Annotated in this window: 102 protein-coding genes and 6 pseudogenes; 56 read left to right on the top strand and 52 right to left on the bottom strand. The window is 63.3% G+C overall.

The genetic code is table 11. The features are described from left to right. Positions 1 to 33 precede the first annotated feature (33 nt). The 5 genes and pseudogenes from FJ471_RS01630 (at position 34) to FJ471_RS01605 (ending at position 3,885) form a co-directional block, all read left to right on the top strand. On the top strand, positions 34 to 615 hold the full coding sequence (locus FJ471_RS01630; RefSeq protein ID WP_224670183.1) for a response regulator: 582 nt from the start codon (positions 34 to 36) through the stop codon (positions 613 to 615). A gap of 35 nt (positions 616 to 650) precedes the next feature. Next, positions 651 to 969: pseudogene (locus FJ471_RS35150) on the top strand (hypothetical protein). Between the two features lie 597 nt (positions 970 to 1,566). Continuing rightward, positions 1,567 to 2,351 (top strand): annotated as a pseudogene (locus FJ471_RS01615) (SDR family NAD(P)-dependent oxidoreductase). Between the two features lie 85 nt (positions 2,352 to 2,436). Further along, on the top strand, positions 2,437 to 3,615 hold the full coding sequence (locus FJ471_RS01610) for a zinc-dependent alcohol dehydrogenase (protein WP_140801432.1): 1,179 nt from the start codon (positions 2,437 to 2,439) through the stop codon (positions 3,613 to 3,615). A 30-nt stretch (positions 3,616 to 3,645) separates the two neighbouring features. Continuing rightward, positions 3,646 to 3,885, top strand: coding sequence for a hypothetical protein (locus FJ471_RS01605; RefSeq protein WP_140801431.1), 240 nt, complete (start codon positions 3,646 to 3,648; stop codon positions 3,883 to 3,885). 198 nt (positions 3,886 to 4,083) lie between these two features. On the opposite strand, the gene FJ471_RS01600 is transcribed toward FJ471_RS01605, so the two are convergent. Next, positions 4,084 to 4,356, bottom strand: coding sequence for a hypothetical protein (locus FJ471_RS01600; protein WP_140801430.1), 273 nt, complete (start codon positions 4,354 to 4,356; stop codon positions 4,084 to 4,086). Positions 4,357 to 4,542: 186 nt separating this feature from the next. Between FJ471_RS01600 and FJ471_RS01595 the strand changes: the two genes are divergently transcribed. From FJ471_RS01595 to FJ471_RS01555, 9 genes are all read left to right on the top strand, one after another. Next, entirely contained in the window at positions 4,543 to 5,649 is a 1,107-nt protein-coding gene (locus FJ471_RS01595) for an SDR family NAD(P)-dependent oxidoreductase (protein WP_140801429.1), read from the top strand. Continuing rightward, the gene (locus FJ471_RS01590) at positions 5,646 to 6,719 is read left to right on the top strand and encodes an NAD-dependent epimerase/dehydratase family protein (RefSeq protein ID WP_140801428.1); all 1,074 of its coding nucleotides are present in this window, start codon (positions 5,646 to 5,648) and stop codon (positions 6,717 to 6,719) included. Before FJ471_RS01595 ends, FJ471_RS01590 begins: the two co-directional genes overlap by 4 nt. Next, positions 6,716 to 8,008: a TIGR04295 family B12-binding domain-containing radical SAM protein gene (locus FJ471_RS01585; RefSeq protein ID WP_140801427.1), complete on the top strand. Its 1,293-nt coding sequence runs from the start codon at positions 6,716 to 6,718 to the stop codon at positions 8,006 to 8,008. The genes FJ471_RS01590 and FJ471_RS01585 overlap by 4 nt, the downstream gene beginning before the upstream one ends. Beyond that, positions 7,993 to 9,093: a glycosyltransferase family 4 protein gene (locus FJ471_RS01580; protein ID WP_140801426.1), complete on the top strand. Its 1,101-nt coding sequence runs from the start codon at positions 7,993 to 7,995 to the stop codon at positions 9,091 to 9,093. Before FJ471_RS01585 ends, FJ471_RS01580 begins: the two co-directional genes overlap by 16 nt. A 2-nt stretch (positions 9,094 to 9,095) precedes the next feature. Next, positions 9,096 to 10,226, top strand: a complete 1,131-nt coding sequence (locus FJ471_RS01575; protein WP_140801425.1) for a glycosyltransferase — start codon at positions 9,096 to 9,098, stop codon at positions 10,224 to 10,226. After that, positions 10,223 to 11,317: a glycosyltransferase gene (locus FJ471_RS01570; protein ID WP_140801424.1), complete on the top strand. Its 1,095-nt coding sequence runs from the start codon at positions 10,223 to 10,225 to the stop codon at positions 11,315 to 11,317. The genes FJ471_RS01575 and FJ471_RS01570 overlap by 4 nt, the downstream gene beginning before the upstream one ends. Then, positions 11,314 to 12,423, top strand: a complete 1,110-nt coding sequence (locus FJ471_RS01565; protein ID WP_140801423.1) for a glycosyltransferase — start codon at positions 11,314 to 11,316, stop codon at positions 12,421 to 12,423. Before FJ471_RS01570 ends, FJ471_RS01565 begins: the two co-directional genes overlap by 4 nt. Before the next feature lie 23 nt (positions 12,424 to 12,446). Beyond that, positions 12,447 to 13,481: a UDP-glucuronic acid decarboxylase family protein gene (locus FJ471_RS01560; protein ID WP_140801422.1), complete on the top strand. Its 1,035-nt coding sequence runs from the start codon at positions 12,447 to 12,449 to the stop codon at positions 13,479 to 13,481. Between the two features lie 80 nt (positions 13,482 to 13,561). Further along, positions 13,562 to 13,747, top strand: a complete 186-nt coding sequence (locus FJ471_RS01555) for a hypothetical protein (protein WP_140801421.1) — start codon at positions 13,562 to 13,564, stop codon at positions 13,745 to 13,747. Between the two features lie 18 nt (positions 13,748 to 13,765). Here FJ471_RS01555 and FJ471_RS01550 read toward each other — a convergent pair whose 3' ends face one another. After that, the gene (locus tag FJ471_RS01550; RefSeq protein ID WP_140801420.1) at positions 13,766 to 15,499 is read right to left on the bottom strand and encodes a hypothetical protein; all 1,734 of its coding nucleotides are present in this window, start codon (positions 15,497 to 15,499) and stop codon (positions 13,766 to 13,768) included. Between the two features lie 174 nt (positions 15,500 to 15,673). Here FJ471_RS01550 and FJ471_RS01545 point away from each other — a divergent pair, with 174 nt between their 5' ends. The 11 genes from FJ471_RS01545 (at position 15,674) to FJ471_RS01495 (ending at position 24,570) form a co-directional block, all read left to right on the top strand. Beyond that, positions 15,674 to 16,777, top strand: a complete 1,104-nt coding sequence (locus FJ471_RS01545) for an inositol-3-phosphate synthase (RefSeq protein WP_140801419.1) — start codon at positions 15,674 to 15,676, stop codon at positions 16,775 to 16,777. Next, on the top strand, positions 16,774 to 17,370 hold the full coding sequence (locus FJ471_RS01540; RefSeq protein WP_140801418.1) for a histidine phosphatase family protein: 597 nt from the start codon (positions 16,774 to 16,776) through the stop codon (positions 17,368 to 17,370). Before FJ471_RS01545 ends, FJ471_RS01540 begins: the two co-directional genes overlap by 4 nt. A 14-nt stretch (positions 17,371 to 17,384) precedes the next feature. Next, complete coding sequence (locus tag FJ471_RS01535; protein ID WP_140801417.1) at positions 17,385 to 18,485, top strand: glycosyltransferase; 1,101 nt, start codon at positions 17,385 to 17,387, stop codon at positions 18,483 to 18,485. Further along, the gene (locus tag FJ471_RS01530) at positions 18,485 to 19,288 is read left to right on the top strand and encodes a sugar phosphate nucleotidyltransferase (protein WP_140801416.1); all 804 of its coding nucleotides are present in this window, start codon (positions 18,485 to 18,487) and stop codon (positions 19,286 to 19,288) included. The genes FJ471_RS01535 and FJ471_RS01530 overlap by 1 nt, the downstream gene beginning before the upstream one ends. A 2-nt stretch (positions 19,289 to 19,290) precedes the next feature. Beyond that, on the top strand, positions 19,291 to 20,052 hold the full coding sequence (locus FJ471_RS01525; RefSeq protein WP_140801415.1) for a TIGR04290 family methyltransferase: 762 nt from the start codon (positions 19,291 to 19,293) through the stop codon (positions 20,050 to 20,052). After that, complete coding sequence (locus tag FJ471_RS01520) at positions 20,045 to 20,980, top strand: beta-xylosidase (protein ID WP_140801414.1); 936 nt, start codon at positions 20,045 to 20,047, stop codon at positions 20,978 to 20,980. Before FJ471_RS01525 ends, FJ471_RS01520 begins: the two co-directional genes overlap by 8 nt. Before the next feature lie 18 nt (positions 20,981 to 20,998). After that, entirely contained in the window at positions 20,999 to 22,060 is a 1,062-nt protein-coding gene (locus FJ471_RS01515; protein WP_140801413.1) for a glycosyltransferase, read from the top strand. After that, on the top strand, positions 22,060 to 23,049 hold the full coding sequence (locus tag FJ471_RS01510; protein WP_140801412.1) for a GNAT family N-acetyltransferase: 990 nt from the start codon (positions 22,060 to 22,062) through the stop codon (positions 23,047 to 23,049). Before FJ471_RS01515 ends, FJ471_RS01510 begins: the two co-directional genes overlap by 1 nt. Positions 23,050 to 23,099: 50 nt before the next feature. Then, entirely contained in the window at positions 23,100 to 23,960 is an 861-nt protein-coding gene (locus tag FJ471_RS01505; protein WP_140801411.1) for a class I SAM-dependent methyltransferase, read from the top strand. Between the two features lie 59 nt (positions 23,961 to 24,019). Beyond that, positions 24,020 to 24,238: a hypothetical protein gene (locus tag FJ471_RS01500; protein ID WP_140801410.1), complete on the top strand. Its 219-nt coding sequence runs from the start codon at positions 24,020 to 24,022 to the stop codon at positions 24,236 to 24,238. A gap of 191 nt (positions 24,239 to 24,429) precedes the next feature. Continuing rightward, positions 24,430 to 24,570 (top strand): hypothetical protein, encoded by a 141-nt coding sequence (locus tag FJ471_RS01495; protein WP_348643321.1) that lies wholly within the window; start codon positions 24,430 to 24,432, stop codon positions 24,568 to 24,570. A gap of 155 nt (positions 24,571 to 24,725) precedes the next feature. Here the strand turns inward: FJ471_RS01495 and FJ471_RS01490 are convergent, their stop codons facing one another. The 5 genes and pseudogenes from FJ471_RS01490 to FJ471_RS34665 form a co-directional block, all read right to left on the bottom strand. Then, complete coding sequence (locus FJ471_RS01490; protein WP_140801408.1) at positions 24,726 to 25,286, bottom strand: sigma-70 family RNA polymerase sigma factor; 561 nt, start codon at positions 25,284 to 25,286, stop codon at positions 24,726 to 24,728. A gap of 720 nt (positions 25,287 to 26,006) precedes the next feature. Then, positions 26,007 to 26,351 carry a hypothetical protein gene (locus FJ471_RS01485; protein ID WP_140801407.1) on the bottom strand — a complete coding sequence of 115 codons (345 nt, stop codon included), beginning with the start codon at positions 26,349 to 26,351 and terminating at the stop codon, positions 26,007 to 26,009. Continuing rightward, a pseudogene (locus FJ471_RS01480) lies at positions 26,348 to 26,596 on the bottom strand (transposase); the annotation flags it as partial. The gene FJ471_RS01485 and the pseudogene FJ471_RS01480, both read right to left, overlap by 4 nt. A 134-nt stretch (positions 26,597 to 26,730) precedes the next feature. Then, positions 26,731 to 27,372, bottom strand: a complete 642-nt coding sequence (locus tag FJ471_RS01475) for a hypothetical protein (protein WP_224670189.1) — start codon at positions 27,370 to 27,372, stop codon at positions 26,731 to 26,733. A 170-nt stretch (positions 27,373 to 27,542) separates the two neighbouring features. Then, on the bottom strand, positions 27,543 to 27,719 hold the full coding sequence (locus FJ471_RS34665; RefSeq protein WP_181179073.1) for a hypothetical protein: 177 nt from the start codon (positions 27,717 to 27,719) through the stop codon (positions 27,543 to 27,545). 125 nt (positions 27,720 to 27,844) lie between these two features. Between FJ471_RS34665 and xth the strand changes: the two genes are divergently transcribed. Beyond that, the gene (gene xth / locus FJ471_RS01470; protein ID WP_140801405.1) at positions 27,845 to 28,618 is read left to right on the top strand and encodes an exodeoxyribonuclease III; all 774 of its coding nucleotides are present in this window, start codon (positions 27,845 to 27,847) and stop codon (positions 28,616 to 28,618) included. 105 nt (positions 28,619 to 28,723) lie between these two features. Here xth and FJ471_RS01465 read toward each other — a convergent pair. Then, positions 28,724 to 28,927, bottom strand: a pseudogene (locus FJ471_RS01465) (DUF2274 domain-containing protein); the annotation flags it as partial. Positions 28,928 to 29,172: 245 nt separating this feature from the next. Here FJ471_RS01465 and FJ471_RS01460 point away from each other — a divergent pair. Next, positions 29,173 to 29,412 (top strand): hypothetical protein, encoded by a 240-nt coding sequence (locus FJ471_RS01460; protein WP_140801404.1) that lies wholly within the window; start codon positions 29,173 to 29,175, stop codon positions 29,410 to 29,412. Then, positions 29,409 to 29,852 carry a type II toxin-antitoxin system VapC family toxin gene (locus FJ471_RS01455; protein ID WP_140801403.1) on the top strand — a complete coding sequence of 148 codons (444 nt, stop codon included), beginning with the start codon at positions 29,409 to 29,411 and terminating at the stop codon, positions 29,850 to 29,852. Before FJ471_RS01460 ends, FJ471_RS01455 begins: the two co-directional genes overlap by 4 nt. A 290-nt stretch (positions 29,853 to 30,142) precedes the next feature. On the opposite strand, the pseudogene FJ471_RS35145 reads toward FJ471_RS01455, so the two are convergent. Next, positions 30,143 to 32,445 (bottom strand): annotated as a pseudogene (locus FJ471_RS35145) (helicase-related protein); the annotation flags it as partial. A gap of 286 nt (positions 32,446 to 32,731) precedes the next feature. Between FJ471_RS35145 and FJ471_RS01445 the strand changes: the two are divergent. Together FJ471_RS01445 and FJ471_RS01440 are read left to right on the top strand one after the other, a co-directional pair. Continuing rightward, positions 32,732 to 33,022 (top strand): hypothetical protein, encoded by a 291-nt coding sequence (locus FJ471_RS01445; RefSeq protein WP_140801402.1) that lies wholly within the window; start codon positions 32,732 to 32,734, stop codon positions 33,020 to 33,022. After that, on the top strand, positions 33,019 to 33,399 hold the full coding sequence (locus FJ471_RS01440) for a hypothetical protein (RefSeq protein ID WP_140801401.1): 381 nt from the start codon (positions 33,019 to 33,021) through the stop codon (positions 33,397 to 33,399). Before FJ471_RS01445 ends, FJ471_RS01440 begins: the two co-directional genes overlap by 4 nt. On the opposite strand, the gene FJ471_RS01435 is transcribed toward FJ471_RS01440, so the two are convergent. Together FJ471_RS01435 and FJ471_RS01430 are read right to left on the bottom strand one after the other, a co-directional pair. Next, a complete protein-coding gene (locus FJ471_RS01435) occupies positions 33,396 to 33,989 on the bottom strand; it encodes an SOS response-associated peptidase (protein WP_140801400.1) in 594 nt (197 codons plus the stop codon). The two genes, FJ471_RS01440 and FJ471_RS01435, sit on opposite strands and share 4 nt — an antisense overlap. Positions 33,990 to 34,062: 73 nt before the next feature. Next, on the bottom strand, positions 34,063 to 34,887 hold the full coding sequence (locus FJ471_RS01430; protein ID WP_140801399.1) for a Ku protein: 825 nt from the start codon (positions 34,885 to 34,887) through the stop codon (positions 34,063 to 34,065). An 82-nt stretch (positions 34,888 to 34,969) separates the two neighbouring features. Here FJ471_RS01430 and FJ471_RS01425 point away from each other — a divergent pair, with 82 nt between their 5' ends. Continuing rightward, on the top strand, positions 34,970 to 35,218 hold the full coding sequence (locus tag FJ471_RS01425) for a hypothetical protein (RefSeq protein ID WP_140801398.1): 249 nt from the start codon (positions 34,970 to 34,972) through the stop codon (positions 35,216 to 35,218). After that, positions 35,215 to 35,406, top strand: a complete 192-nt coding sequence (locus FJ471_RS01420; RefSeq protein ID WP_140801397.1) for a hypothetical protein — start codon at positions 35,215 to 35,217, stop codon at positions 35,404 to 35,406. The genes FJ471_RS01425 and FJ471_RS01420 overlap by 4 nt, the downstream gene beginning before the upstream one ends. Before the next feature lie 224 nt (positions 35,407 to 35,630). Here the strand turns inward: FJ471_RS01420 and FJ471_RS34650 are convergent, their stop codons facing one another. Further along, positions 35,631 to 35,795 (bottom strand): hypothetical protein, encoded by a 165-nt coding sequence (locus FJ471_RS34650; protein WP_181179071.1) that lies wholly within the window; start codon positions 35,793 to 35,795, stop codon positions 35,631 to 35,633. Positions 35,796 to 35,839: 44 nt separating this feature from the next. Further along, positions 35,840 to 36,889 (bottom strand): DUF3991 and toprim domain-containing protein, encoded by a 1,050-nt coding sequence (locus tag FJ471_RS01415; protein WP_140801476.1) that lies wholly within the window; start codon positions 36,887 to 36,889, stop codon positions 35,840 to 35,842. A 345-nt stretch (positions 36,890 to 37,234) separates the two neighbouring features. On the opposite strand from FJ471_RS01415, the gene FJ471_RS35140 reads away from it, so the two are divergent. After that, entirely contained in the window at positions 37,235 to 37,825 is a 591-nt protein-coding gene (locus FJ471_RS35140) for a hypothetical protein (RefSeq protein WP_246684570.1), read from the top strand. A gap of 180 nt (positions 37,826 to 38,005) precedes the next feature. Then, complete coding sequence (locus tag FJ471_RS01400; protein WP_140801395.1) at positions 38,006 to 38,470, top strand: hypothetical protein; 465 nt, start codon at positions 38,006 to 38,008, stop codon at positions 38,468 to 38,470. Positions 38,471 to 39,212: 742 nt separating this feature from the next. Here the strand turns inward: FJ471_RS01400 and FJ471_RS01395 are convergent. The 20 genes from FJ471_RS01395 to FJ471_RS01295 form a co-directional block, all read right to left on the bottom strand. Continuing rightward, positions 39,213 to 40,121 carry a hypothetical protein gene (locus tag FJ471_RS01395; protein WP_140801394.1) on the bottom strand — a complete coding sequence of 303 codons (909 nt, stop codon included), beginning with the start codon at positions 40,119 to 40,121 and terminating at the stop codon, positions 39,213 to 39,215. Positions 40,122 to 40,632: 511 nt separating this feature from the next. Further along, positions 40,633 to 40,917 carry a hypothetical protein gene (locus FJ471_RS01390; protein WP_181179069.1) on the bottom strand — a complete coding sequence of 95 codons (285 nt, stop codon included), beginning with the start codon at positions 40,915 to 40,917 and terminating at the stop codon, positions 40,633 to 40,635. 41 nt (positions 40,918 to 40,958) lie between these two features. Beyond that, entirely contained in the window at positions 40,959 to 41,138 is a 180-nt protein-coding gene (locus tag FJ471_RS01385; RefSeq protein ID WP_140801392.1) for a hypothetical protein, read from the bottom strand. Between the two features lie 8 nt (positions 41,139 to 41,146). Next, complete coding sequence (locus FJ471_RS01380) at positions 41,147 to 41,350, bottom strand: hypothetical protein (RefSeq protein ID WP_140801391.1); 204 nt, start codon at positions 41,348 to 41,350, stop codon at positions 41,147 to 41,149. A 459-nt stretch (positions 41,351 to 41,809) separates the two neighbouring features. Next, entirely contained in the window at positions 41,810 to 43,993 is a 2,184-nt protein-coding gene (locus FJ471_RS01375; protein WP_140801390.1) for a VWA domain-containing protein, read from the bottom strand. A gap of 71 nt (positions 43,994 to 44,064) precedes the next feature. After that, positions 44,065 to 44,907, bottom strand: a complete 843-nt coding sequence (locus FJ471_RS01370) for a CbbQ/NirQ/NorQ/GpvN family protein (RefSeq protein WP_140801389.1) — start codon at positions 44,905 to 44,907, stop codon at positions 44,065 to 44,067. A gap of 88 nt (positions 44,908 to 44,995) precedes the next feature. Further along, positions 44,996 to 46,033, bottom strand: coding sequence for an aliphatic amidase (locus FJ471_RS01365; protein WP_140801388.1), 1,038 nt, complete (start codon positions 46,031 to 46,033; stop codon positions 44,996 to 44,998). Positions 46,034 to 46,067: 34 nt separating this feature from the next. Then, a complete protein-coding gene (urtE, locus tag FJ471_RS01360) occupies positions 46,068 to 46,763 on the bottom strand; it encodes an urea ABC transporter ATP-binding subunit UrtE (RefSeq protein WP_140801387.1) in 696 nt (231 codons plus the stop codon). Continuing rightward, the gene (urtD, locus tag FJ471_RS01355) at positions 46,756 to 47,511 is read right to left on the bottom strand and encodes an urea ABC transporter ATP-binding protein UrtD (protein ID WP_140801386.1); all 756 of its coding nucleotides are present in this window, start codon (positions 47,509 to 47,511) and stop codon (positions 46,756 to 46,758) included. The genes urtE and urtD overlap by 8 nt, the downstream gene beginning before the upstream one ends. Then, positions 47,508 to 48,635, bottom strand: a complete 1,128-nt coding sequence (gene urtC / locus FJ471_RS01350; RefSeq protein WP_224668069.1) for an urea ABC transporter permease subunit UrtC — start codon at positions 48,633 to 48,635, stop codon at positions 47,508 to 47,510. The genes urtD and urtC overlap by 4 nt, the downstream gene beginning before the upstream one ends. A 37-nt stretch (positions 48,636 to 48,672) precedes the next feature. Further along, the gene (urtB, locus tag FJ471_RS01345; RefSeq protein ID WP_140801385.1) at positions 48,673 to 49,542 is read right to left on the bottom strand and encodes an urea ABC transporter permease subunit UrtB; all 870 of its coding nucleotides are present in this window, start codon (positions 49,540 to 49,542) and stop codon (positions 48,673 to 48,675) included. 61 nt (positions 49,543 to 49,603) lie between these two features. After that, positions 49,604 to 50,851: a transporter substrate-binding domain-containing protein gene (locus FJ471_RS01340; protein WP_140801384.1), complete on the bottom strand. Its 1,248-nt coding sequence runs from the start codon at positions 50,849 to 50,851 to the stop codon at positions 49,604 to 49,606. A 211-nt stretch (positions 50,852 to 51,062) separates the two neighbouring features. Continuing rightward, the gene (locus tag FJ471_RS01335) at positions 51,063 to 51,731 is read right to left on the bottom strand and encodes an ANTAR domain-containing protein (RefSeq protein ID WP_140801383.1); all 669 of its coding nucleotides are present in this window, start codon (positions 51,729 to 51,731) and stop codon (positions 51,063 to 51,065) included. Positions 51,732 to 51,756: 25 nt separating this feature from the next. Further along, entirely contained in the window at positions 51,757 to 52,917 is a 1,161-nt protein-coding gene (locus tag FJ471_RS01330; RefSeq protein ID WP_224668078.1) for a transporter substrate-binding domain-containing protein, read from the bottom strand. Positions 52,918 to 53,041: 124 nt separating this feature from the next. After that, entirely contained in the window at positions 53,042 to 54,058 is a 1,017-nt protein-coding gene (locus tag FJ471_RS01325; protein WP_140801382.1) for an alpha/beta fold hydrolase, read from the bottom strand. Positions 54,059 to 54,123: 65 nt separating this feature from the next. Next, positions 54,124 to 55,437: a cytosine permease gene (locus FJ471_RS01320; RefSeq protein ID WP_140801381.1), complete on the bottom strand. Its 1,314-nt coding sequence runs from the start codon at positions 55,435 to 55,437 to the stop codon at positions 54,124 to 54,126. 875 nt (positions 55,438 to 56,312) lie between these two features. Further along, positions 56,313 to 56,927, bottom strand: coding sequence for a TetR family transcriptional regulator (locus FJ471_RS01310; RefSeq protein WP_140801380.1), 615 nt, complete (start codon positions 56,925 to 56,927; stop codon positions 56,313 to 56,315). Positions 56,928 to 57,063: 136 nt separating this feature from the next. Beyond that, positions 57,064 to 60,180, bottom strand: a complete 3,117-nt coding sequence (locus tag FJ471_RS01305; RefSeq protein WP_140801379.1) for an efflux RND transporter permease subunit — start codon at positions 60,178 to 60,180, stop codon at positions 57,064 to 57,066. A gap of 2 nt (positions 60,181 to 60,182) precedes the next feature. Further along, positions 60,183 to 61,313, bottom strand: coding sequence for an efflux RND transporter periplasmic adaptor subunit (locus FJ471_RS01300; protein ID WP_140801378.1), 1,131 nt, complete (start codon positions 61,311 to 61,313; stop codon positions 60,183 to 60,185). Positions 61,314 to 61,408: 95 nt separating this feature from the next. Next, positions 61,409 to 61,771 (bottom strand): hypothetical protein, encoded by a 363-nt coding sequence (locus FJ471_RS01295; protein ID WP_140801377.1) that lies wholly within the window; start codon positions 61,769 to 61,771, stop codon positions 61,409 to 61,411. Between the two features lie 207 nt (positions 61,772 to 61,978). Between FJ471_RS01295 and FJ471_RS01290 the strand changes: the two genes are divergently transcribed. From FJ471_RS01290 to FJ471_RS01270, 5 genes are all read left to right on the top strand, one after another. Beyond that, positions 61,979 to 62,581: a TetR/AcrR family transcriptional regulator gene (locus FJ471_RS01290; RefSeq protein WP_140801376.1), complete on the top strand. Its 603-nt coding sequence runs from the start codon at positions 61,979 to 61,981 to the stop codon at positions 62,579 to 62,581. Positions 62,582 to 62,930: 349 nt separating this feature from the next. After that, positions 62,931 to 64,229 carry a beta-ketoacyl-ACP synthase II gene (gene fabF, locus FJ471_RS01285; RefSeq protein WP_140801375.1) on the top strand — a complete coding sequence of 433 codons (1,299 nt, stop codon included), beginning with the start codon at positions 62,931 to 62,933 and terminating at the stop codon, positions 64,227 to 64,229. A gap of 61 nt (positions 64,230 to 64,290) precedes the next feature. Then, positions 64,291 to 65,106, top strand: coding sequence for an oxidoreductase (locus FJ471_RS01280; RefSeq protein ID WP_140801374.1), 816 nt, complete (start codon positions 64,291 to 64,293; stop codon positions 65,104 to 65,106). A gap of 89 nt (positions 65,107 to 65,195) precedes the next feature. Beyond that, positions 65,196 to 65,930: an NAD(P)-binding domain-containing protein gene (locus tag FJ471_RS01275; RefSeq protein ID WP_140801373.1), complete on the top strand. Its 735-nt coding sequence runs from the start codon at positions 65,196 to 65,198 to the stop codon at positions 65,928 to 65,930. 224 nt (positions 65,931 to 66,154) lie between these two features. Continuing rightward, entirely contained in the window at positions 66,155 to 68,188 is a 2,034-nt protein-coding gene (locus FJ471_RS01270; protein WP_140801372.1) for a YgiQ family radical SAM protein, read from the top strand. Positions 68,189 to 68,471: 283 nt separating this feature from the next. Here the strand turns inward: FJ471_RS01270 and FJ471_RS01265 are convergent, their stop codons facing one another. Next, a complete protein-coding gene (locus FJ471_RS01265) occupies positions 68,472 to 69,125 on the bottom strand; it encodes a TetR/AcrR family transcriptional regulator (RefSeq protein ID WP_140801371.1) in 654 nt (217 codons plus the stop codon). A 126-nt stretch (positions 69,126 to 69,251) separates the two neighbouring features. Here FJ471_RS01265 and FJ471_RS01260 point away from each other — a divergent pair, with 126 nt between their 5' ends. Beyond that, positions 69,252 to 70,145 (top strand): NAD(P)/FAD-dependent oxidoreductase, encoded by an 894-nt coding sequence (locus FJ471_RS01260; protein ID WP_140801370.1) that lies wholly within the window; start codon positions 69,252 to 69,254, stop codon positions 70,143 to 70,145. Between the two features lie 72 nt (positions 70,146 to 70,217). Here the strand turns inward: FJ471_RS01260 and FJ471_RS01255 are convergent, their stop codons facing one another. From FJ471_RS01255 to FJ471_RS01230, 6 genes are all read right to left on the bottom strand, one after another. Next, entirely contained in the window at positions 70,218 to 71,495 is a 1,278-nt protein-coding gene (locus FJ471_RS01255) for an RsmB/NOP family class I SAM-dependent RNA methyltransferase (protein WP_210241988.1), read from the bottom strand. A gap of 114 nt (positions 71,496 to 71,609) precedes the next feature. After that, positions 71,610 to 72,365: an SDR family NAD(P)-dependent oxidoreductase gene (locus tag FJ471_RS01250; protein WP_246684565.1), complete on the bottom strand. Its 756-nt coding sequence runs from the start codon at positions 72,363 to 72,365 to the stop codon at positions 71,610 to 71,612. Positions 72,366 to 72,447: 82 nt separating this feature from the next. Beyond that, on the bottom strand, positions 72,448 to 73,218 hold the full coding sequence (locus FJ471_RS01245) for an SDR family oxidoreductase (protein WP_140801367.1): 771 nt from the start codon (positions 73,216 to 73,218) through the stop codon (positions 72,448 to 72,450). Positions 73,219 to 73,330: 112 nt separating this feature from the next. After that, positions 73,331 to 74,164 (bottom strand): GNAT family N-acetyltransferase, encoded by an 834-nt coding sequence (locus FJ471_RS01240; protein ID WP_140801366.1) that lies wholly within the window; start codon positions 74,162 to 74,164, stop codon positions 73,331 to 73,333. A gap of 107 nt (positions 74,165 to 74,271) precedes the next feature. Beyond that, positions 74,272 to 79,503 (bottom strand): MBG domain-containing protein, encoded by a 5,232-nt coding sequence (locus tag FJ471_RS01235; RefSeq protein WP_140801365.1) that lies wholly within the window; start codon positions 79,501 to 79,503, stop codon positions 74,272 to 74,274. Between the two features lie 8 nt (positions 79,504 to 79,511). Beyond that, positions 79,512 to 81,320, bottom strand: a complete 1,809-nt coding sequence (locus FJ471_RS01230; protein ID WP_246684568.1) for a ShlB/FhaC/HecB family hemolysin secretion/activation protein — start codon at positions 81,318 to 81,320, stop codon at positions 79,512 to 79,514. Positions 81,321 to 81,672: 352 nt separating this feature from the next. Here FJ471_RS01230 and FJ471_RS01225 point away from each other — a divergent pair, with 352 nt between their 5' ends. Beyond that, positions 81,673 to 82,539, top strand: a complete 867-nt coding sequence (locus FJ471_RS01225; RefSeq protein WP_140801363.1) for a hypothetical protein — start codon at positions 81,673 to 81,675, stop codon at positions 82,537 to 82,539. A 117-nt stretch (positions 82,540 to 82,656) separates the two neighbouring features. Next, on the top strand, positions 82,657 to 83,502 hold the full coding sequence (locus FJ471_RS01220) for a hypothetical protein (RefSeq protein WP_224668054.1): 846 nt from the start codon (positions 82,657 to 82,659) through the stop codon (positions 83,500 to 83,502). Positions 83,503 to 83,529: 27 nt separating this feature from the next. Here the strand turns inward: FJ471_RS01220 and FJ471_RS01215 are convergent, their stop codons facing one another. Beyond that, the gene (locus tag FJ471_RS01215) at positions 83,530 to 84,732 is read right to left on the bottom strand and encodes an ROK family transcriptional regulator (protein WP_140801361.1); all 1,203 of its coding nucleotides are present in this window, start codon (positions 84,730 to 84,732) and stop codon (positions 83,530 to 83,532) included. 212 nt (positions 84,733 to 84,944) lie between these two features. Here FJ471_RS01215 and FJ471_RS01210 point away from each other — a divergent pair, with 212 nt between their 5' ends. The 6 genes from FJ471_RS01210 to ugpC all read left to right on the top strand — a co-directional run bounded on the left by FJ471_RS01210 (position 84,945) and on the right by ugpC (position 91,018). Beyond that, positions 84,945 to 86,183 carry an extracellular solute-binding protein gene (locus FJ471_RS01210; RefSeq protein WP_140801360.1) on the top strand — a complete coding sequence of 413 codons (1,239 nt, stop codon included), beginning with the start codon at positions 84,945 to 84,947 and terminating at the stop codon, positions 86,181 to 86,183. 85 nt (positions 86,184 to 86,268) lie between these two features. Then, positions 86,269 to 87,153, top strand: coding sequence for a sugar ABC transporter permease (locus FJ471_RS01205; RefSeq protein ID WP_140801359.1), 885 nt, complete (start codon positions 86,269 to 86,271; stop codon positions 87,151 to 87,153). Continuing rightward, positions 87,153 to 87,998 carry a carbohydrate ABC transporter permease gene (locus tag FJ471_RS01200; protein WP_140801358.1) on the top strand — a complete coding sequence of 282 codons (846 nt, stop codon included), beginning with the start codon at positions 87,153 to 87,155 and terminating at the stop codon, positions 87,996 to 87,998. Before FJ471_RS01205 ends, FJ471_RS01200 begins: the two co-directional genes overlap by 1 nt. A 2-nt stretch (positions 87,999 to 88,000) precedes the next feature. After that, positions 88,001 to 89,017 (top strand): SIS domain-containing protein, encoded by a 1,017-nt coding sequence (locus tag FJ471_RS01195; RefSeq protein ID WP_140801357.1) that lies wholly within the window; start codon positions 88,001 to 88,003, stop codon positions 89,015 to 89,017. Further along, the gene (locus FJ471_RS01190) at positions 89,017 to 89,955 is read left to right on the top strand and encodes a PfkB family carbohydrate kinase (RefSeq protein WP_140801356.1); all 939 of its coding nucleotides are present in this window, start codon (positions 89,017 to 89,019) and stop codon (positions 89,953 to 89,955) included. The genes FJ471_RS01195 and FJ471_RS01190 overlap by 1 nt, the downstream gene beginning before the upstream one ends. Continuing rightward, positions 89,942 to 91,018 (top strand): sn-glycerol-3-phosphate ABC transporter ATP-binding protein UgpC, encoded by a 1,077-nt coding sequence (ugpC, locus tag FJ471_RS01185; RefSeq protein WP_140801355.1) that lies wholly within the window; start codon positions 89,942 to 89,944, stop codon positions 91,016 to 91,018. Before FJ471_RS01190 ends, ugpC begins: the two co-directional genes overlap by 14 nt. 243 nt (positions 91,019 to 91,261) lie before the next feature. Here the strand turns inward: ugpC and FJ471_RS01180 are convergent, their stop codons facing one another. Both FJ471_RS01180 and FJ471_RS01175 read right to left on the bottom strand, forming a co-directional pair. Beyond that, positions 91,262 to 92,797 (bottom strand): aldehyde dehydrogenase family protein, encoded by a 1,536-nt coding sequence (locus FJ471_RS01180; protein ID WP_140801354.1) that lies wholly within the window; start codon positions 92,795 to 92,797, stop codon positions 91,262 to 91,264. A gap of 163 nt (positions 92,798 to 92,960) precedes the next feature. Continuing rightward, the gene (locus FJ471_RS01175; protein ID WP_140801353.1) at positions 92,961 to 94,361 is read right to left on the bottom strand and encodes a VOC family protein; all 1,401 of its coding nucleotides are present in this window, start codon (positions 94,359 to 94,361) and stop codon (positions 92,961 to 92,963) included. Positions 94,362 to 94,470: 109 nt separating this feature from the next. On the opposite strand from FJ471_RS01175, the gene FJ471_RS01170 reads away from it, so the two are divergent. Continuing rightward, positions 94,471 to 95,373, top strand: a complete 903-nt coding sequence (locus tag FJ471_RS01170; RefSeq protein WP_140801352.1) for a LysR family transcriptional regulator — start codon at positions 94,471 to 94,473, stop codon at positions 95,371 to 95,373. 151 nt (positions 95,374 to 95,524) lie between these two features. Further along, positions 95,525 to 97,231, top strand: a complete 1,707-nt coding sequence (locus FJ471_RS01165; RefSeq protein WP_140801351.1) for a GMC family oxidoreductase N-terminal domain-containing protein — start codon at positions 95,525 to 95,527, stop codon at positions 97,229 to 97,231. A gap of 46 nt (positions 97,232 to 97,277) precedes the next feature. Here the strand turns inward: FJ471_RS01165 and FJ471_RS01160 are convergent, their stop codons facing one another. From FJ471_RS01160 to FJ471_RS01140, 5 genes are all read right to left on the bottom strand, one after another. Beyond that, entirely contained in the window at positions 97,278 to 97,979 is a 702-nt protein-coding gene (locus FJ471_RS01160) for an ABC transporter ATP-binding protein (protein WP_210241990.1), read from the bottom strand. Next, complete coding sequence (locus FJ471_RS01155) at positions 97,979 to 98,827, bottom strand: ABC transporter ATP-binding protein (protein WP_140801349.1); 849 nt, start codon at positions 98,825 to 98,827, stop codon at positions 97,979 to 97,981. Before FJ471_RS01155 ends, FJ471_RS01160 begins: the two co-directional genes overlap by 1 nt. Further along, complete coding sequence (locus FJ471_RS01150; protein ID WP_140801348.1) at positions 98,824 to 100,539, bottom strand: branched-chain amino acid ABC transporter permease; 1,716 nt, start codon at positions 100,537 to 100,539, stop codon at positions 98,824 to 98,826. The genes FJ471_RS01155 and FJ471_RS01150 overlap by 4 nt, the downstream gene beginning before the upstream one ends. Beyond that, positions 100,536 to 101,627, bottom strand: a complete 1,092-nt coding sequence (locus tag FJ471_RS01145; protein ID WP_140801347.1) for a branched-chain amino acid ABC transporter permease — start codon at positions 101,625 to 101,627, stop codon at positions 100,536 to 100,538. Before FJ471_RS01145 ends, FJ471_RS01150 begins: the two co-directional genes overlap by 4 nt. A 78-nt stretch (positions 101,628 to 101,705) precedes the next feature. Continuing rightward, the gene (locus FJ471_RS01140; RefSeq protein ID WP_181179065.1) at positions 101,706 to 102,932 is read right to left on the bottom strand and encodes a branched-chain amino acid ABC transporter substrate-binding protein; all 1,227 of its coding nucleotides are present in this window, start codon (positions 102,930 to 102,932) and stop codon (positions 101,706 to 101,708) included. Between the two features lie 323 nt (positions 102,933 to 103,255). Between FJ471_RS01140 and FJ471_RS01135 the strand changes: the two genes are divergently transcribed. Beyond that, positions 103,256 to 103,864 (top strand): cupin domain-containing protein, encoded by a 609-nt coding sequence (locus FJ471_RS01135; RefSeq protein ID WP_140801345.1) that lies wholly within the window; start codon positions 103,256 to 103,258, stop codon positions 103,862 to 103,864. Positions 103,865 to 103,882: 18 nt separating this feature from the next. Here the strand turns inward: FJ471_RS01135 and FJ471_RS01130 are convergent, their stop codons facing one another. The 3 genes from FJ471_RS01130 to FJ471_RS01120 are packed head-to-tail and all read right to left on the bottom strand — an operon-like array spanning position 103,883 to position 107,544. Then, positions 103,883 to 104,839 carry an NAD(P)-binding domain-containing protein gene (locus tag FJ471_RS01130; protein ID WP_181179063.1) on the bottom strand — a complete coding sequence of 319 codons (957 nt, stop codon included), beginning with the start codon at positions 104,837 to 104,839 and terminating at the stop codon, positions 103,883 to 103,885. A gap of 4 nt (positions 104,840 to 104,843) precedes the next feature. Then, positions 104,844 to 106,121 (bottom strand): FAD-binding oxidoreductase, encoded by a 1,278-nt coding sequence (locus tag FJ471_RS01125; RefSeq protein WP_181179061.1) that lies wholly within the window; start codon positions 106,119 to 106,121, stop codon positions 104,844 to 104,846. Beyond that, on the bottom strand, positions 106,111 to 107,544 hold the full coding sequence (locus FJ471_RS01120) for an NAD-dependent succinate-semialdehyde dehydrogenase (protein WP_140801342.1): 1,434 nt from the start codon (positions 107,542 to 107,544) through the stop codon (positions 106,111 to 106,113). The genes FJ471_RS01125 and FJ471_RS01120 overlap by 11 nt, the downstream gene beginning before the upstream one ends. 118 nt (positions 107,545 to 107,662) lie before the next feature. Here FJ471_RS01120 and FJ471_RS01115 point away from each other — a divergent pair, with 118 nt between their 5' ends. Then, a complete protein-coding gene (locus tag FJ471_RS01115) occupies positions 107,663 to 108,400 on the top strand; it encodes an aspartate/glutamate racemase family protein (RefSeq protein ID WP_140801341.1) in 738 nt (245 codons plus the stop codon). Continuing rightward, entirely contained in the window at positions 108,400 to 108,915 is a 516-nt protein-coding gene (locus FJ471_RS01110; RefSeq protein ID WP_140801340.1) for an Lrp/AsnC family transcriptional regulator, read from the top strand. Before FJ471_RS01115 ends, FJ471_RS01110 begins: the two co-directional genes overlap by 1 nt. Here FJ471_RS01110 and FJ471_RS01105 read toward each other — a convergent pair whose 3' ends face one another. After that, positions 108,916 to 110,682, bottom strand: coding sequence for a thiamine pyrophosphate-binding protein (locus FJ471_RS01105; RefSeq protein WP_140801339.1), 1,767 nt, complete (start codon positions 110,680 to 110,682; stop codon positions 108,916 to 108,918). A gap of 251 nt (positions 110,683 to 110,933) precedes the next feature. Here FJ471_RS01105 and FJ471_RS01100 point away from each other — a divergent pair, with 251 nt between their 5' ends. The 3 genes and pseudogenes from FJ471_RS01100 to FJ471_RS01090 all read left to right on the top strand — a co-directional run. Then, on the top strand, positions 110,934 to 112,436 hold the full coding sequence (locus FJ471_RS01100) for a sugar ABC transporter ATP-binding protein (protein ID WP_140801338.1): 1,503 nt from the start codon (positions 110,934 to 110,936) through the stop codon (positions 112,434 to 112,436). Beyond that, a complete protein-coding gene (locus FJ471_RS01095; protein ID WP_224670453.1) occupies positions 112,433 to 113,437 on the top strand; it encodes an ABC transporter permease in 1,005 nt (334 codons plus the stop codon). The genes FJ471_RS01100 and FJ471_RS01095 overlap by 4 nt, the downstream gene beginning before the upstream one ends. Positions 113,438 to 113,441: 4 nt before the next feature. Continuing rightward, positions 113,442 to 114,047: pseudogene (locus FJ471_RS01090) on the top strand (ABC transporter permease); the annotation flags it as partial.

The raw sequence follows: 114,047 nt of genomic DNA, 5'->3' as shown, positions 1-114,047 counted from the left end.
CTTCGCGTGCGAAACCTCAGGGGACTTCACCTCTTGATCGCGGAAGACGAGTGGCTGCTGGCCAGCGATCTAGCCAAGTTCTTTTCCGACATGGGCGCCATTATCCTCGGGCCGGTCGCGACCGTAGAGCAGGCCGAACAACACGCGCAGACAGCCGAGGCGGCCATCCTGGACGTTGATCTCCAGGGCAAATACGTTTTCCCGATTGCGGACGAGTTGATGAGCCGCAACGTGCCGTTCGTATTCTTCAGCGGCTGTGACCGGATCGCCATTCCCGAGCATCTGCGTTTCGCAAGCAGCCTGAGCAAGTCTTCAAGCCGGACCGCCCTCGCCGACGCGCTGTGCTCGCCAGAACCGCTGCTTGAGCCAACGACCGCTACTGTTGCGCAACCGACATCAGTGGCGGACGACGTGGTCTCGCTGTTGCCCAAACTCCGGCTCGCCGCGCGCCTGCTTCTGGACGATGCCAGAGCCTCCGATCGCCTGGTCGAACTGACCTTGGAAAGTGCACTTGAGGACATCGACAACAAACCTGCCGGCTCATCCACTGCCGACTGGCTCAATGGTATCATGCGCGGCATCGCGCGCGCCCGCGGAAGCTCGTTGCTGCACTGAAATAGCGGGTCCTTTCGGGGTAAAGGAGACGGCGAATGCCATCGAAGTTGCGATCTCCGACAGGGCAGCGTGGCGACATCCAAGCAGGCGCCTCGCAGGATAAGACGCCCGGCTTTGATCCGGCGGCCGCCCCTCTGGAAACCGATGCAGAGGCCGCCGCTGCGCCAAGTCCCCGTAGGTCACTTTGCAGGGTATATACCCAATTTCACGAATCAGGCGAGCTTTGCCAATGCAATGCGACCGCCGGAGAACGCTCCCGACCTGCAGCCGCGCAGGAACGACCCGGTCCTGGTCGTTGTCGCGCTGATTATCTTGGCCGCGGCCGCACTTCTTTTCGCCGCTGTCTTCCGGTAGCCGCTAAAGGAACATCGCTCCTCGTTCGAGGTTCGATAGGGCAAGGAGGCTTTGCCATGTTGAGCCTGAAAAGTCTGTTTCGCCATTTGTGGCGCTGGGAAGCACAGCCTGCAACGCACCCCTCTCCAGTGGACGCAATCGTGCGGGTGCTGCGCGAAGCGGAAAAGCAGCATGGATCCCGGCGTTCGAGACGACGGCTGAAAGTGTCCCGCGATTAGTGTCGCCGGCGGAACGAGGGGCCGCCGCGGCTACTCCTCGTCAAAAATATGCTCGTGGATAGTGCCCAGAATCTGCAGCTTCACGGTTTCGGGTGCCTCGGGCTGTACGAAAGGCATGAGAAGATCCACCGTCTCCTCCACCCGCCTTGGCAGGTCGGCGCTAGGATCGCTCAGATAGCTGCCATGGGCATAGAGGTTTTCGGTCAGCTTCTTGTTCAGATCGGAAAAGAGTCACATGGCTGCAGCTCTGTTGATTCCAACAGCCGGGGCGCCCGCCCGGTTCCTTCGTCCGGCGTATTGCAATTCAACCATGCGGAAATCCTGCCCAAGGAACATTCGGTTCGACCGGTTGTTCGGCCAAACAACTCAGGAGGATCGAATGGAAAACGGCAAACTGGCGGTCGTCACCGGCGCATCAAGCGGCATCGGCAAGGAACTCGCGAAACTCTGCGCCAGGGATGGCTAAGATCTTGTCATTGTCGCCGACGAGCCGGCCATCGAACGGGCTGCAGAGGCGCTCCAGTCGCATGGCGTCTCGGTCGACGCCGTGGAAGCCGACCTTGCAAGCGAGGACGGCGCCGACAAATTGATCGCCAGGATCGGCGAGCGCGACATCGATCTTCTTTTCCTCAACGCGGGCCGAGGTCTGGGCCGGGGCTTCGTCGGCCAGGATTGGAGCGAGGCACGCCGCGTCATCGACACCAACATCACCGGCACCGTCTATCTCGCCCATCGGCTCGGCCGCAAAATGGTGGAGCGCGGTCGCGGCAGGATCCTGTTCACCGGCTCCATCGCCGGCTTCATGCCGGGCACGTTCCAGGCAGTCTACAACGGCACCAAGGCCTTCATCGATTCCTTTGCCATTGCTATGCGTCATGAGTTGAAGGACAGCGGCGTGAGCGTGACCGTGCTGATGCCGGGGGCCACGCAGACGCGCTTCTTCGAGCGCGCCGACATGATGGACACCGAAGTCGGCACGCAAAAAAGGACAACCCGGCCGATGTGGCCAAGGACGGCTACGATGCCGTGATGGCCGGCGAGGAGCAGGTCGTCAGCGGCTGGAAGAACAAGATGCAGGTCGCCGCCGCCCATGTCACACCGGCCGGCACGCTTGCCGAACAGCACCGCAATATGGCCGAGCCGGGTTCGGCGAAGAATGGCTGAAAACGCGGGTTCTGATTCGGGAACATTCCCGCCCAGCGCGAGTTCGGCCGTACCGCTAAGCATCGACAACCATGGGAACAACCCGATGAAAGCTTTGACCTGGCATGGCAAAGGCGACATTCGCTGCGACCAGGTCGCCGATCCGGCGATCGAGAATGACCGCGACATCATCATCAAGGTTACCTGCTGCGCCATATGCGGCTCGGACCTGCATCTGATGGACGGCTACATGCCGACGATGAAATCGGGCGATGTGCTGGGCCACGAGACCATGGGCGAAGTGGTGGAAGTGGGCCGCGCTCACACGAAGTTCAAGAAGGGCGATCGCGTCGTCGTGCCCTTCAACATCTCCTGCGGCGAGTGCTGGTTCTGCCAGAACGGCCTGTTCTCGCTCTGTGACCGGTCGAACCCCAATGCCGAACAGGCCGCGAAGGTCATGGGCCAGTCGCCCGCGGGGCTGTTCGGCTATTCGCATCTGGTCGGCGGCTATTGGGGAGGACAGGCCGAATACCTGCGCGTGCCCTTTGCCGATGTCGGACCGATCAAGGTGCCCGACGGCATCGATGACGAGCAGGTGCTGTTCCTCTCCGATATCTTTCCCACCGGCTACATGGCGGCCGAGAACGCCGGCATCCAGGAAGGCGACACGGTCGCCATATGGGGTTGCGGACCGGTTGGGCAGTTCGCCATCCAGAGCGCGTGGATGCTCGGCGCCGGGCGCGTCATCGCCATCGACAAGGTGCCGGAGCGGCTCGCCATGGCGCGCGACTACGGCAAGGCGGAGACGCTCGATTTCAGCAATTCCGATATTTACGATGCGCTGATGGCCATTACGGGCGGGCGCGGCCCTGACAGTTGCATAGACTGCGTCGGCACCGAGGCCGACGCGACCGCCACGCCCGATTCCATGCTCGATAAGGCCAAGGCCACCGTCTATCTCGGCACCGACCGGCCGCATGTGCTGCGCGAGGCGATCTATTGCTGCCGCAAGGGCGGCACCATCTCGGTGCCCGGCGTATATATCGGACTGGTGGATCATATTCCATTCGGTGCGGCGATGAACAAGGGGCTGACATTTCGTATGGGCCAGACCCATACGCAGCGCTATCTCGAGCCGCTCCTGCAGAAGGTGCTGAGTGGCGAGATCGATCCGACCTTCGTCATCACCCACCGTGCCGGCCTGGAGAAGGGACCGGGCCTCTACAAGACGTTCCGCGACAAGCAGGACGGCTGCATCAAGGTGGTCATGCGCCCGCACGGCTGATCGCGCGCATCTAGGCAGAGAGGTTCGAAAATGGCTCAACCGAAAGACACATCCAAGCCCGCGGTGAAGTCGACCGACCCGGAGGGACTTCCACACCCCCATCGCGACGCGCAGGACAGCGATGCGGGCGCGACGCCCACCGCTCCGAAGACAGCGGGCGCTCGAGAGCCATCGGCCTCGCCGCTCGACAACCGTGTTGCCAACCGCAATGCCGGCAGGCGGCCCCAGGCCGGGCCGACGCCCAGGCCGACGGACAAGCCGCTCGATTGAACGGCACGACCAAATGCGGCAACCTGACCGCTTGCCGCAGCGCCGTTGCAGGGCCTCCCCTCCTCCAACGGCGCCATGACACCAGCTTCTCAACCAACCAGAGCAATTCCAGGAAAAATGTAAAGCGGTTTTCCGTGCGGGATTGTGTCAAATCAAAGAGATAGGCGTTTTGCCGTTTCCGTGAAACGGTGAAACACCCTAGCCCTTCCGGCTGCGCTCGACGAATTTGTTGAAGCGGCTCGTTCCGCCGGTGCCGGCTTTATCCTGATGCAGGAAAGCCAGATCGTTCTCGTCGAAAATGCGGAAGAATTCGTCCCACTCGATAGCGTCGAACGAATCCTCAGGCTCGCCGAAATCGATGCGCAGGATGCCGCCTTCGCCTTTCGTGCGGACGACGGCCGGTCGTCCCTCTCGTTCTTCTACCCATTTCCGGATCTCGTCGTGATCGGTGGTTGTCTTGGCCTCGGACATGGAACTCCCTTTCTCGCAGCGGGACCGTTGAGCTGTCCTAACAGCGGCCAACCGGCAATGTTCCAGAGGGTGGATGCCCTCCGCCAGGCAGTGCCGTCTCCTCAGGCGGGAACTTTGTTGAAGCAGGGAACAAACCTTTTGCCGCGCAGTTCGGGGCGCCGAAACCAAATCCGGAAGGGACATATCGTGAAACATGTGTTGGTTACGGGAGGGTGCGGCTTCATCGGCCGCCACGTCGCCCAGGAGCTCAGCAACCATGGTTATCAGGTGCGCCTGCTCGATGCGCTTGTCGACCAGGTGCACGGCGCCGAAGCCATCAATATTCCGACCGGAGCCGAGCTGATCAAGGGCGACGTGCGCGACCGAGATGCGGTCGCCGACGCGGTTTCGGATGTCGACGCGGTCATCCATCTGGCGGCCGAGGTGGGCGTTGGTCAATCCATGTACGAAATCGCCCGCTATGTCGGCACCAATGACCTCGGCACCGCGACCCTTCTCGAAGCTTTGATCAAGCATCCGGTCCAACGGATCGTCGTGGCATCCTCGATGAGCATCTACGGCGAAGGCCTCTACCAGACACCGGACGGCGAGCGGATCGACAATGCGCGCCGCAAGCCTGCCGAGATCAGGGAGGGCCTGTGGGATCTCAAATCGGCATCCGGCGAGACGCTGTCGCCAATCGCCACAGACGAGGAGAAACGGCCCGATCTAGCCTCGATCTACGCGCTGACAAAATATGCGCAGGAGCGCGCGGTGCTGATCTTCGGGCAGGCGTATGGCATCGACGCGGCGGCGTTGCGCCTCTTCAACGTCTTCGGCGCCGGACAGGCGCTTTCCAATCCTTATACCGGTGTTCTCGCCAACTTCGCCTCACGCCTGGCCAACGGCAAGCGGCCGACGATCTTCGAGGATGGCGAGCAGAAGCGCGACTTCGTGCATGTACGCGATGTCGCCACAGCGTTTCGGCTGGCGCTGGAGCAACGTCAGGCTGCCGGGCATGTGGTCAATATCGGCAGTGGACGCGCCTACTCGATCAGCGAGGTGGCACGTCTGCTCGCCAAGGCCATGGGCATTCCCAAGCGCCCGCCTGAAATCCTGGGCAAGGCGCGTTCCGGCGACATCCGCAACTGCTTTGCCGATATTGCCAAGGCCCGCGAACTGCTCGGCTTCGAGCCAAAGCATCGCCTGGAGAATTCGCTCGGCGAATTCGCGGCCTGGGTTCGCAACAGCATCGTCATCGATCGCGGCGCCGACATGCGGCGCGAGCTGGAAGAGCGGGGATTGGTCTCATGACCCAGACGCGCCGCCACGCCCGCAACGCCCCAGTCGCTATCATTGGCGGCAGCGGCTTCATCGGCTCCAATCTCGCCGACAGCCTGATGTCCGATGGCGAAAGAGTACTGGTGGTCGACAATCTCAGCCGTCCGGGCGTCGAGCAGAACCTCGACTGGCTGGCGCAAAAGCATGGTGACCGGCTGAGCACTGAAATCATCGACATACGCGATCTTGGCGCCTTGGCCACGGCCCTGGCGCCGGCCAAAGCGATTTTCCATCTCGCCGCTCAGACAGCCGTGACGACCAGTCTGACCGATCCCGCGCAAGATTTCGACATCAACCTCAAAGGAACGTTCAACGTTCTGGAAGCGGCTCGCGGCACTAGAGCCCCCGTGGTCTTCGCCAGCACCAACAAAGTCTATGGCAGCCTGCCTCAGATCGCGGTGCGGCAAGCCGGCGATCACTATGAACCGCTCGACGAGGAAGTGCGTACGAGCGGCGTCAATGAGAACGTCGGCCTTGATTTCTGCACGCCCTATGGCTGCTCGAAGGGTGCGGCCGATCAGTATGTGCTCGATTATTCCAAGTCTTACGGACTGCCGACCGCGGTGCTGCGTATGAGCTGCATCTACGGGCCGCGCCAGTTCGGCACCGAGGACCAGGGCTGGGTCGCGCATTTCCTTTTGAGCGCGTTCTCTGGCCAGCCGATCACGATCTATGGCGACGGCAGGCAGGTGCGCGACATTCTGCATGTGTCCGATGCGGTCGCCGCTTATCGCGGCGTGTTGGCCAGGATCGAAGACTTGAAAGGCCAGGCGTTCAATCTGGGCGGCGGCCCGCGCAACGCGGTCAGCCTGCGCGTGCTGCTGGCGGAGATCCCCGACATGGTCGGCCGTGACGTCGCGATCCGCCACGACCACGAGCGGGTCGGGGACCAGCCCTTTTTCGTTGCCGATACACGCAAGCTGCAGGCCGCGATCGGCTGGCAGGCGCACGTGCCATGGCGCGAAGGCGTCTGCGATCTCGCCAGCTGGCTGCTGCGGCATCGCCTCCAATCGCGCCCAGAAGCTACGAGGTACGTCGCATGAAGGTAGCCTTGGTCAATCCGTACTGGACATACGAGCACAGTATCTATTTCGGCTGCCGCCAGCCGCATCTGCCGCTGGAGCTCGGATATTCCAACGCAATGCTGGACGCCGATGGGCACGACGTTCTGATGCTGGACGGACAACTACAGGCCCTCGACAATGCGGCGCTGGCCGAGCGTGTGGCGTCATTCGCGCCGGATATGACAGTGGTGACGACCGCGCCGACCTATCTGTTCTGGCGCTGCGCGCCGCCCGAATTGCGCGTTCCCGGGGAATTCCTCAACCATCTCGCCGGACGCGGCGGACGCACCGTGGCGGTGGGACCGCACGGCTCGGCGACGCCCGCGCCGACGCTACGCAAGCTCGGCGTCGATATCGTCGTACGAGGCGAATGCGAGGAGGTTGTGACAGCGCTCGCACAGGAGAGCGATTGGAGCAAGGTTGCGCATACAGCCTATCTCCAGAACAACTTTCCGGTGTGCAATGGCGGCGTGCACGCCAGCCCGTTCGTCAATCATCCAGCGCTCGCCTGGCCGTCCGACTGGGTCGCGGCGCACAGCCACCACCACCACCGGTTCGATACCGTCCAGAATGGGTCCGGCGCCGAGGTGGAAGCCTCGCGCGGATGCCCTTACAATTGCAGCTTCTGCGCCAAGATCGATTTCCGCGATGCCTATCGGCGTAGGAAGCACGATGCCGTCATCGCCGAGATCGACGGGCTGATCGCGCAAGGCGTCCGCTATATCTATTTCATCGACGAAATCTTCCTGCCGCAGAAGGCGCTGCTGGAGGCGCTGGTCGAGCGCGATGTCCAGTTCGGTGTCCAGACTCGCATCGACCTTTGGAAGCCAGAGCTGCTCGAGCTGCTTGGCAAGGCCGGCTGCGTCTCGATCGAAGCCGGCCTTGAAAGCCTGACGGTAGAAGGCCGTGCGATGCTTGCCAAGCGCTGCCGGCTCAACACCGAGGATCTGGCCGCGCTTCTCATCGACGCCCGCCGCAACGTGCCTTTCGTCCAGGCCAATCTGATCGGTATGGTCGAAGACGACCCGGCGCTGGTGGATTACTGGCGCAAGCACCTGATCAATCACGGCGTCTGGGCAAGCGAGCCCGTACCGCTCTATCCGTATCCAAGCTCCCCCAGCTATCGCGAGCTTTGGGGCGAGCCCGACGATGTCGCCTGGGAGCGCGCGCATGAGCACTACCTCGCCTCCTTCCGATCATTCAGCGATATCCAGGACCAGCGCCCGCGTGCGCTGGCTGAGTTGGAGTCCTCATGCTGCAATCACTGATCCAGCGTCCGAGGCGCATCCTGATGACGACCGACGCCGTTGGCGGGGTCTGGCGCTATTCGCTTGACCTGGCGCGCGAGCTGGCGGCCGGCGGCGACAGCGTCGTGCTCGCCGGGCTGGGACCGGAACCTTCTCCGGAACAGGTCCGGGAGGCGCGGTCTTTCGCCACGCTGATTTGGCTCGAATGCCCGCCGGACTGGATGACGCGCGACGAGAAAGATCTCGACCAGCTGCCTTGCGAATTGCAGGAGATTGCGTCGGCCTATGCGATCGATCTCGTGCACCTCAATGCCCCGGCGCAGGCAGCCGGCCTCGAACTGAATTGTCCTATCGTCGCAGTGTCGCATTCCTGCGTAGTGACATGGCTGCATGTGGTGCGGGCGCAAATGGCCGTCGGCGATTGGACCTGGCAACGAGAGCGCAATCGGATGGGCTTTGACCGCGCCCAAGCGGTTGTCGCGCCGAGCAGAAGCCACGCCGACATGCTCGAAGCCTGCTACGGCTCGATCGCGGGCTTGGACGTCGTGCATAATGGTGCCCTCCCCGCCCCTACAGCTGCGCACCGCGAGTCGTTCGTTCTCGCGGCCGCGCGCTGGTGGGATGAGGGGAAAAACGCATCGGTGCTCGATGCCGCCGCTGCTTTGTGTGGCCTCCCCCTTTTTGCTGTGGGCGAAACTGAAGGCCCGGATGGACAGCGCGCATTCTTCGATCATGCCCTGTCACTAGGTTCGATAAGCCATTTCGAGGTTCGGCAGCTGATGGCGCGTGCCAACATCTTTGTCTCGCCATCGCTCTACGAGCCTTTCGGGCTGGCCACTCTGGAGGCTGCCTTTGCGGGCACCCCGCTGGTGCTGGCGGACATCGCGACCTACCGGGAGATCTGGGACGGGGCGGCGACGTTCTTCGACGCACGCGATCCGCATGCGCTTGCCGGCTGCATCGCCAGACTCTCGCGTGATGAAAACCTGCGACGCCGGTTTGGCCAGCGCGCCGCCCGACGGGCGCGCAAATTCCCGCTCAGCGCGCAGGCGGCACAGATGCGAGACATCTACGATCGGGCGGCGACAACCGCGGCGGGGCGTTGACCATGCGTTTTCTGTTCTACACCCATTCGGCGGTTTCCGACTGGAACCACGGCAACGCGCATTTCCAGCGCGGCACCATGCGCGAGCTTGTCGCGCGCGGCCATGAGGTGGTCGCGTTGGAGCCCGCCGACGGCTGGAGCCGATCGAACCTCCTCGCCGAGCAAGGCCCCTTCGCCGTCGAGCGCTTTCGCAAGGATTTTCCGGAATTGATGGCGGTCACCTACGACGCGGGTTTCCAGCACGAGTCGTGGCTCGCCAGCGCAGACGTCGTCATCGTTCATGAATGGACCGACCCTGAACTCATCGCTCGCATCGGCCGCATCCGGGGCCAGGGTGGCGATTTCACGCTACTGTTCCACGACACTCATCATCGCGCCATCTCGGCGGCGCAGGCCATCGCAGCGCTTCAACTCCATCATTATGATGGCGTGTTGGTCTTTGGCGAAGTGCTGCGGGAGAGCTACCTTCGTGCCGGCTGGGGCAAACGGGTCTTCACGTGGCATGAGGCGGCTGACGACCGGCTGTTCAAGCCGTGCCCGAAAATCGACCCCGTCTCCGACCTCGTCTGGATCGGCAATTGGGGCGACGACGAACGCAGCGCCGAGATCGACGAATTTCTGATCCAGCCGGCAAGCGCGCTTAGGCCATCGGGAACCATTCACGGCGTGCGCTATCCGCCGGATGCGCTGACGGCCCTCGCGGATGCCGGCCTGCACTATGAAGGTTGGATCGCCAATGCAGATGTGCCGAAGGCCTTCGCGCGGCATCGCGTCACCATGCACATCCCGCGCAGGCCCTACCGGGAGAGCCTGCCTGGCATTCCGACAATTCGCATCTTCGAGGCACTGGCCTGCGGGATTCCGCTTGTGTCTGCGCCATGGTCGGATGTCGAAGGGCTGTTCCGTGCCGGAACGGATTTCCTCTTCGCCCGAAACGGCGCCGAGATGCGAGGCCACCTCCGCGACGTGCTGAACGATAGTCAGCTTGCGGAAGCGCTGACCGCATCGGGGCTGGAGACCATCCTGTCGCGGCACACATGCCGGCACCGCGCCGACGAATTGTTCGCCATCCTCGCCGCATGCGGCAATCGCGACGCGGCCGAAATCAAACCCGCAACGGAGGCCGCCGCATGAAGATCGCCTTTTACGGATCGAGCCTGCTGTCGTCCTATTGGAATGGCGCGGCCACCTATTACCGGGGCCTGCTCAAGGCGCTTTCGCAGCGCGGCTATGACATCGTCTTTTATGAGCCCAACGTCTATGATCGGCAGCAGCACCGCGACATCGAGGCGCCGGACTGGTGCAGCGTCGTGGTCTACGAGCCGACCCCGCACGCGCTGATGCAAGTTGCATCGCGCGCCGCGCAGGCAGACGTCGTGGTCACGGCAAGCGGCGTCGGCTTCGAAGACGATGCGCTGCTGCAGGCAGTCCTCGACAATGCCCGCCCAGATGCGCTGACCGTCTTCTGGGATGTCGACGCGCCAGCGACCCTAAGCGAGTTGCGCAATGACGCCGAACACCCGTTACACGAGGCTCTGAAGAGGATCGGGCTGGTGCTCACTTATGGCGGCGGCGACCCGGTCGTCTGGGATTATCGTGCTCTTGGCGCAGCGGAGTGCATACCGATCTATAACGCGCTCGATCCGGAGACGCATCACCCGGTCTCCGCCAATTCGCGCTTTGCCTGTGACTTGGCGTTCCTGGGCAATCGCCTTCCCGACCGCGAGGCGCGCGTGGATGCCTTCTTCCTCGATCCAGCCCGTTCGCTTAGCGGTCAACGCTTCCTGCTTGGCGGCTCCGGTTGGGGAGACAAGCCCTTGCCGTCAAACGTGTCGTGGCTCGGCCATGTCGGCACGCGCGACCACAACGCTTTCAACGTCACGCCGAAAGCGGTGCTTAACATCAGCCGCGACAGCATGGCGACCAACGGCTTTTCGCCCGCCACCCGCGTGTTCGAGGCGGCGGGCGCGAGCGCATGCCTGATCACCGACGCCTGGCTCGGCATCGAATTGTTTCTTACCCCCGGCGAAGAGATTCTGGTCGCGCGGGACGGCGCCGATGTCGCCGAGATCATGTGCACGCTGACGCCGCAAAGGGCGAAGGCGATCGGCGCGGCAGCGCTGCGGCGCGTTCTGGCCGAGCATACCTATACGCTGAGAGCCCAGTTGGTGGATGACATCTTCAAGGCGCATTTCGAGCGCCGGGCAATGGAGGCTGCAGAATGACGAAACCGCTCGAAATCGTTTTCCTCGGCCTTTCCCTGTCTTCGTCCTGGGGCAACGGCCACGCGACAACTTTTCGGGGACTGCTCCGCGCGCTTCACGAGCTCGGCCATCGCATCACCTTCTTTGAACGCGACGTTCCCTGGTACGCGCATCACCGGGACCTGCGCGATCCCGATTTTTGCGACTTGCGCTATTACGAGACGGTCTCGGAGCTGCGCTGCAGCCATAGACAGGAGCTGCAGCGGGCTGACGCTGTGGTGATGGGCTCCTTCGTGCCGGAAGGCCGGGCAATCATCGACGATCTTGCTTCGCTGTGCACGGGACAGTTCTGCTTCTACGACATCGATACCCCGGTAACGCTTACGCGGGTTGCCGAGGACGATTGCGACTATCTTGCCCACCGGCAGATCCCCTATTTCGACGTCTATTTCTCCTTCACCGGCGGACCTACGCTGGCGCGGCTGAAGTCCGAGTTCGGCGCCCGCCGGGCGGAGGCGCTCTACTGCTCGGTGGACCCAACGCGGCATCGTCGCACCAGACAAGCCATCGAATGGGACCTTGGCTATCTTGGCACCTATAGCGCGGACCGGCAGCCCTCATTGGAAGCGCTGCTTCTGGAGCCTGCGCGCCGCTTGCCGGACCGCCGCTTCGTCGTTGCCGGCTCGCAATATCCCTGCGACATCGCCTGGCCGGACAATGTCGAGCGGATCGAGCACCTGCCGCCTTCCGAACATGCAGCTTTCTACAGCCGCCAGCGTTACACGCTGAACCTTACGCGGGCGTCGATGATCGCGGCAGGATGGTCGCCTAGCGTGCGGCTCTTCGAGGCCGCTGCTTGTGGCACGCCGATCATAAGCGACCGCTGGCCTGGGCTCGACGATTTTTTCCCGGGACCGGCGATCGAGACCGCGACCAATGCCGCAGATGTCGAGGAGATCCTCAGCGCCAAATCCGAGCGGGCTAGGCTCGACATGGCCAGACTCGCGCGCGCGTCGGTGCTTTCAAGACATACGGCCATTGCTAGGGCAGGTGAATTCGTTTCGGCGCTGACGCCGTCTGTCGACGCCCGCACGGCGATCGATCTGGACGTCGAAAGTGCAGCATAAGCGGCAGACAGGAGACCATCGAGATGCGGCGATCAAAAAGAGCTGAACATACACGGACGGCGCTTGTTGCCGGCGGTGCCGGTTTCCTCGGTTCGCATTTGTGCGAGGCGCTGCTGCGTGACGGCTATCGCGTGATCTGCGTCGACAATTTCCTCACCGGCAGAATGGAGAATATCAGCTCGCTGGTTGGTCAGGTGCGCTTTCGACTGATCAAGCAGGACGTTTGCACCCCGCTGGAACTCGGTGAACCTGTCCATCGCGTTTTCAATCTGGCCTGCGCGGCATCGCCGCCTCGCTATCAAGCCGACCCGATCCACACCACGCGCACCTGCGTCATCGGGACCCTCAATCTTTTGGAGCTGGCCGCCAGCAATGGCGCGCGCTTCCTGCAGGCATCAACCAGCGAAGTCTATGGCGATCCGGAACAGCATCCGCAGCGCGAGGACTATGTCGGCCACGTCAACTGCACCGGACCGCGGGCCTGTTACGACGAGGGCAAGCGCGGCGCCGAAACGCTCTGTTTCGATTATCTCCGAGCCGAGATGGCCGACGTTCGCGTCGCCCGCATCTTCAACACATATGGGCCCAGGATGGACCCCGCGGACGGCCGCATCGTCTCGAACCTGGTCATGCAGGCGATCGAGAAACGGCCGCTGACGATCTTCGGTGATGGCCTGCAGACCCGCTCTTTCTGCTATGTCACCGATCTGGTCGAGGGATTGCGCCGCCTGATGGATGTCGATCCCAATCCGCACCAGCCGGTCAATCTCGGCAATCCGGGAGAATTTTCGATCCTCGAGTTGGCAAAGCTGGTGCGCGAACTGACCGGCACCAGATCGCCGGTGAAATTCCTGCCTCTGCCTCAGGACGACCCCCGTCGGCGGCGTCCCGACATAGCTCGCGCGAAAGCATTGCTAGGCTGGTCTCCCAGGGTACCGCTCAGGCAGGGCCTGCTCCAGACGATCAGCTACTTTACGGAGCTCGATGAGGCGGCGATGGAGCCCATGGCGGTGATCGACAGGGCAGGTATCGGAAAGCTCCAGAACCTGCAGCTTTGAGTCACCGGCTTCTTTCCCTTGGGGCGGAACAACCAACCGAGATCGCGATTGGGCATGACAACCGCGACGGAGGAAGAGCTATGCAGCCGAAGCGACCAGTCAAGGACATCGAGCAGATGGCGGCGGTGCAAACCGCCGCTTTCCTGCGAAGAGCTTCCATCACCTATCTCGAGTGCTGCGTCAGCCTGATGATGACGCATCTGCAACGGGAAGAAGTGGCGAGCATCCTGGAGCAGGAAGCCGACATGCTGCGCAGGCTGGACTGACTCCTGCGTGCTTGGTCCTCAACAGCCCAGAAGCCGAACAATTCCGGTTTTGTAACGTTCGACTTGGCGCGTCGCACGCATCCGGTCTTCGTCGTTGGCCGATTGCCCTACAATCGTCCAGAGGCCGAGCTGAAATGCGAGATAGCCGGGCTCGAGATAGTAGACCAGGGCCCTGTTGATAGATATCGTCCGCTCGATGCGGCCGATGAGCTTCGAAAGCTCGGCGGCGGACAGGTCGTGCTCGACCCGCGCGCCGGCAATGTCCCATTCTATGCCCTGACAGCCGATAAGATCGTGCGATCGGCAATGATCGACCGCGTCCGTCTTGAGCAGGCTCCCGTCCGGGTGGACCAGAATTTCCCAAGCGTGCAGCCGTCCATCGATCTCGACCCGGCGCGTCGGACCCGGTGATGGCTGACAGGCAAACCATGCCTGCAAGGCATCCGCCGGCGTCTTGCCCAGCGCCTCCTCGCAGTTCTGCACCGACATGCGCGCGAGTTGGTCCAACGACGCGCCGCTCTCGTCCGTCTGCAGCCTGGCGGCTCGCCAGCCGAGGTAACGCCCAAGCCATTCGATCAGCAGATCCCTTGCCATCCCTACCCGGTCCAGCCTGTCGGCATCGATCCAGCGCTCGACCAGGAAACCGTGGCAGAGTCCGACCGGCTGAGCGCCAAAGCCCGCTTCGTGCAGTGCCTTGGCCGTACGCAGCTTGCGACCTCCGCTCTCGCCGAAGCCCGCGAACTTCGCCAGCCAGCGCTCACCGCTGGCCGAAGGCATGAATTTGCGCCGCTCGAATGCCGGAAATGCAGGCGGCCAATGGTCGGACGTCACTGAGATATGTTTGCGCCATTCGCCGCCGGAGATTTCGCTGAGTTCGACATCAGCCTTGCCGAGGAGGTTCGCCATCCATTGTCGAAGGCTCGGCGCGACGCATCCATCGAAGGCTGCTTCGAAGTCCGCGACATGGCATCGGCAGCGGCTCCACATCTCCTGGATGTCTGCCGAAGCGTGTGCGCCCGGCCCCCCGCGGTGACTTGGGAACAGGTGGATGCGCTCTCGGCAAATGCCTTGCTCCTCCAGCCAGGTTATAACCGCATGAAATGAGCTGCCGGAGAGGCCCGGGCCTTCATCCACGATCGCAAATCTGGCTTCTGGTTTGTCCCGCCAGTCACCAATCAGTTCGGGCGCAGCGCAGACGTGCCGGCGAAAGGGGTGTCCAATCGGCCTCACGCTCAGGGGCAGTGGTGCTCGGAGGGCGGCTGCGACCATTGCTGCCAGGCCGAGACCGATGCTGCGGATCCCGATGACACAGGTGTTTGCGTCGAGGCCGGACTGCAGCGCCGCAAGCAGATAGGTTTCCGGGTAGAGTGCGTACAGCGCGAAGCCTTCAGCCGGACCGGTGGTTATTGGGCTGCCGCAGTCGATGGCGGCAAGTTTTGCAAGCAGCGATGCATCGAGCCCTCCGCTTCGGGCAAATCCTTGTCGCCAAGATCGCAGGATTTCCCGCGACAACTCGACAAGGATTTCAGAACCCAGCTTCTGCCTCGACGACCTGCTGTCGACACCTTTGCTGTCGAATTCCGCATCGGCAAGGCCCTGCACAAGTTCAGAGGCGGTGACGAAAAGATCGACCACAGCAGCATGACGTTCGATGCCGGCAGGCAGATCGCCGATTGCTCCAGCGGCGGCCAAGACAGCCTCCCTGAGCTGCTGTGCGCTACGCGTTCGCTTGTGGTCGCCGAAGATGACCATACGGCTCCTTCCCAGCTGTCTGGCCGCCAACGCAGAGCCGCGCCTGTTTGATCCGGAATCAGGCCGGCAGTTTTTTGGAGATCGAGCAATTTTTCGCAGCGGGAAGGAACATTCGCGGCCACTCCCGGTTCGGCGCCGAGGAACTTACCTCCAACTAGAAGAGGCAGCGGTTTCGTGACATCGAAGAAAGTTCGCATCGGCATTATCGGCGTGGGCAATTGCGCATCATCCCTGGTGCAAGGTCTCTCCTATTATCGCCACGCCAACGGCAACGAGCCGATCCCCGGGCTGATGCATGCCGATCTCGGCGGCTATCACGTCGACGATATCGAGGTCGTCTGCGCCTTCGATGTTGCGAAAAACAAGGTTGGGCGCGATGTGGCCGAAGCGATCTACACCGCGCCCAACAACACCTTCCGTTTCGCCGACGTCGCGCCGACCGGCGTCAGTGTGGAGCGCGGCCCGACACTCGACGGCATCGGCAAATACCTTCGGGGTGAGATCGAAGAATCGAATGAACCGATCGCAGATGTAATCGCGCGGCTCCGCGAAAGCGGAGCCGAGGTTCTGATATCCTATCTTCCCGTCGGCTCCGAACAGGCCACGCGATTCTATGCCGAATGTGCGCTCGAAGCCGGCTGCGCCTTCGTCAATTGCATCCCTGTCTTCATCGCTTCGAGGCCGGAATGGCGCCAACGCTTTGAGGAACGCGGCCTTCCCCTGGTCGGCGACGACATCAAGAGCCAGGTCGGCGCAACTATCGTGCACCGGCTGCTAGCCAATCTCTTCCGCGAGCGCGGCGTGCGCATCGATCGCACCTATCAGCTCAACTTCGGCGGCAACACCGACTTTCTCAACATGCTCGAGCGCGAGCGGCTGGAATCGAAGAAGATTTCCAAGACGCAGTCCGTCACCAGCCAGATCGACGTCCCGCTTGAGGCCGGCAACATCCATGTCGGACCCAGCGACCATGTCCCGTGGCTGACCGATCGCAAATGGGCCTATATTCGGGTCGAAGGCACCACCTTCGGCGGTGTGCCGCTCAATGCCGAGCTCAAGCTGGAGGTTTGGGACTCGCCCAACTCAGCAGGCGTCGTCATCGACGCCGTCCGCTGCGCCAAGCTTGCCCTCGACCGCGGCATTGCTGGCGCGCTTACAGGACCCAGCAGCTATTTCATGAAGTCGCCGCCGGAGCAGTTCACCGACGCAGAAGCACGTCTGCGGACGCTCGCCTTCATCGCCGGCAATGACGAGCCGATGCTGGACGCCGCCGAATGACTACGACGTTTTTTCTGATTCGCCACGCGGCGCATGATCATGTCGGGTCGCACTTGGCCGGGCGGCTTGAAGGCGTTCGCCTCGGCGAAGCTGGCCAAGCTCAGGCGCTGCATCTCGCGCGACGGATGGCGCGAGAGCCGCTCGCGGCGATCTTGAGCAGCCCACGCGAGCGCACACTGGAAACAGCGAAGCCGATCGCCATCGCTTGTCAGATTGAGAAGTTCGCGATCTGCAGAGAACTCGACGAGATCGACTTCGGCGAGTGGTCGGGCAAGACCTTCGAAGAACTGAACGGCGATGCAAGCTGGCGGCTTTGGAACGAGCAGCGCCAGAGCGCCCGCACTCCGAGCGGCGAGACCATGCTGGATGTCCAGCAAAGGATGATCGGCCTGATGGACGCGCTGCGCGAAAATGGACAGGGTCAGTGCATCGCGCTTGTCAGCCATGCCGATGTGATCAAGGCGGCTGTCTGCGCGATCCTCGGTCTGCAGCTCGGCGATTGCTTCCGCTTCGACATCGCGCCGGCCTCCATCACAACGGTCGTCCACGGCGACTGGGGCTCCAAGCTGATCCGTTTGAATGAAATCGCCTGACGGAGCGGTAACCGATGCGCATGGTCATTTTCGGCCTCACCGTCACATCCTCGTGGGGTAACGGGCACGCCACGCTCTGGCGCGGACTGATTGGGGCGCTGGCGCGGCTTGGCTGGTCGATCAGCTTTTTCGAGCGCGATACGCCCTACTACGCCGGTGCCAGGGACATCGACCGGCTGAGCGGCGGCGATATCGTTCTCTACCAGGATTGGGAGTCCATCCGCCAAGGCGCCGAGGCCGCGATATGGGAAGCCGAGGTCGTCATCGTCACCTCCTATTGTCCGGACGCCGTGGAGGCCTCGCGCCTAGCCAACGAAAGCTGTCGCGGCCTGAAGGTGTTTTACGACCTCGATACACCCGTGACGCTGGCGAGCATCGAGCGAGGTGATTACCCGGCCTATTTCGAGCCGAAGGGCCTGCGCGATTTCGATCTGGTCCTGAGTTATACCGGAGGGCCGGTGATCGACACACTGAAGACCATTCTTGGCGCACATTATGTCCTGCCGCTTTACGGCCATGTCGACCCCAACCGACACCGGCCGGCGCAGTCCAGGCCCGAGTTCGCATGCGATCTGTCCTATCTCGGGACCTATGCCGCGGACCGGCAGGCGGGGGTGGAAAGACTGCTCGTCGCTCCAGCGGCCCGACTGCCGAACCGCCGTTTCGTCATAGGCGGGGCGCAGTACCCGCAGGACTTCCCCTGGAGCAGCAACATCTATTTCGTCAGGCACCTGCCGCCCGCCGACCACCCGGCCTTCTTTTCCTCCTCGCGCCTGACGCTGAATGTCACCCGCGAGGCGATGGCGCGACAGGGCTGGTGCCCGTCAGGCCGTCTCTTCGAGGCGGCCGCTTGCGGCACCGCGATCATCTCGGACGACTGGGCCGGCCTCGACAGCTTCTTCACGCCTGGCAGCGAGATTCTGTTGGCGGACAGTACAGGCGATGTCGTTGCCGCGCTCGGCCTGTCGGACAGTGAGATTGCCACGCTCGGCCGCCGCGCCCAGGAGCGCGTCCTCGACGAGCACACATCCGCGCATCGCGCTGCCGAATTGGACCGTATCCTGAACGACGCTTTTTCGTCCATGGCGAGTGGCACAATGGAGGAAGTTGTCTGATGTTGGGCATCGTGCCTGCCGCCGGTCGCGGCAGCCGCATTCAGCCGTTGGGTTTCTCCAAGGAGCTGCTGCCGGTCGGCAGCCGGCTGGATGGCCAGATCGAGCGCCCATGCGCGGTGAGCGAGTATCTGGTGCGACGGATGGTCTGCAACGGCGTTGATCGCATCTGCTTCATCATCGGTTCCGGCAAGTCGGATATCCTCGAATATTACGCCGGCGGCTATGACGACGCCGCGGCCATCTTCGTAGCGCAGCCTTCTCCGGTTGGGCTTTGCGACGCGATCTTCCGCGCGGCACCGCTTGTCACGCCTGAAGAAACGGTCCTGGTCGGCCTTCCGGACACGATCTGGTTTCCAGAAGACGGCTTCTGCCGCCTGGCCGACGACCGGCTGTCCTTCCTGATGTTTCCGGTCGATCGCCCGGAATTGTTCGACGCTGTCGTCCTCGATGGAAACGGGCGGATCGAGCAAATCCAAGTCAAGCAAGCTGACGCCGCGACGAACTGGGTCTGGGGGGCCTTCAAGATGCCGGGCCGTATCTTCCATGAGCTTGCCGCCCTTTGGCGCCAGCGCGACGGTTTTGACGAGTATTTCGGAACTCTGGTCAACGCATATCTTGCGGCGGGAGGCGAGGCTTACGGCGTCAAGGCCGGGACCGCCTATGTCGATGTCGGTACTTTCAACGGCTATCGCACAGCGCTCAGGCTGCTCGAGCGCAACGATGCGGTTGAAGATGGGACGTTGCCGATGGTCGCCGCGCAGGACTGCTCGCCAGCGCCAACCGTTCCAGGCGAAGGAGCTTAGCCATGCTGCGTTCCAGCACGGAAATACGTCGGCGCATCGACGCATTGGGGCCGTGGTTCCACAACATGGAACTGGCGGGCGTGGAGACCGCCCCCGATCATTTCCTCGGCAACTACCCGCTGATCAAATGGCGCAAATTCGCGGATGCCATTCCGTCTGATCTTTCGGGTAAATCGGTGCTCGATATCGGCTGCAACGCCGGCTTCTACTCGATCGAAATGAAGAAGCGCGGCGCCGATCGGGTGCTCGGCGTCGACTTCGACCAGGCCTATCTTGCCCAGGCCCGTTTCGCCGCCGAGATCGCGGACTGCGACATCGAGTTCAGGGAACTGTCGGTCTATGACGTCGCCTCGCTAGGCGAGCGGTTCGACATCGTGCTGTTCATGGGCGTGCTCTACCACCTGCGCCACCCCCTCCTGGCGCTCGACCTGATCCGCGCGCATGTCGCGGACGACCTGATGATCTTCCAGTCGATGCAGCGCGGCAGCGGCGACGTGCTGGCGCTCGAACAGAACTACCATTTCTGGACGCGCGACCTGTTCGACCAGCCCGAATTTCCGAAGCTGCATTTCATCGAGCATCGCTACGCCGATGACCCCACCAATTGGTGGATTCCGAACCGCGCCTGCACCGAGGCGATGCTGCGCAGCGCCGGTTTCGAGATTCTGCTTCACCCTGAAGACGAGATCTATTTCTGCCGCGCGTCCGGCGAACCGATCGGCACCGCCGCCGTCTATCCTTCGAAAGGAGAGACCCATGATTGAAGCCGCCATGATCTGGAACGAGCCCAACAACAAATCGCACTGGGATCCGGAGCTCGACCCGGACTGGCGCCGGTTTGCCACGATGGCGACGCTGGCGGCTGACGCAATCGGCCGAGAAAATCCTGCCATTACAAAGGTGCTGGGCGGCATTTCGCCGATCGATGCCGGCTTCATGACGCGCATGAAGGAGTTCGGCGTGCTCGACCATGTCGACGCCGTCGCCGTGCATGGCTTTCCGCTCGACTGGAACCTCTGGCAAATCCACGAGTGGCCTCACAAGCTCGGAGAGATCGCGACGGTCGCCGACATTCCGGTGTGGGTCAGCGAAGTCGGTGTGTCGACCTTCGGCGCCGAGGAGGTGCAAGTCTGGGGCTTGCGCCGGACGGCGAAGCTTTTGTTGGGACTTGCGCCGCGCGTGCAGTGGTACAGCCTCTATGATCTGCCGCGTTCCTGGGAGGCGACGACACGCCATCGCGAAGCGGAAGGTTCGTCCTATTACAGGCATTTCTACATGGGCCTGCTGCGCGAGGACGGCACGCCCAAGCCTGCGCTCGAGGAGTTCGTGCGCCACACTCCCCAAATGGGCCTGGTGCAATGGTTCCACTATGAGGACCATCGGCTGGACGACGCTGTTGCCTGGATGCAGCGTCTGGGCGTCACCCACCTGCGCACCGGGTTGTCCTGGGCCGACAGTTTTCGGCCGAATGCGCTGGACTGGTTCGATCGCCAGATGGAAGCGCTCGCTGATTTCAACGTCACGGTCACCTTCTGCTTCACGCCGGAGCATCGCGGTCTGCAGCCTCATCACACCAGTCCGCCCCAGGTCCCTGAGGAATTCGCCGAGTTCTGCGCGGCGATGATCCGCCGCTACGCTCCCGCGATCGGCGAGGACATGGCACCAAGGCAGCGCGTGTCGGCGGCATGGTGAGGGCGGGCGCGATCAGCGATGACACTGACTGTCCTCAACGTCGCCTACCCCCTCGCCCCCGTCGGGCCTGACGCGGTCGGCGGCGCCGAGCAGGTCCTCTCGGCGTTGGATCGTGCGCTGGTGCGACAGGGCCATCGTTCCATCGTCGTGGCATGCCAGGGGTCGCAGACGGCCGGAACCCTGGTCGAAACACCCACCGAAGCGGGTGTGCTTGATGAGGAGGCGAAGGATCGTGCCCATCAAGTGCATCGCAATGCGATCGCAGCCGCCCGCGCCCGCTGGCCGATCGATGTCGTGCATCTCCACGGCATCGACTTCGATGCCTATCTGCCCTGCGACGGCCCAACGCTGGTGACGTTGCACCTGCCGCTTGACTGGTATCCGTCCGAGGTGCTTGCGCCATCACGTGAGGACCTGTGGCTGCACGCGGTCTCGCCGGCGCAGCACAGCACAGCGCCGGCGGGATCGAGACTAGCGCCACCCATTCCGAACGGCGTCGATATCGAGGCGCTGCATGAGCCACGATCGCGACGCAATTTCGCGCTGATCCTCAGCCGCATCTGCCCTGAAAAAGGCATCCATCTCGCGCAGGAAGCAGCAAGGCGAGCCAGCGTTCCCCTGGCAATCGCTGGCAAGGTCTATCGCTACGAGACCCATCTGCGTTACTTTGCCGACGAGGTCTGTCCCCGTCTCGATCGGCAGCGGCGCTTTCTTGGACCGCTCGGCTTTCTGGCGAAGCGGCGGCTGCTCAACGCCGCCCGCTGCCTGATCATTCCCAGCCTTGCCGCCGAAACAAGCTCACTTGTGGCGATGGAGGCGCTCGCCTGCGGCACACCTGTCGTCGCGTTTCCGAACGGCGCGCTTCTCGATGTCGTCCAACCCGGCAGGACCGGGTTCCTGGTCAACGACGTCGAAGAGATGGCGGCAGCCATCGTAGATTCCGGAGCCCTGGACCATGAGGCATGCCGGGCCGAGGCGCGTCGCCGCTTCTCCCTGGAAGGCATGATCACATCCTATATGAATGCCTATGAAGCGCTGGCCAAGCTTGGCGCCGCTCGCGCGTTGCTGGGAACCGCCTGATGGGCGGTCTGCGCACCGAGATCATTCACGATCCGGAAGCATTTGAAGAGCTGGAGCCGTGTTGGTGGCGGCTCTGGTCGCGAAGTGTCTCGGCGACGCCGTTCCAGTCTCCTGCCTGGCTCATTCCGTGGTGGCGGACATTCGCGCCAGGCAATCTCGCGATGATTGCCGTGTGGACCGGAGACGATCTCGCAGGCCTGGCGCCGCTCTATATCGAAAGGCATGAGAGCGGCTTGCGCCTGCTGCCCATCGGCATCTCATTGAGCGACTATCTCGACGTTCTGTGTGCGCCGGCCTTGAAGGTGCAGGCCGGCGCCGCTATCGCCGAAGCTGCTCTGTCGCTGGAATGGTCGCAGTGGATCCTGCCCGACCTCTCGGCCGATGCCGTGTCGCTGAGCCTTGAGCTCCGGGATGCCGAAGAGCACCGGTCTATGGCGCACGCCTGTCCCGTGCTCATGCTCGACGGCGATCCAACTCTCGCCCGCTCGGTTCCACCAAGACGAAGACGTCAGTTGCGCCGCGCCGAGCGAGCTGCCCAACGAAGAGGACCCGTTGTTATCAGCCGCGGCGAGTCCGATCCGCAGAGATTTCTCGATAGGCTGATGCGGCTGCATGGCGCGCGCTGGGCTGGCGATGGCGGGGGCGTGCTGTCCGATATGGCCGTGGAATTTCATCGCAGGGCCCTGCCGCGGCTTGCCGACAACGGCCTGGCGCGATGCTTAACGATCCAGATCGGCGACGCCGTGGTCGGCGCCTATTATGGATTTCATCACCGCGACCGAGCCTATGCCTATCTCGGTGGTTTCGACCCGGCTTATGCAGACGAAAGCCCCGGCGCGATCCTGATCGGCCATGCCATCACCGAGGCCGCGAACGAAGGCGCGCGCGAGTTCGATTTTCTGCGCGGCCGGGAAGGCTACAAATATGGCTGGGGCGCCATCGATCGCTGGACAGCGCAGAAGGTCTGGACCCGGAGCACAGCACCGTGACCGCCTCGGGGCGAACCAGGGCCGTTGCCAGCCGCCTCCTCGAGGACTGCATGGCCGACGACCTCTCCGTCGACAACGCGGTAGCCAGGTTGGCCGTCAATGTCGATCAGGCGACCAGCCCGATGCAACTCGCGGATATCGCACTGGACATGCGCTCTGGTCGAATCTCCCGGCGATGCTGGTTGGAAGACATCGCGACGACCCTTCGTGGTAAGGCCGCCGCCTTCGACGAGGTCCGCAGAGCGGCTGCCTGCGTGTCGCATGACCGTGCCGACGGTGAAACGGACGCCATGACCGTCGAGCGGCTGGCCGGCGGCTTCGATCGGGCGGTAGCCATCTCCCCAGCGGCCAGCGTGCAATTGTCGTCGTTGGGCGACGAGGACAGGCTTTCGGCCACAACCGGAGAGGTTGCATTGTGGCTGGAACGTCAGGGCTTGCTCGGCGCCCACAAACACATATTGGATATCGGCTGCGGTATCGGCCGCCTCGAATATGTGCTCGGCGCCATGGCAGGACATGTCGTTGGCATCGATATCTCGCCCGGGATGATCGACATCGCGCGCCGGCGGTGCGCCGGCCTTGCAAATGTGGAATTTCATCTGACCTTGGGCCTTGACCTCGGTGATTTTGCCGATGCGAGCTTCGACTGCGTGCTGGCCATGGACAGTTTTCCCTACCTGGTGCTTGCCGGGGTTGCTGAGCGGCATTTCGGCGAGATTGCGCGCGTGCTGCGGCAAGGAGGAATGGCGGCGATACTCAACTATTCCTACCGGACTTCGCCGGACGCCGATTCCGCAGATACTAACCGTCTTGCCCGTGCATTTGGCATGGATGTCCTGGTCGACGGCGAAATGCCTTTCGGCAGTTGGGACGGCACGGTCTTCGTTGTCCGTCGGAGCGGCGGAACATAACGCGCGAGCGGCAGTTCGGTCGCCGAAGAGTTTCACGCAGGCAGACCAGGAGAAGAACAATGGCGACCGGCGGCAAGAAGCACATCGGCCGCGGCAGTCAGGGCAAGGGTTCCGGAACCGGAGCGAAGACAACGCTTGAAAAAGATATGGTTGGCGAGAACGATGTCCTGTCGAACCGGGACAAGAAGCAGCATACCGAGCAACGCGGTCTGGACGGCAACCGGATCAAGTTCGATCAGTATCAGGACCACGCGGCGAACCGCCTTACCAAGGACTGAGCTGATGCTCCGAGATCATCCGTTGCCACGAAATCCGCTGACAACGGATGGGAAATCCCACGGTCTGCGGCACGCGCTTCGCAAACGCGGACCGGGTATGCCTCAGTGAGATTGATGGGGCCTCTGTTTGTTAAGAGAATGCGATGTCTCGCACGAGAGAGAGCGGTCTTTGCGCCCAAGCGAACCAGGGCTTGGACCGGGAGATCGCATCGTTGCTGGCCGCTATCGAGCGGGAGAAGGTCCCTGACCGTCTCATCAACCTTGCACGCGAATTGCAAACCGCGCTGACTGAAAAGCGCAGAGCCGATGCGGCAGGAGCAGAGCGGTCGTGAACCACTAAATAGCCTACTTTACGCACTTAAAGCAGGTCGCGTGAAAAAGGATTCATGCGGCCTGCTTTATGTCTTTGATTTTAAGCATATCTTTATCCCGAACCTGGCCGACTCCCGGGAGACATGCTGTAAAACTCGACCGCCACGCACCTGCGTTAGCGCGTGCCGCTTTCCGTATCCCAATGATTGTCGGACAGCTGGCGGCGCCGCTCGATCAGCGCCTTAGGCGAGTTCTCCCCAAGAAACCCCAGAACGCTGGCACGTGCGCGGTTGAGGCGGCTTTTGACCGTGCCGACGGCGCAGCCGCATATCTCGGCGGTTTCGTCGTAGCTGACGCCCAGCACGCCGATCAGCATCAGCACCTCGCGCTGTTGCGAAGGTAGTTTCTGGATGGCGTGATGCACTTCCCTGGTTTGAACAGACCAATCTTGCGAGGGTTCCGAAATCGGCCGGCTGGAGGCGCAGTCAAGCAGCCCGGGCGCCTCCCTGGCCGCTGCTTTGACACGCGTGTAGTACGTGTTGCGCATGATGGTGAAGAGCCAGGACTTCAGGCGCGTACCCGGCTCGAACTTGTCCAGATTGGCAAGCCCCTTGGTCAGCGTTTCCTGCACAAGGTCGTCGGCATCGTCAGGCGCGCGACAGAAGGTCCGCGCAAAAGCCCGCAAGGCGGGAATGAGATCGACGATTGAAATCTGGTCGGTGCCGGGGTTCGGCAAATTATTTTCTCTGGATGACAATGTTCCGGCCCCAGGAAGGAGGAGTGGACTAGGGTGCAGACTGAGAATGTCTGAGAAATAGGAACGTTCCTGTTTCCATCGCTCGACCGAAACTTTTTGCGAGGCGGCGGCGCCATTCAGTGGGTTTCGATTCTCGGCTCCTCGAGATACCAGGACACGGAAATGATCACGATGTCCGATCCGCCGAACGAGAGCGGTTTGGCGTGCCGTCGGCGGGCGCGATGCGTATGCAGGACGTCGGCAAAGCTTTGCCCGTTTGTCGCAACTTCGAACACACACCGTGGCATTCAGCCATTGTAAGGCGCACCGAAGGTTACCGCATTCAAAATTGAGTGGTCGCGGCATGCTGGGGAACAAGGCTCGCGACAGAGCTGATCCCTCGCGCAACAATAGTTGGACATTGGCCTCATCTGCCAGGCGCTCGGCTTCCGATTGCGATAGCCCAATGAGCGGCCTGTTATTCACTTCTGCCGGGAGATCAGTTGATCGGTCGAAGACCAGCCATTCGTCGGTCGGATCCATGATAGCAACAAACCTCATCCCGTGCTCCCCTGACGTTAGGGCGTCCTAATATTTGGCGCGCCGGGATGTTCCAAACAGGAAGACGAGAATCGCTTTGCGATCGCTGCCTCACGCGAGTTCGGGGTCCCCGCTACTGCGCCTGCGGAACGTTGCGGAGAAGCGTTCCAGGTTCGACCTCTAGGAGGCTGTTGAAGAAGCCTGACGCATAGCCTTGAGGATGGCCTCGTCGCCGTTGTGGTAGGCGAATGTGATCTCGATCGAGCCGTCGTCGAGCAATTCGGCATGGCCATCGCCTGTGACTTCATCCATCTCGTCACATCCACTCCATGTGAAGTGAGCTATCGAGGGGCAGTAGCTCAAATCGAGGCCGGCTTGCAGGGCGCCAAAGGCGATCTCGACTTTGTTGTCGGGTCCGATGGTGATGGTTGCGGGTCCACCGAGGTTGAGGTAACCGCGATCCCACAGATCGGCTTCGATGATCCGCCAGCGGCCGATCAGTTGGCAGCCTGCGGGCGCGGTCATTCCGGGGCCGCTATGAGCTTGGGCAGCCGCACCAGATTGTAAGCGGCGGCCGCGAAGGTGAAGGCCCACCCGACGCGGTCGCGGCCGCGCAATTTGGTCTTCTCCTGCCCGGCGACCGTCTTGATCCATCCAAACGCCTCCTCAATGCGCTTGCGGATGCGCTGGCTGACGGCATAGCCGCTATGCCGCGTGGTGCGCCCATCGATCGACGAACGACGGGCGTTCGTGTTCTGCGCCATATGCGGCGTCGCTACGGGAGGCCGGACTGGTCACCTTCCGGGAAAATATCGTTCATATTCCCGATGTCGTACGCCTCAAAGCATATGCAGACTTCACCCCGAATTATCTCCATCTGTAGCTCGGCCGTCACTCGTGACGTTCAATGCGAACAGTGACCGAGAGGAGCAATTGGCCCTCCTCGTCCGAGACTTCCATTCTCCATTCTTCGATGGGGCCAAGCGAAAATTCCCGCAGCCGCACGACCGCTCTTTTGGGCACGTTTGAGGGCGGCCTTGACGGCCGCCCGGCGCCTATTCTCGGCAGCTCTCGCCGCGTCTTCTTCCCGCCAGCCGGTGACCAGGTCACGATCGAGCACATCTTCGATGTGGCGCGGGTCGAACACATGAAAGGTGATCTTGCGAGCGCGGCCGCGAAGTTTGACCGTTCTGGTTCCGGCGCTCTGCAAGCGACCGTCCCTCAGCCAGCGGTGCCGCTCGCCGGAGGAGATCGCCAGGATGTCCTCGACTTCGCGAGGGATCACCGGCAGGTCCTCGATGTCGCGCATAGCTTTGGACACGATCGCCGATGCCGCATCAACATCGACATCCGAGCCCTCCGGCAGGCGCAATGTAAGCACGCGGGACTCGATGCGGAGCAGATCTCTTAAGTCACACGCCAGGCGGGCGCGCATTTCGAGGAAGATGTCCCTGGCTCTCACAGACGATCCGCGTGTCGCAGCCGGGGAAAGAGGCCACTCCGCGACCAGCTTGGTGGTCGGGTCGATCTTTCGGCGGGCGGGCATCCCTTTAAATAGATCTCCGATAGAGTTCGCTTCAACACGAAAAGCCGCACAATCCGTGCTTGGCCTCATTCGAAGCCATCCGTCCAACAGCGTCAATGCACCTCCCGGTCCCGCAGATTGACGTGCAATGGACGCTCCCGAAAACACATGTCACAGCCTCTGCGAACGGACTATTCGGTGCCCGGCTCAATGCCGACCGTGTCGCCGTCGCCATGCACGGCGTCGCGATCCCAGTCGTTGGTCTTGCCGGGCGTTTTCGCGGCCGCTTCCTGCTTTTCTCGATCTGTGTCTTTCCGGGGTTGGCGCTCCTGGTTTTCAGTGGATTTCGATTTGTCGCCGCTGGCCATGCAAGCCTCCATGAGTTGACACCAATTTTCAACCGTCGGTCGGACGAACAGTTCCACGAAGAAGTTGAACCCACATCTGCTTCTCGCGTTGCAAGTCCAGGCGAAGCCACGCAGGGAGATCAGCAATGCCCAGGATCGCGACCTTTAACGTCAATGGGGTCAACGGCCGCCTGCCTGTGCTCCTGAAGTGGCTCGGCGAGACGAGTTATGACGTAATCTGCCTTCAGGAGCTGAAAACATCCGACGACAAATTTCCGATCGAAGCCATCCGAGACGCCGGTTATGGCGCTGTCTGGCACGGCCAGAAATCCTACAACGGCGTGGCTATTCTGGCGCGTGGGAGGGATCCGGTCGAGCGCCGCCGCGGCTTGCCGGGCGATCCCGATGACACGCACAGCCGCTATCTGGAGGCGGAGGTCGACAAGCTGGTCGTCGGCTGCATCTATCTACCCAATGGAAATCCGGCGCCAGGTCCCAGGTTCGACTACAAGTTACGTTGGCTCGAACGTCTGATTGAGTACAGCGGATCGCTATTACCAGAGCGCACCGTCCTTTGTGGCGACTACAATGTCGTTCCAACCGAAATCGACGCCGTAGTTCCGAGGCGCTGGGTGGGCGATGCCGTCTTCTTCCCGGAAAGCAGGGAAGCTTACGCACGCATGTTGGGCATTGGGTGGGTGGATGCGACGCGCCGGGTCCACCCCGGCAAAGGCATCTACACCTATTGGAACTTCTCCTATCGCGGCGGCTACGACCGAAGCTCAGGTCTACGGATGGATCATCTGCTCGTAAGCCCGTCGCTGGCGGAGACCGTTCGAGCTGCCGATGTCGATGTCGAGACCCGTGGATGGGAAAAACCGAGCGATCATGCACCCGCCTGGATCGACCTAGGCGGATAGGACCGACAAAGCGCGACCGGAGCAGGGACGACCAAGCCATCGCGACGCAGGCAGAGCAGGCATCGCCCGCGCACTTGTTGACACGCACGTTCCGAGGCAACTCAACTAAGACTTCGGCACCCTTTTCGCCGCCGCGAAGCCGCGATCCGATGCAATGAACCGCTCAAGCATCGGCACGATCAAACGCAGGGGATCGGTTCGCAGCTTCCCGGTGTCGAGTCCAAGGATCTCCGCATACCTGACCAGGTCGCGATGGAGTGGCGCCGGTAGCTCGACTGTGACTTTAACTGGCTTATCGTCGGCGACTGGACGAGCGGGGCTTCTTCAGCCCTGCGCAGGATGACGGGCCGGGATCGCGACGGGCGCGATTGAGCGCCAGCGTCGGCGCACCACCCGGTCTGCGAACGGTCCTTCTTTCTTTTCCCCTCCCCTTTTTTCTCTCCTCAAATCCGAACAGACTGCGAGTTTGGCGAGCTGCACCGCGATCGGCGGAAATCTTGATCAGGAGGCCATCGATTGCTATCTTTGTGCTCAATGAGAGCATGGAGGGCCCCATGGCCGGGAATCTGCACGTCCGTAATCTGGACGACGACTTAATCGCCAAGCTCAAGAGGCGGGCCGCCCGACATGGGCGCTCGGCTGAAGCCGAACATCGCGAGATTCTGAGACAGGTTTTGGAAACGGAGGTCGAACCCTCGTTCGATGAACTGGCGGCCCAGTTGCGGCAGCTCACTGGGCGGCGCAAGCAGACGCCCGCCGAGGTCCTGCTGCGCGAAGGACGTGACGAGCGGTGACGGAAACGCTCGTCATCGATGCCAGCATCGCCGTCAAATGGGTGGTGGAAGAAGACGGCACGCCTCTCGCGCTTGGCTTGCGGCAAAGGCATCGTTTGGCGGCGCCGGAGCTTCTGACGGTCGAGTGCGCCAACATTTTATGGAAGAAGATTCAGCGCGGCGAACTCAGCCGCGAGGAGGCGAAGCTCGCAGCGAATTTGCTCGAGCGCAGCGATATCGAATTGTTCGGTATGCGCGGGTTGCTCGCCAAGGCGACCGAACTGGCGACGGATATTGGCCATCCGGCCTACGATTGCATGTACATCTGTCTGGCGATGAGCAGGAATTGGCGCTTCGTGACCGCTGATGAGCGGCTGACGAGGGTGCTCAATCAGAAGGCGCCTCCCGCGATAGCTAATCTCTGCGTTACCCTGGAGCAGTTTTCGTCCGGCTCGCACTAAAGCAGCGAAAGCTGCGGTGGAGCGGCGTCGAATGCGCGAGAGATTACCATGTCGAGACAGGGCGTCCCGATTTGTCGGCCGGTGATTTCGCCGCCGATACGAGGTGGCGCGATCAAATGAAAACGCGATAACGCGTTCGCGCGCCGACCGTTCGAGGAGTTTATGACGGAGCGCTGTGCGCGGTTTTGCAGAACGCGCCCGGAGCTTTCGGCCCGGCTTGGGCTGATCGACGACGAACGCGACTCGGTTAATCTAGGCGCCGGCTGCTCGCGTCCCCTCTGGCCATGCACCTCAATGTCACGCGCCAGGGATTTGTCGGTTTCGGCAAGCTGTCGGCGCTTGTCGGCGAGCTCGTCCGAGAAAGCGAATGTGACACCGTCGCGTGACCGATAGGTCGCCAAGCGCTTCTGCGCGTAGCAGAGGCGATGACGATAGCATCCCTGTTCATCCTCGAAGGCATCGAGGATATGTTCCAACCGGGCAATCGCGCCCGGTGGCGTGGTGGTGACGGGCAGCTCGATTTCCGTCCCGGATCCAGTACGCACCAGCATGGTGGCGTAGCGATACCCGTCCTGGCCGAAGTGCTCTCCGGAGTATTCGACTTCGAATCCGCCGATCGTGGCGATGGCGCGGGCGCCAACGTGCTGGAGCTGCACCAGGGCGAGGATCTCGGTCATCAGCGCGCGGCGGCGATTTTGCGCTCCGTGAATATCCGGTCGCCAACGCGCATGCCGAAGGCCTCGCCCGTCGTCGGAACCAGCCGCGCCAGGTCCTGGCCGATCTCGGCAATCCGGCGTGTCGAGTATTCGATGTCGCGCTCGGCATCACGGAGCTGCCGGCGAATGGCGAACTGGTCGTCCTGATGCGCGGACCGCAGCCGCTCGAGCCGCGCGATGTCAGCTTCGAGGCCCGCCTTCTGCATCAGGCGCGGATCGCCGGACGCGATGGCCTTAGCCGTGGCAAACTGGTTGGCCTGGCCTTCGCCGAGGTCGTCGAGGCGGCGCACCGAGGTGTCGCCCGATAGCGCCGCAGCGATGAACCGGGCCTTGCGCTCGTTGTTCTTCCACATCTGGGCGTCCATCGAGCCTTCGGTGGCGTAGGCGAAAATGTCGACGACGTCGTGCTGGTTCCCCTGCCGCAGGATGCGGCCCTCGCGCTGCTCGATCTGCGACGGGAGCCACGGAAGGTCGAGATGATGCAGCGCCTTGAGCCGGAGTTGGGCGTTGACGCCGGCGCCCATCGTGTCGGACGAGCCAATGAGGAAGCGGACCTTGCCGGCACGCACGTCGCCGAAGAGGCGCTGCTTGGCCTCGGACTTCTTGAAATCCTGCAGGAAGGCGATCTCGGCCGCCGGCACGCCCGTGCCCACCAATTCATCGCGGATCCAGCGATAGGCGGAGAACCCACGTGTCGTCTCGACGTTGATGGTGCCGAGATCGCTGAAGATCATCTGCGCGGCGCCGGTGCGCTCGAACGGCTTGCCGTCCGGCCGGACGTAGGCGCTGTCGGCCGTCTCCTTCCAGATACAGTAGGCATTGGCGACAAGGTCGTTGAGCTTGTTGTCCGGCTCATCGTCATTGTCGGGATGGACCAGACGCAGGTCGATCGCCGCATGGCGGCCATCGGTGATGACCGAGAGCAGGATATCGTCGCCGGGCTCAGGCGGGCGTTCGCGCTATTCGATTGCCTTGATGCGGGCATCGAGGAGAACCTGATAGCGCTTGAATGCGGCCGAGGGCTTGGACGTCCTGATCTGGCGCGTGTCCGTCGAGAGCATCGGCACCTTGACATAGTCGCGCAGGTCCTCGGGCATGACCACGTCCGCGAAGGAGCGGAACATGGCGATCAGCTCCGGGACGTTGACGAAAGTGGCGAAGCGGGTGACCGGCTTGTATTTGCCGTTGGGCTGCAACTCGAGCTCGGTGGTGACATCGCCGAATGTCGAAGCCCAGTCGTCGAACTCGTGCAGGCCGCGCTCGGTCAGGGCCGCGTAGCCGGGGTAGCGCTGGACCGAGAACATCTCGCCCAGCGTGTTGGTGATCGGTGTGCCGGAGGCCAGCACGAGCGCCCGGCCCGGATTCCTTGTCTCGATGAAGCGGGATTTCACATAGAGGTCCCAGGCGCACTGCGAGCCATTCGGATCGATCCCCTTCAGCGTCGACATGTTGGTGGCGAAGGAGAGCTTCCTGAACTCCTGCGCCTCGTCGACGATGATCTGATCGACGCCGATCTCGGAGATGGTGAGCAGGTCGTCCTTGCGGGTGGCAAGGGCCTCCAGACGTTCCTTGAGGCCCTCCTTCAGCCGCTCGAGGCGCTTGCGCGAGACGCGATCGCCGTTCTCGACCTTGGTGAGCAGGACCTCATAGAGCGCGAGCTCGCCCTCAATCATCTGCTGTTCGAATGCGGACGCAACGCTGATGAAGCGGAAGGCGGAGTGGGTGATGATGATGGCGTCCCAGCTGGCCGTGGCCGCGCGGCTGAGGAAGCGATGCCGCCTGTCCTTGATGAAATTGGTCTCGTCGGCGACGAGGATGCGCGCCGTCGGATAAAGCGCCAGGAATTCTCGCGCGGCCTTGCGATGAATGAGCAGCATTCCGGGCCGCCGCCGGATTGCAGCCTGCCATCCCGCCTGCGACACGATGAAATCCGGCGACCGCGAGATGGTTTCGACCAGTGTGGACTCCTCCCGGTCCCAGACCTCGACCTTGAAATTGTCCTCTGCTGTTTTGCCCATAGCTCCGCCAGCCGAGCGAGCCGCCCGTGCCATTCATGAGTTCCTGCTGATCCGTCTGAGATAGAGAACAAATTCCTAGCCGGTCAATGGGTCCCTTGACTTTTTTGTTCTCATTTCGTTCACTGTCGGCAATATGCAGGCATCCATGAAGATGACCCTAAACCTAGAAGGCGCTTCGCCCGAAGAAGTGGCTCGCGGTATATCTGCCGCGGAGGCCGTTTTTGCCGAGGCCGGCATCACTGCGGAGGAAGCCGCCGACGGAATGTTCGCCCTCGAAGGATGGGACGGCCAAAGCTTTTCCGAGGACGCAGAGCCTACCGAAGACGACGATGCTGCTGCGGCGGTCTGGATGAAAGCTAACAAGGCTGCCCTTGAGGCCTGTTGTGCGGGCTGGCCAGAAGTGCCGCGCGAGCTGCGGCTTGAATTGCTAGAATGACAAGGCGCAGCCGCAGCATTCCACCGCCGTCGACCATCGATCGCGATATGCCGCACCAGGTCGCGTTGCCAGACGACATCTGCATGGACCGCAATTACACGCTGATTAGGCGGTTTCTTGACGAGCGCAGCATGTCCTGCCGGACAAGAGCGGTGACCGCGATTTGGGAAGACGGCAAGCAGGAACAATGGCGGTTGCACTGCTTCGCCGATCGCGAAGTCGCGGTGGCCTTCTTCGACCACTTCGGCGGCGTCGCTTTCGATCCGAAGCGTGACCGAGAGAACGGACACCCTCGTGGCGTCTGGCGCCGCCAGGGCGCCTACGAGCGAATTCTGGAAATGGGACCACTCAGCGTGCCCGAAGCCCTGCGCGATTAGGACCGCTCTGGCCGCACAGTCTCAACGGATAGCGACCCGGCCGGCAGCGGTCGCAATAGCTCACTCTCTGGTTTCGACAGGTCGAGCCAGGCGTTCCAGTTCTCGGGCTGAAGCACGACCACCTGCCGATTGTGATATGGCTCGACATCCGGCCCGGGATCGGTCGTCAGCATAGTGAAGGTGGGCGGCTTGTTGCCGGCCGCCTCACGCCAGAGTCCAGCGATGGCCAGGAACAGCGATCCATTCAGCGTGAAGCGGTGTTTCGCCTTTGGGTATTTGGTGCCTCTGAATTCGAAGAACGCCGACGCCGGCACGAGGCAACGGTTGCTATCAGCAAAACGGCGGTCCTCCGATCGGAAATTGAATACTGGCCCGCCTTTCGATCCCGAAGGGGGAAAACCGAACGTCATGGAGGCAAGTTCGATCGCCTCCCCGGCAGCGCGCATGATCGGCGCCGGATCATTGATGCGGACATCGTCTGCCTGCGGTAGGTCTAATTCGGTTTGATGGGCCGAGACCTTGAGCGCCAGCGACGCCATCATCCGGCAATATTCAGCCCAAGCGACGTGCTGCTCATAATCGTTGCACATAGAGTTTCCCACGAAAAAGGAACGCGAGCATCCCGGGCAGTCTATCACGGCGACGCCGGCTTTGAGGAACCGGCTAGGCCGATTTTCGCGCAGGCTTTGCCTTTGCCGATCCCTTGATACCCTCCGCGGCAAGGCTCTTCTTCAGCACCGCTGCCAGGTTGACGACATTCTCCTTCGGCTTTGGCGCCGGCTTGGGCGGCTTCTTGCCTTTGCGCTTGGCGTCGATCATAGCGATCAACGCATCCTCGTAGGTGTCTTCAAACTTTGACGGGTCGAACTTCGTGACCTTTTTGTCGATCAGGAGCCCGGCAATTTCGAGCAGATCCTTGTCGTACTTCGGGCTCTTCAGATCGTCGAAAACGCTGCGCTCTGAAACCATCTCGTTATGGGTGCGCAATTCCGTCAGGAGCATTCCTTTGCCGAACGGCTGGATGATAACCTCCCGGCCCCGCTGGTAAAGAACAACGCAGGATCGCGCCGCGACCCGCTTCTTGGCCATGGCTTCACGCAGCACCGAAAACGCCTCGACAGCGGCGCCGTCAGATGGGACGACATAATAGGGCTTTTCGAGATAACGCGTGTCGATATCGTCGATCGAAACGAAGCCTTCCACGTCCAGCGTATGTTGCGACGTGAGCTTCAGCTTCTTGATCTCGTCAGGCTCTATCTCGAGGAAGTCGCCCTTCTCCGCCTCAAAGCCTTTGATCTGGTCCTCCGAGGGAACGACTTCGCCAGTCTCTTCATCGATATAGGCGCTTTTGACTGGCAAGCCGTCTTGGCGATTCAGAATCTTGAAATGGACCTTCCCGGCCTCTGTGGTCGCACCCACCAACTTGACCCCGCAGGCGACCGACCCGACTTTTAGAAAGCCCTTCCAAACCGCGCGTGGCGCCGCCATGTGTTGTTCCTCACCGATCCAATCACATGGAACAGTTGGCGCCGAGCATGGTTCCCGCTCCGACCAATGCTATCAGGCAAGCATGCAGACGAAAGCGATTTACGATTCGGCGGCGGGAACCTTCACGCTCGAGAAAGGCATTTGGCGAGGGACGTTCCCGATTGCCGACTTGCCGAAATGGCTGACGTTCTATCGCCAGCAGATGCAACGGTATCCGGCGCACGCGGCCCAATACGCACCCGACGTGGAGGCGCTTGAAGCACTGACGGCAAGGCTTCGCGACTCTGACCGAAAGGAACAAGCGGCTGCGGCCGAAGTTGAGAGCGGATGAAGAGCTACATGGTCGAGGAGATGGCCGGCGACACGCCGGTCTCCCATTACACTGTCATCGCCGACACACCGTGGCAGGCCGCGACGGTCGGGACCAAGAAGGAGGTCCAGGGTCGCCGTGATGAAGCGCAATGGGTGCGCGTCACCGAGGAAAGCAACCGCGCGGTTTACAAGTACGCCTTCAAATAGGCCTGTGGATAGTAACCGCTCATTCACCATATCAGGGCATCCTAATTGAAGGCGCAAACAGCGCGCCTAATCTACCCGAGCGTCATTTGAGACGCGCCCCCGCCCAAACCTGGCGGCCGACGCTTTCATGTACCGGACCCCAAATCCCCGTATGCGTCGGCCGCTTGCGGCGTCCCCTCCGATGGAGACGGCTTGTGTGCATTCTTTGCACGGAAGTCGCTTCGTTACGTTCCGGCGCAGCGTGCAGGCATCTGATTTTGTGCTGCGCTTTCGAAACCGTGCTGTGAGGTGTGGCTTCCACGCATCTCCCGAACAATATCCACGCCCTCGAACTTCTGCCGGCGATCGGCGACGCCGAAGTAGATCTTGCGGATGGAGGATTGGATCATAGGGACGCTCCTTGGCCTTGAGCGGCCGGAGCGCGGTTCATCCCCTATGGATCACCATCTTCTTCGGCCCTTCTGGACCCTTCCCCCGCGGCCGCCTCTCCGCCCGGGCGGGTCAAGGGCCGGCGCGAGCCGGGCGAAGCTTCACCCTTGAGGCGAACGGCGGGCATGCGGCCCTCGGTTTTCTCCCCCTCTCCTCCTTCCCCAATTCTCGTCTTCAGATCGGCATTCCAGTCATCAGCGACCGGGCGCAGACGCTCGCAACCGCAGCCTGCCGCACCCGCGAGAGCGAGCAGCCGGCCGGCATATATGTCGCCCTGCCTGTTGTTATCCGTTGCCGCAACGAGCCGGACGCTGAGCCGCGCGACAAGCGCGCGGAGCGCCGCATCGGTCGCTGGCGACCAGCCGCCGCCGGTGCTGAGATAGAGCGTGTCGGCGCGAAAGCTCTCGAGCGCAGCAAGGCTCATGGCGTCGATCGCCGCTTCGGTGACGCAAAGGCGAAGCGCACCGGGTCGGCCGAGCCGGAACAGCACCTTGGCGCCGCCGGTGGCAAAGCCCCGCCACTCTGGGCCGCGCTCTTCCCAGCCGGTGAGTGCGCCACCGGCGTCGACATGGGCCGCCCACATCGAGCCATGCGGACCTTCGCACAGGACACTAGCTGCGACCGCAACGCGGATGATGTGTTCGGGCAGATGTCGGGCCTCGGTAAGATAGCACCAGGTTGCCGATCCTCGCCACGGCTTGCGTCGGGCTTGCCAGCGTTCCGAAATGGACAGATCGGGCTCGCGATCGCGGGACTCCCGCTGCCGGACCGGCCCGGATGGCACGAAGCCGACGAGACAGGCGACATCGTTCATGGCTTCGACGAAGGGCACGCCCTCGAGATGTTCGACCAGGCGAAAGACGTCACCCTTGTCGTCGCCAAGCGGGTCGAACCAGCCCTTACCGTCATGGATGACGATGATGATCGCCGCATCGCGGCGATACTTCATCGCCTTGCGGGTGCTCTGCTTGATGTCGAGGGCGAACCCCGCACGTTCCAGCACCGCTGCGCAGGGCACCTTGTCCTTCAGCCTTTCAAGTTCTGCTTTATCCATTTTTCGTTCGCGCACCTTCGCGGCGCCTCCCTTCCATTTCACGCTCGCCCCCTTCGGGCACAAACAGGAGGCCGCGAAGAGCAAGGCGGGCAAGGGCGCGGCATGCAACCCGACGATAGTGACGGCGTGCGCCGCGGCGCAGCTTCCCTTGCCGGGCGCAGCGCGCCAGCGGCACGGCGCTCCACCGTCAGTTCGGTGACGCTCCTCATCCGCGACCCCGATTAGCCTACAAACGCGCCGGACAAAACAGATAGCGCTCTGGCGACCGACGGCCAGACTTCCAGCCGGACAGGGCCCGCGGGTCCAGCGCGGATTCTGGTCGTGGAGGACGATTACCTTATCTCCATGGAGACCGAAAATACTCTGGTGGCTGCCGGTTTCGCCGTCTCGGCCGTAGCGCCCTGCGAAGAGGCTCTGAAAATAGCCGCATCCGGGCACCCGGTTCTGGCCGTCATGGATATCCGCCTTGCCGGACGAATGGACGGCATCGAGACCGCTGTGGAATTGTTTCGGAACCTACGGCCTCCACTCGGTTTTTGCGACCGCGCATTCCGATCAGGCTACCCGCAGCCGGGCCGCGGCAGCGGAGCCCCTCGGCTGGCTGGTGAAGCCCTATGCGTCAACGTCACTGCTTACAGCGGTTCGCAACGCACTTCGACTGTCCCCGGCTGCGCAGGCGTGAGCGACCATCGACGGGCGAGGCTCGGTTTGCCGCCGCTCATCCAATCTATACCATGGCTCATCGTTGCCTTGCGGGCAGCTTCGACGTCATGGACATCAGTCACGCGAAGCGTTGATCGCCTTGCCACGGCCCCCCGGACAGATGTCGATAGCCGGCAATCCGCCATTTGGGCCGATGCTCGTTGCCACTCGCTCCAGGTGAGCGATGCCCACGCGCCCATTCAATGGCTAGTGGCGGCGGGTCAAACGCCATAGTCCGTTTGCACTCGGAAGGCCCACGCGAACTGAAGAATTGGAGGCAGGAGCGGGCACCTTAAATTTTCTCGGCAATGGAACTTCCCCACCGAATGCAGGTTCCCTTGCGTAGAACGACTTAGGCAACTCCGGCCTGTGCGAGTTTGCTGCAGGCAGAGCGCCTCGCAACAGGAGACGGCCATGAAACATCAGACAATTCAAGACCTGAATGGCGTCGCGCAAGTCGAAGCGATCTTCCCGGTCATGCCGCGACGTCAGCGTTTGGAACGTTGGGCAGCGCTTCTCGAGCGAAATCCCGAGCGGTGCCTCGCCGCCTTTCCCGGTACGGAATACATGACCTTTGAAGTGCGCGAGAAAGCCCAATGCCTCGGCTCGCCGCTCAGCGTCGCTTTCGCCGATCCAATCTTATGCGCGCAAGGATTGAAGAACGATACGTATGGCGAAGCCAAGCGCTTCTTCGAGCTAGCGGATTGGCAGTTGCACGCAATTGTTTGTCACTGTCATGTCGGCGGCACAATGAAAGCCGGATGGGCTGCCGTGCAGGTTCGGTCTGCCATCGAAAAGGAAGGGGAGCTTTTCAGAAAATTGCGCGAAGCAATTGCCGGTTGGCCGGTATTCCGCTTTTTCACCCATGTGCGGGAGTAATGGCGCCTAGAGGCGGCCGGCGCCGCCGGACCAGAAAGTCTCCAAGGGAGATTTGGTGTGGGGTGATTCCGGCAAGACCAGCAGCGAGAACACCCTCTGAAGTGCCCCACCGCGGGAGCTATCCAAGTCTTTAGCGCAGGCCGCGCCTCTCTCGATGAGGCGCGGGTATAGAGGGTTAAATGCCAGCAGCGCGCACTGGTTAGCCTTACCCTCAGCGAACTTGTCGAGCGTCTCGCGGAGTACTTGCACGCAGCCTTCATGCCGAGTTGTTCTGCCGATCACGTCCGCGTCGCGCGGGTCATAATAGCGCCCGACCGTCGCGGCCCCGACAGGGCGCGCATCGAGCGCACTTGCCCCGGACAGGCTCGCCGAACTTGTCGAAGGATTTCCCGCGCCGGTCAAACTCCAGACCGACTTTTGAAACGCAGGTGGATCGACGGTGTGGCACGCCGTATCGGGCGGCTGGCGAAGGAAAGGCGCGTTTCTGAAGCGCCGCGGCCGCATCTTAAAGGCGCGATATACGATAGTGAAAGTGGTTGTGAATGTAGTCGTTGAAGTAGCGGCCTTTGACAAATGCGGGCGGAATGCCGCATAGACCTCAGTAGGGCGTCTGGTCACAAACCAGACCGATAGGAGCCGGCCGGATCATACTCGACCTTCTTGATCGAGGTCGTTGGCCCGTTACTCGCGTGCTCACCAAGAAAACATTGTTCCAACACGGAGGTGCCTGTCGATCGACTCCTCATCCCCTAAGAAAAAGCGCTTCCTCTTCGTCTCGCTGTCTCCCGCCGATAGTGGCTGCAACACTCGCTATGAAGGCTCCGATGATCATCGAAAGCGCGCCTATGAGCGCCGAGGTAGCGCTGGCCTTTCGAGCTTTGTCCGCGGCTGCCTTCGCCTTGTTTTTCGCCTCCTCGATACCAGCAAGAACCGTATCAACCCGCTTGGTGGCGTCCGCCTGCGAGAGTCCGGTTCGCGATGCCACGACACGGCCTAGGTAAGCCTTGTCTTCAGCCGATACTTGACCTGAGGCTGCGCTCGCTACCAGAATCCGCGAAACTTCGCCGACCGCCGCATTCTGGGTCTGGTTACCGGCGACCACGGCCGCACCGGAGTCCGTGGGCCTAAATAGCTGGTCCACATAGTAGCCCAGGGTGTCTGTCGCGGGGTTTCCGGCCGCCGCACCCGCCGACGCTCCCATCGCCGCGCCCGACGCGACGGTGGAGGCTGCCTGGACCCCCGCACCAACGATGGAGGACAGCGCGGAACTGAACACGCCAGCCACAAGAAGAGTGGCTAGAGCCCAAGCCAAGAAACCATGGGCAGTGTCACGGAAATAGACCTCATCGGTATGAACACTGACCCATTTCGTGCGCAATCGTCCCGCCAGGTAGCCCCCGACGCCGGACGACAGCCATTGTACGATGACCAGCCATACGCCTGCCGCAACCGCTGTCGCGGTCGGCGAGGGATTTGATCCGCTCCAAGGCGAAATGAAGGAAAGTCCCAGCCCAGCGCCGACCAACATGAGGATGACTGTCAGCGTGGAGACGGCTAGTGCGCCCGCGATTATCGGTCCCCAACTAACCGCTGAGGACGACGCCTCGACCGTTGGGTCAGATCGCGTGTCCGACGATACAAGATCGACCATCACCGGCCCCTCACCGAGCGAAGAGCATGATCAGAATGATAATCGGGATAGGAATTCCCAAAAGCCAGAGCAAGATACCGCGACCCAATGTCGGCCTCCTGAGTAGGATGAGAGACAGATTAACTGCGCTGACTTACTTTCGTTCCCTCATGCGAGGGTTTAAGGTGTTTGGCAGGGACCCACGGACGCCATCCGTCTCTCATGTCGCGGCTCCTGTCGAGTTGCTGGATGCACCTCGAGCGCAGTTCCTACCCGCAACTCGTCCTCCTCCCTCGGCAGGAGACGCGCCGCTCAAGTCAGTCCGAAGTGGAGCGAAATGTTCCGCCAGCAGCCCCATCCGGCAGTCCGGCGTCACGAACCTTTCTGGCGGAGGGTCTGATGCGTCGGGCCGTGCGCTATCTGGAGGGACAAGGCCTGCGTTAGAGTTTGGCTTAAAAATGAGCGCTCGCAATGAACGTTTCTGGGCGCAGCGTGATCTTTTGAACAGTAGCGTTGGTCTGGCGATCGAAATTCAACCAGAGCGCAACACGCCCGGCTCTTCATTGGGCGGGTCGGTTTTTTCGTCCAATGGATCGTCTCCCAGCACATCGGAGAAATTGACGGTCGCGATCAGATAGCCCGCGTCGTCATAGACTTTGACGTGGGAGTCTGAATGGTCGGCACCTGGCGGAAAAGAACTCGCCGCTGCCTTCGCCAATTCAACAGCCTTGGGACTGGCCAGGTCGATACTTGCAAAGTCTTCCTCGATCATGCTGGAGCGGCCACCAGCCACGGTCTCAAAACGAAAATTGGGCATGCAGTTTTACTGGAGTGACCATTCGAGACGCCTTAAGCGGATCATTCGTCTTTCTTGATCGGAAAGGTCGCATCGCCATCCTTCTTTCCCGAGATAACGCGCGGATCGGCGCTTACGACGCCGTCGTTCCTGCCGCCCTTGTGATGCTTCTCGGACTGGGCCTCGGCGTCACGTTCAGGAGCGCGATCCGATTTCGAGCCTGCTTTCGTTCTGTCGGCCAAAGTACTTCCTATTTCTTTGGGGCGGCTGGCTGAGCGGGCTGGACGCCCTGCTGGTCGCCGCCAGTGCTCGTTTCCGCAGTTGGATCCCTTTCGACCTGCGGATTCTTATCCGGCGGCTGGTTGCTGACCGAATTCGTCTTCGAGCCATCGACGCCGTTATCGCTGCATCCTGCGATGAGACCCGCGACCACCAACAAAGCCAATCGTTTCATGAAGCCATCCCTTTAGCGCTGAACTGCCGGCGCTCAAGAATGTTCCGAGGCCGCCGCTTGATGGCATCGGGCCGCAACTTGTCGAAGGTCTCCGCCCCGATCACAAAGAAGGTAAAAAGCTACGGCTCCTCCGGGCTCCGCGAGCTATTTTCGCGCGGAGTCGAGGAAGACCAGCCCTTGACGCGGGCCGCAACTGCGACCTAACTCAGCCATAGCAGCGAAGCCGGAATAGGCAGCTCGGCGAGTGCGGGGAAAGGCCGTAGCGTTCTCCCGCGTCGGCCACCTGATCCAACTCGGCCAAAATGCCCTTACGCCAGTCATTCAGCGTTGTTGATTGCGATCCCGGCACGGCTGGGTCGCCATGGATACGCCCGTTCTCAATGCCACCGCTATCCAAGAGTTCTTTTGTCGGAACAGTGAGAGCAAGCAGACAGTCGACGCTCTGTGACCAACCCGCACTCACTTCCCGAGTGTCAGATAGAGTTTGGGCAACAGCTCCGTTAGTCGCTCGACCGTGGCGATGCTGATGGCATTTTTCTGGCCGAAGATGCGTTCGAGAGAGGCCTCCGCGCTGGAATCGAGGCCGACGCAGAATGTATTCATTCCCGACCGGCTGAGACCTTGCACGGCCTTGCGCGCGTCTTCGACCAGATAGCGGCGATCATCGGCATCAATGTCCGATGGTTCGCCATCGGTAACGACCAGCAGCAAGCGCCTGTAGCTGCGTTGGCCGGCAAGGTCGGCGGCGGCGTGGCGTATGGCTGCGCCGAGGCGGGTCGAGAAGCCGCTTTGCAGGCCCGCCAGCCGTGCCTCGACCAATCCATCGTATGGCTGGCTGAAATTCTTGATCCTGATATAGCGCACATCCTCGCGGCGGTCCGAGCAGAATGCTGCAATTGCAAAGGGATCGCCGAGGCCGGACATGGCTTGCGACAGAAGCGCGGCGGCTTGGCACTCGACCTCCAGCACAGTCTGCTTGCCGTCGCGAACGCGTTCGCTGGTGGACTGCGAAATATCCAGCAGAAGCAATACGGACAGGTCTCGGCTGCGGCGCTCATAGCGGCCATGGATGCGCGGGCTCGGTGACTCGCCGATGCGCCGTGCAATGGCCGCGTCGATACAGGCATCGATGTCGAGGAACTCGCCTTCCGATTGTCGCCGCAGGCGTTCGGCGCGGCTGACACGAGCCGAACGGATCAGCGCCGTCAGCCTGCTGGCCAGATCGGCACGCTGTTCGCGCAGCCGGAGAATCCGCTCGGCGGGAGCGCCGGCATTGGCCTGATATTCCTTCACCGAAGTCCAATCCGGCTGGTCGCGGCCGGTGACATAGTCGAATTCGGGATAGCGTGCCACCAGCACGCCATCGAACGGCAGGTCCTCCACCTCGAACCGGCCGATATCGCCATCCGGATTGCTCTCGGGTTCGGCGCGGTCGGGACGTTCGTCATTGTCCTCTTGCCGTAGACGCGCGGCGGACAGGACGTGCTCGGCCTCCTCGGCCGGTTGGTCGTCATCGCCGAAATCCCACAGGCCAAGATTGTCGTCGCGGTAAGGCGGCTGCACGACATAGTTCTTGGCATCGAACTGCACCCGCATCTGGCCGAGATCGTTGCCGAGGAGATTCCCTATCCGGCGGCTGAGTTGCTGATCGTGCCAATCGTCTCTGGAAGCGAAAAATGCGTCACGGCCTTTGGCGACCCAAGGGTTGGGGTCTTCGAAGGCGGGATCGGCAAGCGCGCGGGCAAGCCGCGCGAACAGCGCCGGGGCGGTGGCGGCCGTGGTCACCGTGTGAAACGGCAGGAACAACCGCGCCAGTCCAGGCAATTCTTGCAAGGCCAACTGCTCGACGCGAGCATCCTCGATCAGTGAAACCAGCGCGATCTGCGCCGGCTTGAGGCCGCCGACAGGGAAGCGCTCTCGCGTGAGGCGCAGATGCGCGGCCAGATGGGCGACCGCCGCACGGTAGAGGCGTTCGCTGTCAGCGGGCTGGAAGCCGGGGAAGGATGAGGGCAAGCGCACCACATTGCCGTCGAAGCCGGCCCGGCGTCGCGCCTGCTCGGGGGCGTTGGCCGGCGTCTCGCGCAGCGGCGGCGTGTCGCCCCACAGCGCGGTGAGGAATGGCTTCAGGCGTGACTCCATATCGGCAAAGCCTATCTGCCCGCTGGTCCGTTGCAGCCATAGAAGTGCTGCGGCATCTTCCAGCTTGAAGAAGCGCAGCCGCCTCTGCGGATCGCCTTCGGCTGTCCTGATGCCGATGCGCACCCATGATTCCAGTCCGTCGAGCTCGGCCTGCCCCAAAAGCCACGGCATCTGGCCAAGCACCAGCGGCACCGATTCCGCTGCGCTGGTGCTGATATATTCGATGAGGCGCAGCCAGCGGGGGAACTGGTCTTTTCCCGCACTCCGAATGACAGCGATTGCCTGCTCGGGCAGCAGGCAAGCCGCAGTCCGTCCGGATCGAATGGCGAGCCTCGAGACGAGGTCGGCCAGATCTATGGCCACTGGCGGCGAGACAAGCCTCGATATCTCGGGCGAGTAACGCATGTAAGCGTCGGAAACCGCCTCGCCATAGCCAGCGCCGGACAAACGGCGGCATGCGCGAATCCATGCCGGATGGAAGTCGCCGGGGAAGGCGTCACGCACTTGCAGGTTCGGTGCCTCCTCATGGGTCGCATCGCGCCTGGCCGGCGCCGGCGCTCGCTCCGTCACGGTCGTCAGATACAAGCCGCGATGGCGGACTTCAGCGCGTCGCGCATGTCGGGATCGTCGGTGAGCGGCAACACCAGGGCGACCTCGCAAGCCTGTTCGATGGAGATGCCCTGACGGGCGAGCAGGCCGGCATTGATCAGCATCCGGGTGGAAGCGCCCTCCTCCAGTCCATGCCCCTTCAGGTTGCGCGCGCGATGCGCAATGCGCACCAACGTCGTGGCCAACTGGCGGTCGACCCCCGACTCGGTCGCAACAATCTCGGTCTCGACCGCTTCGTCCGGATAGGTGAAGGCGATGGCCGCAAAACGCTGCTTGGTCGATTCCTTCAGGTCCTTGAGCACGCTCTGGTAGCCGGGATTGTAGGAGATGACGAGCTGGAAGTCGGGATGCGCCTTCAGCACCTCGTTTTTCTTTTCCAGCGACAGGATGCGGCGATCGTCGGTCAGCGAATGGATGACGACGGTGGTGTCCTGGCGTGCCTCGACGATCTCATCGAGATAGCAGATGGCGCCTGCCCGCACGGCCAGAGTCAGCGGACCGTCGTGCCAGACCGTGCCGTCCGCGTCGAGCAGATAACGCCCCACGAGATCGGACGCGGTCATGTCCTCATGGCATGAAACGGTGATTAGCGGCCGTCCGAGCCGCCACGCCATATGCTCGACGAAACGTGTCTTGCCGCAACCTGTCGGGCCCTTCAGCATCACCGGCATGCGGGAGGCAAAGGCCGCTTCGAACAGCGCAACTTCATTGCCCACAGGTCGGAAAAAAGGCTCGGCGGCGATGCGAAAGTCGTTCAGTGCATCGTCCTTGGCCTCACGCACCGCCGCAGGGCCAGTCCCATGGTCCATTTCAATCTCCAGATGCGACATCATACGGCTTTAAAAATGGCGCGCCGCAGCCCCTCGCAGGCCGCGGCGCTTGGGAGGAGCCATCCCTCTAGCGATGGGCTGCCACCTTGTTGGGAATGCCTTCGATCGGGCTTTCGGGCGTGCCGACAGTCTGTCGGGTTATCGCCTCGACCTTCTCGCGCGTGCCTTCCGGATCGGTGATCCACTGCCTGTAGAAATTGAACGGGCAAACGGCATGTCCGCGCGTGTCGTCGCCGGAATTTATCAGGCCGGTATAGCCACGATGCAGCAGCTTGAAGATGTGATTCTGCGACTGCATGTTCTTGCGCGCATCGCGCAGCAGCGAGGTCGACAGCTGCGCATACTGGATGCCCATCTCCTCGGTGCCGCATTCGCCCAGCGTGCGCCCGTCGAAACCGATGATCGCCGAGTGGCCGAAATAGGAATAGACGCCGTCGAAGCCGGCCGCGTTGGCGACGGCGACATAAACGTTGTTGGCCCAGGCCATCGACTTCGAAATCTGGATCTGCTGTTCCTTGGCGGGATACATGTAGCCCTGGCAGCGAACGATCAGCTCGGCCCCGCGCATGGCGCAGTCGCGCCATATCTCTGGATAGTTGCCATCGTCGCAAATGATCAGGCTGATCTTCATGCCCTTGGGGCCGTCGGAGACATAGGTGCAGTCGCCGGGATACCAGCCCTCGATCGGCACCCAGGGCATGATCTTGCGATATTTCTGCACGATCTCGCCCTTGTCGTTCATCAGGATCAGCGTGTTGTAGGGCGCCTTGTTGGGGTGCTCTTCATGTCGCTCGCCGGTGATCGAGAAGACGCCCCAGACGCGGGCTTTCTTGCAGGCCTCGGCGAATATCCGGGTCTCATCGCCGGGGATGGATGAGGCCGTCTCGTACATCTCCTTCTGATCGTACATGATGCCGTGGGTCGAGTATTCGGGGAAGATCACGAGATCCATGCCGGGCAGACCGGTCTTCATCCCTTCCACCATCTTGGCGATGTTGCGGGCGTTGGCCAGCACCTCCTCGCGCGTATGCAGGCGTGGCATCTTGTAGTTGACGACGGCAACGCCAACCGTGTCGTTGCTGCTCGAAATATCGCCGTGATACATTTGCTGTTTCCTCCTCGGGTTTGCCGGTGTCCGTCTAGACAACCAGATGCTGGTGGATCATGTCGTCGCTGAGCTCACCGATCGGGCCGCCGACCGCTACGCTGCCGCGGTTGAGAATGGCGAAGTGCCGCGAGGCGCGGCGCGCGAAGGCGATGTTCTGTTCGACCAGGACTATCGTCAGGCCCTGCTTGCGGTTGAGATCGATCAGCACATTCTCGATCTGCTCGACGATGTTGGGCTGGATGCCTTCGGTCGGCTCGTCAAGCAGCATGACCTTGGGCTCAGACAGCAGCGCGCGCGCAATGGCGAGTTGCTGTTGCTGGCCGCCGGAAAGATTGCCGCCGCGCCGGCCGAGGAATTCCTTGAGGATGGGGAAGAGCTCCAGCACCCATTCGGCGATGCGCCCGCCGCCGTCCTTGGCGGCGAATGTGCCGACCATGAGGTTCTCGCGCACCGTGAAGGCGGGCAGAATGCCCCGGCCCTGCGGAACGTAGCCGACGCCGGCCAGAGCGCGCTTGTGGGTCGGCTGATCGACCAGTTCCTCGCCGTCGAGCCGGATCGAGCCGGTGGTGCGGCTCATCAGCCCGAGGATGGTGCGCAACAGCGTGGTCTTGCCGACGCCATTGCGGCCAAGCACGGAGAAGAAGTCGCCGGCCTCGACGTTCAGCGACACGGATTGAAGGGCGCGGCTGCGGCCATAGAAGCCATCGACATTGGCAAGCTCAAGCATGGCCGATCCCTCCCGAGCCGAGATAGGCGTCGCGCACCGCCTGGTTGGCCTCGATCTCGCCGATCGTTCCTTCGGCCAGCAACTTGCCCTGGTGCATCACGGAAATGGTCTCAGCGATATCGCGCACGAAACCCATGTCGTGTTCGACGACGATCAGCGTGTGTTTGCCGCGCAAGCCGCAGAACAGTTCGGCGGTTTTCTTCGTCTCCTGCTGGGTCATGCCGGCGGTCGGCTCGTCTATCAGGATAAGCAGAGGATTTTGTGCGAGGATCAGCGCGATCTCCAGCCACTGGGTCTGGCCATGTGACAGATGCGCGGCAGGCGTCTTGAGATCGTTTTCGAGGCCGACCAGCTCCGCCAGCCTTTCGATTTCCACCTTGTCATCGCCCTGCCCGAAGCTGAGCAGGTTGGACAGCACGCCGGGGCGAGCCGAGCGGCCTATATGCAAATTGTCCCAGACGCTGAGGTCGCGAAATACGCTCGGCACCTGAAACTTGCGACCGATGCCGGCCCTCGCAATGGCGTGCTCGCTCAGGCGATGAATGGGTTTGTCCTGAAAGCGCACCGCACCCGACGCAAGCCGCGTCTTGCCGCAGATCAGGTCGAGCGCCGTCGTCTTGCCGGCGCCGTTCGGCCCGATAAGACAGCGCAATTCGCCTTGGCCGACGCTGAGCGTGAGATCGGAGACGGCAACGAATCCGCTGAAGGAAACTCGTGCCTGATCGATGACGAGCTGGGGGCTGCTCATGACAGGCGCTCCAGGCGGGGAGCCTCGCCGACGGTGTCGGCCCGTCGCGACTGCCGTCGGGCAAGTGTGCGCCTGCGCTCAAAACGCCCGGCGATCGTCTCGACCGCGCCGGCAATACCCTTCGGCAGGAATAGCACGACGAGCACGAAGAGCAGGCCCATGATCAGCGTCCAGCTGTCGAGAAAGGTTTCCGATTCCGAAAGCGCACCTTGCATGCCGGTCACGATCAGCGCGCCGAGCATGGCGCCGAGCAGGCTCTGGCGGCCGCCGACAGCCACCCAGATCACCACCGAAAGTGAGATCGGCACGCCGAGGAAAGTCGGCGAGGCGAACTCCATGACGATCGTGTAGAGCATGCCGGCAACACCGGCGATTGCGCCCGAAACCGAGAAGACGAAGATCTTGTAGAGCGCGACGTCATAGCCGAAAAAGCGCACCCGATCCTCTTCGTCGCGTATTGCCTGGACGATGAGGCCGGCCTTGCTCTTGGTGATCGCGAAGGCAATGAACAACGACGCCGTCAGGCAGATAGCGACCAGATAGTAGATGGCCGGCCCATAGGCATCGAAGGCAAAGCCGGCGACGTCGAACTGCGCGAGATCGGTGATGCCATTGAAGCCGCCTGTATAAGCCTGCTGATCGATGATCAGAAGCTGTACCACCACCATCGCTGCCAGGGTGGTGATCGCGGCGTAGACGCCGGTGACCCGGCCGCGAAACATGAACCAGCCAAGCAGCGCGGCAAACAGTGCCGGTATCAGGATGCCGGCCGCGACGCCGACGCTCATCGAATAGAACGGCTTCCAGAACCAGGGCAGCTCGGTGACATTGTTCCAGACCATGAAGTCCGGCAGGCCGTCAGAACCAGTATGGACGGGAATGGTCTTCAGTTTGAGCGCCATGGCCATGCAATAGGACCCGAGCCCGAAGGTGGTGGCCTGGCCGAGGTTGAGGATGCCGGCATAGCCCCAGGACAGGCTGAGTGCGACGGCCAGCATGCCGAGCACGAGATAGCGGGCATATTTGTTGAGCAGGAACGCGTCGTCGAGAAACACCGGCACCAGCAGTATTGCCAGGCACACCACTGCATAGATCGCCATCTCGGTTTTTGTCTTGCCGGACACTTTTGCTGTTTCCCTGGATTGAATGTCTTGAGCGGCCTTAGGTCCGCGCATGGGCCGTGAAGAGCCCCTGCGGCCGGAACCGGATGAGTGCGACGATGGCGACCAAGACCAATGCCTTGGCGATGGTGTCGTTGGAGTAGAAGGCGAGGTAGCCGGACAGCTCGCCCAGGATGCCGGAACTCGCGAGCGTCCCCATCAGGCTTTGCGTGCCGCCGAGCACAACGACCATGAAGGCGTCGACGACATAGGTGGTGCCCATTTCCGGCGAGACGCTTTTCAACGGCGAGACGAGCGCACCGGCAAGACCGGCCATGCCGGCGCCGTAAGCAAAGGTCAGGCGATAGATGCGGCTGGTGTTGATGCCGAAGCTGGAGGCGACCGCGCGGTTCTGGGTGATGGCGCGGAGCTTCAATCCGAAATTCGTGTAGCGATAGATCACCCATGTCACGCCAAAGAGGGCGAGCGCGACGAACAGGATGAACAGGCGATAGGCCGAGTCCGTCGCGCCCAGGATCGTCACGCTCTTCGACAGCGACTCCGGCATCTGCACGTAGCGAAGCTCGCCGCCGACAACGAGGCGCACGGCTTGCTGCGCCATGACGCCTATGCCCCAGGTGGCAAGGATCGTGTCGAGAAGACGACCGTAGAGGCGGCTGATGACCAGCACCTCGACCAGCCATCCGACGGCTGCCATGATGAGGAAGATCGGCACCAGGCTCGCAAGCAGGCCCATGCCGAACTCCGCCTGGAGCGCCCAGGCGACATAGGCTCCGAGCATGACGAACTCGCCATGCGCCAGGTTGATGACGCCGGTGACGCCATAGATGATGGCGAGGCCAAGCGCGACCAGCATCAAGATCGATGCAATACTGAGGCCGGTCATGAGCTGCGATACGACGATGTCCATGGCATGCCTTCCGAGGAGCTGGCGGCGCTGGAGGCAGCGCCGCCGGTTTCGTCTCGCGGTCTCAGATTTGCTTGAGGCCTTCGGCCGTGCACCGTTGGTTCGGGTAGGCTTTGTAGGGCACCGGCTCCAGCCAATCGTCGGTCTGCTTGAGTATCTTGAACTGGCCGTCGGCTTGGCACTGGCCGATCTTCGGCCATAGCCAGGTGTGGAGGTTCTCCGGCTCGATGCGCACCTTGCCTTGCGGCGCCACCATCTCCTGGCCCTTCACCGCCTCGCGGATGGCGTTGGGTGTGATGTCGCTGCCTGCGAGCTTTTCAACCGCCTGCTTGAACAGATGGACCTGGAAGTAAGACGGCTCGGACACGAAGTGGGTGACCTTGTCGCCACCCCAGCGCTTCTTGTAGGCGTCGACGAATTTGTGGTTCTCCGGCGAATCCCAGACCATGAAGTAAGGCGCCGAGGTGAAGTGCCCGGCCGCCGCCTCGCCGCCCATCGCCGCGACCTCGTTCTCCGAGGTGGTGAGGCTTGCCATCGGCATCGTCGCGGGATCGAGACCGGCCGCGTGGTACTGCCGGTGCAGCGCCACGACGGAGTCGCCGACGACGGTCGAGAAGATGACGTTGGGCTTCTCCGCCTTCAGCTTGTTGATGACGGACGAGAATTCGGAATGGCCGAGCGGGACGTATTCCTCGGCCACCACTTCGGCGCCGAGTTCGGCCAGCATCTTCTTGCAGTAGTTGTTTTCTTCCTTGGGATAGATGTAGTTCGAGCCGATCAGGTACCAGCGCTTGCCGAAATTCTTGACCAGCCAGGGCACGAAATCATCCTGCTGCTGATTGGGCACGGCGCCGGTATAGATGACGTTCTTGGAGCACTCGCGCCCCTCATAGAGGGTCGGATACCAATAAAGATTATTCTGCTTCTCGAACACCGGCAGCACCGCCTTGCGGCTGGCAGAGGTGTAGGAGCCGAACACCGAGACGCATTTGTCGGACAGCACCAGCTTGCGCGCCTTTTCGGCGAAGGTGGCCGGGTCCGACGCCGGGTCTTCCACCACGGGTATGATCTGCATGCCGTTGATGCCGCCGGCGGCATTGATCTCCTCGATGGCCATGATCGTGGCCTTGTTCAGCGATTCCTCGATGATGGCCGTAGTGCCGGTCAGCGAGAAGAGGACGCCGACCTTGATCTGGCCATCGGCGGCTCGCGCAAGCGAGGCATTCTTGCTCCAGATATGCGGGAACCCGACGAGCGATACCGTGCCGAGCGCTGCGGTGGCCTTCAGAAAACTGCGACGGTCTTTATTCACCTTTTTCTCCCCTGAAAACGCAAAAGGCCCCGAAGCGAACTGCGCAAAGCAGATCGTTTCGAGGCCCTGTTGCCATTGATGTCTACGGCGCTATGCCGCTCGCGAACCCTGTCGTTCGCAACAAAAAACCCCACGCCTCGCTTCCGCGAATGCCGTGAGGTTCCATTACCCGTATTTCGTGAGCGGCACCGTTGCCGCCAATTCGAAAACGCTAACTGAGAAGGTCGTGCGAGTCAACAATGGCGTTGGCGACGGCGCCGATCGTCACACGCCGCTCCATCGCCTGCCGGCGCAGATGGTTGTAGGCCTCCTCCTCGGTGATGTTCTTCACCCGCATCAGAAGCGATTTTGCGCGCTCGACGCTGCGCATGGTGCGCAGGCTCTCATCCAGCTTGTCGATGCGCCCTCGCAGACGACGCTCGTAGAGGAAGTGGCTGCGCGCCAGTGACAGCACTGCCTGCACGGTTCGCGCGGTCGTGGGATAGTGGAGCACGCCGTGGGCCGCGCAATTGTGCAGAAGCTTCAGATCGAGCGGACCCTCGCTGCGATCGACGACAACCAAGGCAGCGCCTGGCTCTCCCGGAATCCAGGGCAGCCGCTGCGGCAGATCGGGAGAAAGAGCGCAGAAGACGACGTCGTAGTGAACAGATATTTGCGGCGGCATCGGCCATTCATGATGGATTTCGCAGCGCAGCCTTTGCAATTCGCGCAACAGGCGTTCGCCATCGTCATCGCGTTCGACGATAACGGCGACCTTGAGGTGCCACAGAGACTTGGCGGCAGAAGCGGAGGCGGCCTGGGCGAAGTGTCCCGCATCCTTTCGCGTGGTTCCCGCCTGCCCGGCCTTGTCACGATTTCTCATATCGACGGTCTCTTGCACGATTGTCCTCCCTTGTTGCCGTCGGTCAGGTCAGTTCCAGAGATTGCTGGCGAAGGCTGCGCCCGTACCCAAGCAGATACGGATCTGACCGGACGCAACTCTGCGATTCGTAGACGAGGTCGAACTGACCCTGCCTGTTGGCGCGGCCGATGCGGGTCCACAGATCCGCATGACCCCAGGTCGAGTTGATGACGACATCGCCTTGCGGCGCCTCAAATTCCGACCCCATCACCGAGGCGCGCAGGATTTCGGTGTCCATCGAGCCGGTCTGCTCGAGGGTCTTGGCGAAGACGTTGACCTGGAAGTATGAGGCCTCCAGGCACATGTTGGTCGGCTCGTCCTCGCCATAGCGCTTCTTGTAGCGCCGCACGAAGCTGGAATTGCATTCATTGCCTACGCCTTGGAAGTAGGGCGCGGCGGTGACGTGGCCTTCGCCCACATCATGGCCCATGGCGCGGATCTCGGCCTCGGTCGTGGTCAGGCTGGCGATCGGCATAACCTTTGGATTGATGCCGAGCTCGGCATAGGCCTGGTAGAGATAGACCGTGCCGTCGCCGACGACGGTCGAGAAGATCACATCGGGCTGGGCGCGTTTCACGTCGCGCATGACCGGCAGGAACTCGGCGCGCTTGGCGCCCATGCTGACATAGGATTCGCCCGCGATGCTGCCGCCGCTGTTGCGGATCAGCTCGCGCATGATCCGGTTGGATTCTCGCGGGTAGATGTAGTCGGAGCCGATGAAGTAGAAGCGCGTGCCATAAGTCTGCATCAGTACCCGACACAGTTCGACACTGTTCTGGTTGGGCGTCGCGCCGGTGTAGATGACGTTGGGCGAGAATTCGAAACCCTCATAGAGGGTCGGATACCACAACAGTCCGTTGAGCCGTTCCACCACCGGCAGAACCGCCTTGCGGCTGCTCGACGTATAACAGCCGAAGATCGTGCTGACGCCGTCCTCGACCATCAGCTTCTTGGCGTAGCGCCCAAAGGCGCTCGCCTCCGAAGCCGGGTCGTAGCAGATCGGCTCGATCGGTCTGCCGTTGACGCCGCCGGCGTCGTTTATCTCTTCGATCGCCGTCAGCGTGCCGCGCAATTGCGTTTCCTCGATCAGAGCCATGAAGCCCGAGCGGGAAAAGAGGACGCCGACGCGCCAAGGTTCGGAGGTATTGCTCGATCCGGTCAATATACACTCCCAAAGTTCCCCGACCGCATTTCTTGTCGTTGGACCGTGGCCACCGTTCATCCTGCGTGCAGCCACGGCGGAGGTCAACCGAGCAGTGACCGTGGCCAACTGCAAGCAGTGACCGTGATCAGTTGGCCAGCAATTCTTTCAATTTCCCATCGAGGAACTTGATGTCCTGCGGACTCGTGCCCGGGCCGCCGGCAAAGTGCCCCCAGACGGACTCGATCGGCACAAAGCTGGCATTGGGCATGTTGGCGACTTCGATCTCGCTGTCCTCGGGCGGGAAATAGAGGTCGGTCCGGCTTGGCATGACATAGGCTTTGGGCCTGATGGCCCCGAGCGCCTTCTTGAAATCGCCCTTGTAGATTTCGTTGTCGGAGATATCGCCGTTCTGCCAGGTCCACAGCATCGCGAGCAGATTGTTGGCGTCGCGGGCCAGGAAGTGCCCTTCCCAGAACGCCACCAGGAAATCCTCCAAATTCGAATAGCCGAGGTCTTTGAGGTCCAATTCCTGGCGATAGAATGCCTGCGAAAAGCCCCAGCCGGCATAGACGCGTCCGGCAGCGCGCAGGCCGCGCGTGGGGCGGTTCTCGTACCAGCCTTCCGCCCAGGTGCCATCGGCGGTGAGCGCCGCCTTGACGCCTTCGAGGAAGACGAAATTATGCCGCGAACATTTGGCCGAGGCGCAGAACGGAGCGATGAGGTCGACCATGTCAGGGTAGAGCGCGCCCCATTGAAAGGACTGCAGGCCGCCCATGGACCAGCCGACCACCAGCCTGATCTTCTCGATGCCGAACTTCTCCGTCACCAGCCGGTGCTGCGCGCGCACATTGTCGTAGATGGTGATCTTGGGAAAGCGCGGTCCGTTATACGGTTCCGGCGTGTTGCTTGGCGAGGACGAAAGCCCGTTGCCGAACATGTTCGGGATGATGATGAAATATTTGTCGGGATCGAGCGCCATACCTTTGCCGATCAGCCATTCATTGTCCTGTTGCTGGCCCGAATACCAGGTCGGATAGACGATGACGTTGTCCTTGTTGGCATTGAGCCTGCCGAAGGTCTTGTAAGCGAGTTTTGCGCCACGCAACGTGACGCCGCTCTGGAACGTGAAGCTGCCGAGATCGAAGATTTCATAGTCTGCCATATGGGTTCATCCTTTGGTTGAATGGGAAGACGGGACCAGCAAGCTGGCCCCGTCCTGTTCGTATGTCAGGCCGTGGCTCGTGCTGTTTGCGGCTGCCGGCCAATGACGGCATAGGCGATGCCGCCGGCCAGCATGGCGCTGATGGCCGTCGAGAAATGCGGTGCATAGAACTCGACAATCAGCGCGACCGCCGATCCGATGGCCCAGGCGATGAAGGCCGTTGGCCGCCAGTCTTCGCTGATCTCCGCGTTCTTGCGATAGAGATACTGGTCGACCAGAACGATGGCGCCGATGGGCGGCACCAGCACGCCGAGCAGCGACAGCCATTCGATGAAGAAAGCCCAGACATTGCCGGCGGCAATAACGATGCCGATTATGCCGAGCACCACCGCCATGACGCGCATGCGCGTATGCAGTATGCGCGACCAGCCGGTTGCCGAATTGTAGAGGCAGTGCGCGCAAACCGAGCCGAGATTGCAGTAGAGGAACAAGAAGGCGAGCACGCTGAGCCAGCCGATCTGCCTGCCGTTGATATAGCCGAACATGTTGTCGGCGCCGAACGGGTTGGCGTTCGGCACGGCCAGCGCCGCGGTCATCACGCCGCCGATCAGCATCGCCAGAATGTTGGCGAACGGAAACGCCGAGAAGGTCGCGATGATGGAGCTGCGTGAATCCTTAGCCCAACGGTTGAAGTCGGCGGAGACGGTGCCGGCGTCGATGAACAGCGCGATCACCACGGTGAGGCCAACGCCCATCGTCATGGTCGCCGCGCCGTTGTTGCCGGGATAGTCGAAGACCGCATTCCATCCGGAGGTGGCAGCGGAATCGAGCGCGACCCAGCCGCCAAGGATTACAAACAGCGGCACCGACACCAGGCCGATGAGATGCAGGCCCCGCACGCCGATAAAGGTGATGCCGATGTAAAGCAGACCGGCAACTGTGGTCATGGCGATATAGTTCAGCCCATAGGTCGAGTTGATGAGGGCGCCGGTGATGCCGGTTTGAACGGCATACCATCCGAGCAGCAGCGTCGACAGCAGGCCGGAAGCGAAGACGTAGCCCTTCTTGCCGAAGACGATGGAGGCGAGAAGAGCGAAGTTCATGCCGCGCCGTGTTCCCAGCACGCCGAGAGCGCCGACATAGGCGAACATGATGAGGTTGCCGATCACCATGGCCCAGAGGGCATTGCGGAAGCCCATGCCGAGCACGAGGATGGATCCGGTCATGGCACCGGTGATGATCATCGGGAAACCGATCCAGACGGTCGTCACAGAGAAAGTGCTTCGTCTGGCCGAAGCGGGAACGGGTTCGTGCTCGTATTCTTCGCCGAGGACGTGGTCGACTTCATCGAGCTTGTCGATGTCCGAGGTTTTCGTCATTGCACCCTCCTGGGTCAATCGCGTTGCGTGGAGGCCCGTCGTCGCGATGAGACGCCCTTGTCCGTCCCCGCGTTTCCTCGGGTGAGTGCCTTTGGCCGTGAATTGGTTGGATATGGATCGCAGTGGGCTGATGCCTTCTTCCGCGCCTCTCCCCGCTTTCCCGGCCAACCGGCGCCTGTTCCCCTTGGCTTCTCGGTCGGTATCGCACAAACGACAAAGGCCTCCCAATGGCTCCTGAAGCGGAGTCAAAGGGAGGCCCTTTTGCCTTGATATCTATATGGTGGCCTCGTTGCCACCTACCTGCTTAACAGGCGAATTAGACGCTACAGGCAAGGTGGTTTAGTGTCAAACACTATGTCATCATGCATTGAAGCCGAAAGCTCGCGGCCCACCCAACGGCCGGCCGACCAATGTCTTGATAACTCTCGCTATTACCCAGCGGGCTCTGGGCGCTGTGCCGCGCCTCGATGAACTTCCTGCGGCAACGAGGATCGAAGTTCCGGCAAAGGGCAGAACCTTCTCCAAGTGAATCCCTATCCAAGGCAACGGAGCAGGAACCGCCGAGCTAGTGAGTGGGGGGAAAGGCGGTAGCGCTCTCCCGCTACCAAAATCATTATAAACCATTGAAATGGTGCCGACGAACGTCGTAGACGCCGCCGGCTCCCGATATCAGTAGTCGGCTTCGCGAATGTCTCAGCGACTGACGGATATGACGCACGGCCGCATCGGCCTGGTTGCCGCACATTGCATGCCGTTTGTTTTGGCACGCCACTGAAAGCGCGTCGCGCTGAACCGGATTCAGGCGACGCGCTTTAAGTCTTTGTTTTGATGCATGTCGTTGTCCCAGAACCGCGCACACTTCTGGGCGACATGCATTAGTCCGACTTGGCAAGCGCTTTCACGATAAAGCGGATCTGCTCGCGCAGGCTCGCCTCGGTGTCTTCGCCGTGTTGGACGCAGTGCTCGATCAGAAGCGGATGGAAGAACGGCATGAAGGCGGTCTTGACGGCACGCGCCGCCTCTGCCGGGTCGCCGACCTTGAATTCGCCCGCCTCGACGCCCTCGCGAATGATCGCCTCGAAAACCGTCACCATCCACTCGATATGAGCTTTGACGATCGCCCAGTTCTCCTGCATGACCGCGACAATCATGTCGTGCATGTGCTTCTGCTCGATCAGCGTCGCCTTGCGATGCTGGTGGACAGCGATCAAAAGCCGACCGAGTTTCTCCGAGGCCGTGTCGTTCGCGCCTGCGATCACAAAGGCGATGTCGGCAGCCTCGGTTAGGATCCGCTTGCAGATGAACCCATTGATTGCATCCCTAGAGGGAAAGAAACGGTAGACATTTGCCCGGCTCATGCCCAGGTCGGTGGCGATGTCGGCCATCGTGGTCTTATGATAGCCAATGCGGCGAAAGTGCTCCTCCGCCACTTCCAAAATGCGCGCGCGCACCCCGTCGAGATCAGTTCGCATTTCGATCGGCTGGTTCATCGACGTCTCCGGAAGTGATCGATCAGACATGCCAAGCTCGTGCGGTCGGTCATCCGTGAACGGGTACGATCGCGCCCCCGCAGGGCAGGTTCCTGCGGGCGAGAAACTTGGCCCGGTCTTCTCCGGCAACCGGGTCCTATTCTGCAGCCATTGCCAGCCGCAGTTCTGGTTCCGGATCCTGCATCGGAGCTTCATGAGTCTCCACCGCTGTCGGTTTGATCCTGAACCATGCGGTATAGAGCGCGGGAAGGAAGAGCAGGATCAGCACCGTGCCGACCGCCGTGCCGCCGATCAGCGTATAGGCCATCGATCCCCAGAAGACGGAGTGCGTGAGGGGTATGAAGGCCAGCACCGCAGCAAGCGCGGTTAGGATCACGGGCCGGGCGCGCTGCACCGTGGCCTCGATGACGGCGTGATAGTCGTCCAGGCCGGCGGCTCGGTTTTCCTTGATCTGTTCGGTCAGGATCAGCGTGTTGCGCATCAGGATGCCGGCCAATCCTATCAGGCCCAGGATGGCGTTGAAGCCGAAGGGCTGATGGAAGGTGAGCAGCATCGGCACGACGCCGACGAGGCCAAGCGGTGCCGTCAGCACGACCATGAACATCGTCGAGAAGGATCGCACCTGCAGCATGATGACGATCAGCATGGCGGCGATCATGGCCGGGAAGATCTTGCCCAACGCGGTGTTGGCCTTCTCGGCCTCCTCGATCGATCCGCCCATTTCGATGCTATAGCCGGCCGGAAGGGATGCGATCAGTGGCTGAAGGGCTTTCCTGATCTGCTTTGAGACCTCCGGAGGCTGGGTCGCTTCGTTGATGTCGGAGCGGATCGTGATGACCGGCGTGCGGTCACGGCGCTTCAGGATCGGTTCTTCCAGACGGATCTCGGAATGACCGATCTGGTCGAGCGGAATCTGCCGGCCATCCCGGCTCATCAGCGAGAAATCCGCCAGGCGCGCCGGATCCAGCCGTTCGTCGCCGGCGCTGCGCGCCACGATGGGAACATTGCGGATGTCCTCGCGGACCTGTGTCACAGGAACGCCGGTCAAGAGGAACTGGAGCTGCTGGCCCACCTCCGCCGGGGAGAGGCCGATGAGGTTCAGCCGATCCTGATCCGGGACGTAGCGAATCACGGGCGTGCGATTGCCCCAGTCGCGGTTGGCTTGCCGCACGTCCGGGACACGCCGCATGACGTCGAGCGCCTTCTCGGAGATGCTGTAGAGTTGTGCCGGATCAGGCCCCATGACCCGGAACTCGACCGGGAACGGCGTGTAGGGGCCGAACACGAGCTGCGTGACGCGCACATTGGCTTCCGGCGCGAGCCCCTGTGCCACTGCCTCCCGAAGCCGATGCTTCAATTCCTCGCGCGCCTCGGCGTTCGGGGTCAGAACGACGATCTTGGCAAAGGCGGGATCGGGCAGTTCAGGCGCCATCGCGAAGAAGAAGCGCGGGGCGCCCTGACCGACATAGCTCGTGACGATCTTGGCCTCAGGCTGGCCGTCGAGCCAGTGCTCGAGCTTCTCGACCGTGGCGGTCGTCGTCTCGATGCTGGTGCCTTCCGGCAGGCGAACCTCCACCAGAACTTCAGGGCGGTCGGATGTCGGGAAGAACTGCTGCTTGACGGCGCCCATGCCGACAACGGAAAGCGCGAAGGCGATGCCGACGATACCTGAGGTCACGAACTTGTGGCGCACGGCAAAGGTGATGAGCCGCCGCAGGCGCCGATAGTTCGGCGTGTCGTAGATCGCGTGATGCCCCCCTTCGATCGGTTTGATCGCGGGCAGCATCTTGACGCCGAGATAGGGCGTGAAGACCACGGCGACGATCCAGGATACGATAAGGGCGAAACCCACGACCCAGAAGATGTTGCCGGCATATTCGCCGGCAGTCGAGCGCGCGAAGCCCACCGGCAGGAAGCCGGCGATCGTCACCAGCGTTCCCGACAGCATCGGCGCCGCGGTGTGGCTCCACGCGTAGGCCGCCGCCGTGATGCGGTCCATGCCCTCTTCCATCTTCACCACCATCACCTCGATGGCGATGATGGCGTCGTCGACGAGAAGACCAAGCGCCAGGATGAGGGCGCCGAGCGTGATGCGGTCGAAGAACCGCCCGGTTTCCAGCATGATGAGGAACACGGCGGCGAGCGTCAGGGGCACGGCGGCCGCCACGACGATGCCGACGCGCCAGCCCATGCTGAGCAGGCTGATCAGCAGCACCACGCCGAGCGCCATCGCGAACTTCATCATGAACTCGTCGACCGCCGAGGTGATGTTGACGGCCTGGTCGGACACCTTGTCGAGCGTCATCCCGAGCGGCAATGTCCGTACGATGACCGCCGTCCTGTCCTCCAGCGCCTTGCCGAGCGCGCGACCATCCCAGCCCTCCTGCATGACCGCCGCGAGCATGATCGTGGGCTCGCCCTGGCGCCGGATGAGATAGGTTGGAGGATCTTCATAGCCGCGACGGACCTCGGCGACGTCGGAAAGCCTCAGCGTCCGCCCCGCGGCAACGATCGGCGTGTCGGCGATCGCCTGGACACTGTCATACGCGCCATTGACCCTTATGAAGACCTGCGGCCCCTGGGTGTCGATCGAGCCCGCCGGCGTGACAGTGTTCTGCCGCTGCAAGGCGGCAACGATATCCCGGGCCGACACGCCGAGCGTCGCCAGTTTGGCATAGGAGAACTCGACGAAAATCTGTTCGGGTCGTTCACCGAGAATGTTGATCTTCTTGACGCCGGGTACGTGCAGAAGGTCCTGGCGGATCGCCTCGGCCTGCCTGGCCAGCTCTCGCATCGGCATGCCTTTGGCCTTGAGCGCGTAGAGGGCGAAGCTGACGTCGGAATATTCATCGTTGACGAACGGGCCGTAGACGCCAGGCGGCAGGTTGCGGGCCTCATCCCCGAGTTTCTTGCGGGCCTGGTAGAATTCTTCCTGCACGGCGGATGGCGGTGTGCTGTCCTTCAGCGTGACCGTCATATACGCATAGCCCGGCCGTGTGGTCGTCTCCACCCGGTCGTACCAGGTCAGCTCCTGAAGCCGCTTCTCTAAAGGTTCGGCGACGAGGTCCTGCATCTCGCGCGCAGTCGCGCCCGGCCACGCCGTCGTGACCGTCAGGGTCTTGATGGTGAAGTTGGGGTCCTCCGCCCGGCCGAGCATAAGGAAGGCGTAGGCGCCGGCGGCCACCAGCAGGAGGATGAAGAACAGGGTGACGGCGCGTTCGCGAACGGCGATCGCGGAAAGATTGAGGTTCATCCTCAGTTGCTCCCGCTTTCGGAGGCAGTCCTGACGCGAGCACCCTCCTGCAGGAGATGAGCGCCGAGCGACACGATGGGAACGCTGGAGCTTAGTCCAGAGATCACCGCGGTTTCGCTGGCTACACGAACAAGCTGGACGGGTTGAAAATGTACGGTCGACGTGCCCTTGTCCAAGACCCAGACGCCGGTCTTCTTGCCGTCGTCGAGCACGGCTCCCAGCGGCACCTGGACCTCCGGCTGACTGGCCTGGCTTGCGACCCGAATGGTCACCGTCGCGCCAAGCGGTGCCGCCGCTGCCTCGCCATCGAGCACATAGCGCGCCTCATAGGTGCGGGTCTGGGCATCGGCGGAGTTGGATAATTGTCGCAGATGTGCCGTATGAAGGTGCTCATCACCACCATACACGCTGGCCTCGGCTGCTGAGCCGATCGCCGGCCGTATCGTTTCGGGAAGCGCGACAACCGCTTCCCGGGGGCCGGCCTGGGCGATCCGGACCACTGTCTGGCCGGCGGAGACGACCTGACCCGGCTCGCCGAGTGTATCGACCACCGTTCCATCGGCGTCCGCCACCAGGACCGCGTAGGCCGCCTCATTCTCCGCGACCTTCGCATCCGCTTCGGCGGCGGCGAACTGGGCCGTAGCGGTATCCAGCGCGGCCTTTGCCAGTTCGTACCGCTGCGGAGTTGCAGCCAATCCGTCTTTCACCAAAGCCGCATAGCGCTTCTCGTCTGCTGCTGCCTGGATCAGGACAGCGTGTGCCGCAGCGGCGGCGTTACGCTTTGCCGTAAGCGCAAGTTGCAGATCGGTCTCATCAATTCGCATGAGCGGCTGACCAGCCTTGACTTGATCGCCAGCATCCACGAGGCGCTCGACAATCTTGCCGGGCACGCGAAAACCAAGGTTGCTCTGTACTCTCGCCGCTACGATGCCGGTAAAGCTGCGCGCAGAGCCGGTGACTTGCTCTCCCGTCACCAGTCTGACGATCGGGGGTTCCTGTCTCGGGTCGGCGGCGACGGAAGCGCCCTTCGCGCGATTGGCAAATGTGGCGAATGCCGTCGCTCCAGACAGCGCAATCGCACCTGCCCCCGCGATCAGGATCGCGCCCAGCATAATAGCGGCTCTCTTTTTCATGCCCGTCGCCTCATGTCGAAATAGATTGCGTTCACATTCTACGCCGTGGTCCTGCGTGTCGGCCGGCAGCGGCAGACTGCGATCAGTGCGACTGGTCAGCCCGGCAGCGCGTTGGTGCGCGGGTGCATGTCGGACACAGTCGAAACCGTCACCTCCTCGCCGGACCTCGAGAACGCGTAGAGCGAGCCCCGGTAGCCAGGCATGGAGAAGGCCACGGAGTCGCGGTCGGCGAGCCCCATGACGACGCGTTGCGGATCGCCTCCGCCCTTCGGCGCGAAGGTGGCAGTGACCTCCAGGAGACCGCCGTCGGTTGGAACGTAATAGACCACCATGTCGAGGCGTCCGTCGTGCAGGCTGCCGGCTTTGAGGGGGTGTCCGATGGTGGCTTCATCGGCAATGGCCGGCGTCGCCACGAACAGCACGGCCAGAAGCGAGGCAATCAGGGTTCTGCGGATCATCGTCGTATTTCCTCTTAATAGATTGTGATTGAACTCTATAGCATTTAGATTTCACATGCAATCTAAAAAGAAGAGACATACTCGGCCTGCGGCAAACCGCGACACCGATCATGGGCGAGCCACCTGTTTCGCATCTCCTCTTGATAGATTGCGTTCGGTCTCTAATTGAGATATAGATTTAATACGCAATCTAAAAGGAGAGCAACGATGCGCGTAAGCCGCATTCAGGCTGAGCAGAACCGGCAAACCGTGATCGATGTGGCCAGCCGGCTTTTTCGGGAGCATGGTTTCGACGGCATCGGCCTCAAGGATCTGATGAAGGGCGCTGGCCTGACCCAGGGCGCCTTTTACAAGCAATTCGCGTCAAAGGAGGACTTGGAAGCGCTGGCGTCCAGGCGGGCGCTGGAGCACGCATCGCGTCGATGGTCGGACGCGGCCGCGAAAAATCCCAAGGACCCGCTTGGTGCTGTGATCGCGTTTTACCTTAGTGCCGGACATCGCGAAGAAAGGATGGACGGCTGTCCGGTCGTGGCACTGGGCTCGGATGCTGCCAGGCAGGGCAGTGACGTAAAAGCATCGTTCGAAGCCGGGATCAGGGAATATCTCGAGCTGCTCGATGGGTGGGTTGGCGATGCCCACGGCGAGGATCCCGGTGGAAAGGCCATGGCCGTTCTCTCGACCATGGTCGGTGCGGTCGTCCTTTCGCGGGCCCTCAACGACGAGCAACTGTCGGAAAAGTTTCTGCAAGCAGCAGCCGAGAGCATACAGGCAGGGCTGGCCGCTGATCGCCAACGGGGAACGCCCCGATGACGAAGGCTTCCCCAACCAACAGGCGACGGATCCGACCGAATTTTCGGCGGCTATTTTCTCGGGCGCCTTGGCGCCAGTGGCTAGAAGCATTGCGCCGGTTTGAGGAGGCGGTCGACGCTACCGAGCTGGATCTCCTCGAAAGGCGAGTAAGGGGCCTCGAAGCGCAAGTCTCGGAATTGCGTACAAGGGCGGGGCAGGCGTGATGCTGACATCTTCGATTACGAACTTTTCGGTCGTTTGCACTCCGAGCGGCGAGACGGTCATCCAGCTCGGCTGGCTGCCCCCGCCGCGCCAGCCCCGAGCCACGCCAGTTGGCATCGGAGGAGTGCCGGAATCGAAAGGAGAATAGATGCGGCGGATTGTTGTTACGGGCATGGGCGCGGTCACCCCCCTTGCCGCCAATGTCGAAACGTCCTGGTCGCGTCTCCTGGCCGGCCGCTCGGGCATCCGGAGGCTCGCCGACGAGGTCGTTGGAGATTTGCCTGCGAAGATCGGCGGCGTGGTTCCCACACTGGAAGACGATTCCGAGGCCGGCCTCGATGCCAATGCCTTCGTGGCTCCGAAGGACCAGCGCAGAATTGACCGCTTCATTCTATTCGCTTTGGCCGCGGCGGAAGAGGCGCTGGCCCAGGCGAGATGGAAGCCGGATTCGGAGAGCGATCGGGTTCGCACCGCGACGATCATCGCTTCAGGTGTCGGAGGTTTTCCTGCCATAACCGAGGCGGTGCGGACGGTCGACCAGCGCGGTGTTCGGCGTCTTTCGCCGTTCACGGTGCCCTCTTTCTTGGTGAATCTCGCGGCGGGCCACATATCGATCCGCTACGGCTTCAAGGGCCAGATCGGCGCACCGGTGACGGCGTGCGCCGCCGGCATTCAGGCAATCGGCGATGCGGCTCGCATCATCCGCGCCGATGAAGCAGATGTCGCCGTATGCGGTGGAACCGAAGCATGCATGAACATCGTAAGTCTCGGCGGTTTTGCAGCCGCACGCTCGCTTTCGACCTCCTTCAATCACCGTCCCGATCAGGCCTCGCGTCCATTCGACATGTCGCGGGACGGTTTCGTCATGGGCGAAGGCGCAGGCGTCCTGGTTATCGAAGAATTGAGCCATGCGCTTGCGCGCGGCGCTGAACCGCTCGCCGAGGTCGTCGGCTATGGCACGACGGCGGATGCACACCACGTCACTTCCGGCCCCGAGGACGGCGATGGCGCGCGCCGGGCCATGGAGATTGCAATCGCTCAGGCAGGGATTTCGCCAAGCGAGGTGCGTCATCTCAATGCCCATGCAACCTCCACACCGGTGGGCGACCTTGGTGAGATCGAAGCGATCAAGAGTGTGTTCGGGCACGATTTCGGGATAGCCGTGAGCGGAACGAAGTCAGCGACTGGACACCTGCTCGGCGCCGCCGGCGGGCTTGGCGCGATCTTCGCGATCCTGGCGCTCAGGGATCAGATCGCACCGCCTACCCTCAATTTGAGCACCCCTGATCCAGCCGGTGAAGGGATCGACTTCGTCGCGAACCGGGCCCGGCCAATGGAGATGGAGTACGCGATCGCCAACGGCTTTGGCTTCGGAGGGGTAAACGCCAGCGCTCTGTTCCGGCGCTGGGAAGATGCCCGCGTAAACGCTGGAGCCCTTCATGATTGACGCTTTTGCTTCGGTCTTTCGGCCTCTCCCACTCTAATCCAACTCAAAGAAAGTGGCTTCCATGAATAAGATCAATCCTGGCGTTGCCATCGTCACAGGGGCATCCTCGGGCATCGGACATGCAACGGCCAACGCGCTGCAGGGCGCGGGCTTTCGCGTGTTCGGCACCAGCCGTCGCGCGGTCTCCAAAAAACCCGGCGGCGTGACCATGCTGACCTGCGACGTGACCGACGACACATCCGTATCGCAACTGGTCGACGAGGTGCTGGCCGAAACGGGGCGCATCGACCTGCTTGTCAACAATGCCGGCATGGGCCTGTTTGGCGCGGCCGAGGAATCCTCGACTGTTCAGGCTCAGGCGCTGTTCGACGTGAACGTCTTCGGAGTGTTCCGAATGACCAACGCGGTCCTGCCGACGATGCGACGTCAGGGCGAGGGCAGGATCGTCAATGTGAGTTCGGTGCAGGGGTTCATCCCCGCTCCCTATTTCGCGCTTTATGCCTCGACCAAACACGCGATTGAGGGCTACTCCGAATCGCTGGACCACGAAGTGCGCCCGTTCGGAATTCGCGTGGCATTGGTCGAGCCCGCCTATACCCGCACGTCGTTCGAAGAAAGTCTCGCCACGCCGGATCAGTTGCTCGATATCTACAACTCATCGCGCGCGGGCATGAAAGTGGCGGTGCGCAAAGCAATGGAAAAGGGCGATACGCCCGAACTGGTGGCCAAAACCGTTCTGGCGGCTGCGACCGATCCAGACCCGAGGAGGCGCTATGCGGCGGGAAAAACGGCTCGTCAGGTCAGTCTCCTGCGCCGCTTCGTCCCCGCGTCCGCATTCGACAAGAGCCTGCGAAAGCAGCTCGGCCTGCCGGTCTGAGGGCGCGCGGCAAAGCTCAGGCGCCCATTCGAGGGTGAGACTTTTGGTGAGCAAGCCGGCCCTTCCATCGCACTAACGAGGACATACCAATGAAGATCGGAATCATCGGCGCTGGAAACATCGGCGCGACCTTGGCCCGAAAGCTTGCTGCCAGCGGTCATCAGGTCAAGCTCGCCAATTCGAAGGGGCCGGACACCATCCGCGATCTAGCCCGCGACATTGGAGCTACAGCCGTGATGAAGGAGGAAGCCGTGCAGGGCGTCGAAGTGATTGTTCTTTCGATCCCGTTCGCAAGCTATCCCGATCTGGCCGGTCTCTTCACCCACGTGCCGTCCGACGTCGCGGTGATCGACACCTCCAACTATTATCCGTTCCGTGACGGCGCGATCGCGGAGGTCGATGGCGGCAAGCCCGAAAGCGTTTGGGTGAGCGAGCAGATCGGTCGTCCTGTCGTCAAAGCATGGAACGCCGTTCTGGCTACGACGCTGGCCGAGCGCGGCCAATCCAAAGGGGCATCCAGACGTATCGCAGTCCCTGTCGCGGGCGACGACGGGAAGGCCAAGGCCATTGCCATCCAATTGGTCGAGGCCACCGGCTTCGACGCGCTCGACGCTGGAAGTCTCAGCGACTCCTGGCGCCAGCAACCTGGCACCGCGGCCTATTGCACGGAACTGACGGCAAACGAGCTGAAATCGGCGCTGCAGTCGGCGAAGCGGTCTCGCGCTGCCGGCAATCGCGACGCCCTTCTCAGGCAATTCATGGCGGCCGGCGGTAGGCTGAGCCACGACGACATCGTGGCCCGTAACCGGGCGGTGACGGCGTAATCCCCGAAGCCTGACATTAACAACGGAGTAGAAACGTCGATCTGACAGGGTGGGGAACGCTTGTAGCGGTCTCCCGCTACCAGCCCTCTCCAGGGCCTCCAAAAAACCTAAGAGATCGATGGTGCGGACAAGCGTTGCGCCCCGATACGTCCTGATGCATCTCTTCCGCAGCCCAAATCGAGCTTAATTGAATTCGCCTTGGCGGCGGCCTATACGTCGTGGCCATGGAAACCATAGCCAGCGCCCAGAAAAACATCGCTCCGCTGTCCGGCAGCAAGCCTCATGCCGGACGGGCGGCGCCGTTCCTGCCGATGAGCCGCGCCGAGATGACGGCGCTCGGTTGGGATGAATGCGACATCGTGCTCGTCACAGGCGACGCCTATGTCGATCATCCGAGCTTCGGCATGGCGATCATCGGCCGCCTGCTCGAATCCCAGGGTTTTCGGGTCGGCATCATCTCGCAGCCCGACTGGCAGTCGGCGGAGCCGTTCAAGGCGCTAGGCAGGCCGAGACTGTTCTTCGGCATCACCGGCGGCAACCTCGATTCCATGGTCAACCGCTATACCTCGGACCGCAAGCTGCGCCATGACGACGCCTATACGGCGGGCGGTGAGGGCGGCAAGCGGCCGGACCGCTGCACGATCGTCTACACGCAGCGCTGCCGCGAGGCCTACAAGGACGTGCCTATCGTGCTGGGCGGCATCGAAGCCTCGCTGCGCCGCATCGCCCATTACGACTATTGGTCCGACAAGGTGCGCCGCTCGATCCTGGCCGATGCCAAGGCCGACCTCTTGATCTACGGCAATGCCGAGCGCGCCGTCGTCGAGGTGGCGAACCGGCTTGCCGCCGGCGACACACCGCGCCAGCTCGATTCCGTCAGGGGCGTCGCCCTGTTCCGCCGCGTGCCCGAGCACTTCACCGAACTGCACGCCGACGATCTCGATTCCGCCGACGAGGGCGCCAGCCGCACGCCCGGCGACACGGTGATCCGGCTGCCGTCCTTCGAGCAGGTCGAGGACGACCGCGATGCCTATGCCCGTGCCTCGCGCGTGCTGCACCGCGAGGCAAACCCCGGCAATGCCCGCCCGCTCGTCCAGCGCCATGGCGACCGCGACCTGTGGCTCAATCCGCCGCCCATCCCGCTGACCTCCGACGAGATGGATGCCGTCTACGACCTGCCTTATGCGCGCGCGCCGCACCCGTCCTATGGCGATGCCAAGATCCCCGCCTGGGACATGATCAAGTTCTCGGTGACGGTGATGCGCGGCTGCTTCGGCGGCTGCACGTTCTGCTCGATCACCGAGCATGAAGGCCGCATCATCCAGAACCGCTCCGAGGGCTCGATCCTGCGCGAGATCGAGAAGATCCGCGACAAGACCCCGGGCTTTACCGGCGTGATCTCCGATATCGGCGGGCCGACCGCCAATATGTACCGGATGGCCTGCAAGGACCCCAAGATCGAGGCGGCCTGCCGGCTGCCGTCCTGCGTGTTTCCCGACATCTGCCCCAACCTCAACACCTCGCATGACGACCTGATCCGGCTCTACCGCAAGGTCCGCGAGGTCAAGGGCGTCAAGAAAGTGATGGTCGCCTCCGGCGTGCGTTACGACCTGGCCGTCAAGAGCCCCGAATATGTCAAGGAACTGGTGACCCACCACGTCGGCGGCTACCTCAAGATCGCGCCCGAGCACACCGAGCGCGGGCCGCTCGACAAGATGATGAAGCCCGGCATCGGCACCTATGACCGCTTCAAGGAGATGTTCGACGCAGCCGCCAAGGAAGCCGGCAAGAAATACTATCTCATTCCGTACTTCATCGCCGCCCATCCCGGCACGACCGACGAGGACATGCTGCATTTGGCGCTCTGGCTGAAGAAGAACCGCTACCGCGCCGACCAGGTGCAGACCTTCCTGCCTTCGCCCATGGCGACGGCGACCGCCATGTACCATACCGGCGTCAACACGCTGAAGGGCGTGCGGCGCGGCGCGACCGACAGGGTCGAGACCGTTCGCGGCGGGCGGCAGCGCCGCCTGCACAAGGCATTCCTGCGCTACCACGACCCCGACAATTGGCCGCTGCTGCGCGATGCCTTGAAGGAGATGGGCCGCGCCGACCTCATCGGCCCTCGCCCCGACCAGCTCGTGCCGGCCCACCAGCCGCCCGGAACCGGCAAGGCCGCCGCCACGAAGCGGCCCGTGCGCCCGATCGGAAGAGGGCAGCGATTCACCACCAAGGGCGTGCCCTTTCCAAAGAAGTGAGCCGCAGGCGGCCGGTGCCCTCTCTGTAGCGTACCGTCAGGATAACTGGCCTGCCGGGTGGCGATCCAAGCCACAAGCAGATCCGATTCCGCCGGCAGTTTGGCGCCTCTATTTTGCCGTCCAGACCACCGTTGCAGCTTCCCAAAGCTGACGGTCTGCTAAGCCGGCACTAAGGCCTCGAATGGGGTGGTAGCCGTTACTCCGCCAGTCAGCCCGCTACCAACGATAATGCTCGCGTTGATGTCAACGCGAGCATTCAAAATTTCATGCAAGTACTCCTAGGCTATCCGCCCGCGTGGTCGTTGCCACCGTGCGCGGCGATGAACATGGCGACGGCCGACCGGCAATAGGACTGGATTTGGTTGTCATCCTCTGCTCTCGCCTCATCGAAGCGTGCGATAATCAGGAGATCGGAGCCTTTGAAAAGCGCGGCAAACAAGCGGGCGGACTGGAGAGGATCGGGCACATTCAGAACCGCCTTCGCGTGCAACTGACGCAACAGGGCCTCGATTTGGGCGATGATATGGGCGGGTCCAGCTTCGTAATGAAGCTTGCTCAACGACTTTTGGCTCGTCATGTCGGCCATGACCATGGCTTCGACATTGCGGACATCCGGGCGCAACAGCGTGCGAAGCAGTGATGATCCCACCGCCATGAGCTGATCTTGGGCCGAACCCTCGACGCCTTCAAAAAGGGCCTGTGGTATTAATTGCTGGCAGCGGGCAGCAAACGCCGCGCCAAACAGCGCCTCTTTGTTCTCAAAGTGCCGATAGATGCTGAGCTTCGATATCTTCGCCCGCTGGGCGACCTTGTCCAATGTCGTCGCTTGAAAACCCAGTTCCGCAAAAAGTTCGCCCGCCGTGTCGACGATCGTTTGTCCAAGCGCCTCGTTGGCGGGCCGGCCGCGCCGGGCCTGGGTATTTTTCTCGGTTACCACAATTCCAGTCCTTGACAGTATCCTAATTCTTGAATTACGATACCATGCAGTTCCTAAAATATGCAAGCCAATGGATAGGCTTCAACGGGACCAGCCCCCTCCATCCACAACAGGGAGCTTATCACCATGGATGATGTCATCATCATAGGCGGCAGCTTTGCCGGTCTCGCCGCCGCCCTGCAGCTAGGCCGTGCCCGCCGCAAGGTCACTGTTCTTGATACCGGCCTGCCGCGCAATCGCTTCGCCGGCCGCTCGCACGGCCTGCTCGGCCACGATCACAAGCCACCGCTGGACATCCTGGCCGAGGCGCGGCAGCAGCTGGCGCGTTATCCGGCGATCACGCTGGTCAATACCCGGGCCGACAGCATCTCCGGCGGCATCGACGATTTCTCCGTTCTCACTGACAATGGCGAAAGCCTCGGGGCGCACCGGCTGATCCTGAGCTATGGCATTACCGACCAGATGCCTGATGTGCCGGGCTTCGCCGAAGGCTGGGGCACGTCCATCGTGCCCTGTCCCTATTGCGACGGCTTTGAAGTCGCCGGCCAGCATTGGGGTCTCGTCTGGTCCGGCCCGCAGTCGCAAAATCAGGTCAGGCTGTTCCCCGATTGGACCGACAGGTTGACGGTCTTCGCCGATGGTCACGACATTCCTCCCGATATCCGGGCCGATCTGGCGCGTCGTAACATACCTGTCGTCGATGGCCGGATCACTGAAATCGCCCGTCATGGGGGCCATAATGCCACCCTCAAGCTCAATGTCGGCCCCGATGTCGCTGTCGACATCCTGTTCGCGCATCCGCGCAACAAGCCGTCCGCAAACTTGCATGAATCACTGGGCCTCGCCACGGCAAATACGCCCCTCGGCATCGTCCTCAAGGTCGATGAGCGCCGCGAAACCAGCATGCCCGGCATCTACGCCGCGGGGGACCTCACCAACCCCCTCATCCCCTCGGTCACGACGGCATCCTGGCAAGGCGCGATGGCGGGCATCTTCGCCCAGCAGTCGATGCTGGCTTGACAGCACAGATCCCCTCTCCGGTTGCCACGAATATCAGCCGCCGATTAACCAGCGACACTACTATGTCTTATCTCAGCCGCAGCCTGGTGGCTCCGCATCCCGCTGCATGACGGCGGCGAAGAAGCCGTCGGTGTCGTTGCGCGCCGGCGTCAGCGACAGATAATCCGAATGGGCTGAATTCGTCAGCTGCGGCGCCGCCTCGTTGAGCGGCACGGCGCGAAAAGCGGGATGTGCCGCCAGAAAGCGGGCCACCTGCTCCTCATTCTCCCCGGGCAGCATGGAGCATGTCGCATAGACCAGTCGCCCGCCGGGTTTCACCAGGCGCGCCGCGCTCGCCAGGATACGGCCTTGCAACGACACGAGATTGTCCAGGCCGTGTTCCTCCGGCGCGCGCCAGCGGGCATCGGGGTTGCGCCGCCACGTGCCGGTGCCGCTGCATGGCGCGTCCACCAGCACGCGGTCGAAGCCACCCTTGTGGCGCTTGATCCAGCGATCCGTTTCGCTGGCCAGAAGGCGCGTCTCGATATTGTGCAGCCCTGCCCGCCGAAAGCGCTCGGCACCGCGCTTCAAACGGCCCTCCATGACGTCGCAGGCGACGACGTGGCCCTTGTTGTTCATCTGCGCGGCGACAGCCAGCGTCTTGCCGCCAGCGCCGGCGCAGAAATCGACCACGCGATCGCCCGGCCGGGCATCGACCAGCATGGCGACAAGCTGCGAACCCTCGTCCTGGATCTCGACCTCGCCGGTTGTGAGCATCGGCAGGCTCGCCAGCGAGGGGCGTTCATTTACACGAATGCCGTAAGGAGCCATGGCCGACGCCTCCGCCCGCAAGCCGAGATCTTTCAACGCACGAAGCATGGCCTCGCGCGTCGACTTGATCGGATTGACGCGCAGGTCGAGCGGCGCCGACGTCAAAAGCGCGGCCATCTCTTGCCTGAACGCTTCCTTGAAACGGCGCCGCAGAGGATCGGCCGCCCAGGACGGGCATTCAAGGCGCACCTCTTCCGGCATGCCTGGATGGTCGATCGTGCCTCCCTGCAATTTGACCAGCAGCGCGTGCTCGCGATCCGTCAGGACGGCAGGTGAGAACTTCGCGCCATCGAACAAGCGTTTGACCTGATCGGGCGTCTTGCCTTCCTTCAGCGTAAGCCATGCAAGCAGCCGATTGCGGGCCGTATCCTCGCGCCCATGCCTGCCCAGCCACCAGCCAAGCCGTGCATGATGCCGCAGAAACGCATAGAGCAATTCCAGAATCTGGCCGCGGTCCTTGTCGCCGATATAGCGCCGGGCGCGAAACCACGCCGAGACGACCGCATCCGCGGGACGCGCGACGCTGTCGACTTCATGCATAAGTTCGATTGTGGCTTGCAGGCGGGCGGCAGGGGTCACGGAACGACGATCAGGCTGAAAACGCCTATATAGGCGACAGAACAGCTCCTGACCATTGTTCGCGCGGCTCCGCGCTCATCCCTTGCGTTCCTGCAGGATGTTGCCGCCGTCCACGACGAGGACGGCACCGTTGACATAGCTGGCTGCATCGGATGCCAGGAACAGCACGGCGGCCGCGACTTCCACGGGACTGCCGGCGCGGCCGAGCGGAGTGTTCCGCGCGGCGACGAGCTCCTCAGGCGTCGAGGCTCCGGTCGCTACCCAGCCCGGCGCCACGGCGTTGACCGTTACGCCGCTGCGGCCGACCTCCAGGGCAAGCGCATGCGTCAGCCCGACCATGCCGGCCTTGGCCGCCGAATAGGCGGCTTCGCCTTCGTTGGATACGTAAGGCCCGGTCACCGAGGCCATGTTGACGACGCGGCCATGGCCGCGTTGCACCATACCGGCCAGAAATCCGCGCGTGCTCAAGAAGGTAGTCTTCAGGCTGACATCGATGCCGCGGTCCCATTCGCTTTCGCTGAGATCGAGAAACCGCCGCTGCAATGCCGGCTGGGCAACGGTGCCCATCCCGGCATTGTTGACGAGGATATCGATCTCGCCGGCCTCTGAGCATAAACGCTCGACATCGCCGGAGAGCGTCAGGTCGGCCACGCAAGCGCTTATCTCGAGCCCCTCCCCTCGCAGTTCCTCCGCGCGTTGCTCGACGCGGGCAGAGGAAGCGGTGATGACGACCGAAAGTCCGGCCTCGCCCAGCGCCCGCGCGGTCGCCATGCCGATGCCGTCGGCGGCGCCCACGCCGGTCACCAGCGCTTTGCGAGACTTGCGGAACACGATCATTTCCTCTCCACGGTTAGAATGCTGGCATGCCGGCGCGGGCAATCACACCCGCGATGAAACCGATCCCACGCCGGGTTCAATAACCGGCACTGACGCCGAAATCGATCGAAAGCGCGGCCCCGGTGATCGGCGCAGCGCCCGGCTGGCAAAGATAGTGGATGAAGGAAGCAATCTCCTCCACCTGGATGAACCTTGCTTTGTCCCCTTGCGGATAGTGCCCGAGAAGCCGGCGCTTGTAGCCGTCGGGATCATCTCCACCATAAGTTTTGGCCTGATATTCGATCATCGGCGTTGCCGTGTCGCCGGGGCAGACGGCGTTGACCCTGATGCCTTGCGGCGCGAGCTCCAGGGCAAGTGCCTTGGTCAAGAGCACCAGCCCGCCCTTCGAGGCGCAATAGACGGAAGCCCCATTGTTGCCGACGATGCCGGCGTCGGAGGCAATGTTGACGATCACGCCTTGCGCCGCCGCCAGATGCTGGATGGCCGCCGAGATGAGGAAGAAGGCACCCTTAAGATTGACGTCCAGCACCAGGTCCCACTGCTCTTCCTCGACCTGGTTTGCCGGCCCCTCCAGCCAGACGCCGGCGGCATTGACGAGGATGTCGATCGCGCCGCCCCAGTCCCTGGCCTTGCCCACCACGTCGCGGCAGGCGGCGGCGGAGCGGATATCGAGCGGCAAGCCGATCGCGTCCGCCCCGGTCGCGGCAATCCGCGCCAAGGCGGCGTCGAGCTTGGGGCCGGGAAGATCGGCGAGCGCGATCCGCTCGCCGTCAGCGGCGAAACGCAGTCCGGTCGCCAGACCCATTCCCCCGGCGCCGCCGGCGATCAGGACAGTCCTGCCAGCCATTCGATAAACCTCCGCGAAACGCATCGCCCGGCAAAGGCAACCACGTCATTGGGCCATGTCGCATGGACCAGCCAGGCAAAACAATGATCTCAGCATGCCGTGCCGCCCGCGATCATCCCAGTTCGAGCGTCGTGATGCCGAAAACCGTCGAGGGGGCGTTGCCGGGCTTGCCGCCCTTGTACATGCGCGTCGTGGAGAAGCCCGGAACCATGCCGGCGGCCTGCAGCAGGGCGGTGAATTGAACCTGGCCGGCCGGCACGTCGATATGCAAAGCCTCGCCGGCGGTTGCGTTAGAGAGGTCCGCCAGCATTGCCAGGGCGAGTACCGTCCCGTCGGCGAACAGCGGCCCGACCTTGCAACCCTCCCGGCACCGGCGCGCCACGCCGTAGCCGGCGATGCCGTCCGATCCGGCTGAGCGCCGCGCAATCCGCGGCTGCTGCAGCCAATCGCCAAGGAAGGTTTCCCGCGCCGCCGGGAAGCATCGGCGGTCATAGGCGAACAGTCCGGCCATGTCGGCGGCCGTCACCGGCCGCATGTCGCCGCCGTCAGGCAAGCCGGCGGGGCGGCCGCTGTGGCGGACGGTCTCGTAGGCAGCCACGAAGCCCATGCGCTGGTAGTTGGCTCGCTGCTCGGCCACCCCGTCGAGACCAATGATGCGGTTGCCGAGGCGGGCCATGCCGGCCTCCCAAACCGCCTTGCCGTGCCCTTCGCCACGCCGGTCGGACCGGCAGATATAGAGGCCGATGAAGCCGAAAGCCGGGCCGTATGCGACGGCCGAAATGCCGGCCACCATCTCGCCGCCGACAAAGGCACCGATGAACCCCTCCGGATCGGCCGCCCGTAGCGCCGCGGCATCGCCGATGCCCGGATTCCAGCCTTCCCCCGCCGCCCAGCCGACAAGCGTTTCCACTTCGCTGGCGGTCAGGGTCCGGATTGTTCTCGGCATCGTTTCACTCTGTGGCAAAGGCCGCGCCATGGTCGGCCATCAGCGGCCACGATAGGCCGCCATCCGCGGCCTGCAAAGGGCTGGAGCCGCATATCCACCCCCGCTCTCTACTGGACCAGCGCCGAAGCGCAGACCGACGCAGCCTCCGCCATGCGCTGGCAGAAAGCGGCGCTGTCAAAGCGTGGGTCCACGACCAGCGTCTGGGTGTCACCTTGCGCCGGCAGGCCGGTGAAGAAGACTGGGGCCGGCTGTCCGCTGCCATGGGCGCCGGCATTGAAGGCAACAGTGCTGGCGGCGTCGATCGTCGGCAACACATTGGACGGCTGCACTACCAGGTTGGCGCCGACATAAGTCAGCTCATAATTGGCGGAGGCGCTGAGGCTTCCCTGTTCGATGGCGTAGCTTCCAGGCGCACTTGCCGTCGTGGCGTCGGTGGCGAGCGCGCCGGTCAGGCTGTCATTGTCGACCAAACCAAGTCCGCCGATCGTATAGGTGAGCGGCGGATTGGGCATGCCCAGCCGACGGCCTTGCGCGTCCGCCGTGACGGTGATCGCGCGCTTGGCGATGGTGAAATCAGCGCCGACGAAGGTGATGTCGTAGTTGGAATTCGCGGCATCGGTCAGCGTGCCCCGGCCGATGGCGTAGCCACCGGCATTTTCGCCCGCCGCGCGGTCGAGAGCGCCGACCAGCGCAGCACCGCCGCCGAGGTCGCTGTAGGCATAGCTGTAGGATGACGGATCGGCATTGCCATAGGTCTTGCCCTGGCCTGCCGTCGCGGTCACCGTCACGGAGCGTTTGCCGACGGTCAGGTCGGCCCCGATATAGCTGATCGCATAATTGCCGTTGTCGAGCGTCCCTTGCGTGATGCCGTAAGTGCCGACGCCAGACGCCGTCGTTGCCGACGTCGCCAGGGAGCCGATCAGGCTATCGCTGCCAACCAGGTTGCCCGAAGTAACCTGATAGGTCAGCGCCGGATTGACGTCGCCATAGGCACGGCCCTTGGCGTCGGCCGTCACCGTGATCGCGCGCTTGGCGATGGTGAAGTCCGCACCGACGAAAGCGATATCGTAGTTGGAATTGGACACGTCCAGCGTGCCCTCGCCGATGGCGTGGGTGCCGGCGTTCTCGCCGGCCACGCGATCGAGGCTGCCGGTCAGCGTCACGCCGCCGTCGAGATTGGAGACGGAATAGGTGTAGAGCGACGGATCGGCATTGCCGTAGATCTTGCTCTGGCCCTGATCGACGGTGACCGTTACCGCGCGCTTGTCGATGGTGAAATCGGCGCCGACATAGCTGATGTCGTAGTTCGCATTGTTCGCACTGGTCAGCATGCCCTGGCCAATGGCGTAGCTGCCGGCATTTTCGCCGGCATCCCGGCTGAGCGTGCCGACCAACGACGCGCCGGTGCCGAGATCGCTATACGTGTAGCCATAAGACGAAGGATCGGCATCGCCATAGGTCTTGCTCTGCCCCGGCGTCGCCGTGACCGCCACGGCTCGCTTTGCGACGGAAAGCCGGCCCGTGCTGTTGAAGGCAAGCGCGTAGCCGTTCTGCGCGGCGACGTCGCCGGCGTCGATGGTTATCATATAGGTCCCGGCGCCGAGTTGCTGGAGGGCAAGCGTATTGGGGGCCGAGAGCGTCGGCGTGCCGCTGTAGGCTGTCAAAGCGCTGTCACCAAGATAGGCGTTGGCCACCCCCGCCTGATAGCCCGACACCGAATAGCTCAGTGCCGGCATGGCGTCGCCATAGACCTTCGATGCATTGTCGGAGGTGAAAGTCAGCGTCGGCTCATAGGCGAAGACATAACGGTTGCCTGATGCGCCCACCGCGCCTCCGGCTGCGGTGTTCCAGATCGCGGTGTTGTCGCTGTCGAGGTTGCCGAATGTGTTGCCGTCCGGACCTGCGGCATAGGCCAGCCAGCGTCCGCTGGTCGCGGTGACGGCGTCGCTGCCGCGGTTGTTGATGAAGTGCGCCCCCGACAGCACCGGGTCCGCGCCACTGACCGTTGCATTCGCCGCGATGGTGAGATCGCCTGTTGTCCGAAGCTTTGCGGAACCGCTGGTGCTCACGCCGTTCGCGGCGACCCCACGAGCGTTCGTGACCCGGGCGACGGTCAAGCTGGTGCCATCCTGCAGATCGACGGAGCCGGCATTGCCGCCAACCGCTCCGACCTGGTTGCCCGCATTGGTAAGGCTGAAGCTCCCCGTGCCGCCAAGCCAGAGCGACGCCGCGGTCAGGCCGCCGGTCTGCGTGACCGTGCCACTGGACGACAGCGCCAGCGTGCCGCTGCCCACCGACAGCGCCTGGTCGAGAGCGAACGTCGTCGCCGCCGTCTCGATCTGGCGATTGGCGAAGGAGAGGCTGCCGACGGAGGTCGAGCCGACCGCCGAAGCGTAGGCGCTATTCAGCGCCGAGAGGGAAGCGATCGAACCGTCCGCTTCATCGACGCGCCAGTCGCCATAGACGTTGAGGTTCGAGATATTGCCGCCGGAGAGGCCCGTACGGAAAGTTGCACCGTTCTTTGCACCCGAGCTTGGGTTGGCAACGGTGTAGGCGACAACCGAGTTCGAGACCGTACCGGTCGGAAGGGCGAGATAGTAGTAGCCGTTGACGCCGGTCGAGACCGTGCCGAGGTTGACGCCGCCCGACACAACCGACACCAGCCCGGCATCGGGAACATAGGCAGGCTGGCGGACACCGGAACTTAGCACGGTCGCGCCGGCATCCTTGTAGGCAATGCCGGAGATCGCCTGCACGCCATTGGGGTAGAAACTTTTGAGATAGGGATAGAGGCCGCCCACGCCGCCGCCGTAACTGGCGCTCAATCCGCTGGCGCCGCCATTCTGAAAGCTGGAGGTGGAGAGGCCGACTATAGTGATGTCCGCTCCGCTGGCCGTGCCGTAGCCGATCGCAGGCTTGCCGCCCGACGTCGTCGTGTCGTAGGCGCCGCTGACCACGCTTTGGAAGTAGTTGGCGCCGATAAACCCTCCGATATAGGCCCCGCCGCTCACCGCGCCGGTCGCATAGCTGTCCGTGACCCGGCCGCCGACCGCGCCTATGGCCGAATTCGATCCGATGAGACCGCCGGCCGCCGCGCCGCCGCTGCCGATGTCGACGGCGCCCGAGGCGTAGACGCGATCGATGGTTCCCGAGTAACCATTGGTGCCCACGGCACCGCCGGCGGTGTTGGTGTCACGGGCACTGACGATAACCGTGGAGAAGCTGTCGGACAGCGCGCCGTCGTTTTCACCGATCAGACCGCCGGAGACCGACCCATAACCCGTCGTGAACAACTGGCCGGTCGAATAGACCTGTGTGACCGTGCCGGCATTCAGGCCGGCGATTGCGCCAAGTGTCTTGTTGCCGCGGATGGTTGCATCGGTGACGCCGACATTCTGGACCAGGCCACCCGCGCCGACATAGCCGAACAGACCGACATATTGAGCCGAGGGTTGCAATACGGACAATTTGTCGATGGCATGGCCAAGGCCATCGAAGGTGCCCGTGAAACCGTTGCCGCCATTCTGGACAGTGCTGTTGACATCGGTGCCGAGGGATATGAAGCCGAGACCGGCGTTCCAGCTTGAGGTAGCGCTGGCATCGATGTTCCTTGCCAGGGCGTAGCGCCCCGTCAGCCCGCTGTTGATCGCCTGCAGGCCGTTGACGTCGTAGATCAGCGTGTAGCTTTGGCCGTTGATCGACAGCGCCTGCGCTCCCGGCGCGCCGGTGAAAGTGGCCGAGGCGCCTAGCGCATAGGAGATCGTTCCGCCGGAGCCGCCATGATTGGTGACAAGCGAAAGCCCGCCGACGCCGCCTAGCGTGGCGTCGGCGTTGAAGACGATCGAGTGATAGGCGTCGAGCGTCAGCGTGTTGGTGCTCCACGTGATCGGCGCGGCAACGATGATGTCGCCCGCCTGAGAGCCGCCGCTGCCCGTCGAGATGGTGACGTTGGCTGTCGCGAGCAGGTTCTGCAGCGTCGTGACGTTGATGACGCTGTCGTTGGCGTTGGCGCTCATGCTGCCGCCGGTGTTGCCGGCGACGTTGGAGATGGTGACGTTGTAGGGGTCGAGCAGCAGATCGCCCGTGTAGCCGAAGCGGGCGCGCAGATCAGCCGAGCCGGTGAAGTCGAGGCGCTGCTTGCCCGAAACTTCGACGAAGCCGCCATTGCCGCTGACATCGCCGCCACGCGCCGAGATCTTGCCGGCAAATGCCGTCTGTTCGTCCGACCAGACGATCACCGTGCCGCCGTCGCCATTGCCGGTCGCGTCGGCGCTGATCACCGTGTCCTTGTCGATCTCGGTCGTCTCGGCCCGTTGCAGCGGGCCCGAGCCTTGTTTGTCGCCGCCAATCTTGACCGTGCCGCCGCCATCCTTGCCCGAGGCGTCGACAACAGCGCCCTTGAGCTTCAGCTTCCGCCCGGTGACGGTCACCTTGCCGCCCTGGCCGCTGGCCTTGGCCGAAACGTCGAGCTTGCCCGATACTTCGACCGAGCCGTCGGCGCCGCCAAGCACGATCTCGCCGGACTGGCCCGACACGGTGCGCGCCTCGACGAGGCCCGACATATTGACGGCCTGCCGCGCCGCTTCCTTGGCTGCCGCCGCCTTGATCTCGACCCGGCTGCCATCGGCGCTGATCACGCCCGAATTGGAGACCAGCGCGCTCGAGCCATCCGCCCTGGTCGGCACCGCGACCTGCAGGAACCCGTCGCCTGAAAGATCGAGCGTCGCCTCCTCGCCTGAGCCCAGCCCGACCTTGCCGAGCGGCACGCTGATGGTGCCGGAATTGTCGACGCTGCCGCCGATCAGGGCCGCATAGCCGCCTGAACCGATCGAGACGGACCCCTCGTTCGTCACCGCGGCAGAAGCGCCCTTGCCCTTGAACCTGAGCTTGCCGGCCTTGAAGTCCTCGTCGTCGATGTCGAGCGAGGAGCCGACGAAGCCGGCCGCGCTCACCTTGCCGGTCTTGGAGATGGCGATGCCGTTGGGATTGACCAGGAACACCTGTCCATTGGCGTTGAGCTGGCCGGCAATGGTCGACCTGGTGTTGCCGGTGACGCGGTTGAGCATCACCGACGATGAATTCGGCTGGTCGATGTCGACGCGTGCGCCGGCGCCGATGGAAAAGCTCTGCCAGTTGACGATGGCCGAGTTGGTCGACTGCTTGATCGCCAGCTGCGACGAAGACGGCTTGGAGATGGTCACGCCGCCCGACACGACGCTGCCGCCCGTCGGCAGTTCCTGCGCCCGGGCCGAGGTGAAGCCGACAAGCGCGGTCGAGCCAAGAAGCAACGCCGTAAGCGGCAGGTTCACGGTGCGAAAAAGGGGAAATGTGTCGCGCATGGCCGGCCCTAGAACTGGATGGCGCCGCTCAGCGAGAAGCGATCGCTGATAGGCTGATGGTCGTCACGGTGCTGACGGCCCCATTCGAGGGTCAGGCTCGTGTTGGTGGGATCGCTGGCGAAGGCCGTGCCGAGCTTGACGCCAAGCCCGTAGGAGGCGCCGACGGTGCTGGCGCTCTCGAGCGCCGTCGGCATTTCCAGCCGGACTTCGCCGACGGCGCCGAAGACGTAAGGCGAAAGCTGGACCACGCCGCCGGTGAAGGGCATGTACCAGGGCGAGGACAATTCACCGCGAACCACATAGCCGGAATCGCCTTGCAGTGCGCCGGCATCGAAGCTCGACAGTCCGGTCGCGCCGGCAAGGCCGATCTGCTCGGACTGCAGCAGCGGCTTGCCGAACGAGGTTTGCGCCCGGGCGAACAGATCGACGCCGAGATGGTCCGCCAGTTGCTGGCTGTAGCTCGCCGAGACCTCCAGCTTCTGGAATTCGGCATCCGCGCCCTGGCGCGACAGCGGCAGGAGCGGCGTGGCGTCGGCGGCCATACGCGCGCCGAGGCCGTCTATGCCGAATGAAGCCGTGATGTTGCCGACGAAGACGCCGCCGAGCGGCGTGAACCAGGTGGCGTCGGTGCCGAACCGGATGATGCGCAGCCTGTCCTCGGCGATGGGCAACGAGATCGGCGTGACGGCGTCGAGATGGTCGTTCTGCGCGTCGAAGGACAACTGGCTGCTTACCGTCAGCGCCCGGCTGCGGATCCAGGGATAGCGCAGCCGCGCGGAATAGCGCTCGAATTCGCTGCCGAAGCCCAACGAACCAGGCTCGGCGTCCGGATTGGCGCGCGTGCGGCTGGCTTCGAGATTGAGCGTCAGCCCGTCATAACCGATCGGGACGACGATACCGGCCGCGTAGTTGCGATTGCGCGGATCGTCGCTGGTCAGGCCCTGGTCGCCGCCATTGGGATATCCGCCGGCCCGCAGGTAGACGAGTTCGCCGAGACCGAGCAATGAATTGAAATCGACGCCGACGCCGGTCGACCAGCGTTGCAACGAAGGCGATAGCGAATTGTCGACGGTGAGTTGCCCGCCGATCGGCCGGTACTTGCCGTCGATGACAAGCACGCTGGCGCCCTTGGTCGAGCCTGCCTTCAGTGTCGAGCGCAGCCTGGCGCCCGGCGGGTCGCCGGCCAGCAGCAGCTTGCGTTCGATCGCGGACAGCTTGATGCCCTTTTTACCGACCAACGGCGCCAGCGTCGCCTCGACCCTACCCCTTATCCGTTCCGGCAGATTGCCGGTGTCGATCTTTTCAAGGAAGCCATCGACGACGACCAGCCGCAACGTCGCGCCGTTGGTCAGTTTCTGCGCCGGCAGCACCACCCGCGCCAGCACGTAGCCGGCGCGCGCGTATTCGGCTTCCAACTGGCGCGCCGCGGCGAAGATCTCGGCTGCCGTGACCGTGCGGTCGGAAAGTCCGGCGGTGACCTTGCGCGTTGTTTCGGTCATGTCGGCAAGGCCGCCCTCGATATGCACTCCGGCAAGCCTGACCTTCAGCTTCTCCGCGCCGGCGGGTGCCTCCAGTCCCTTGCTTTCAGGGATGGAGACACCTGCCGTGTCCGGCCCGGGTGGTGGCCGAAAGGTGGGCGGAGTGATCTGGCTTGCGGTCTGCGCGAAAGCGCCGGATGAAAGCCAGAGGCAGGCAGAAGCGGCGACAAGCGCCGTCTTGACGCCGCCATAGCCACACCATCCTGCCTCGCCGGGCCGGGGCCGGTCGCTGTATCGGAGTTTGCGGTTTTCATCGGCAAGGAAGCCGGTTCCGCCCATATGGCTCACGCAGTCACTCTCGATCCGAGACGGAAATCTGGGGCGCAAAGCGTTGCCACCGCCGATGCCGCGCATCGGGCGCCAGACCCTGTCCTTGTTTCTTTTTTCCCGGGAAAGCGCTCCCCGCAGCCCCGATGGCGCGGAACCTATGCCCGCTTGCCGAGACTCGTCAATTCAACGCAGGGCTGCGGGCTCGACTATTATTGGCACGGGTTTCCCGAGCCGACGCAAAGAGTTAGCAACGAATCCACCGCCTAATCGTTCGTTGTTCCAATAGGCAACTGGACACGGCCGGCTAAGACTGGGAATCTTCATTTGTCGTTGCTTGGAATCGCATGGAGTACCGCAGGAAATGCCGCAGAGTGCCGCAGAGATCGCCCGTCATCCGGCAGCGCTGCGCGGTGTGCAGGAACAGGCGAAGGCGCTCATCCATATTTATGAAACGAGCCCGCGACTGGCCGCCGTGTTTGCCACCCAGCAGCGCTGGCTGCTCGCTCATGTCGGCCTGGCGCTGCATTTCCGGCGCGATCCCAACGACCGCCGCACCGAAATGACGATGGCGCGTTTCATCGAGGTCGTGCGCCACAATTCCGTGGCCAGCCGCAACACCGCCGAGGCCTTCGTCAAGGAGATGCTGCACTACAACATCGCCGAATACATCTCGACCAGCGGTGATGGCCGCGCCCATCCCATGCGGGTCACGGCGGGCACCATCGAGACCTTCACCGGCTGGATTTACGCGCATCTGAAGACGCTCGACCACATAGATGGCGGAAGCCGGTTGGCAGCCTTCCTCGACCGGCCCGAAATGCTGCCTACCCTACAGCCGCTGATCGCCGATGGATTGCTGGCCAGCGAGGGCGTGCGGGAGCCTGGGCAGACTTTTTCATTGTTTATCTGGCTAAACAACGGCGGCATCGTCATGGACTGGCTGATGTCCGGCATCGATTCCGAGGACGTCCATCTCGATAGGATACCGACCGGCGTCATTTCGGTCAGCGAATTCGCCCACTGGCTGAAGCTCTCGCGCACCCATCTGGCGCGCAAGCTCCATGATGCCGAGGCGCTCGGCAGCATCGGCTGGGTCGGCCAGCGCGGTCATTCCGTGATGTGGGTTTCGCGGCAGTTCTACGACGAATACATGGCGGTCCAGGCGTCCAAGCTCGCCGTAGTCGACGAAGCCTTCGAGGGCTGTCTCTCGGCTCTGAAAGATAGTTGACCGTCAAAGTCGGCGCACCTCGCGCAAAGCCGCCCCCACGCTGGCGGGTGCCGGTCAAAACTGCTATCCGCAACTTGCGAGACTACAGCATCTTTGGGTGGAAGCTGGGAGGGTGCCTTGACCTATGAAGACATTGCCGGTCACCCGGCACTGCATGCTTGCGTGCGCGCACAGGCGATGGCGATGCAGCAGGCCTATGAAGGAAACCCGCGGGCATCCTCGGTCTTTGCCACCCAGCAACGCTGGCTGATGGCCCATATCGGTCTTGCCCTGCATTTCCGCAGAGACCCCAGCGACTACCGAAAGGAAATGACGGCGGCGCGTTTTGTCGACGTCACCGTTCAGCATGCGGTGGCAAGCCGAAACACGGCCCATGCCTTCATCAAGGAAATGCAGCACTATAATTTCATCGAGGTCGGGCCGGCGGGCGACGACGGCCGCATTCGCCCCCTGCACCTGCCCGCCATGACCCTGGAGCCGTTGATCGGCTGGATTCATATGCATCTGAGCACGCTTGATGCTCTTGACGGCGCGAACCGCCTGGAGACATTTCAAGCGCGGCCGCAAATGCTGGCCAAGTTGCAGCCCCTGATCGCGGACGGCCTGATTTCCTCGGTGCCGGTGCGCGAGCCGCAACAGACTTTTTCGCTGTTCACCTGGCTCAACAATGGCGGCGTCGTCATGGACTGGCTGATCGCCGGCGTCGACCCTCAAAATGCCGGCCAGGAGCGCATTCCCACCGGCGTGCTGTCGATTGGCGATTTCGCCAGGTGGCTGAAGCTGTCGCGCACCCACCTTGCGCGCAAACTGCGCGACGCCGAGGCGCTCGGCAGCGTCGGCTGGCTTGGGCGGCGCGGCCATTCCGTCATGTGGATATCGAAGGAATTCTATGGCGAATACGTCACCGCGCAGGCGGTCAAGCTTGCCATCATCGATACCGCCTTCGCCGCGAGCGTGACGTAAGCGGCCAACTGAGCGCCTTGCGCCTTTCTACCCGGCCTTCAGGATTGCGGAAAATCGCGGATCGAAGGCCCGGCTGATCGGCTCGGCCGCGGCGCCCACGGCGATCGCCCAGGGATCCGTGGTGCCGAGTTGCAGCCGCGGCAGGCGCCGAACGGGACGATCCGCGATCGACGGCAGCAGCGGATGCATGGCTTGGAGCAGAAGCCGGGCCAGCGCCTCGGGCGCGCTGCTGGTGAGGATGACGGTCTGCGGATCGAAGATCGTTTCGATCAGGTGCACGCCCCAGCGCAGGTCGGACGCAGCTCTTTCGACCCAGCCCGTGACCCGCGGGTCTTGCGCAAGCGCCAGTGCGCCGAGCGTCTCGTAGAGTCCCCTCTCGGCGGGGTCGAGGCCGAGATGCTGGTAGAGCGAGGCGAGCGAGGCGCGATGCTCCAACGGCGTGGAGCCGGGGCCGGCCGGCGAAAGCAACGCCATGCCGACCTCGCCCGCATTGCCGTTGCCGCCGCCGTAGAGTTCTCCGTTGAGGATCAGCCCGGCGGCTATGCCGTAGCCGACATAAAGGCAGACGGCGTGATCGACGCCATGCGCGGCCCCGACGATCCGCTCCGCCGTCGCGCAGGCCGCCGCGTCGTTCTGCAGGCCGACATTGAGCCCGGTGCCGGCCGCGAGCGCCTCCACCAGCGGAAATTGCTGCCAGGCCGGCATCATCCATTTGTTGTCGGGATTCTTCAGCCCGAACGGGCCCGGCATGGCGACGCCCAACCCGACCAGCCGCCGTTCGGACTGGGCAAACAAGGAAGCCAGCTCGCGCCTGACGCGGTCGACCAAGCCGAGGATGATTTTGACGCCCGTCGAAGGCTCGTCGAACGGCAGCCCCGCCTCGGCGCGCGCGATCACCTTGCCGACGAGATCGACCACAACGACGCGTGTCAAATGCCGGTCGATCTGCAGCCCGATGGCGAAGGCCCCTTCGGGAACCAGCCGGTAGGGCGTGAAAGGCTGCCCCCTGCCCTTGCGCACCGCATCCAGGGCGACAACCAGCCCATCGCGCTCGAGATCCTCGATGATGTTGGAAACCGCCTGCTTGGTAAGCTGCGTCGCCCGCGCCAGGTCGGCGCGCGAAAGCGCGCCGTTGAGCCGCAGCGCCTCGATCATGACGCGGCGGTTATGCGCGCTCGTTCCCTCCTGGTTGGTGCCGCTTTTGGCACGGATCGGGCTGATGTCATGCACCGTCGTTTCCCCTCTTGACTCCATTAAAGGATTGATCGACTAATTAAGTCAAGCGAATTGACTTAATAGGTGAGACCCGCGCGGCTCCACAAAAAGACGGCAAAGCTTTCGGGCTCCGCCGCACGCCGTTGGGACGGATCCGGTCATACGCGATGCGAATTCGAGGAAGCGGCCCGCCGCCCCTCGCAGCTGTCGAAAATGGGAGAAGACAAATGCTGAAATCGATCGGTAAGACACTTCTGGGCGCGGTGTTCGTCGGCGGACTGTTCGTCCCCCACGCCTTCGCCGAAACCACCTTGAACGCGCTCTTCATGGCGCAGGCCGCCTATAGCGAGGCCGACGTGCGCTCGATGACGGAGGCCTTCACCAAGGCCAATCCGGACATCAAGGTCAATCTCGAATTCGTTCCCTATGAAGGCTTGCACGACAAGACCGTGCTCGCCCAGGGGTCCGGCGGTGGCTACGACGTGGTGCTGTTCGACGTCATCTGGCCAGCCGAATATGCGACCAACAAGGTGCTGGTCGACGTATCGTCGAAGATCACCGACGACATGAAGAAGGGCGTGCTGCCCGGCGCCTGGACCACCGTCCAGTATGACGGCAAGTACTATGGCATGCCGTGGATCCTCGACACCAAATACCTGTTCTACAACAAGGAAATCCTGGAGAAGGCCGGCATCAAGGCGCCGCCGAAGACCTGGGAAGAGCTTGGCCAGCAGGCCAAGATCATCCAGGACAAAGGCCTGCTGAAGACGCCGATCGCCTGGAGTTGGTCGCAGGCCGAAGCCGCCGTCTGCGACTACACCACGCTGGTCAGCGCCTATGGCGGCGACTTCCTCAAGGACGGCAAGCCCGACTTCCAGAATGGTGGCGGCGTCTCGGCGCTGAAATACATGGTCGACAGCTACAAGTCGGGCCTCACCAATCCCAATTCCAAGGAGTTCCTGGAGGAAGATGTCCGCAAGGTGTTCGAGAACGGCGATGCCGCCTTCGCGCTGAACTGGACCTACATGTACAACATGGCCAACGATCCGAAGGACTCCAAGGTTGCCGGCAAGGTCGGCGTCGTGCCGGCGCCGGGCGTTACCGGCACCAGCGAGGTCTCGGCTGTCAACGGCTCGATGGGCCTTGGCGTCACGACGGTGTCGAAGCATCAGGACGAGGCCTGGAAATACATCGAGTTCATGACCTCGCAGGCGACGCAGAACCAGTATGCCAAGCTCTCGCTGCCGATCTGGGCCTCGTCTTACGACGATCCGGCCGTCACCAAGGGTCAGGAAGAACTGATCGCCGCCGCCAAGCTCGGCCTGGCCGCGATGTATCCGCGCCCGACCACACCTAAATACCAGCAGCTGTCGACGGCGCTGCAGCAGGCGATCCAGGAATCGCTGCTCGGCCAGACGACGCCGGAAGACGCGCTCAAGACCGCAGCTGAGAACAGCGGCCTCTGATCTGTCGTTCCTCGACGCGGGCGGCCTCATAAGCGAGCGCCGCCCGTGCTATTTCTGATCGGATGAAGGAAGAGAGGCGCCTCTGATGTCAGGCACCTGGATGACGACTCGCGCGTGGCTGTTGATGCTGCCGCTTCTGGTGATCATGGTGGCCGTCATCGGCTGGCCATTGGTCGACACGGTCAGGCTCTCCTTCACCGATGCCCAACTGGTCGGCACGGCGGGCAATTACGTCGGCTTCGACAACTACGCCAAGATGCTGACGAGCTCGAATTTCACCCGCACGCTCTCGACCACCACCTGGTTCGCGGTCGTCTCGGTCGCGGCCGAAATGGTGCTCGGCGTGCTGGCGGCGCTTCTGCTCAATCAGGAGTTCCGCGGTCGCGCGGTCTTGCGCGGGCTGATGATCCTGCCCTGGGCGCTGCCCACCGTCGTCAACGCCACGCTCTGGCGGCTGATCTACAATCCCGAATATGGCGCGCTGAACGCGGCGCTGACGCAACTCCATCTCATCGATGACTATCGGTCCTGGCTGGGCGAGCCCGGCACGGCGCTGGCGGCGCTGATCGTCGCCGACTGCTGGAAGAATTTTCCGCTTGTCGCGCTGATCGCGCTCGCCGCCCTGCAAGCGGTGCCGCGCGACATCACCGCTGCCGCGCTCGTCGACGGTGCCGGCCCGTTCAACCGCTTCCGCTTCGTCATCCTGCCCTATCTCGCTGGTCCGCTGATGGTGGCGCTGGTGCTGCGCACAATCGAGGCCTTCAAGGTCTTCGACATCATCTGGGTGATGACCCGCGGCGGCCCGGCCAACAGCACGCGCTCGCTGTCGATCCTCGTCTACCAGGAGGCCTTCTCGTTCCAGCGCGCCGGCTCCGGCGCTTCGCTGGCGCTGATCGTCACCTTGCTCGTCACCGTGCTCGCCGTCGCCTATGCGGCGCTGGTCAGGAAGACCGCGGGGAGCGCGACCTGATGGAACGCAAGAGCCCGCTCTTCACCGCTTTCGTCTATGCCTGCGCGATCCTGCTCGCCGCGGTGATCCTGGCGCCGCTCGCCTGGCTCTTCGTCATGAGCATATCGCCAGCCGCCGATCTTGCCGCCAAGCCGCTGCGCTGGTGGCCGCAGGCGGCCGACTTCTCCCGTTACGCGCAGCTTCTGTCGACGGCCGAGAACAGCGCCGGCGCCGCCTTCACCGCCTCGCTGCGCAACAGCCTCGAAGTCGCCGGCATGGCGACGCTTGCCGCTGTCGTCCTTGCCGTGCCGGCCGGCTGGGCCGTCTCGCGCACGCCTTCGGTCGGCTGGTCGCTGTCGATGGTGATCGCCACCTACATGCTGCCGCCGGTGGCGCTGTCGGTGCCGCTTTATATGGGCCTGTCCTGGCTCGGCCTGCTCAACAACGTCTTCGGCCTGGCGCTGATCTATCTGACGATCCTCGCTCCCTTCACCACCTGGCTGATGAAGTCGGGTTTCGATTCCATCCCGCGCGAGATCGAGGCCGCGGCAATGATCGATGGCGCCGGCCTGCTCCAGACCTGGCGCATCATCACCTTGCCGCTGGCGGCGCCCGTGGTGGCGACATCGGCGCTGTTTGCCGTGCTGCTTGCCTGGGACGAGTTCTTCTACGCCCTGCTCTTCACCTCCGACCAGCGGGCAAAGACCCTGACCGTCGCCATCGCCGATCTCGCCGGCGGCCGCGTTTCCGACTACGGACTGATCGCCACCGCCGGCGTGCTCGCGGCCTTGCCGCCGGTGCTGATCGGCCTCGTCATGCAACGCGCGCTGATCTCGGGCCTGACCAGCGGCGGAGTGAAAGGATAATCATGACTGCACAAAAGAACCGCCCCGCAGGGCTCGTCGCCATCGACCGCGAGATGGCGCGCCAGCATGCGGATGCGCTCGCCTCCTTCGAGAGCAATCGAGAGGCAGCCGCCGAGGTGGCCGCCTCGATCAGGAAGAACGGCAGGCTCGTCCTGCTCGGCATGGGCGCCTCGCATGCCGTCGCGCGCGCCGTCGAGCCGCTCTATCGCGCGCACGGCATCGATGCCATCGCGACGCCGCTGTCGGAACAGCTTGGCCAGCCGCTGCCGCTTGACGGCAGGACGGTGATCGTCACCTCGCAGTCCGGCGAGAGCGCCGAGGTGCTGCGCTGGTTCGCCGGGACCGGCGATCGCGCCGAAACCTTCGGCCTGACGCTGGAGGCCGGCTCGTTTCTCGGCCGGACAGTGCCTTGCCTCGTCGGCGCCGGCGGCACCGAGCTTGCCTTTGCCGCGACCCGCAGCCTGACGGTGACTTTCGCCCTGCATCTCGCCATCCTCGCGGCGCTTGGCGAAGATCCCGCCGCCGCCCTTGCGGCGCTTAAAGTGCCGGAAACGGTTGCAGTCGATGCCGCCCTTGCGGCGCTCGGCAATGTGGCGACCGTGGTCACATCGGGCCGCAGCCTGCAAGGTGTGGCCGAAGCGCTGGCGCTGGGCCTCACGGAACTGTCGCGCCTGCCCTGCTACTCGCTCGAGGGCGGCCAGCTTCGCCACGGGCCGATGGAAATGCTCGGTCCCAAGATCGGCATCGTGCTTTTCCGCGGCAACGACCCGACTGCGGATCTCGTCACCGCGATGGCCGAATCGGTCGTCGAAGCCGGCGCGCCGCTGATCGTCTTCGATGCCTCGGCCATGTCGCCGGTCGCGGGCGCCGTCACGTTGAGGTTCGAGCGTGCCTCGGGGCTGGCGGCGGTCTTTGCCATGCTGCCGGCGGCGCAGCGTCTGATGATCGCCTTCGCCGACTCCCGCGTCGAGAACGCTGGAACGCCGGTGCGCACCACCAAGATCACCAGGAGCGAATGATGCGGCCGCTCGCGGTGATCGGCAACGTCAATGTCGACCTGATCGTCGGGCCGGTCGCGCCCTGGCCGAAGGCTGGCACCGAGACCGTCGTCGACCACGACGACCTGCGCGTCGGTGGCCAGGCCGGCAACACCGCGCTCGCCTGGCAGGCGCTGGGCATCGACTTCGACATCGCCGCCAATCTCGGCGACGACCAGTTCGGCCGCTGGCTGCGCGATGCCTTCGGGCGCCGCGCGCAAAATTGGCCGGTTCGTCCCGAAGGCACGACATTGTCGGTCGGCATGACCCATCCCGACGGCGAGCGCACCTTCTTCACCACGCGCGGCCACCTGCCCCGCTTCGGCCTGGCCGACGTGCTCTCCGTGCTGGACGGCAATCGGCTTTCCGGCGGCTATGCGCTGCTCTGCGGCTCTTTCCTCACCGAGGACCTGACGCGCGATTACGACGCTTTCTTCGGCTGGACCGAAGCGCATGGCATCGCCGTTGCGCTCGACACCGGCTGGCCGATCGATGGCTGGACGGAAGCAAACTGCGCTGCCGCGCGCGGCTGGCTGTCGCGCTGTGCGCTGGCCCTGTTCAACGAGGTCGAGACGACGACATTGGCCGGCCTGGCAGATCCGGCGCAGGCGGCGCGCAAGATCCGCGACGGCATGAAGGGTGGGGCAACCGTCGTCGTCAAGCGCGGGCCCGACGGCGCGATCGCCATCGGCGCCGACGGCGAGCTCATTGAAGTGCCGGCACCCCGCGTCACCGTCGTCGACACGATCGGCGCCGGCGATGTCTTCAACGCCGCCTTCCTGGCCGCCTTGGCACAGGGACGGCCGCTGGAGAACTGCCTGTCCGCCGCCGTCCAGGTGGCGTCGCGCGCCATCTCAACACTGCCCCGCGACTATGGCGGGCCGATCCGATTCGAGGATGCCGTCCATGAGCGCGCTTGAAATCCGCGATGTCCGCAAGAATTACGGCAGCGTCGAAACGCTGAAAGGCATCGACATCGCGCTTGAGAACGGCGAGTTCCTCGTGCTGCTCGGCTCGTCCGGCTGCGGCAAGTCCACCCTGCTCAACATCATCGCCGGCCTTGCCGAGGCAACGAGCGGCGACGTTCTGATCGGCGGGCGGTCCGTGCTCGGCGTGCATCCGAAGAACCGCGACATCGCCATGGTCTTCCAGTCCTACGCGCTCTATCCGAACCTCACCGTCAGCCGCAACATCGGCTTCGGCCTGGAGATGCGCAAGGTTCCTGCCGCCGAGCGCGACCGGGCCGTGCGCGAGACGGCGAAGCTCCTACAGATCGAGAACCTGCTCGACCGCAAGCCCGGCCAGCTCTCCGGCGGCCAGCGCCAGCGCGTCGCCATCGGCCGGGCGCTGGTGCGCAAGCCGCAGGTCTTCCTGTTCGACGAGCCGCTCTCCAACCTCGACGCCAAGCTGCGGCTCGAGATGCGCACCGAATTGAAGCGCCTGCACGAGATGCTGCGCACCACGGTGGTCTACGTCACCCACGACCAGATCGAGGCGATGACGCTGGCGACCCGCATCGCCGTGATGCGCGACGGTCGTATCGAGCAGCTCGGCACGCCGCAGGAGATCTACAACCATCCGGCGACGCTCTATGTGGCTGGTTTCGTTGGCGCGCCCGCGATGAACATGCTGGAAGCGACCGTCGAGGAGGGCAAGCTCGCCATTGCCGGCACCGATGCGCGGCTGGCGCTGCCGGGCCGCTACGCCAATGCTGTCCGCAACGGTACTCCTGTTGTTGTCGGCATCAGGCCCGAAGCGCTACGCCTCGGATCGGACAGCGGTGCGGAACTGTCGCTACCCGTCGAGATCGACGTCGTCGAACTGACCGGTCCCGAGCAGGTCACCACTGCCCGCACCGGAACGCGACGGCTGACGGCGACCTTGCCGCCGCAAGCCCGTGTCGCCAAGGGCCAGCCATGCGCCCTTGTCTTCGACGCGGATGCGCTTCGCCTGTTCGATCCGACCACCGGGAAGGCTCTCTGAGAAGCGATATCTCCCGCGCGGGAGATGTCGTCACATCGCGAAGCTTGTACTCACGGCACGCTGCGCGCCTTCGGCAACACCGCGCATGGGGAAAGCTTATGAAGAAAACCTATGAGAAACCGACGTTGAACAAGCGTCAGAAATTGTCCAGCGTCACGGCCGTCTGCACGCCCTCCACCTGCGTCGACTGACCTTCTCTGCGGCAATTGGAAAACGGCGCCGCTTTCGCGGCGCCGTTGCGGTTCAATCGATATCGAACGAGACACCCTGGGCCAGCGGCAGCGCCTTGGAGAAATTCACCGTGTTGGTGGCGCGGCGCATATAGGCCTTCCAGGCATCCGAGCCGCTCTCGCGGCCGCCGCCGGTCTCCTTCTCGCCGCCGAACGCCCCCCCGATCTCGGCGCCCGAGGTGCCGATGTTGACGTTGGCGATGCCGCAATCCGAGCCGTCGACGCCAAGGAAGCGCTCCGATTCCTGCAGGTCGCGGGTGAAGATCGATGACGACAGCCCGGCGCCGACCGCATTGTGCTGTTCCAGCGCCTCGTCGAAATCGGTGTATCTCATCACATAGAGGATCGGCGCGAAGGTCTCTTCCGTCACCGGCGATACCTGCTTCGGCATCTCGACCAGCGCCGGATGCACGTAATAGGCGTCCGGGTGGCCGTTCTCGACGCGCGCGCCGCCCGTCACCTTGCCGCCATGGGCGATGGCTTCCTTCAGCGCCTTCTGCATGTTGTCGAAGGCGCCCTTGTCGATCAGCGGACCGACCAGCGCCTTGCCTTCCAGCGGATTGCCGACCGAGACGGACTGATAGGCCTTCTTCAGCCGCGGCAAGAGCGCGTCGTAGACGCTGTCATGCACGAACAGGCGCCGCAGCGTCGTGCAGCGCTGGCCGGCAGTGCCCATGGCGCCGAAGGCGATGGCCCTGAGCGCCATGTCGAGATCGGCGGTGGGCGTGACGATGCCGGCATTGTTGCCGCCGAGCTCCAGCACGGCCCGGGCAAAGCGCTTGGCAAGCCTCGGACCGACCTCGCGGCCCATGCGCGTCGACCCGGTGGCCGAGACCAGCGGCACCTTCGGATGGTCGACCAGCACCTCGCCAACCGCGCGGTCGCCGATCAGCACCTGCAGCAGGCCTGCCGGCGCATCGGTGCCGAAGCGCTTTGCGGCGCGCTTGAAGATCGCCTCGCAGGCAAGCGCGGTCAGCGGCGTCTTTTCCGACGGCTTCCACACCACGGCATCGCCGCAGACGAAGGCGAGCGCCGAATTCCACGACCACACCGCGACCGGGAAGTTGAAGGCCGAGATCACGCCGACCACGCCCAGCGGATGCCAGGTCTCCATCATGCGGTGTCCGGGGCGCTCGGTGGCGATGGTGAGGCCATACAATTGCCGCGACAGGCCGACGGCGAAATCGCAGATGTCGATCATTTCCTGGACTTCGCCCAGACCCTCGGACGGGATCTTGCCGACCTCGATCGACACCAGCCGGCCGAGTTCGTCCTTATGCGCGCGCAATTCCTCGCCGAGCAGCCGCACCAGCTCGCCGCGCTTCGGTCCAGGCACCAGCCGCCAGGCCTGGAAGGCCTTGTGCGCGGCATCGATGGCCTTGCCGGCGTCCGCTGCCGAGATCGACTTGAGCGCCGCGATCTCTTCGCCCGTCACCGGGCTGCGCACGACAAGGTCGCCGCCGACAAGCGCATCCCTGGCCACGCCCAGTTTCTCAAGAAGTGAGGCCGTTTCCTTGGCTAAGCTTATGGATTTATGTGCGATGTTCATTCCAAACTCCTGTTTGTTCGCGCTGACCGAAACGCGCGGCACCGATTTGCCGGGCGGCGTCTGCCGTTTCAGTCCAGCGGCGAGGTCTTTGCTTTTCTGTCCGGCATAGAGCTCGCAATAGGCCTTTGCGGCAGATGCCGTGCTCGGGTTTCGACCATCCTGCCTATTCCGCCGCCTGCAGGCCGCGCAGCGCGCTCCGGCAATTCTCGATCGACCGCCTTTCGATGGCTGCATAGTGCGCGAACTCGTCGACAACGCTGGCGCCGAGAGCGGCTTCGAAAACTTGCTGGTTGGGGCTGGCGGCAAAAGCCTCTGTCGCCTCATCGCCGAGATTCGACTGGAAGATGCCGGCCGCGCTGACGGGAAGGAAATCCTCGTAGACGATCGGATCGAAACGCAGCAGCCCTTCGGCCAACAGCCTTTCGACATCGTCATCGCGCCCGCCGCGGGCTGTGCGCCCGAGCTCGGTCAGCGAATAGGTGAAATAGCCAAGTCCAGCGGCTCGGATTTCCTCCCAGCTGTCCGGAAACGACTTGAACCGCCCGGCCAGCGCCGCGCCGTAGTCTGCCGCATTCGAACCATCCGCCGACGGCGTGGCGATCTTGCGGGCCTCGTCGAGCAACCTGTCGTAGAGTGCCCTGCCCTTCGGCGTCAGCGCGATGCCGCGCTGCTCGATCTCGCCGAAGCGCGCCGTGTGCGAACCGGTCATCCAGGCGCCGTCATCCGATTGGAACGACACCGGCTCTTCGAGTGCCTTGAAGGATGTTTGTCTGAGCAGGACCGGGCACCGGCGGGTCGGCGGACCTTCGACAACCGCCTTGGGTTCGATGCCTCGCAACGGCATGCGCGCCTGCACCGCGTCGATATCGAGCGTGCGCGGCGTGAGGTGATTGATGTGCGGCCCCTTGAAGGACACGACATCGGCAACCAGCCGATGCTGACGGTGCAGTCTTTGGTACATATCCGCGCTTACGCAGGCCCGATCGTGCCAGCGGAATGTCTCGAGGATCTCGTCGACGAAGCGGTCGGCGTCACGCCGATCAAGGCCACCCTGCCTCTCGGCCTTTTCGGTGAGCGCGATCGCGCCGTCGCTGAAAATCCGCCGGGCCGCGAGAACCTGCTGCGCCTCGGCCCGCAGCGTCTCGTCGCCGATCAGGTCGAGACGAAGCAGGGACGTGAAGACGCGAAAAGGGTTACGGCTGAGCGTCCTGGCGTCGACCGGCCGGAACGCCGTAGCATGGACCGGCACGCCGGCGGCGCTGAGGTCGTAGTAGCCTACCGGATACATGCCCATGACAGCGAAGACGCGCCGCATCATCGACAGTTCGGCGGGCGTCCCAAGGCGGATCGCCCCGTGCCGCTCCTGCGAGATGCGATCGAGCGAATCCGTGGCTTCCAGGCTGGTCCGCAGCTCCGGATCGCCGGCCAGCACTTCCGCGTTCGCCTCGGCGACCAGCTCCATCAGCATGCCGTAGGCCGGGACCTCGACCTTGTACATTGCCGACATCGCCGCCGAAAAGTCGGCCCGGATATCGTCGCGGGAAACGAAACCAGCGTCTCGCATCGGTGCGCCTCACTTCGAAGAAAAGGAAAGATCATTCCAGATAGGAGTGATATCTGCTTTCTTTAGAGGTTGTTTTTGATAAATTCGACTGGGTTGATGCGAGATACGCATGACACTGAGCAGAAAGCTGATACCGGACCTGGTCGCGGTCCAGGCCTTCGAATGCGCGGCGAGGCACGCGAGCTTCACGCGCGCCGGGCGTGAGCTCAATCTGACGCAGAGCGCGGTCAGCCGGCAGGTCAAGGAGCTCGAGCGTTTCCTTGGAACCCTGCTGTTCGAGCGGATCCGGCAGCGCGTGGTGCTTTCCGAAGACGGTCGGCGCTTCCTGCCGGAAGCGCGCAAGCTCTTGCAGCAGACCGAGGAGACGATGCTGCGCGCGATGTCGTCGGCGGATGCCGCGTCGAGCCTGAGCATCGCCACCTTGCCGACATTCGGCAGCCGCTGGCTGAGCCCCCGCTTGCCCGATTTCTTGCGCCGCCACCCGGGCGTGATCCTCAATGTGGGATCGCGCTCGACGCCGTTCGACTTCGAGGACGAAAACTTCGACATGGCGATCCACTATGGCCAGCCGGTCTGGGCGCGCGGCACATGCACTTATCTGTGCAGCGAGTCGATCCTGCCGGTGGCAAGCGGCGCGCTGGCGAAGGAAGCGGGCGATATGGCTCCCGCGGACCTGCTCGAAAAGCCCCTGCTCCACTTGGCGACCCGCCCAAAGCTGTGGTCGCGATGGTTCGAACATGTCGGCCTGCCGACCGAAAGGGCCTGCAGGGGACACCGGTTCGATCAGTTCTCGATGATCATCGAAGCCACCATCGCCGGCATGGGATATGCGCTCCTGCCTCGTTACCTGATCGATCGGGAACTCGCTTCCGGCAAGCTTGCCGTGATGGTCGACAAGCCGATCACGACCGAAAACAGCTATTACGCCGTCGTGCCGGAATCGGGCCGGACGAACGAGCTTGCGCAGCGCTTCACCGCCTGGCTGATAGGACAAGTAGCAGGCACGGCATGATGCGGCGGTGGCAAGCCGACCTGCCGGTTGCACTACGCGACGACCCGCCAGCACCCGTTCCTCCGCCACGACCGTCCTCCAACGCCTTCTAAATCGGTGGATCGCCGATCGCGCCATTGACGTTCTCCTATAGTGGAATTATGGAGATCGCATGCTTTTCGATCATGTGATTGTGGGTGGCGGCTCCGCGGGTTGCGTGCTTGCCAACAGGTTGTCCGCGGACCCCAGGCGCAGCGTCTGCCTTGTCGAAGCGGGGCCGGACACGCCGCCGGAAGCCGTTCCGGACGCGATCTATTCCGACGCCTTCCTGCCGGACTATTTCCAGCCATATCGCTACTGGACCGGCCTCGAAGCCTATACCGGCGCGCTCGGCAACAAGTCCCAGGCGCAGGTCAAGGCCGACATGAAACCCCGGCGCTACGAACAGGCCCGCGTGATGGGCGGCGGCTCGTCGGTCAACGGCCAGGTGCTCATCCGCGGTCTCGCCGCGGACTACGACGAATGGCAGGAGCTTGGCGCTTCCGGCTGGTCCTGGAACGATTGCCTGCCTCTCTTCAAGCGGATCGAGCGCGACCTGGATTTCGCCACGCCGCTGAGCGGCACGCAGGGACGCATCCCGATCCGCCGGACATTCCCGGAGCATTGGAGCCCGTTCGCGCTGGCCTTTCGCGACGCTGTCGGAAAAGTCGGCATCCCCTATCTCGACGACAGCCACCAGCAGACCGGGGACGCCTGTTTCCCCTTCGGCCGCAACAACGCCTACAATCATCGCGTCTCCGCGGCCGCCGGCTATCTCGATGAATCGACCCGCCGCCGCCCCAATCTCCGGATTCTCGCTGGTTCCACCGTCCGCTCGCTGACATTCGAAGGACGCAGGGCAACCGGCGTCAATGTCGTCATCAAGGGACAGGAACAGTGGATCGAGGCCGGAGAAATCATTCTCTCGGCCGGCGCGTTGCACACACCTGCCCTGCTGATGCGTGCCGGAATTGGCCGCGCGGAGCATCTTGGCGAGGTGAACGTTCCGGTTCTATGCGATCGCCGCGGCGTTGGCGAAAACCTGCTCGACCACCCGCTGATTGGCTTCGGCGTCCACCTTCGCGACCATGGCCGGCTCTCGCCCGCCGCGCGAAACGGCTTCCTGATGCATATGCGCTGGAGCTCCGGCCATCCGGATTGCGCGCCGGTCGACATGAAGCTGACCGTGTCCGGGCGCTTCGCGGCAACCCGCCTTGGCCAGCGACTGGCCACGGTCAATTTCGGCCCCAACAAGGCTTACTCGAAAGGCATTGTCCGGCTCAACGCCGCGTCGCCGGAAGCCGAGCCGTTCGTCGCCTTCAATTACCTGTCTGATGAACGGGACCTTGCGCGGTTCAAGTCGACCGCCAGGCGGGTCGCCGGTTTCCTGTCCACGGATCCGGTGAGCGGCTTCGTCAGCGGCTTCTGGCCAGGCATCTATGCCGAGTCGCTGCGCAATCTCTCAGCGCCGACACCCTGGAACAGGCTCGTCACCAACGTCGCCGCGAGCCTGCTCGATCTCGGCGGCCCGGCACGGCGCATGGTGCTCGGCGCGGCCGTCGACCAGCGCTTTCCGCTGGAGCGCACGCTTGCCGACGATGCGACGATGGAGGCGTGGATCCGCGCCGGCGTGCAGGGCGACTGGCACCCCTGCGGCACCTGCAGGATCGGCGCCCCGGACGACCCCTACGCCGTCGTCGATCCGAAAGGCCTGGTCTATGGCGTCGAGCGGCTGCGCGTCGCGGACGCCTCGATCATGCCCTCCATACCGAGCGCGAACATCAATCTGACCACGATGATGATCGGCGAGAAGATCGCGGACAGCATCTTAGGCGCATAGGTATGCCGGCCACGGCGGCGATCTTCGCGCCCAGGCCGGATACGGTTCAACCGAGATAGATCGAGACCACGCGCTCGTCGACGGCCAGTTCCGCACCCGGCCCCTCGAGCACGATCTCGCCATGCTCCATGACATAGGCGTGGTGGGCGATTTCCAATGCCATGAGCGCGTTCTGCTCGACCAGGAGGACTGTCGTGCCGGCCGCGTTGATGGCCTGGATCGTGTCGAACACCTGCTCCACCACCAGGGGCGCGAGGCCCATCGACGGCTCGTCCATGAGCAGCACCCTTGGCCGCGCCATCAGCCCGCGCGCTGTTGCCACCATCTGCTGCTCGCCACCCGAGAGCGTGCCCGCGACCTGACGGCGCCGCTCCTTCAGCCTGGGGAACAATTCGAACATGTGGTCGCGGTCTTCCGCGATCGCCGCATGATCGGTTCTCGAAAATGCGCCCATCAGCAGATTTTCCTCGACCGAGAGGCGTCCGAAAATCCGCCGCCCTTCCGGCACCTGGACGATGCCGCGGCGCGTGATCTCGTGCGGCTTGAGCGCCGCCGACGATTGCCCGTCTATCCTTATGCTGCCGTTCTTGATCGGGATCAGCCCGCTGATGGCGTTGAGCGTGGAGCTCTTGCCGGCGCCGTTGGCCCCCACCAGCGCGACGATGCCGCCATCCACGATCTTGATCGAAACGCCGCGCACGGCTTCGATGTTGCCATAGGCAAGCGACATGTTCTCGATTTCGAGGATCATGGATGGCCTTCCTTCGCGGCGGAAGCCAGCGCGTGCTCGATGCCGCTCGCCACGCGCTTGGCGCCACGACTGCCGCCCGATCCGAGATAGGCTTTGATGACGTCGGGGTTGCGTTGGACGTCGACGGGAACTCCGTCCGCGATCTTGACGCCATGATCCAGCACGACGACCTGGTCGGACAGTTCCATCACCATCTTGATCTGATGCTCGATCAGAAGAATGGTGATGCCGAGCTCGTCGCGCAGCCTTCGGATGAAGACGGCCATTTCGGAGGTCTCGCTCGGGTTCATGCCGGCAACAGGTTCGTCGAGCATGAGCAGGCGCGGGCGCGTCGCGAGCGCGCGCGCGATTTCGAGGCGCCGCTGCTCACCATAGGAGAGATGGTCGGCGACCATGTCGCCCTTGCCCTTGAGGCCGACGAATTCGAGCAGTCGATCGGCCTCGATGGCGGCCTCGCGCTCCGCTTCGCGATTGGATCTGAGGTTGAGCAGCGAGCCCCACCAGCTCGAATGCTTGAGGTGCAGATGCATGCCGACGAGCACGTTGTCGCGCGCCGTCATGTTCCGGAACAGCCGGATCGTCTGATAGGTGCGGGAAATGCCGGTGGCCACCACCATGTCGGGCAACATGCCGTCGATGCGCGTGCCAGCGAAATACACTTCTCCCGAGCTTGGCGAGATCATCTGGGTCAGGCAATTGAAAACGGTCGTCTTGCCCGCTCCGTTCGGCCCGATGATGCTGCAGATCGCCCCTTCCCGAACCTCGAGGTCGAGCGCGTTTATGGCCACCAGCCCGCCGAAGCGCTTGCCCATGCGCACGGCGCGAAGAACAGCGTTTTGCGTCATGGCCGTGCCGCCTGAGCGCTCCGGGCGCCTGTCGCGGGGACTACTATCCTGCGCCGCCGGCGACCTGCCGGCCACAGGCCTTCAGGCATCAGCCGCATGGTGAGGATCAGCGCCAGTCCGTAGAACAGGTAGCGGAATTCGCCGAATTCGCGCAGCGCTTCCGGCAGGCCGATGAGGACCAGCGCGCCCAGGACGACGCCGGACAGGCTGCCCAGCCCGCCCACGACGATCAGCGCCAGCACGTTGATCGACATCAGCAACTGGAAGCTCGAAGGAAACACCGAATTCACCATCACCGCGAAGATGGAGCCGGCCAACCCCGCGAACGCCGCGCCGAAGGCATAGGCGAGCAGCTTGCTCTGCACGAGGTTTATGCCCATCGCCTGCGCGACATCCTCGTCCTCGCGCAGCGCGATCCAGGCCCGGCCGAGCCGCGATCGTTCCAGCCGCCAGGCGCAGTAGGCGGCGAAAATGGCCGCGGCGAGCGTCAAGTAGAACAGCGACACCGCGCTGCCGAACTGGAAGCCGCCGATCTGCGGCTTCGGTATCTGCAGGATGCCCTGGGCGCCGCCGAGTATGGGTGCGGCCGCATCGGACTGAACCACGATCCGCACGATCTCGCCGAGCCCCAGCGTGGCGACCGCGAGGTAGTCGCCCTTGACCCCGAGCACCGGGATGCCGAACAGGATGCCCATCAGCACGGCGCCGAGAACCGCGAGCGGCATTGCCGCCCAGAACGGGAAGCTGGGCACTGCCGTGTAGTGCGCGAGCGCAAGCGGGCTGTCCGCCGTCAAGATGGCGGTGATGTAGGCGCCGGTCGCGAAGAAGGCGACGAAGCCCAGGTCGAGCAGGCCGGCAAGGCCGAGCTCCAGGTTGAGGCCCATGCCCATCAGCACATAGAGCCCGATCAGCAGGAAGACCTGCGCGATGTAGGGACCGCCGGCGATCGGAACCAGGAGCAGCAGCAGCAACACCAGCAGTGCAGGCGCGGATCGACGCCATGGATGACTGCCGGCGGAGCCGGCAAAACCGCCGGGCCTGCGAACCAGAAACGGCAGGGCAGCGAAGGCCAGCGCGATCGCGAAGATCGTCAGCCCTCCCCTGGCGGTCAATCCGTCCCAGCCATAGAACCACGGGGCGAACCAGCGAAACAGGGCGTTGCTTTGCAGGATGACCTGGATGAACTCCTGGAACATGCCGCACAAAAGCACGGCGAGCGCGGCGGGGAAGATCAGGCGCCGGACCTTGTGCGGCAGGCGTTGATAGAGTGCGCCGGCCGAAGCCGCGACCACCGAGCCGGCGACCAGCAGGCCGGCACCCGAAATGCCCGGTTGTCCGAAGGTCAGCAGCCGCGCCAGCGGCGGCGTGAGCGCGATGAAGATCGAGCGCAGATTGATGCTGAGGATCAGGCTGGCGAACCCGGCCGCCAGAAGGCCGGCAACGAGGCCGGCGAGCGGAGCAGTCCAGAAGACCGGGCTGCGATCTTTCGCGGATGTTCGCTGGCTGAGCAGTCCGACCAGAAAAGCGATCGCCAGCAGCGCGGTTTGCGCGAGCGTCAGGACATTGGCGACGACGGGGCGGGCGTTCATCATCGCCAGCAGCCCGACGCTCCCCAGATAGATCGCGATCAGCGCCGCGCCGGCTCCGGTCACGATGCCGCGCCGCAAGTGGCGGCTCAGCCGCCCGTCGAGATCGTCCTGCTGCACGCTCATGCCCGCTTCTTCGCCATGGCTTCACCGAACAGTCCTTGCGGCCTGAAGATGAGGACCATCAAAAGCACCAGGAAGCCAATGGCGTCACGCAGTTGATAGGGTGCCGTTATGCCGAGCCCATCAAGGAACAATGCCGGCCCGACGGCCTCGATCAGACCGAGGAACATTCCGCCGACCATAGCGCCCGGTATGCTGCCGATGCCGCCGAGAACGGCGGCGCCGAACGCCTTGATGCCCGGCGCGAAGCCCATGAAGAAATGGACCTGCTGGTAGATCAGCGCATAGCAGACGCTGGCGACACCTGCCATCGCACCGCCGAGCGCGAACGCGAAGACCACGACGCGGTCGACATCGACACCCATCAGGGAAGCGGCGGCCTTGTCTTCGGAGACGGCCCGCATCGCCATTCCCATGCGGGTGCGATGAACGATGAGATAGAGGATCACCATGGCAGAGATCGCGCAGCCCATGACGAAGAGGTTGATGACCGGGATCCGCATGCCCAGCGGGGTGACGACGGCATCCTGCCAGGGGGTGACCGGATAGGACTTGACGCCGGAGCCGAACATGCCGCGCACGGTCTGTTCCAGCACGAACGACACGCCGATGGCGCAGATCAACGGCGCCTGGCCGGGACTGTTGCGAAACGGCCGATAGGCGAACCGCTCGGTGGCCAGCGCCACCGCGATGCATGTGACCATTGCGATCGTGAAGATGGCGAGGATCGCCAGGATCGGATGCGCCGCCAACAGCCCGCTTCGCGATGCGCCGGTGGCGACGAAATAGCCCGCGAACGCTCCCGTCATGGTGATGTCGCCATGCGCGAAATTGATCATCCTGAGCACGCCGTAGACCATGGTGTAGCCAAGCGCGATCAAGGCATAGACGCTTCCCAGCGTCAGCCCGAACATGGCGAAGTCGAACCACTGGGCGAGCGAGTAGCGCCCTTCGAGCAGCGTGGCCACGGTGCCGAACAGCGCGATGGCAGCCACCGCGCAGCGCAGCACCCACATGAAGATGTCAATGCCGTTGATGCGCTTGCGGGCGCTCGCTCCCGGCGCCGCCGTGATAAGGCTTGTCTCGCTCATTCACTGTCCGATGCAACTGCCCTCGTGGCGCGGCACGCCGATCGACTGGCGTACCGCGATGAGCAAGTCCAATCAATTTCAGGGGTAGATTTTCTTCGGGTTCGTACCGATCGCGAAGCTCGAGCGATCCGCGCTCTGGTATTGGTAGATGCCCGGCTTGAAGGCTGAGCACTGGCCGTCGGCGGTGCAGGAGATATCGCCGCTCATGCCGCTGAACTTGATCGTGAAGAGCGCGTCGTGAAGCGCCTTCTTGTCGACGACCACGGTGCCGTCGGCCTCGGTCTTGGCCGACTTCTCCAGCGCCATCCTGAGCAGCGTCAGCGCGTCATAAGCGTTGGCGACGAAACCCGATGTCGGCGCTTCGCCATACTCGTCCTGGTAGTTCTGCAGGAGCTTGGGATAATCCTTGCCCTGGGCCTCGGGCGTGACGTCCGGGAACGCGCCGTAGAAGCCGATGACCGCGTCGCCCGCGGCATCCATGATGTCAGGCGACATCGTGCCGCCGCCGCCGATGAAGGCGACCTTCTCGAGCCCGGGGGTCTGCTTGGCCTGTTTCAAGATCTGCGCGGTCGCGGGAACGAAGATCGGCACATACACCGCGTCGGGCTTCTCGGTGGCGATGCGCGCCAGCAAGGGGCGCATGTCGACATCCGTCGGCGCGACCGCTTCCTGGGACGCGATCTTGCCGCCTAATCCGGTGAAGGTCTTGGCCATCTCCGCGGTAAGCTGCTGCGTATAGGGGCTGCCGTCATGAATGGTGACAACGGTCTTGGCCTTCAATCCATCATGGATCCATTTGGCATCGGCCGGCCCCTGGTCGGCGTCGCTGAACACGGTCCGCAGGAAACCCTTGTAGTCGGCCTTGCGGTCCGGCGCGGTAAGGGACGGCGCCGTCGCGGAGGTGCCGATGCTGACCAGGCCGGCGTTCCACAGGATCGGCGCGGCGGCCGTCGCCTCGCTGGAGCAGGACGGGCCGATCACGCCGACGACCGCCGGATTGGAGGCGAGCTTGGTCGCTGCCGTCTGGCCGCCTTCGGCGCTGCACTGACTGTCTTCGGCAAGCAGGCGGACCGGATGGTTGAGGATCGTGCCGTTCAGGTCCTTGATGGCCAGTTCGACGCCCCGCTTCTGGTCGTTGCCGAGAGCGGCATCGCCTCCGGACAGGACCCAGTAGCCGCCGATCACGATCGGCGCGCCCGGCTCGATCCGGACTTCGCTGGACTGGGAAAAGGCAGCGCCGGCAAGCGCCAGATAGGCCACAGCCCCTGCAAACGCACGCTTGCAGATACGTTTCGACACAGTCATTCCAACCATCTCCGTTGTTTAGGCGCGCGAAATCGATGCGATTCCAGATTTTATTCTCGAAACAGCATGAGTACGCGCCAATTTCTCCGCATGTGCGCAACTAATACAGCGCAATCAGTAAATCGATATTCGATTCATCTGGATTGCACTTCAATTTTGTTGTACAGATTCTGGAGAGCTTCCCCTTTTTATCTATGGAAAGATGATATTCCACGATAGGAGAAACGTCAACAGGCGTCCCGACGATGTGTGCGAAGGGTCGTGACGATTCGTCAAACTGCCGCTAAATTGTCGCTATCTCCTCTTCCCCAGACCGAGGCCTGATGCCGCCAGCCCGCACCGCCGAAATTGAAACCAACCCCACTTCGAAGCCATCCATGCTTCTCGCCAAGCGCATAAAGGCGCTGCGGGACGAACGGGGATGGACGCTGGACGTGACCAGCGAGCACACCGGTCTTTCGCGCTCGGCTCTCTCCAAGATCGAGCGGCAGCAGATGTCGCCGACCTACAACGCCCTCAACAAGCTCGCGCAGGGCTTTGGCATCGGCATGATGCAGTTGATGGAAGGTCGGACCCCCGAAAAATCTGAGGACGTTAAGCTCACCCGCAGCGACGAAGGATCGATGCATTCGACATCGCTTTACCTGCTGCGGTTCCTGGACGCAGGCCTATATGCCAACTCGCCCTTGATCGTGACGGAGTTCACCATCGAGGCGACGGACATTTCCCAGTTCGAGCAATGGGATCGCCACGACGATGAAAACTTTGTCTATGTCCTGGAGGGAACGGCCCTCTTCCACAGGGAAGGCAGCGACGAGCCGCTGAAGATCGGCAAGGGCGACAGCATCTGCTTCGATGCGCGCATCGGCCACGCCTTCACCAGCCCGACGGGCAAGCCTGCCCGCGCGTTGTCCGTGACCATCAGAATGTGAGCGGTCTCGGCAACAGGATCAAAGCGGCAGCCTGCGTCCGATTCCCATGGTCGTGGCCCTGTCCACCACAAGGCGCGCGACTGCCACGTCGGCAAGGCCGGAGCCGGCGAAGATAAGAGCCCTTCGGCCCGCCAGGGGTTGATCGGTCCTGGCTTGCGAGAGCAGATCGGCAAGATCCTTCTCCAGCACCCGGTCGGTATTGTAGCCGCGGCCCGGCGGTACCTGGTCGCGGTCGTCCGTGGCCAGCAGTTCTATCTCGCCGAACGATCGACGTTGCCAGCTGTAGCCCAAATCCACCATTGAAACGAACGCGTCGCGTTTGAGCCACGACGCATCAAGGAAACCGTCGTTCAGGGTTCTGTGCGGCACGCTGCTGATGACGATGTCGGCGTCCTCGATCGCCGCCCTCGGCGCTTCCATCACCTCGGCGTCATATCCCATCGCGCGGGCCTCGTTCACGAACGCTTCGGCGGTTTCCCTGCGGCGGCCATAGGCAAGAACACGCGCCAGGGGAAATGCCGCGCCGAATGCCTGGAGATGGCTTCTTGCCTGTTGGCCGCAGGCAATGAAGGCGATGCTTCGCGCGTTCGGATCGGCGAGTCGGGTGGCGCCGGCCGCCGAGATCGCCGCGGTCCGCATCTCGGAAATCCAGGTGCCATCGATGAACGCCACCGGCAGCCCCGTCTGTGCCTCGTTCAGGATGATCATCGGCCAGAAATCACGCTGGCCATGCCCGGCATTGGCGGCAAAATAGCCGTACCATTTCAGGCCGGAAAAACCCGACAAATATCCGCCCTTGCCGTCGAAATATCCGCCGTTCGCCTCGAAGGACATCGGCTTGGCGGTCCGCGCTCCCTGCGCCGCCTTGGCCTTGAAGGCATCGCTGACCGCGGCCAGCAGATCCGAAGGCCCGATCTCGCAGCGCAGCACATCGTCGCGCGACAGATAAAGCAGTTCCCCGTTGCGGCTCATCATCGACTCACTGTTTCGCGGCGGATTGAGAGAAGCGTCTGACATCGAAGCCCGCAATCGGGATCGTCTGGCGTTCCTTGCAGATGAGTCGCGCGACAATGTCACCCGTCACCGGCCCGGTCGAAAAGCCGATATGACCGTGGCCGAAGGCCAAGACGACACGGTCGTGGTTGGGCGCGAGCCCTATCACCGGCAGGCTGTCGGGCGTGGACGGGCGATTGCCCGACCAGACCGGGCCTGCGGCTTCGCCAAGCGGCAAGGTTCTGGCTGCCTCCATGGCAGCAAGATCGAGCTGACGCGGTCGGGGCGGGTCGTCGGGCCGGCAAAGCTCGACGCCCGTCAGCAGCCGCACCTCGCCATTCATCGGCGCCACGACGAAGCCGGCGCTCGTGTCGTTGATGGCGCGGCCAAGGCTCGCGCCCTCCCGCAGCCGGTAATGCGCGTGATAGCCGCGCTCGGAGGCCAGCGGAATCCGATACCCAAGCTCCCGCAGCAGACCGCCGCTCCAGGCGCCGGCGCTCACCACCGCATGGCCGGCATGGACGACGCCGTCGCGCGTTCGAACATCGACGCCCGTCGCAGTCTGGCGCAGGCCGGTCGCGCTGCCCTTCAGGAATTTGCCGCCGCGCGCGCGAAACGCGGCCGTGAAGCGGCGCACGACTTCGCCCGGACTTTGGACCGAGCCCGTCTGCGTGAACAGCAGCCCATGCGCGTAGCGGCGCGCCAGAAACGGTTCGAGCTCATAGATCGCCTCGCCGCTGAGAAGCTCCGTCTCGACCCCATGCTCGCCCAGAATTTCGCGCTCCAGAGCAATACCAGCCAGATTTGTGTCCGAGCGGTAGAGCCGAAGCCATCCGTCGCGATGGATGAGCGGGATCGTCCCGGCGATCTCCCCCAACGCGATGTGACGCGCGAAGGCCGCCTCGACGAGCGGATTGAGAATGGCGGCGCTGTCGCGCTGCGCTTGTTGGTTGGCGGCGCGCAGGAAGCGACGCAGCCACGGCCACAGTGCCGGCAAGGATGAATAGCGCAGCCTGACGGCTGGGTCCGCGTTGCGCGCATATCGAAAAAAATTGTTCCAGATGCCAGGTCCGGCCACCGGCAGAATTGACCCGCGGCTGAGCACTCCGGCATTGCCGTAGGAGGCACGGCGATACTCGTCGTCCGGATCGATGACGATGACCAGCCGCCCGCGCGACTGCAGTTCCAGGGCGGCCGACAGGCCGACAATGCCGCCGCCGATGACGGCGACGTCGTGCATCTGCTGCGTGGGATCAGGCGACATGCACGAACTTCTTGACCAGGTAAGGTTCGAGCCCTTCGCTGCCGCCCTCATGGCCATGGCCGCTTTCCTTGATGCCGCCGAAAGGCGTTTCGGGAAAGCTGACCGTGAAGGTGTTGACGCCTACGAGTCCGGCCTGCAGGCCGTCGATCATGCGCCGTTGCCGCTTCGCGCTGTCGGAGAACACGAAGGACGACAGGCCCACATTGATGTCGTTGGCGCGCTGCAGCGCCTCAGCCTCCTTTTCGAAAGGCGCGACGAGCGCCAGCGGACCGAAGGGTTCCGTGCGATAGGCATCCGCCTCGGGGTCGAGGTCGTGGAAGATGGTCGGCTGAAAGAAATTGCCGACATTGCCAAGGCGAGCGCCGCCGATCACGCCGCCGCCGCGCCGCTGCGCATCGGCGGTGAAGCGCTCCATCGCCACCACCCGGCGATCGTTGGCGAGCGGGCCCATCTGCACGCCGTCCTTGCGTCCATCCCCAACGACGATCGCCCTCGCATAGTCGGCAAAGGCCTCGAGGAAGGCATCGTAGACGCCGCGCTGCACGTAGAACCGGGTCGCGCCGTTGCAGACCTGGCCGGCGTTGCGGAATTTCCCCGCGGCAGCCATTGCCGCGACCTGCGCTGCATCGACATCGTCGAGGACGATGACGGGCGCATGGCCGCCGAGCTCCATGGTGCTGCGTTTGCCGTGGGTTGCTGCCAAGGCCGCGAGCGACTGTCCCACCGGCACCGAGCCCGTGAACGAGATCTTGCGGATTTCCGGCGAGCGGATGAGGCCTTCCGATATCTCGGCGGGATTGCCGTAGAGGACGCTGACGACGCCTTCGGGCAACCCGGCCTCGAGCAGGCATTCGACCGCGATCAATGTGGCGCCGGGCGTTTCCTCCGCGGGCTTGATCACGATGCTGCATCCGGCCGCCAGGGCGGGCGCGATCTTGCGGATGGAGTTGATGAGCGGAAAATTCCAGGGCGCGAAGGCCGCTACCGGTCCGACCGGCTCGATCTCCACGAGTTGGCGATTACCGGGAAAGCGCGAGGGAATGATCCGGCCATAGGACCGGCGCGCCTCATCGGCAAACCATTCGAGCGTTTCGGCGGAGGCGTCGGTCTCGCCGCGCGATTCGGCAAGCGGTTTGCCCTGCTCCGTGGTGATGGTCCAGGCCAGTTGCTCGCGCCGCGCGCGCAGGGCCGCCGCCGCGGCGCGCAGGATCGACTGCCGCTGATGGCTGGAGGTCTTGCGCCACTGCTCGAAGGCGCGGCCGGCCGTTTCGGCGGCTGCACGGATGTCGTCGGCCGTCGCGATCGGCAGCGCGCCGATCGTCTCGCCGGTCGCCGGATCCACCACCAGCCTTCTATGCCGCTCCGCCGCCCCGATGCGCGACTTTCCGATGATCAGCGTGATCTCGCGATATGCGTGGGCCATCGATACTCCGGAGATTGTCGTTGCGGATGACATTGCAGTTGATTCCACTATAATGGATTTATATGGAAGAGGCGAGCGCCGTCGACCGACGAAATGACGGACGAATGGGAGAACTGAATTGGCGATCTATCGCGTGCGCGGCGACGCGCAGAGTTACGGGCACGAAATAGGCATCCTGCTGATCGCCTGTTCGAACCCCTTCCCGCCCGGAGATGTCGGCAACGCATCGAGCTACCGCTATCCCGTGCTTTACGAGACGATACGCTCGGTCACGATCGACAGCCTGATCAACGAGGGCGACCGCTCGATGGCGCGGGACGTGATCGCGGCCGCGCTCAGGCTGCAGGATATGGGGGTGAAGGCGATCACCAGCGACTGCGGCTACATGCTCCATTTCCAGGACGAGGTGGCGACCGCGCTGAAGGTTCCGGTCATGCTGTCGAGCCTGCTGCAACTGCCGCTGATCGCCGCCACGCTGGCACCTCGCGCATCGATCGGCATCATCTGCGCCAACTCCAGCCGGCTCACCCAGCCGCTTCTGTCGCTTGCCTATCCAAACCCGACGCGCGACGTTCATATTGTGGGCATGGAGGACGCCCCGGCGTTCCGCTCCGCCATCCTTGACGAGGAAGGGACGCTCGACACCGACGCGGTCGAGGCGGAAATCGTCGAGCGTGCGAAGGGCCTTGTCGCCCAGCACCCGGAGGTCGGCGCCATTCTTCTGGAATGCTCCAACCTGCCGCCTTACGCCGCCGCCGTTCAGCGCGCGACAGGGCGGCACGTCTTCGATTTCCTGACCATGATCGACTTTTTCCAGGCCGCGGGCCGCCGGCATGCCTATCGGGGGGGATACTGATGACGCTGGCCCACCGCCAAACCGAGAAGAGCAACGGTTTCAGCGCGAGAAAAAACATCAATCTCGACAGCGTCGATCGCAAGCTGATCGCCCTGCTCGTCGCCAACGCGCGCGAATCCGTCACCGACCTGGCGAAGAAGCTCGGGCTCGGACGCACCACGGTCCACGAACGGTTGGCGAGGCTTGAACGCAATCGGGTCATCGCCGGCTATTCGACGATCCTGTCGCGGAGCCTCGAAGGCAATTCCAACCGGGCGCTGGTCATGCTGAGCATCGTCCAGCGCATGCAGCCAGCGCTGATGGAGCACCTGAAGATGCTTCCGGAAGTGTTGAGCTGCTATACGGTCAGCGGCGAGTTCGACCTGATCCTGCTCGTCGAGGCGCCGCAGATGGACGATGTCGACGCCGTTCTCGACGAGATCATCTGCCTGCCCGGCGTGGAACGCTGCCGCACCTCGATCATCATGGCCACCAACTTTCAGCGCGGCAACGGGCAGGCCATCGCTGTCGGCTGATCAATGGTCCGGCAGGACCGCGCGATCGGCCAGGCGCGGCCCGGCCTCGGGTTTCAGGTCGAGCGGATCGCGGCCCAGGCGGCGCAGCCAGGACATGACCGGCGGCGCGACATCCGCGATCGATTCGACCTCGATATCGATGAATGCCGGACCGTCATGCGCGAAGGCTTCGCCAAGCGCGGCATCGAGCTCGTCCGCCGTTCGCACATGCCACGCGCGCAGCCCGAAGGCGGCGGCGATCGCGGCGGCGTCGAGTTGCTTGAAGTCCACCGAATAGGTGGCGTTGTGGCCATGCAGCCGCTGCAGCGCCTTTATCCAGCCGAAGCATCCGTTGCTGAAATGGATGAGCAGCGCCGGCACATCGAGCCGCACGATCGTTTCGAGCTCGCCCATCGACATGGCGAAGGAACCGTCGCCGAACAGTCCGACCGGGCGGATCTCCGGCCGCGCCAGCCAGGCGCCGACCACGGCGGGCAAGGCATAGCCGAGGCCGCCAAAGGCGCGCGGGATGATGAACGTCGAGTCCGGGTTGGACAGCCGCAGAAGCCGCGTCATGTGCGGGGTCGGCGTGCCCGGGTCCGACAGGATGGAATAAGGCTTCTTCTCCAGATGCGCGTTGAGCGCCTTGACCACGCGTTGCGGCTTGAGCGGCACGCTGTCGCCCGTCAGCTCCGGCTGGACATGCTGCCAGAACGCGCCGCGCCAGGCGTTCAGCTGGTCGATCCAAGCCTGATGCGAGCTGCCACCCGGCGCCTCCAGCGCCAGGAGTGCCGCGAGAACGGCATTCACATCCGCGCAGATGTTGAGCGCATTGTCGGAATTGTTGCCGAGGGCGACCGGATCGATGTCGACCTGGACCAGGAGACGTTCGGCGCGAGGCGTGGGAAAGGTCCAGCCTACCGTGACGACGGAGCCCATCCGGCACCCGAGATAGACTAAGAGGTCGGCGTCTTCGACGGCCCTGTTGGCGTGCGGGTGAAACCCGTTGTCGCCGATCACGCCGATCGCCAGCGGATGGTCGTCGGCGAGCGCGGACTGGCCGGTGATGGTGTTGACGACCGGAACATTGAAGCGCTCGGCGGTCCGGCGCAGCAGCGTTCCGGCGTGACCGCGATTGACCCCGCCCCCCGCGATCAGAAGCGGCTTTTTCGCTTCGCCGATCATGTTGGCGAGGAGGCTTACGTCCTCTAAGCGCGGGCTTGCCGGATAGGCGGGGAAGCGGGTGCAGTTCCGATCGGCATGAAGCGAAACCGTGGTGGGATCGACCTCCGCGCCGAGCACGTCCTCCGGCAACACGAGATGCACGGCGCCGGGCCGGCCGGTGGTGGCGACGCGGAATGCCCGGCGTACATATTCCGGGATCTTGCCGGCCGACTTCACCTGCCAGGAGCCTTTCGTCACCGGCTCGAACAGCTTTGCGCATTCGAGCTCCGTGATGACGCCTTGCGCCTCCATTTTGAGAGGTGTGTCGCTTGTGATGAGGATCATCGGCAGCGACGAGAAATTCGCTTCTGCAACCGCCGGCAGCGCATACATGGCGCCGGCGCCGCTTGGCACCTCCATCACCGCCGGTTTGCCGGAGAGCCGCGAGAAGCAGTCGGCCATGAAACCGCCGGTCCGCTCGTCGCGCACCATCACATGGCGCACCTTGCCTTGAGCCTGCCTGAGCGCATCGTAAAGCGCGACATTGGTGTCGCCCGGCACGCCGAACACCAGGTCGACGTCGTGGGCGATCAGCATTTCCATCAACAGGTCGGCGCCGCGCATCTGAAACAACATCTCCTATGATCGTCCGTCGACCCTAGGCGCAATGATGCTCGGATACTTCCGACACTTTGTCGGTTTGGGGCCCTTTTGCCGTCAATCGGTTGGCAGCTTCGAGGGGTTCCATCCGCGAATGGAAATGGCTGACCCCACCTGAAGTCCAATATGGACCATTTATCCATGATCCCCGACGAACTTGTCGTTTAAGCCTTTCCTGCCGCTCGGAGGCGCGGCGTTGGGAGGTTCCACGAGCTATGCAAGCCGTTCTGACGGTCACGAATCTGCGCAAGTCGTTCGGCGGGGTCCAAGCGCTGAAAGGCATCGACTTCGATCTGCATGCCGGCGAGATCCATGCCCTTTGCGGCGAGAACGGCGCGGGCAAGAGCACGCTGGTGCGCATGATTGCCGGCCTCATGCCGCCGGACGAAGGCGAGATCCGCGTCGACGGACAGTTGCTGCGGCCCGGCGAGCTCACCGATCCGAAGCTCGTTTCCGTCGTCTACCAGGAGCTGTCGATCATTCCGCATCTGTCCGTGCTGGACAATGTGCTTCTGGGCGACCCCGATATTTCCCAGCTCTACATCCGCGCCCGTTACAGGACGCGTGCACGCGAAACCCTCGACCAGCTTGGTCTGTCGGATGTGCCGCTCAACCTCGAGGCCGGCAGGCTCTCGATCGCCGAACAGCAGCTCCTCGAAATCTGCCGCGCCGTGATGCGCGGGGCGCGCGTTCTGATCCTCGACGAACCGACGGCGAGCCTTTCCGACGCCGAAATCCAGCGGGTCTTCGCGACGGTGCGCTGGCTGCGCGCCAAGGGAACGGCCGTGGTCTACATCAGCCATCGCCTGCCGGAGATCTTCGCGCTCACAGATCGTACGACCGTGTTCCGGAACGGACAGCGCATCCTGACCAAACCGACCGCGCAATGGACCAATGACGAACTCGTCGCCGAGATGATCGGCCGCGAGGTGACCTCGGCCCACGCCACGCGCAACAGGGCCAGCGCCACGGCGGCGACGGCGATCGAACTCGCGGGGCTCGGGGTCGCCGGAAAATACCGCCCCGTCGATCTTGCCTTCCGCGCCGGCGAGATCGTCGGCATCATCGGTCAGCTGGGGTCCGGCGCCAACGCGCTGATCGAAACGCTGGCCGGCCTGGAGCGACACTATGCCGGCACGATCAAGGTCGGCGGTTCTGCGGTCGACGTCACCTCGATTGCCGCGGCGAGCCGTGCCGGCATCGCCTATGTCTCGGAAGACCGTGGCGGCAAGAGCCTCTTCCTCGGAGCTCCCATCGAGGTCAACCTCACGGCGGCGATCCTCGACCGCCTCAACCGCTTCGGCGTCCTGACGCTCGCCGATGCGCGCAGAGAGGCGAGCGAGCTTGCCCGCCGGTTCCAGATCGACGTCCGCCGGCTGCCGGCCGCGGCGTCGACGCTTTCGGGCGGCAACCAGCAGAAGGTGGCGATCGCCAAGTCGGTCGCGCTCTCGCCCAGGATCCTGGTGCTGAACGAGCCGACCCGCGGCGTCGATGTCGGCGCCCGGGCCGAGATCTACCGCGAAATCCAGGCGCTTGCCCGCGAGGGACTGGTCGTCCTCTTCTTCTCGACCGACCTGGAGGAAATCCGGGAGCTCTCGCAGCGCGTCATCACCGTCTTCCGCGGCGAGATCGTTCGCGACCTGCCGGTCGAGGAAACGACCATGGATTCCATCCTGGGCGACGTCGTGCGCGGCCCGGCCATCGGGAGGGCGGCATGAGCATCAACGGCAACATAAGGAGCGGAGGCAGGGCCTTGGCCGGATTCGACGCGACGGCGCTCGGCGCCAGCCTGATGCGGCCGGAACGCATCCAGTCCACCGCCGTGTGGGCGGCAACGGTGCTGTTCGCCCTGTGGGCTTCATTCACCATTCCCGGCTTTTCCTCCGGCGCCAACGTGTCCGCGATCATGTACTCCACCTCCGCCGTCGGCATTGCCGCGGTCGGCATGGCGCTGATCACGCTCTCCGGCAATCTCTTCATGCTGTCGATGGGCGCGACCGCTGCCGTCTCCACCATCCTCTTCGCATCCTTCCTGCATTTCGGCCTGCTCGCGAGCGTGGTCCTGGTGGTCCTGATCGGCGGGCTGTTCGGCTTGGCCCAGGGCATCGCCGTCGGTGTGTTCCGCACCAATCCGATCATCACCACGATCGCGATGGCCTCGATCATCACCGGCGCCGGCTCTTTCTATTCCGGCGGCCTGACGGTCGTGGGCCAGGGAGATGCGAGCTGGCTCGGAGTTGGGCGGACCCTCGGCCTGCCCAACCAGATCATACTCTTCCTGCTTGCGGCGATCGTGCTGAGCTTCCTCGTCGAGCGGACCCGCTTCGGGCGGGAGCTCCGCCTGATCGGGCTGAACCCGAAGGCCGCCAGCTTCACCGGCCTTCGCGTCGGCCGCACCCTGGTACTCGCCTATATGCTGGCCGCCATGGCCGCGGCCTTCGCCGGCGCGCTCTATGGCTCGCAGGCGGCGCAGGGCAACCTCAAGCTCGGCGCGGGGCTGGATTTCGACGCGATTGCCGCCGTGCTCGTCGGCGGCGTGGCAATCAAGGGCGGCCAAGGCCGGGTCCTCGACGCGGCGATCGGCGCCGTGTTCCTGGCGATGATCTCCAACATCCTTTTGCTCAAGGGCCTGTCGCTGGAAATCCAGCTCATCGTCAAGGGCCTGGTGGTGATCGGCTCGGTCATCCTCGGCGCGCTGGCGCTCGGCTTCCGGAGGTAACACCATGGCCGCGATCCGCAAGCCCAAGATGATCTCCGGCGCAACACTGCTGCGCCTTGTCCTTCTCGCCGCCCTCGCCGCCGCCTTCGCGATCTGGAATCCGGCATTCATCAGCGGCCGCAATCTCTATGCCCTGATGCAGTCCTTCGCGCTGCTCGGCATGGTCGCGCTCGGCCTGTCCCTGACGATGATTGCCGGCGAGTTCGACCTGAGCGTCGGCTCCATGGTCGCCGTGGGCGGCCTGATCACGCTCGTCATCGGCGCCGGCAATCTCGTCCACGGCATGCTCGCCGCGCTCGCCTTCGCCGTGCTTGTCGGCCTGGTCAATGCGATCGTCGTCAGCCGCTTCAAGGTATCGTCGCTCGTCGTGTCGGTCGGCTCGATGATGGCGCTCTCCGGCTTCGCCTTCTGGCTCGCCGGCGGTAAGGTCATCAGCACCGACAATTTCGACCCCGGCATGGCGCTGGACGATCCGCTGCTCACCGTCCTTTCCTGGCGCAGCCTGGTGACGCTTGCCGCCTTCCTGCTCGTCGGCCTGTTCATGCACTACACGCTGATGGGACGCGACATCCGCGTCGTCGGCAGCAAGCCCCAGGTGGCGGCGGCGCGC

It is taken from the genome of Mesorhizobium sp. B2-7-1, from assembly GCF_006440735.1.
GTDB lineage: Bacteria > Pseudomonadota > Alphaproteobacteria > Rhizobiales > Rhizobiaceae > Mesorhizobium.
This window is presented reverse-complemented; position numbering and strand designations above follow the sequence as displayed.

Coding starts and splice junctions, on each gene's coding strand:
- FJ471_RS01590 (WP_140801428.1), top strand. CDS start 5,646: ATGACCCAGACGCGCCGCCACGCCCGCAACGCCCCAGTCGCTATCATT.
- FJ471_RS01445 (WP_140801402.1), top strand. CDS start 32,732: ATGAAGATGACCCTAAACCTAGAAGGCGCTTCGCCCGAAGAAGTGGCT.
- FJ471_RS01400 (WP_140801395.1), top strand. CDS start 38,006: ATGAAACATCAGACAATTCAAGACCTGAATGGCGTCGCGCAAGTCGAA.
- ugpC (WP_140801355.1), top strand. CDS start 89,942: ATGAGCGCGCTTGAAATCCGCGATGTCCGCAAGAATTACGGCAGCGTC.
- FJ471_RS01610 (WP_140801432.1), top strand. CDS start 2,437: ATGAAAGCTTTGACCTGGCATGGCAAAGGCGACATTCGCTGCGACCAG.
- FJ471_RS01440 (WP_140801401.1), top strand. CDS start 33,019: ATGACAAGGCGCAGCCGCAGCATTCCACCGCCGTCGACCATCGATCGC.
- FJ471_RS01245 (WP_140801367.1), bottom strand. CDS start 73,218: ATGGCTGGCAGGACTGTCCTGATCGCCGGCGGCGCCGGGGGAATGGGT.
- FJ471_RS01555 (WP_140801421.1), top strand. CDS start 13,562: ATGCAGCCGAAGCGACCAGTCAAGGACATCGAGCAGATGGCGGCGGTG.
- FJ471_RS01205 (WP_140801359.1), top strand. CDS start 86,269: ATGTCAGGCACCTGGATGACGACTCGCGCGTGGCTGTTGATGCTGCCG.
- FJ471_RS01175 (WP_140801353.1), bottom strand. CDS start 94,361: ATGCGAGACGCTGGTTTCGTTTCCCGCGACGATATCCGGGCCGACTTT.
- FJ471_RS01125 (WP_181179061.1), bottom strand. CDS start 106,121: ATGTCGCCTGATCCCACGCAGCAGATGCACGACGTCGCCGTCATCGGC.
- FJ471_RS01570 (WP_140801424.1), top strand. CDS start 10,223: ATGAAGATCGCCTTTTACGGATCGAGCCTGCTGTCGTCCTATTGGAAT.
- FJ471_RS01485 (WP_140801407.1), bottom strand. CDS start 26,351: ATGACCGCGCCCGCAGGCTGCCAACTGATCGGCCGCTGGCGGATCATC.
- FJ471_RS01225 (WP_140801363.1), top strand. CDS start 81,673: ATGCCGCAGAGTGCCGCAGAGATCGCCCGTCATCCGGCAGCGCTGCGC.
- FJ471_RS01155 (WP_140801349.1), bottom strand. CDS start 98,827: ATGACGCAAAACGCTGTTCTTCGCGCCGTGCGCATGGGCAAGCGCTTC.
- FJ471_RS01565 (WP_140801423.1), top strand. CDS start 11,314: ATGACGAAACCGCTCGAAATCGTTTTCCTCGGCCTTTCCCTGTCTTCG.
- FJ471_RS01525 (WP_140801415.1), top strand. CDS start 19,291: ATGCTGCGTTCCAGCACGGAAATACGTCGGCGCATCGACGCATTGGGG.
- FJ471_RS01150 (WP_140801348.1), bottom strand. CDS start 100,539: ATGAGCGTGCAGCAGGACGATCTCGACGGGCGGCTGAGCCGCCACTTG.
- FJ471_RS01585 (WP_140801427.1), top strand. CDS start 6,716: ATGAAGGTAGCCTTGGTCAATCCGTACTGGACATACGAGCACAGTATC.
- FJ471_RS01515 (WP_140801413.1), top strand. CDS start 20,999: ATGACACTGACTGTCCTCAACGTCGCCTACCCCCTCGCCCCCGTCGGG.
- FJ471_RS01305 (WP_140801379.1), bottom strand. CDS start 60,180: ATGAACCTCAATCTTTCCGCGATCGCCGTTCGCGAACGCGCCGTCACC.
- fabF (WP_140801375.1), top strand. CDS start 62,931: ATGCGGCGGATTGTTGTTACGGGCATGGGCGCGGTCACCCCCCTTGCC.
- FJ471_RS01190 (WP_140801356.1), top strand. CDS start 89,017: ATGCGGCCGCTCGCGGTGATCGGCAACGTCAATGTCGACCTGATCGTC.
- FJ471_RS01120 (WP_140801342.1), bottom strand. CDS start 107,544: ATGGCCCACGCATATCGCGAGATCACGCTGATCATCGGAAAGTCGCGC.
- FJ471_RS01365 (WP_140801388.1), bottom strand. CDS start 46,033: ATGTATCACGGCGATATTTCGAGCAGCAACGACACGGTTGGCGTTGCC.
- urtE (WP_140801387.1), bottom strand. CDS start 46,763: ATGCTTGAGCTTGCCAATGTCGATGGCTTCTATGGCCGCAGCCGCGCC.
- FJ471_RS01370 (WP_140801389.1), bottom strand. CDS start 44,907: ATGGACCATGGGACTGGCCCTGCGGCGGTGCGTGAGGCCAAGGACGAT.
- FJ471_RS01140 (WP_181179065.1), bottom strand. CDS start 102,932: ATGACTGTGTCGAAACGTATCTGCAAGCGTGCGTTTGCAGGGGCTGTG.
- FJ471_RS01165 (WP_140801351.1), top strand. CDS start 95,525: ATGCTTTTCGATCATGTGATTGTGGGTGGCGGCTCCGCGGGTTGCGTG.
- FJ471_RS01520 (WP_140801414.1), top strand. CDS start 20,045: ATGATTGAAGCCGCCATGATCTGGAACGAGCCCAACAACAAATCGCAC.
- FJ471_RS01500 (WP_140801410.1), top strand. CDS start 24,020: ATGGCGACCGGCGGCAAGAAGCACATCGGCCGCGGCAGTCAGGGCAAG.
- FJ471_RS01105 (WP_140801339.1), bottom strand. CDS start 110,682: ATGCGCGGCGCCGACCTGTTGATGGAAATGCTGATCGCCCACGACGTC.
- FJ471_RS01325 (WP_140801382.1), bottom strand. CDS start 54,058: ATGGCAGACTATGAAATCTTCGATCTCGGCAGCTTCACGTTCCAGAGC.
- FJ471_RS01210 (WP_140801360.1), top strand. CDS start 84,945: ATGCTGAAATCGATCGGTAAGACACTTCTGGGCGCGGTGTTCGTCGGC.
- FJ471_RS01600 (WP_140801430.1), bottom strand. CDS start 4,356: ATGTCCGAGGCCAAGACAACCACCGATCACGACGAGATCCGGAAATGG.
- FJ471_RS01540 (WP_140801418.1), top strand. CDS start 16,774: ATGACTACGACGTTTTTTCTGATTCGCCACGCGGCGCATGATCATGTC.
- FJ471_RS01195 (WP_140801357.1), top strand. CDS start 88,001: ATGACTGCACAAAAGAACCGCCCCGCAGGGCTCGTCGCCATCGACCGC.
- FJ471_RS01390 (WP_181179069.1), bottom strand. CDS start 40,917: ATGCCCAATTTTCGTTTTGAGACCGTGGCTGGTGGCCGCTCCAGCATG.
- FJ471_RS34650 (WP_181179071.1), bottom strand. CDS start 35,795: ATGATCCAATCCTCCATCCGCAAGATCTACTTCGGCGTCGCCGATCGC.
- FJ471_RS01295 (WP_140801377.1), bottom strand. CDS start 61,771: ATGATCCGCAGAACCCTGATTGCCTCGCTTCTGGCCGTGCTGTTCGTG.
- FJ471_RS01425 (WP_140801398.1), top strand. CDS start 34,970: ATGCAGACGAAAGCGATTTACGATTCGGCGGCGGGAACCTTCACGCTC.
- FJ471_RS01310 (WP_140801380.1), bottom strand. CDS start 56,927: ATGAACCAGCCGATCGAAATGCGAACTGATCTCGACGGGGTGCGCGCG.
- FJ471_RS01560 (WP_140801422.1), top strand. CDS start 12,447: ATGCGGCGATCAAAAAGAGCTGAACATACACGGACGGCGCTTGTTGCC.
- FJ471_RS01300 (WP_140801378.1), bottom strand. CDS start 61,313: ATGAAAAAGAGAGCCGCTATTATGCTGGGCGCGATCCTGATCGCGGGG.
- FJ471_RS01320 (WP_140801381.1), bottom strand. CDS start 55,437: ATGACGAAAACCTCGGACATCGACAAGCTCGATGAAGTCGACCACGTC.
- FJ471_RS01280 (WP_140801374.1), top strand. CDS start 64,291: ATGAATAAGATCAATCCTGGCGTTGCCATCGTCACAGGGGCATCCTCG.
- urtB (WP_140801385.1), bottom strand. CDS start 49,542: ATGGACATCGTCGTATCGCAGCTCATGACCGGCCTCAGTATTGCATCG.
- FJ471_RS01110 (WP_140801340.1), top strand. CDS start 108,400: ATGACGCTGGCCCACCGCCAAACCGAGAAGAGCAACGGTTTCAGCGCG.
- FJ471_RS01420 (WP_140801397.1), top strand. CDS start 35,215: ATGAAGAGCTACATGGTCGAGGAGATGGCCGGCGACACGCCGGTCTCC.
- FJ471_RS01395 (WP_140801394.1), bottom strand. CDS start 40,121: ATGGTCGATCTTGTATCGTCGGACACGCGATCTGACCCAACGGTCGAG.
- FJ471_RS01230 (WP_246684568.1), bottom strand. CDS start 81,320: ATGGGCGGAACCGGCTTCCTTGCCGATGAAAACCGCAAACTCCGATAC.
- FJ471_RS01270 (WP_140801372.1), top strand. CDS start 66,155: ATGGAAACCATAGCCAGCGCCCAGAAAAACATCGCTCCGCTGTCCGGC.
- FJ471_RS01275 (WP_140801373.1), top strand. CDS start 65,196: ATGAAGATCGGAATCATCGGCGCTGGAAACATCGGCGCGACCTTGGCC.
- FJ471_RS01380 (WP_140801391.1), bottom strand. CDS start 41,350: ATGAAACGATTGGCTTTGTTGGTGGTCGCGGGTCTCATCGCAGGATGC.
- FJ471_RS01575 (WP_140801425.1), top strand. CDS start 9,096: ATGCGTTTTCTGTTCTACACCCATTCGGCGGTTTCCGACTGGAACCAC.
- FJ471_RS01510 (WP_140801412.1), top strand. CDS start 22,060: ATGGGCGGTCTGCGCACCGAGATCATTCACGATCCGGAAGCATTTGAA.
- FJ471_RS01435 (WP_140801400.1), bottom strand. CDS start 33,989: ATGTGCAACGATTATGAGCAGCACGTCGCTTGGGCTGAATATTGCCGG.
- FJ471_RS01460 (WP_140801404.1), top strand. CDS start 29,173: ATGGCCGGGAATCTGCACGTCCGTAATCTGGACGACGACTTAATCGCC.
- FJ471_RS01100 (WP_140801338.1), top strand. CDS start 110,934: ATGCAAGCCGTTCTGACGGTCACGAATCTGCGCAAGTCGTTCGGCGGG.
- FJ471_RS01580 (WP_140801426.1), top strand. CDS start 7,993: ATGCTGCAATCACTGATCCAGCGTCCGAGGCGCATCCTGATGACGACC.
- FJ471_RS01235 (WP_140801365.1), bottom strand. CDS start 79,503: ATGCGCGACACATTTCCCCTTTTTCGCACCGTGAACCTGCCGCTTACG.
- FJ471_RS01505 (WP_140801411.1), top strand. CDS start 23,100: ATGGCCGACGACCTCTCCGTCGACAACGCGGTAGCCAGGTTGGCCGTC.
- FJ471_RS01260 (WP_140801370.1), top strand. CDS start 69,252: ATGGATGATGTCATCATCATAGGCGGCAGCTTTGCCGGTCTCGCCGCC.
- FJ471_RS01180 (WP_140801354.1), bottom strand. CDS start 92,797: ATGAACATCGCACATAAATCCATAAGCTTAGCCAAGGAAACGGCCTCA.
- FJ471_RS01170 (WP_140801352.1), top strand. CDS start 94,471: ATGACACTGAGCAGAAAGCTGATACCGGACCTGGTCGCGGTCCAGGCC.
- FJ471_RS01475 (WP_224670189.1), bottom strand. CDS start 27,372: ATGCCCGCCCGCCGAAAGATCGACCCGACCACCAAGCTGGTCGCGGAG.
- FJ471_RS01200 (WP_140801358.1), top strand. CDS start 87,153: ATGGAACGCAAGAGCCCGCTCTTCACCGCTTTCGTCTATGCCTGCGCG.
- FJ471_RS01550 (WP_140801420.1), bottom strand. CDS start 15,499: ATGGTCATCTTCGGCGACCACAAGCGAACGCGTAGCGCACAGCAGCTC.
- urtD (WP_140801386.1), bottom strand. CDS start 47,511: ATGAGCAGCCCCCAGCTCGTCATCGATCAGGCACGAGTTTCCTTCAGC.
- FJ471_RS01145 (WP_140801347.1), bottom strand. CDS start 101,627: ATGAGCGAGACAAGCCTTATCACGGCGGCGCCGGGAGCGAGCGCCCGC.
- FJ471_RS01255 (WP_210241988.1), bottom strand. CDS start 71,495: ATGCATGAAGTCGACAGCGTCGCGCGTCCCGCGGATGCGGTCGTCTCG.
- FJ471_RS01135 (WP_140801345.1), top strand. CDS start 103,256: ATGCCGCCAGCCCGCACCGCCGAAATTGAAACCAACCCCACTTCGAAG.
- FJ471_RS01095 (WP_224670453.1), top strand. CDS start 112,433: ATGAGCATCAACGGCAACATAAGGAGCGGAGGCAGGGCCTTGGCCGGA.
- FJ471_RS01130 (WP_181179063.1), bottom strand. CDS start 104,839: ATGATGAGCCGCAACGGGGAACTGCTTTATCTGTCGCGCGACGATGTG.
- xth (WP_140801405.1), top strand. CDS start 27,845: ATGCCCAGGATCGCGACCTTTAACGTCAATGGGGTCAACGGCCGCCTG.
- FJ471_RS01290 (WP_140801376.1), top strand. CDS start 61,979: ATGCGCGTAAGCCGCATTCAGGCTGAGCAGAACCGGCAAACCGTGATC.
- FJ471_RS01535 (WP_140801417.1), top strand. CDS start 17,385: ATGCGCATGGTCATTTTCGGCCTCACCGTCACATCCTCGTGGGGTAAC.
- FJ471_RS01605 (WP_140801431.1), top strand. CDS start 3,646: ATGGCTCAACCGAAAGACACATCCAAGCCCGCGGTGAAGTCGACCGAC.
- FJ471_RS35140 (WP_246684570.1), top strand. CDS start 37,235: ATGGAGACCGAAAATACTCTGGTGGCTGCCGGTTTCGCCGTCTCGGCC.
- FJ471_RS34665 (WP_181179073.1), bottom strand. CDS start 27,719: ATGGCCAGCGGCGACAAATCGAAATCCACTGAAAACCAGGAGCGCCAA.
- FJ471_RS01530 (WP_140801416.1), top strand. CDS start 18,485: ATGTTGGGCATCGTGCCTGCCGCCGGTCGCGGCAGCCGCATTCAGCCG.
- FJ471_RS01430 (WP_140801399.1), bottom strand. CDS start 34,887: ATGGCGGCGCCACGCGCGGTTTGGAAGGGCTTTCTAAAAGTCGGGTCG.
- FJ471_RS01240 (WP_140801366.1), bottom strand. CDS start 74,164: ATGCCGAGAACAATCCGGACCCTGACCGCCAGCGAAGTGGAAACGCTT.
- FJ471_RS01415 (WP_140801476.1), bottom strand. CDS start 36,889: ATGGATAAAGCAGAACTTGAAAGGCTGAAGGACAAGGTGCCCTGCGCA.